Below are 112,460 nucleotides of genomic sequence, written 5' to 3'. Positions count from 1 at the left end.
GTTGGAGCGAAGGTTGACGTTGAATTTTGAGCACGTGGATATGCCGGAATAAACTCCGCTGAGGCAACACTCTTTGGCATCTCAATGCTTTCTATTATGAATTTCCAACATCAAGCCCAATCACGCGCATTATGGCCTGTGTCATTTCAAGCCAAAAAATATGGATGACGTGCTAAGGAATAGTGAATCGAATCAGGCTCCAGGGCCAAATACACGGAAGGCACATGCTTGGAACAAGATTATCCTGACCTAAGATCGGTGCCCGCCAGGCGACGTCTCGAAGCTGACGCTGTCTTGACCAGGCTTCGCGTCGCGGTGCCGTTTGACTATATTTGGATCTGCGGTTTGGATATTCCGGGCTACGAGGCCGGTACCGCGAAGTCCGTTGATACTGATTTTCCTCCGCTTTTCGTCGAGAAGTACGTGCTTGGGCACTTTAATGATAAGGACCCACTCATTCTCGCCGCGGCTGAAACACGACGTTCGGTCACCGATTTGCAAGCGTATAAGCTTCATGAGTCTCCGCCTGGCCTCCAATCACTCCTAGCTGACTTCGGAATTTTCGCTCGCGCCATTGTCCCCATCGAACGTCAAGGCGGTCCGTTTGGCGCAGTAATCGTGGCACGCAGCAATGCTTTTGCTTCTGACGAGATGGAATATCTCGAGTTCGTTTCACCAGTCCTGCATGGAAGAATTACACGCTCGCTGATGCGCAAATATGGAGCAGATCAACTGAGGTTATCGCCGACGGAGCTAAGGTGCCTCGCGCTGTCTGAGAAAGGCATGACGAGCGAAGAAATCGCAAACGGGTTCGGCCTGCTTCCACAGACCGTAAACGGTCATTTCCTTGCAGCAGCAAAGAAACTTGGCGCAAGTAATCGAGTACAGGCGGTCGCTATCGCGATTAGGCGAGGCCTCATTTAGCGTAAGGGAGCGGACAGCTCATTCACGATGGTGTGAGCGTCCTTACATTGGAATCCTTGGTATCGACGTCGGGACTCCGATTACCCGCGAAGGGTCCGTGGAATACGAGAGGCTACCGCTCAGGACCAAGGTGAAGCCTGCCTTTTGTTTTGAATTGGTATTTGCAGACACTATATGCGGCCGTTCAGATAACGCCTAATCTACAAGCTTTAGCAACTGCTTGCATACGATTGACGACGTCCATTTTCCTCATTGCACTCTTCATATAGCCGTTGACCGTATGCGCTGATATTCTCAGTATGGCCGCGGTTTCGAAACTGCTTTTTCCTGCAGCTGCCCAACCGAGGCATTCGATCTCACGCATCGACAAATGGTCGACCGACCCGATGTTTGATTGAGCGGCTAATTCTTCAATTATCCTGATAGTGTCGAAAAGTACCCTGAGAGCATCAGGCTCCCAACCCTCCTCCGCTTCCCTTGAAAAGAAAAACAGGAAACGTCGGCCCTCATGATCGCACAAGGTGAAGGCGAGCGTCGCGGCGATACCACGGCGCGCGAAAACCTTGCGCAGCGGGTCAGAAGATCGGCTGCCATCCACTGGAAAAATTATGTTGCTTCCGAAGAGTGGAAGGATTGTGCGCCGGGCGCGACTTACGAACTCACTTCTTCCCAAGTAGCCAGCAACTACATATTCTTTGAATATATCTGCTGGCCAATTTGTGCATATCAGGCCGTTCTCGAGTGGGCGCAGATCGGCCTCAGGAAAGTGAGCGGCGAGGTAATCCGCCCTCTTTCGCGACCCTCGCTAACGAGATCTCAAACATTTCCTTGGGATGGGACTCGGAAACGCCGTTTTTTTGACCGGCGGCCAGATCAGTCGCCAGGCGAGCATTAGAAGAGATTAGCAAATGAAGACCCCGTTCGACCAAGTCACAAGCATGACGGTTATCATGCTTCATTTTTGATTACATTGCGGCTATTAGGTCAAGCACAAAGGAGACCCGGAATGAGATATCCAGCACACGAGACCGAAGAGAAGCACCAGCGCATTCTAGAAGAAGCTGGACGCGCTTTCAGGTCCAAAGGTTTTGACGGCGTTTCGATCAACGACATAATGAAAGCCACCGGTTTGACGCACGGGCCGTTCTATAACCACTTCCCTTCAAAGGCGTCTCTTGCTCGTGAGGTTATCGCAAGGACCACTGCTCAGCTTCAGCAGACCCTGAAGTCCCTGGCGGCGAGTGGCGGAAATTCGCAGATATACGAATACTATGTCTCGGCCGATCACCGTGATGAGCCCCAGAATGGCTGCGTGCTTGCGGCTTGCGGCCCGGAAATTGCCCGAGACACTGATTTTCGCGAGATTGCTGCTGAACACATCGACAAAGTAGTCGAGCAACTTGCCTCCGGGATTAAATCTGATAGCCCTGAAGAAGCAAGACAGGGGGCGATTACGCAGTTCGCGACAATGGTCGGTTCGGTGGTGTTGGCCAGGGCCTGCTCGGGCCATCAGCTCTCCGATGAATTGCTGGCTAATGTCCTTCGATCCTTGGGAAGCCCTCTCCAAGAAACAAAAAAACGCCGAACTGCAGCTACAGAGACTTGAACTAAATCCAAAATAAGGCTCAAACATGATGGGCATCATGCTTGAGTCGATAGGACTTTTTGAGAGATCCGTTCGACGTCTGAGGTTCATAATGAGAAAGCCGAGGATACAATGACGGTGGTTGGACAGGTTAATAAGGCGGCTGCGAGCACAACTAACGGCACCGGGAACACGGGGAATACAACTGACCCAACTTCGCAGGCCGGAAGTAAGACGGCCAGCGATAAGGCTATGTTGAATTACGATAGCTTCCTCCAACTTCTAATCGCACAGCTAAAGAACCAGGATCCCACTGCTCCTTCCGATCCGGCGCAGCAGCTAGCTCAGCTTGCTAGTTTTTCGCAGGTCGAACAGACAATCCAATCGAACCAGAAGCTTGACAGTCTGCTCACCCAGAGCAGCCTGCAGATCGCACAGAGCTATATAGGAAAGTATGTCCAGACATCTGGTGACAATCCGGTTTCTGGCACAGTGGCGTCGGTGAAGGTATACAGTGATGGCCTTATCGCGACCTTGGACAACGGAAAGCAGGTCTTGGTCGGTCCAGGGGTTACAATTAGCGACGCGCCGCCTAAGACCAACACACCCAGCTGATAGGTGCCCGCCGGCAGGACCGGCGGGGTATCGCATCTCACTACTCACCCTTGAAGTCGAAGGTCGGTCTCGGCTTTCCAGCCTTGAAAAGCTCGACTGATGTCGGCAGCGCTTTTAGAACGTCAGCGGTCTTGAAGAGAGGCATTGCGATATCGAACATGGCCTCGTCCGCGACAGCAAGGCCTCCGTTAGCCCATATCCTCAGCAATGCCTTGTGGGCAGCGTGTGCCTTTGTTGGTCCTCCAGCGATGCGTCTAGCGAAAGCGTCCACTTCGGCATCAAGCCTGGCGGCTTCCACCACGCGATTGACAACGCCGTAATGCGCCATCGTCTCCGCCGGGACTTGTTCGGATGTCAAAGCCCACTCCATAGCCTTCGCCCGACCGGCTTTTTCGGCTACCCTGTATACACCTCCGAGGAGCGTGACGATTCCGAGAGATTGCTCTGGGTGTCCAAATCTAGCGTCCTCTGAAGCAAAAACCACATCGGCACGAACAGCCAACTCAAGGCCGCCGCCAAAGCACAGTCCGCGAACAGCCGCAATCGTCGGAATGGACAATCGCTCAAACTTGTTAAATGCATTGAGATATCCCTCGAACAGCGTTCTCAGTTCACGCTCGTTCAAGTCGACCCATGGAACGATGTCGCCTCCGAAGCTGAAGTCAGGACCATCGGCGGCAATGATAAGAGCACGAGCATTACTGTCGCTGATTATCGTGATAGCATCGGAGAACTCTTCCAGCATTTGCGGAGAAAGGCGATTTTGAGGAGGGTTCTGAAGGACGATGCGGGCAACGCCTTTGTCGATGTCGTAGCGCAGATGGCTCATTAGCTTTCTCCCTTGCTGTTCAGATGTTCCTTGAACCAAGCGACGGCGGCGGTACTCGCGGCTGGGAATTGCCCCAGATACGGATCGAAGTGGCCGCCTGGGATTGTCATAAGCCTCTTCGGCTGCAGCGCTCTTTCATATGCAGTCAAGGCAAGGTCGGTAACGGTAATCGTGTCGTTCATCGCGACAACCATTAGCAACGGCGTGGGTGAGACGCGCCCAACCCAAGTCCCCGGCTCATACATACGTGCAGAGCGTGTCGACCTCACGGTGACATTGTTTTCCCAAGCCCCTCTCGGCACTGGTTGAGTATAAAAAGAAATCGCGTCGGTGGTCCGGTAAGAAGCAGCGATCGACGGATCATCACTAACGATGGCTTGTCGTCGCGGCGGAAATCCCGCAAGCTGACCACGCTCATCTTCTGAGAAAAGCTCTTCGAGCTTGGGGATACCATCTGGGGGAATACGCCTTAGTCCCTGCTCATATCCGCTAATCGTAGGAACCTGGGAGACGACAGCTTTCACACGGCGATCGGTAGCGCCAAGAACGAGCACGTGACCGCCGGCGTAGCTTGTACCCCAGATGCCAATTCGATCTGGATCGACTTCTGGCCGCGACTCGAGGAACGAAATGGCGCGACGCCAATCGGCAATCTGCCGCCAGGGATCGACGTCGTGGCGAAGATCACCTCCACTTGCGCCAAATCCTCTGTGATCATGAAGCAGCACGACGAACCCAGCATCGGCAAAGGCCTTCGCAAACGGCTCTAGTCCCTGCTCTTTAATTCCCGCATATCCGTGTGCCATGGATATCGCGGGCAATCTTCCTTGAATTCCGTTGGGCAGGAAGAGCCAGCCAGCCAAGGTAACGCCGCCCTCGGCGGCAAATTCCACATTTAGTCTTTCCAAAGCCATTCCTCCAATGGTTATCGAGACGCCCTCTTGAAATTAGGGGCATATAAGACTTATAACTGGGCAGCCGTTCTAGCAAACGGTTTTTGGAAAACGTTTCTCGGGAGGAGAACATGACCAAGGAAACGACCGCCCGCATTCCGTTCAAAAGTACCGGTGCGGGGCCTGTCACTCTGCTGTTTATTCATGGATTTTTGGACTCGGCAGAGGTCTGGAATCCACTAGTGGATTTGCTTTCTGGCGCTGCAGTCTCGATCATAACTACTGATCTGCCCGGCATGGGAGGCCTAAAGGACGATCAATCGAAGATCACTCTTGAGCGATATCGAGATGACATCGCGTCGATCATCGACGTAGTTTCCGGCGATGTAGTCGTTGTAGCGCAAAGCATGGGGAGCCAAATTGCCGAACTGGTGGCAGTCGCCCGTCCCGCGAGAGTTCGTGCGTTATTGCTAGTGACTCCCGTGCCCCTGTCAGGAGTTAACGCACCAGCCGAAGTGGTGAGCGACTTCTACGCTTTGGGCGGGAATAAGGACGCTCAGCGCAATGTCAGAGCTTACCTATCGCGGAACTTGACATCCGAGAAACTCGACGCGCTTAACAAGCTCGGCGAGGACGTGTCTGCAAACAATGTCTCGTCTCTCGTAGACCTTTGGAACGATGGGCTATCAACGACGGAACCAACCAGTACTTTTGCGGGACCCGTCTTAATTGTCCGCGGCGAAAGCGACCCGTTCATAGACGCCAAAATGGCCGACCGGGTAGCCGCGCGATTCCAGAGTCAACGACAGGTCTCCGTCCCAGGTGCCGGACATTGGCTACACTACGAAAAGCCTCAGGCTGTCGCGGACCTAATCCAAGACCTGATCAAAGTGGTGGGCTCTTCGTCAGGCGCGAGCGACTGGAAAGGCGCCTTTGCTCAAAAGTCCTCGTCTGCATTCGCCGACGCGTTTGATCAGAACGTGGCTCTAGAGGCAGCAACTCTCTATAAGCCGGTTGTCGGTCGCGACGACGTTAAGAACGTTATGGAAGCGGCAAGTCAAATCTACGAGTCGCTTGAGTTTACGGAGCAGTCTACAGGACCGGGACGCCAGTATCTGGAATGGCGAGCAACCGCGTTCGGCGGGGTGCCAATATCCGGGGTTACAGTCATCACGCGTAACCAAGATGGCCGAATCGCAAATATTGCAATTCACCATCGACCGCTTGCCGCCGCCCTCAAGTTTTCGAACGAACTTGGACTTCGATTGAGAGGTAAAGTGTCCGAGGAGCATTTTGCCGCATCCCCAGTTATCACTGCTTAAGGAGGAACCAATGATCATTGACGCGGACTCGCTCGATGCCACGCAAGCTTACAAGCTCTTGATCGCAACCATTGTGCCACGCGCAATCGGCTGGCTTAGCACCATCTCAACGGCGGGCGTTCCCAACCTTGCGCCGTTTTCGTTCTTTACGGTTGTCGGAAGGAAGCCGCCAGTGCTGTCAATCAGCATGCAGCCCAAATCAGACGGCGTGACCCTCAAGGACAGCTTCGTTAACATCCGTGACACAGGGGAGTTTGTAGCGAACCTGGCCACACTGGAATTGGCCGGGCAGATGCACCGCTCCGCCATCGAACATCCTTCAGATGTAGATGAATTTGAAGCGACGGGGCTTGAAAAGGCTTCGAGTACCATAGTTCGACCTCCTCGCGTGGCCTTGGCTCCTGTGGCGATGGAATGCAAACTTGATCGGATCATCCCCGTCGGCGATTATGACGATCACGTTGTGTGGGGTCGAGTTGTTCGCTTCCATATTCGGGACGACGCCTATCTTGAAGGCGGGAGGGTGGATACCGCCGCGTTGGCGCCAATAGGCCGACTGGCCGCTGAATACACACTGGTCGAGAACGTGTTCACCACGCCTCTGGATGAGGATCTCCTCAGGAAACGGGATGGCGCTCGGATGCATAGGCTCGACGGCAAGCCAGCCGATTGGTCTGCCGTCAACCAGAAGACTTGGTCGGCGTCCGGCAGCGTAGCCGCCGACTAATCCCCCCATTAGTGGTGTTGGCATTTACGCTTTGAATTGTTACTTCTCGCATATATATGGCGACGCTCATCGGCGTCGCCGCTTTTTAGTCAGGACCTGCCATGCCCGCCAAAAAGGCAAAGACAGTTACGGAACCGGATATCCCCTCCTTGTGTAACTGCACTAAAGTGCGTCGCGCGGCTCGAACACTCACCCGCTTTTACGATGAATGTATTGCGGAAAGCGGTGTCAAAATCACCCAATACTCGTTGCTGGGATATCTCAAGCACAGAGGTCCGAAGACGATGCTCGAACTCGCCGATCTCATGGCAATGGATCGGGCAACTGTGGGCCATAACCTTCGCCCTCTAGAGCGCGATGGGCTTGTAACCATAGAAGTTAGCGAAAAAGACAAGCGGGCGCGTATCGTGAGCGTAACCAAAAAGGGTCTTGAGTGCATCACCGCTGGCAGACCAGGCTGGGACCGCGCGCAGGCTGCGTTTGACCGCGCTTTTGGAGCTGCGGCGGCTGAAAATCTTCGCGAGACCATGGATACCGTAGTGGACGTCGAGCTCGCCTAACGAGCGACACGCCCGTCACTTGCATTATGATATTGACTCGGTCTAGAGAGAGCTTCTGGCAAGGAAGAGGCTCATGGACCAAACATCAAAAGCGAGTCAGTCCCGCGGGATCCTATCCAAGTTGACGCTTACCGTCGTGGCGGCGGGCAGCCTTTTGTCGGCCTTGGACCTATTTATCGTCAACATCGCGTTTCCGTCGATACGTGACAGCTTTTCGGACGCCTCGAACCAGTCGCTGTCTTGGGTTCTCAGTGCATATTCTATTGTTTTCGCCGCGCTGCTCGTTCCCAGCGGTCGAATGGGCGATCGGTTCGGCAGGAGAAACGCATTCCGTTTCGGATTGATCGTGTTCGCGATCGCAAGCGCAGCCTGCGCGTTCGCTCCGAACGTCGGAATGTTGATCGCTGCGCGCACCCTCAAGGGCGCTGGTGCCGCATTGATGATCCCGTCATCGATTGGCCTCCTGCTTGGGGCGTATCCGCCTTCTAAGCACAAACAAATGCTCGCCATATGGGCGGCAATCGCGTCCGTGGGCGCTGCACTTGGACCTGTCCTTGGCGGTCTATTGGTACACCTGGATTGGAGATATATTTTTCTGATCAACTTACCAATCGCAATCCCTGCAATTTTCCTGTGTTGCTATCTCCAGGAAACCGAGCGCGGTGAAAGCGGCGTGCCTGACATTTTGGGCTCCGTACTATTTGCGCTCGGCACGGCCTGCGTTGTGGCAGCAATCTCTTACTTCCACGAATGGGGTGCCCTCAGTCACAAACTGTGGGTGATAACCGTCGCCGGTGTCGCCATGTTGTCCGTATTTATCTATCGGTGCAACACCGCGCGCAACCCGGCCCTCGACCTGAGAGTCTTTCGGATCCCAGCCTTCTCGCTAGCGACTATCGGCATGCTGACATTCTACACTGGGTTTTCGATGTCCATCCTCGCGGGAAGCCTCTACCTGACACAGGTATGGGCATGGGACCCGGCCCGCGCGGGTATAGCCTACGCAATCGGCCCTGCCCTGGCCGGCACGACTTCGATTTTGTCCGGGCGAGGGAAAATCGCGCCGAGAACACTGACTCTCATCGGTAGCTTGGTCTTTGTAGCCGCGAGCCTCTGGTGGTTGACGTTCTTGGGCGACACTTCAAATTTCCTCATAGGGTTCCTCCCTGGCTTTGCCTTGTCCGGCATCGCCGCAGGGATGGCACAAGCCGGCTTTTTGGCGGCGGGTACCGCGGTACTATCACCGGGGGAATATTCGGCGGGGAGCGGAATTCTGAATACGTCTCGCCAGATCGGCGGGGCTCTGGGCATTGCGCTACTGGTGGCACTGACTGGGACCGCGCAGCACAGTCAAGATTTCCTCGTCGCTTTCTGGGTAATAAGCGTGACATCACTTGCAGCTGCTGCTACGTCGCTATCGATAAAGAAAAGCCGATCGGCGCGTTGATTTTTGGAGAGGCGCCGCAAGTCGCCCAAAACTAGCGGGGCAGCAATGCGATCCATTGGAATGTTGATTTTCGATGGTGTCCAGGCTCTGGACGTTTCGGGACCTCTCGACGTATTCGCGGAGGCCACCGGGTTTCTACCTGATGGCGAAGGTTACGACGTGACTTTGATCGGTCCAACAAGGACGCCAATCAAAGCTTCGAATGGTATGGGTCTGGTCGCGGATGTCGATTTTGACAGCGTGACAGGTCCGTTCGATCTCTTTCTGGTCGCGGGTGGCCCAGCGCTTCCCTCGGCCAGCATAGACGAGCGAATGAGCGCATGCATATTGCGGCTCTGTAAAGTAAGCGACACTTATGGGTCGGTCTGCACTGGCGCCTTCTGCCTCGGCCACTCAGGCTTGCTCGATGGAAAGCGTGCGACCACCCATTGGCAGAATGCAGCGAACCTAGCTGCCAAGTTTCCTCTGGCGAAAGTCGATTACGATCGAATATTTCTTAGGGACGGCAAGCTCTTGACATCCGCCGGAGTCACAGCCGGCATCGATCTTGCCCTGTCTGTAATTAGGGAACACCACGGTGGAGCTTTAGCTGTGGCGGTTGCGAAGCGCCTCGTCGTAGTCGCCCAGCGGCAGGGCGGACAATCCCAATTCAGTCCATATATAGAGATGGACTTCGATGACGCTTCTCCTCTGGCTAGCCTGACCAAGTATGTTATGGAAAACTTGGCGGAGGCTCTTACCGTGGCGGACCTCGCCCAAGTTGTCGGCATGAGCGCTCGAACTTTCGCCCGTGCTTTCGTCGATTTCGCGAAAGTTACACCCGGCGAGTTCGTGGAGAAAGCAAGGATCGATGCCGCCAGACATGTCTTGGAGGCAACTTCTCATCCGCTGAAGGTAGTCGCGCACCAATGTGGTTTCGGCAATCCGAAGCGCATGCGTCAGGTATTTCTCAAACGTCTCGGCGTGACGCCCGCGGAATACCGCGAGCGCTTTAATCTCAGACCACTCGTCGAAGCTTAGCTTTCCCAAGGAGAATTCAGGATCATCTCCGCAAAGTCCTTGCGCTTATAGCTAGGATCCATCTTAGCAAGAACATCAGCCTTTACGTTACCGAAGGTGGTCTCCGGCTTACGGATCGTTCCCAGGCAGAAAGATGACAGAATCCCATGTTTGAATTTGAGCCCACGGGGGTGGCACGCGCATACTTCTTCGCGTTGGCTCTCAGAGAACTCACCGTAGTTGATCCCTAAAACGTCCATCTCTACGCCAGCGGTAACGAGAGCCACCGTCGGTCGCTTGTGTTGAGGTATTCCTGGCGTCGTGTGCAAGGCGATTGAGTCCCATACATCATCAACGTCGCGCTCCGAGACATCATAGGATTTCAGGAAGTCACGAGCTGCGTTAGCTCCATCCACTTCGAAGCGTTCGGTATCACTCGCATATTGATCCATGATGCCCATGTCGTGGAACATCGCGCCGATGTAGAGGAGCTCCGGGTCGTAGGAAAGACCCTTCCGTTCGCCAGTAAGCGCGCCAAACAGGAAGACCCGGCGCGAGTGGTGGTAGAGAAGGTCTGTCTCAGTCTCCCGGGCCAGATCCGTAGCTGCCTTCGCCATTGCGCTGTCGGGTATCTTGATACCCGCGACAACTTCCGCAGATTTACTCATGTCAATCTTCCTCTAAAGAGTCGCGGCCACTAGCTATGTCTTGTAGCTAGTGGCCCAAGTGAACTAGTCAGCCAGCGCCGGACGTGCTGCGAGAGCCTTGACAACGCCCTCGCCGTAAGCGGGGTCGGCCTTTGTGCAATTGTCAATATGACGCTGCCTCACCTCGTCTGAGACGGCTTCCATAGCGCGTGCCGTATTGTTGAAAAGAACTTGTCGCTGTTCGGCTGTCATCATCCGGAAAAGATTTCCCGGCTGCTCAAAGTGGTCGACGTCTACCCGATGATCCCAATGATCCGCGTCACCTGAGATTTTCAGCGGCGGCTCGCGATATGCGGGCTGCTCCGGCCAGTCGCCGCGCGAATTAGGCACATAGGCCTTCGCAGATCCATGGTTTCCATCGACTCGCATAGCGCCGTCCCTGTGGTACGAATTGTGTGGGTTCTTGGGAGCGTTGACCGGGATCTGGTGGTGGTTCACACCGAGCCTATAGCGCGCTGCGTCGCCGTAAGAGAACAAGCGTGCCTGCAGCATACGATCCGGAGAGAAGCCGATGCCCGGAACCACAGCCGCAGGAGTGAACGAAGCCTGCTCGATCTCGGCGAAGTAATTTTCCGCGTTGCGGTTCAGCTCCATCACGCCAACCTCGATCAGCGGATAGTCTCTATGCGGCCAAACCTTCGTGAGATCGAACGGATTTACCGGATGAGTTTCTGCTGCAGTCTCAGGCATTACCTGGACATAAAGCGTCCAGCGTGGGAACTCACCGTTCTCGATGCTGTCGTAGAGATCGCGGTGATGGCTTTCGCGGTCACGGCCGATCAGATCGGTGGCTTCGGCATCAGTCAGGTTTTTGATGCCCTGTTGTGTCTTGAAGGTAAACTTCACCCAGAAGCGCTCGTTGGCTCCATTGATGAAGCTGTAGGTGTGGCTTCCGAAACCATGCATATGCCGGTAAGTCGCGGGGATGCCGCGCTCGCTCATCACGATAGTGACCTGGTGTAAAGACTCCGGAATTGAAGTCCAGAAATCCCAGTTCGTTTCGGGGTTTCTCATACCAGTGCGCGGATCACGCTTTACTGCATGGTTCAAATCGGGGAAGCGAAGCGGATCACGGAAGAAGAAGACGGGAGTGTTGTTGCCGACAAGATCCCAGTTGCCCTGTTCGGTATAGAACTTGAGAGCAAACCCTCGAATATCACGCTCAGCGTCGGCAGCGCCGCGTTCGCCGGCGACAGTCGAGAAGCGAGCGAACATGTCCGTTTTCTTGCCAACCTGTGCGAAGATGCTCGCGCGGGTGTACGCGGTGATGTCGTTTGTCACCGTGAAAGTACCAAATGCTCCGGCTCCCTTGGCGTGCATACGACGCTCGGGTATCACTTCACGGTCAAAGTGAGCGAGCTTTTCGATTAGCCAGACGTCCTGAAGCAGTGCGGGGCCTCGAGGACCGGCCGTCTGGATGTTGAAGTTATCAACTACGGGCGCTCCGGCCGCAGTCGTCAATGGCTTTTTGCTATCCATTATCTGATGCCTTTGTGATGTTACAGCAAAAGCCGGGCAACCCGGCCTTGACCGCAACATCTGCTTCCCAGCGCCTTATCTCAACCTCGGCAAGGGGCGAGAATCTGCCAATCTTGGTCCGACTCCTGCCGCAAAAAGAAAGGACCCTGCTACAAGGGTAGCAGGGTCCGTCAAAAACGACTTCTGATGTGCGTCAGTGAGCGCCAGCTCCACCTCCGGCAGCAGACCGCTTTGCCAGCAATAGCGCCAATGCGGCGATAGCCAGTACTGTCCCGATCACCGCGAAAGTATCGCTAAAACCCATTATCAACGCTTGCTTTCGCACCACACGGCCCAAAGCCACAACGGCTTCCTTCGTAGCCTGAGTTCTATCCGCGACGCCATGAGACATGAAGTATCCGGTCAATGTATCGACCCGTAGCCGCACTTCGTCTTTAGCCATCGTGATGGACTGCCCGATCACGTTAGAATGAAACTGCTCGCGCTTCGTCAAGATCGTTCCAAGCGACGCAGTACCCACCGCCCCGCCGAGATTGCGAAGCATATTCGTCAAGCCAGACGCGGCAGCTGCGTCAGCAGGCGCAATGCCGCCTGTTGTGATGGCGGTGATCGGCGTCAGTACCAGTGCCTGTCCGATGGCGCGAACGATATTCGGAATCCAAAACTGATCCCCCGCGTTATCAGCCGATAGATAGATATTAAGAAAACAGCTTGCGGCGAAAATTGAGATTCCCACAAAGCCGATGTATCGAGCATCGAAGCGTTTCATCAATACAGGGACTAACGGAATCAGCAGCAGCTGTGGGAGACCGGTCCAAGCGAGAACATACCCGATCTGTTCGGCGTTATATCTCTGCACCTGGCCGAGGTACTGGGGTAGTATGTAAACTGTTCCGAAGAGCGCGATGCCAACCAGCACATTTACCATCACTCCAATGCCGAAGTTTCGCTGAGCGAGCAGCCTGAGCTTGACCAAGGGTTTTTCGACGGTCAATTCGATCCAAATAAACGAGACTAAGAACACGGCTGCGACGATACTGAGCTTTACGATGAACGGCGACGAGAACCAATCGTCCTTGTTGCCCTCCTCCAAGACCGTTTGAAAAGCTGAAAGGCCGATAGTCATCGTCACGATACCAAACCAGTCTCCCTCTCTCAAAAGGCCTAAACGCATCGGCGAGGGGTCAAGCGTAGCCGCCAAGGCGGCCGCCATGATCGCGCTGGGAATCGCATTGATATAGAAGATGGTCTGCCAGCCGTAGTTCTCGGTAAGGTAACCACCGATTGTGGGCCCGATGGCGGGTGCAAAGGTGACCGAAAGCGCAAAGATCGCCAGTCCTAGCGGCTGCTGATTTTTGGGCAGCTTCGTAAGCACCATTGTGAAAGCCATTGGGATGAGTACGCCTCCGGCGAAGCCTTGCAGCCCGCGCAGGACGATCATCGTTCCCAAGTCATGCGCAAAGGAGCATGCGATCGAGAAAAGGGGGAAAAGTATCGAGTTGACGAGGATGTAACGTCGGAACGAGAACACGCTGCTGAGGTAAGCCGTCAACGGTATCACGACGATCTCCCCAATGAGATACGAGGTCGATATCCAGGCGCCATTATCCACGCCCGTACCTATCCCACCCTCAATGTCGAGGAGTGACGCATTTGTGATCTGGATGTTCAGGATCGCCATGAACGCACCGATCATTCCGGCGAGCACGGCAATCCATTCCCGGGCGCTGGCGCTCGGAGCCTTGGCGACGGCTGACATTTTCGTGGCTCCTACTGGTCGCTCGCTGACCGGATGTCGATCACCGGCTGGACAGACATCCCCGGCCTCAAATCACCGCTCTTCATGTCATCCCGATCCAAAATGATCTTCACTGGGATGCGTTGGACCACTTTGGTGAAATTGCCTGTCGCGTTATCCGGTGGCAACAGCGCGAACTCTTGGCCACTGGCCGGTGCAATGCTATCGATCCGCCCGTGATACTGCTTGCCTGGGAACATATCTACGTCGATCTCGACTTCCTGGCCGGGACGCACGTCAGTGAGCTGCGTCTCTTTGTAGTTGGCAACGACGTAAACCTGTTGAGTGGGAACGAGAGACATCAGTTGCGTGCCCGCCTGCACATATTGCCCGGTTCGCAGGGTCCGGTTGCCCACAACACCGTCAACCGGCGCAACTATAGTGGTGTAACTTAGATTGAGCTCAGCCTGGCGCTGCTGGGCCTGTGCTCTGGCAACGGTGGCGCTTGCCTGGGCAATCTGCGCATTTATCAGTAAGATCTGCTTACGTGCGGTCTCCAAGGTCGCTTCATCTCGGGCTACCGTAGCCTTGGCCACCGCGATTTGCGAAGCTGCCTGTTGTGCGGTTTGGACGGGCGCGTAGCCGCTCGTAGCCAGATTCGAGTAACGTTTATTATTTTGCTCCGCGAAGAGCTCATTGGCCTTATCAACCTCGAGGGTGGCCTCTGCAGCGGCAATGTTTGACTGCTGGATATCCAGAGATGCGCGGCTCGCCTCAAGGGTTGCCTGAGCCGCGAGAACGTCCGCATTGGCTTGATCTAACGCAGCTCTAAAATCCCTATCATCGATGCGAGCCAAAGGTGCCCCAGCTTTGATGACCTCGTTGTCCGATACGAGGACCTCTTTAAGATATCCCGAGACCTTGGGCGCGATAGCGCTGCTATCAGCTTTAACGTAAGCGTCGTCGGTCTCGACCTGAAAACGCCCCACGGTCCAATAGTGCTGACCGTAGTACACGGCACCGACAAAAACGGCCAAGCCACCCACAATTAAGAACCCGCGACCGCCTCGACGCTTGCGTGGAGGCGGCTCGGCCGCCGAAAGCGACGCGCCGATGGCCATCTCTTGGGCGACCTTTGCTGGGGGCTCTGCGGTAGGGTTTGGTGTAGTTTCAGCGATAGGCTTCGCCGGATTCAGTACGCGTACGTTATCTGTCATTGGTGTGTTCTCGAATAGTCGACGACATTAAGGAAACTTGTCGTCTTCCAAAATATGCTGTACTTGGATGCTGTCAATCAATTTTGGAAAATAATGATGGTCCAAAATGCCTCACCTCCAAAACGACCGCGTGGTCGCCCCCAAGCGCGTTGCGATGACGACACCCGGAGCGTCATTGTCAATGCTGCTTGCAGGTCATTTAGAGAGGGCGGATACGAGGCCACGAGCGTAATTGCCATCGCACAGGTCGCCGGGGTTTCAACGAAAACACTCTATCGGCTATTCCCGTCGAAAACAGACTTGTTCTCAGCGGTGGTGAGTGCCCGGATCGATGACTTTTTACTTCGGCTCGATGTTGCTGCGCTGGAAGGACTCAACATCCGCGAGGGCCTCGAGCGAATGCTAGGCGCTTACGGTGAACTGACTCTTTCCGAGCGAACCGTGACTTTGCTAAGGCTCATCGTGAGTGAATCCGATCGATTCCCGGAGATCGCCACGGCATTCTACGAGAAAGCAATTGATCGGACAAATGATGCCATGGAGGCTTATCTTCGCTCCCGCATGGACGCAGGGGAGATCAGGCTTGAAGACCCACATGTCGCCTGTGGTATGCTCAGGGGTATGATGATCATGGAACCGCAAAGGTCCGCACTGCTCGGTCAGACTGAGTACCCCAAGCCCATCGAAATTCAGGCCAGAGCTCGGATGTGCGTTGACATCTTTCTAACAGGTACCGCTGGGACCGGACGTAATTGAGGAAATTGGGCGGGCGCTTATACGATCCACGTGCTTCTTGACTTCGCCCAAGTGCTCGTCGTTCAGATTTATCTGTTCGAGATGGCGTATCGTATCGAACAGGTACTCCAGAGCGGTCCCTAGCGGGCCCCGCGCTCTGAAAAGGCGCTCGGCCACTGCTTCAGCAGATAGCTCACCCACGAAACTCGGAGAGAGCGGATTTGCAACAAACGCCAGAGCCCTCAGTGTTTCGGTCGGCGTCACCACCCTTATCCATTCTGCTTGGTAGCCAGAAGTAAACATCTCCCTACGCCAGACAAGCAAAAGCTCCTCGCGTTCGCGCCCCTTGGGGAGTTTGTAAGCGACCCCCTCAGCCCGGCCACCTTGATTGAGCGCCAGAAACAGGGTTGGGCTCTCTGGCGTTCCGCGCCCAAAGGGAGCTGACAAGCAAAAGCTCCGGTGCCAACCGTCCGCATACGCAGCAACACGGACTTCATACTCGAACGCCGGATTCCAGATTAGAGAGCCGTAGGCAAAAATCCAAATCCCATCTTCCGAACTCGCAGCTACGAGGGATCGACCGAGGCTATCCTCTAGCTCTTCGTCCGTGAGAGCAACAACGCCAGGAATTGAACGAGCACGCGCAAGAAACGTGCCATCGAGCAGGGCCTGCCGCGTGATCAAATGCCTCTCATCTTCCTGCTGCAGTGCCGGATTCACACTATGCCTGCTGTTCAGCTGATTGAAATTCGAACCGCGGTGCGCGGATGATTTCGCCTGAGTGGCGATCAACGGTTATGGGATCAGCCTCGTGGCCAGTATTGGTGTCGATGAACACCACGTGTCCGCTGTCCTCTCGAAAATTTCGGTTTCCAAATCCGACGAAAGCTTGGACGACACTCTGAAAATCTTTACCGCGCTCGGTCAGCAGGTATTCGTCCCGTGGAGGATGCTCGCTATATCGCTGCCTGACGAGGAAGCCATGATCGACGAGATCGTTGAGGCGACACGTCAGAGTATTCGGAGCGATCTCAAGACTACGCTGGAAATCGTCAAATCGCTTCGCCCCTTTAATCGCATCGCGAAGGATCAATATGCTCCATTGATCGCCAACGCGCTCGAGCGTCTGCGCGATTGGGCATCTTACATTTGCCAAGCTTTTCCGTTTCACGCGAATTCCTTTCATTGCCAAATTAGGCTAGTGACTTTTATAAAGCAAGTCACCATATTACGGTTCCCGACTGGCTATCACACCGGCAAGAAACAATGAGCCCCCTTGATAATCCAATTTGGCACGCGCTTGCCAACGAGCACAATGAGCTTTCGATCGGCGGAGTAGATGCTAGACGATATCGAGAAGATATCGCGCCATTCGCGGCAATTCGAACCGCTGAACCAGAAGCTTTTCAGCAGCTCGAAGCAACACTTTCACCAGGCCAGACCGTAGCACTGTTTAATGCGGCAGCCCCAATTCTTCCCGGAGGCTGGAAGCTGCTGCGACAACGCCAAATCGAACAGATGACGTGCACGTCTTTTTCCGAAAGGAGAGACTTCTTCCCAATTCGCTTGGGAGCGAGTGACGTAACGGAAATGATGGAGCTTGCCAAGCTGGCAGAGCCTGGTCCATTTGCGCAGAACACAATATCGATGGGTCCCTACTTTGGGGTCCGGTCCTCGACGGGAGTGTTAATCGCAATGGCAGGCGGACGTCTCGCATTACCGCACCACGTTGAGATTAGTGCCGTATGCACCCACCCGGAGCACCGAGGACATGGATACGCGCAATCGCTTGTCGCCTTTATCAGTGAGCGGATTATGCGCGAGGGGCGCATTCCGTTTCTGCACGTGAAGGGCGAAAATAGCGCCGCTCGCGTTTACGAGCGTGTCGGCTTTGTTACACGCGCGCCGATTACTCTTTCCGTAATCGCCAAGGGCTAGTCACTATCGTCATAAAAGCTACGAGCAAGCTTGCGTTGTCAAAGATCCCTGCAGTTCAATCAGGAGAATCCTATGACCTATATCGATCGCACCCAGAACTCTGCAGCAAGCCTATTTTCGGCTCGTGGCGCACGCGCCGCCAAGGCCGCGACCTTCGATACACCTGATCATTCATCGACTAGCGGCCAACCTGGCTTTGCTCTCAATTCCGACAGCGGTAGTTCAAGCAAATTATCTGGCGCCCTTTGGTCGCTCCAATCCGGTACGGATGATGGGATCGACCAGGCACCCGATAAGACGCCAGAGCAGGAATTCAGCGAGTTGGCTGACATGGACCTTGGTGACCGTATGATGCAGCAATATCTGGGCGAACATGGATTGTCTAAAGAGGACTTTGCAAATCTTCCGGCCGAGGAGCGGGAAAAAATTATTGAGGAAGTCCGTCGAAAAGTCCTCGAGCAATCAAAAAGTCAGCAGCTGCAGGCGAAAGCGTCCGGCACAGAGAACGTGGTCCAAGGCCTTGGTGCATCATCTGGTTCCGATCAGGCGGGCCTCTCTGATAGCGAGGGACGTCGCAAACACAAAGACTAAGCACTGCACGCAAATATTCCGATAGACCCCGCCACATGAGGTGAGCAAGTGAGCAACGACGATATCGTAATCTGCAGCCCCGTCCGCACCGCAATCGGCACGTTCAACGGATCTCTTCGTGATCACTCCGCAGTAGATCTCGGGGCAGCTGCTATCAAAGAGGCGATATCAAGGGCCGCTCTTTCCCCTGCCATCATAGGCTCAGTAATTATGGGGAACGTCGTGCAGGCAGGCAACAAGATGAACCCTGCGAGACAGGCAGCCGTAAACGCTGCCCTGCCCGTCTCGGTCCCCGCATTTACCGTCAACCGAGTATGTGGTTCTGGAGCCCAGGCGGTGATCTCGGCCGCACTCGAGATACAGGCGGGGCTGACAGACATCGCGGTCGCGGGCGGCATGGAAAACATGGACCGGGCTCCATACCTTTTGCCAAGCGGAAGATGGGGAAATCGTCTCGGCACCGCGCCGATGTACGACAGTATGCTGAGTGACGGGCTTGAGGACGCTTTTTCGGGCAAGCATTCCGGTTGGCACACTGAGGATCTCGTAAGCCGCCTCGGCATACCCCGCGAAGCACAGGATGAGTGGGCGGCGCGGTCTCAGTCAAGGTTTGCGCAGGCTCAGGAAGCCGGTGCTTTTGTTGATGAAGTCGTGCCACTTACACTGGCTGGAAAGAAGGGGGACACCGTCTTTGACAAGGATGAGGCACCGCGACCGGAGACTAACGTGTCCGTGCTATCGAAGCTCCGGCCGGCATTTCGCCCGGAGGGCACAATCACGGCTGGCAACGCGCCAGGCCTGAATAGCGGCGCCTCAGCGATGCTTATCACAAAGCTCTCTCAGGCTCGTAGCCTTGGACTAAGCGCATCGGCCAGGATCGCGGGTGTGGGGATAGCAGCGGTTGAACCCGCAATGTTTGGCCTTGGACCTGTGCCCGCTATTGGCAACGCTCTCGCGCACGCGGGCTGGACGCTATCAGACCTGCAGCGCGTGGAAATAAACGAGGCCTATGCAGTAGTACCTCTGGCGGTAATGGCAGAAACCGGACTCTCTCATAACATAGTCAACGTTGACGGTGGCGCCATTGCCCACGGCCATCCGATTGGTGCCACCGGGGCTGTTCTTTTGACCCGTCTTATACACTCTATGAAACGAGACGGCCTGCGTAAGGGACTAGTTACCCTGTGCATTGGTGGCGGCCAGGGGATTGCGATAGCGATCGAGCTTACCAGCAACTGATAGCGACTGCGCGCCCGACTGAGACGCGGGCGCGCAGGAGTTCTCAGAAATGATGAATTCTGTCCTCAGCGACATTCTCCACACGTTTGTGGCGAACCTTCCATTGCCCATTGCCGACGCGCGTCAATGTGTCGGTCACCTGAGCATAGGAAATAAGCTTTGGAAAATGCTCATCGTACTCCATGATTGACATCGGGTTATCCTTGAGCGCTGCCGCTTCTGAACTTGGAGCGATCCTGACGAGCAGGATATAGTATGTGACCTTAACGTCCCCGCCATCCACAACGTCAACAACGTGGTTGGCGTTGTGCCGGCGCACCCCATGAGTGATCGGTTCGTAGGCTTTCAAGAACTCCGCCAGCGCAGGCTTTCCGACGCTTCGTCCGAGTGGGTGGTCGACTATTACGTCGTCCGTAAACGAGGCCAGGAGCGTATCGGCCTCCCAACGATCGAAGTAAAAGTTAATGCGATTGACGAAGTTTACAGCTTCGAAGGCGGTTTGGGCATCGGGCACTGTGGACAGGTTCGTCTGGGGGACGGTCATAATCTTATACCTTTGCTGTTGAAGATGCCTGTCGTGACCGGATTAATCCGCAAGACTTGACAGGAAGTGTGCAATAGCACATATTGCTTTTCATGAAAACTCCGTTCGGGCCAGATAACTGCTATTGTTTCGCATCTCGTCGCAGTTCGCGATGGCTTACGCGAACGTATGATGCCGCGCTCGCGCCCTGCAACATCACGATCTCCCAGTTTTCAATCCTGACCGTGCTTGACCACTACAGGTCTCTCAAGATTGCTGACATGGCAGGGATAATGGTGATGGAGCGCACAAGCTTAGTCCGCGCGTTGAAGCCACTGAAAGATTTGGGACTTATTCAGAGCCTCGCCTTGGATGGAGAGCGAGCCAGGGTGGTGTCATTAACCGCTGCCGGTCACGAGAAGCTTGAGCAAGCAATGCCCTGTTGGGAATTGGCGCAGGCAGCGTATGAAGCGAGATTTGGCCAGACCATGGCGTCGCGTGGTCGCGCGGACAATCTACAGATCAGCCAAGCGGCCCTCGACTAGCGGGCCAAAAATCGAACTCAGTGCGCGCTATTTTTGTGTGCAAATACACATAAGGAAGCCAATGGAAATCACTCGGTCTATCGCCTTTGTTACCGGCGCCAACGGTGGAATCGGTCAAGCGCTCGTGGACGAGCTTATCGCCCGTGGTGCGATTAAGGTTTACGCTGCGGCGCGGAACACTGACTCGCTCGAGGCGATCCAAGCTAGACACGGACCTCGCCTTGTCCCCATTCAGTTAGACGTAACTGACATCGCTTCAGTATCAAACGCCAGAGAAACGGCCGTTGACGTAAATCTCGTAATAAACAATGCCGGGTTTTCGGGTGAGACCGGTGCGCTCTCCGGCAACGACTCCGCGCTCGCACGGCGAGAGATGGACGTCAACTACTTCGGACCATTGAATGTATCGAGAGCATTTGCTCCCACGCTCGGAAGAAATGGCGGCGGCGCGATCGTGAACGTCCTGTCATTTTTGTCATTGGTCAACCTGCCGCTAATGGGCACCTACTCCGCCTCGAAAGCTGCGGCGCTTTCCTTGACACATAGCCTGCGCGCGGAACTGAGAGCGCATGGTACCATGGTCGTGGCTGCCATGCCTGTGCAGGTGGACACAGCGATGGGCGCCTGGACAAACCAAGAGAAAGTGACCGCTGAAGATGCGGCGCTGGATATCATCGATGCCATTGAAAATAACCTGTCGGAAGTGTTCCCAGGCGGGCTTTCTCGGTTAGCCGCCGCAGCCTTCGCCGCCGACCCAAAAGCGCTGCAAGCTCAACTTGCTACCGTCCTTCCTTCGACATGAACACAACACCAACTCAAATGAGGACTTGAAATGGAAAAGGCATTTCCGCCGATAAGCAAGCAGGGGATTTTGGATCCTGCGGACCATGTAAGTGCGATTGATTTCGTGAATCGCGTCAACTGGCTCTTTGAGACGTGGGACGTCGAGGGAATGATCGACTCGTTCACTCCCGAGGCTGTTGCCTATCACTTTCACGGGACCATTCGTGGCCACGAGGAAATCCGGCGCTTCTTCGAAGTCGACTATCCTTACCTAATCCCTGGCGTGGGCCGTCACGCAACTAACCATATCGTCGACAAAGATGGTGATGGTGTCGTGGTGCGTTACCACAACCTACTAGTCCGCCACGCATGGCCTGAGGATGCAGTGAAGGTTGGGGCTGGCGAGATTATGGAGAGTGGCCAGGACCTGCCGGGCATCTGGCTGTATTCACCGATGAGGGACTGTCTGATCCGAACCGACAGCGGATGGAAGATCTGGGAGCGCTACATCGGTGGCTCGACGACCAACACGCGCCTATCGCCGCGGGATACAAAGGCTGAGGCATTCAAGGACTTCATGCCCCGTCTCTAACTCTCACCCATAGTCCTTGGGCTCTCCCCCATCTCACCCAAGGACCGGCCAACGCGATTTTCGCCCCTTCGCGTTGGCCTTCTCTTTAAATGAAAGGATACTGGAATGAAGATTGACCTCTCGGGAAAAAGCGCGATCGTCACAGGTTCGTCTGCAGGCATTGGCCTTGCAGCGGCGAAGGCATTGGCTCAGGCAGGTGCAAATGTTGTCATCAATGGTCGTAAGGCTGAAACAGTCACGAAAGCGGTAGAGACGGTCTCGACGGCAGCACCGAATGTTAAGGTTCAGGGCTTCGTTGGGGATCTAAGCAAGGCCGAAGTTGCCGAAGAATTGTTCAGGCAGCATCCATCGTGCGATGTTCTAGTCAACAACCTCGGAATCTATGCCTGGAAGGATTTCTTCGAAGCAACGGATGAGGAGTGGGCAGAGTTCGTTTCAGTTAATGTGACTTCCGGAATCCGGATATCCCGACATTACATGCCAGCAATGATGTCAAACGGTTGGGGACGGGTGATCTTCATCTCCTCAGAATCGGGGCTGAACATTCCGGCTGACATGATCTTCTACGCAACCACCAAGACAGCACAGCTGGCACTGGCACGCGGCCTTGCTAAACGTGCGGCCGGGACAGGCGTGACTGTCAATTCCGTTCTCCCTGGTCCCACGCTTTCAGACGGTGTTGTCTCGATGATCGAGGGTTCAATCGCCGGAACCGATCAGAGCGTGAAAGAAGCCGCCGACGCGTTCGTCAAGGCAAATCGCCCATCCTCGATAATTCAGCGCACGGCTTCCGTCGAGGAGGTTGCGAACATGATCGTATACATCGCATCTCCCCTGTCTTCCGCTACAACCGGTGCCGCGTTGCGCGTAGAGGGCGGGATTGTTGACAGCATCGGCTAAATGAAAAAGGGGGCGAATCTTCGCCCCCTTTTTCATCATACATCCTCTGTAATCAGCCGGTATTGCCCCCCGGACCACTCGACCCGACCTACACCCGGATACTTCCAGTGATAGCCCAAGAGCTTTGCTCGACTTGTGGCGAACCTGTCGAGCAGAAGTTTACGGGTTCTAACCGCCATCTCGTGATCAGCATCAAAACCGAAACGCCAATCCGGATGTTCAAAAGAGATAACCGGGTTCGTTAGTGCATCGCCCGTGATTAGAAGCCCTTCTGCGCCTTCCAGCAACAGCGAGATATGTCCACCCGTATGCCCGGGAGTGCCGACCACTTCAATACCGGTGACTATTTCATGTCCAGGGTTAACAATTGTCAACCGATCACCGATTGCCTTGAAGTTGTCCCGGGCACCAGCTGCGAACGGACGAAGGCCGTCTGCGAGCTTTTCGTCGTCTCGCCAGAAATACCACTCGTCACCGCTGATGAAATGTTGCGCATGCGGAAACAGCAGGCTGCCGTCGGGCCTAACGACGCCGCCCATGTGATCTGGATGCGCATGAGTCAACACAACCTTGGTGACGGCAAGCGGATCCACTCCTGCGGCAGCAAGATTCGGCTCGAAAGCTCCGGCGGTTTCCTGGAACTGAATACCGGACCCCGTATCAACGACAATGAGCTCGCTGCCTTTTCGAATAATTGGAATGTTGGTATCCATGGGCGCACTCGACCGCCCTCCCCCCAGCTTTGCAAGGATTGGACCACGCCTTGTTTCGTCGATCTCCGGCATGATGATATCCGCCGGCAGTGCAATGAAGCCGTCGCTGAGTATGGTGATCTCGAACGACCCTTGGGTGAAGCGGTGTGGGCTGGCAAACCCATTGTGTCCGGGCATAGCTGTCTCCGATTGTCGAAAGGTCCTTGCATTTTACGCGCACGGCAATACTTGTGCAGTGGCGATCGAGACAAAATACGGGGCAAAAATGCCAAAAACTCACCGTATCGGCATTCTTACATTCAAGAGCTGTTCGCAGAGCGCGGTGCACGGCATCGAAGAGATGTGCGAAGTCGCGAACGAACAGGCTCGACTGCTGGGCATTAGTGACCAGATAGCAGCTGCCCGGGTAAGTGCCGGATCAGAGGCTGAATTTCATGTTTCCAATCAGTTGTGCTTCTCCGCGATCGTGTGCCCTCCCATCACCGGAAGCGTTGACATCGAGATGCCTCGAGCAGTCATCCGCTGGCTGGTCGAGAGCGCTGATGCCGGGACAACTATGTGTTCCGCATGCGGGGGAGCTTTCGTTCTCGCTCAGGCGGGATTGTTGGATCATAGGCGAGCGACTACGCACTGGTCTTTAACAGAGGTTTTTGAGGCGAGGTATCCTGCGATCGACGTTCGCACGGAAGACATCCTTATCGAGGATCCGGACATTATTACCGCTGGCGGCGTGATGGCATGGACGCAGTTGGGCCTGAGACTTATCGCGCGGTTCCTCGGGCACGACGTTATGCTGGCGACGGCAAAATTCATGCTGATCGACCCTGCCGATCGTCCTCAACGCTACTACGCCCCTTTCGCGCCGCGGCTCGACCATGGAGATCTCGGAATTGCTGATGTTCAGAGATGGTTACACACGTCCTTGGGAAGAGGCATCACGCTAGATCAGATGGCAGCGCGCGCCCGAACTAGCAAACGAACATTGCTCAGGCGCTTTAACAGGGCGACAGGGATGAACCCTACCGACTATTGCCAACGTTTGAGGGTTAGTCACTCGAGAAGTTTACTGGAGAGAAGCGACATCTCGATCGACGAAATCGCCGTCCAATGCGGTTACGAGGATCAGAATTCTTATCGCAAGATCTTCAAGCGCGTTGTAGGGATAACCCCGGGTGAGTACCGAACGCGGCTCGCCGTGGTGACCTCGCACTACGCGCTAGCTCAAGACAGAAAGGCAACTTACTGAATGGAAACGATTGAGCGCACTTTTGTGAAAATCACTTACGAGGGGAAAGTCGTCGATGGCTTCGGTGCCGACACGGATGATGCTCTTCGTGACGCGCTGCGAAAGTTGTCGCTCGAGCGTGGGTTGGATGAATGGTTCATCTTGAGCACTTCTCGCCGGGAGGACCAGGAGACCGACAAAACGGTCAGGATGTCCTACAGCGTCGCCGACAGCGCGAGACAAACCGCGTTTTCCGCGCTCGACCTTGGTCGTCACTACCGCGGCGCTATCGAGACCGTCAAGACGGTGGCGAACCTGGAACATGGTTTCGCCGGGCGCACGCGGCACGCTGTAGAGGAAGTAGCGATATACGCCATCGGCGCGGCAAAGTATTTAAAGCAGGTTTCGGGCAACGCTATCGACGTCCGCTCCGACCTATTGAACGCCCTCTCCGGCACCCGGTGGAAGAAAGTCGTAGACGTCGACCGTTTGATACTAAGGCGCTCAGGCTAAACCGCGCGGGTCCGGCTTACTCTTGGAGGAAGGCCAAATTTACTGCGATAGGCCCGACTGAACGCAGCTTCCGATTCGTATCCAACTGAGAACGCAATCTCTTTCACTGGAAGATGTGAGTTCTGAAGCAGTTCAGCAGCTATCGAAAGCCTCCAATTCTGGAGGTAGCGCAATGGCGACGTGCCCACGAGCTGTGCGAACCGGTCCGAAAAACTTGATCGCGACATGCCTGCTAAAGAAGCCAACGATGCGACCGACCATGAGTTCGATGGTTGCCGATGAAGCGCGGCCACTACACGGCTTATTCTGTCGTCGGCGAGTGATCCTACCCATCCATCATTCTGAACAGTGCGCGACCACGTGCGGATGCACCGTATCACGAGGATATCAATCACCCTGGATATCATCAGTGAAAAACCCGGCTCTGGCCGCGCCGTCTCAAGGACAAGAAACTTAGCCACATCCTTGATCAACACAGACGAATTGTCCATTTCAGGGGTGATATGTATTAGATCAGGCAACAAGCGCAGAAGTGGTATCGCCGCGTCAGCGTTGTCGAAATCGAATGTGGCGCTGATGATCCTGGGTCGACTCGCGTCGACAATACAAGATGCCCTAATTCTATGATGTACCCCCGCTCGCGGGATCAGCACTATCTCTCCCTGGCCCACAAGCAGGGGCACTCTCGCCGGTCGCACGATTTCGATCGCTCCCTCCTGCACGACGTGGATAGTCGCAGCATCTCTTAGCCCGGATTGTTCGCTTTCAGGAGGGAGTTCTCCCGCGAAGACGGCGCCGCCTTTGAGCTGTACAAATCTGAGGACGTCCGAAAGTAGATCAACGGCGTCCGCTTCTTTGGACGATTGATCAATTAATCCGTTTTCCGTGCCATAGAGCGCCACTACGTCTAGTCCTAATCTCTCGCTTGTAACCCAAGGCTTTGGGGCGGCACAAGGGTCCTTAACCCTTCGCGACCGGCCTGAGCCCCAGGAGCACACCTTTGCAGAAAAGCCTGCTCAATCAAGCAAAAGGATTTCGATATGCTCAAAACACTACTCTCCGGCCTAGCCGGCTTGATGGCCCTCTCCGGCGCATCGACGTCGGCGGTCGCCGCGCAGACAGTCAAAAACATCGTCTTAGTCCACGGTGCTTTCGTTGATGAATCAAGCTGGCAACCGGTCGCCCAAATCCTCGAGAAGGACGGCTTTCACGTAACCCTCGTCAAGAACCCGCTCACCTCGCTGGACGCGGATGTCGAAGCCACACGAAAGGCGCTCGACGCCCAGAACGGTCCGACTGTGCTCGTTGGCCATTCTTGGGGCGGTGTTGTCATTACGGAGGCCGGTGACGATCCCAAGGTAAAGGCCCTTGTGTATGTCTCCGCGTTCGCCCCAGAAAAAGGTGAGTCTGTTGCAGCTCTCGGAAACGCTGGGACGAAGACCGCCGGCATTGCAGCCATCCGTCCCGACCAGAAGGGATATCTTTCCATCGATCCGGCAGCATTCCCCAAGGTTATTGCCGCAGACGTGCCGCCGAAGATCGCGGAGGCACTGGCCAACAACCAGCTCCCATTGAACCACACTGCGTTCGAAGCGAAGGTTACGCGTGCCGCTTGGCACACCAAGCCGTCTTTCTATGTTGTAAGCGGACAGGATAAGTTGCTAGATCCCAAGGATCAGCACTTCTTCGCATCACGCATCAACGCCAAAACTACCCAGGTTGAAGGAAGTCACGCCTCACTGGTGGTTCACGCAAAAGAAGTCGCGCGCGTGATCGAAAAGGCTGCTGCTGCCAAGTGACGCAAATGCAGAGCGGCAGAAAAGCCGCTCTGCCCCTTGAGGGCGGAAGCGTGAATGCTTAGGTCTGCTCGGTCATGATCGATCCAAATTTTCCCCGTGCGGTACAGACACTGGTCGCAATATGGAGCCTCAACGCTGAAGGTGCCGTCGCATCTGTGAGGGAGCTATCGGCGAAATTGACGTTTCCTGACTCAGAAGTGATTGCTTTAACGAAAGCACTTGCGTCCAAAAACATGTTGGAGTTCCACGGCGACGGCATCAGCATACTAGCCGCCCCTTCTGAGATTCCCTTGGTGGAGGTCTATGCAGCGGTGACTCGAAATCGACACTGGCTCGAAACTACATCGGTGGTACCAAATCTCGACCAACTGCTTCAGAACATTGAAGAAAGGGCACAGCAGGCGTTGATACGCGAACTTGGTTCGAGAACGCTAGCTGATGTCATCGCGTCAAACAGCTATCCAGCAGCAGTAGCGTATTGACTTTAACTATGTGCAATAGCACATATGATGCCACCTTCAATTTTTGTTTCCGAGGTCTTCGTGTCGAAATGGATCGGCTGGACATCATAGAACTGTTCCTACGCGTCGCCAGCTCCGGCAATTTTACGAAAGCTGCTCGAGAGATTGGAATTTCACAGCCAACAGTTAGCAGACACATGGCGGAGCTAGAAGGCAGGCTTGGGACGGCACTATTGCGCAGGTCCGCGCGAGGTGTGAGTCTCACTGAAGCCGGTAGAGACTACTATAAATCGGCCTTGGGCATATTGCGAGACCTTGAAGATTGCGAAGCTCGCGTTAGCGAGCACCGTGTGCGCCCACAAGGGAGTCTTAGCGTTTCGGTGCCCGGCGGCCTTGCCAAAGAGCTTATTGTCCCCTTTCTCAATGACTTTCTGACCGAGCATCCCAAAATCAGATTGCACCTCAATCCTCAGATTGCCGAAGTCAACACTATTGATGGCGGGTATGATCTGATAGTAAGAATTGGTCTCCCTGGAGACGGATCTCTCATCTCGCGGAGAGTCGGGTTCACGTCCATGGTCACTGTCGCATCTCCCTCATTAGTTGATGTCATCCCGACAATAACCCGCGTCGAAGATCTACGAGGTCATAACCTTATTTATTGGGATCAAGACGCAAACAGCTCCGCTTGGAAGTTTTCGCAAGACGGTGACGACGTGGATTTTCCCATTAAGCCAGCGATCCTCTCCGGGGATGCGGATCTTATATGTGCGGCGGCGGAACGCGGGCTCGGGATCGCGAATGGTCCGCGCTGGCTTTTCGACCAATCCTTGCGTGAGGGGTTGTTGGTGGAAGTGCTTCCCCAGCTCCCACGGACACCACTTCCTATCTTCGCACTTTGGCGTGGCCCGCGCCAACCTCCACTGCGTACGAAGGTCTTCGTGGACTTTTTATCACGAGCACTCGGGTCTTCAGTCGTCGCGCCTGCAGCAAAACATCTTCGGATCGCCCATTCGCAATGAACATTCGCTCTAATAATCTCATACGAGACTTTTCTCCCAAGACGTCGCTCCTCGATTTCCTCTGTGAGGGCCCGCTGGCGCCAACCACCTGGCTCTTCGTCTATGACATCTGGATGATACGGCCACTCGTTGATGCAGTTGAGCGCCAGCCTGCTCTAGTTCGCGGCTGGAGGCGGTCTGTCTCTGCAGCTTTAGACGAACTTGGCGCGGAGTTGCCGCTGACGCTGATCCCAAACGGCTCAACGCATGGAGCGCTCTTGAGCCTCTCTGAGCGCCAAGTTGAGCGTGTCTGGAAACATTGGGTAGACACCAGGGGTTTTCGTCCCGCATGGGTTAACGCCTGGTGCTCCGGCAAGATGATACGCGCCATGGCGTTCGTCACGCAGGGAAAAGTGGTTGATCGCCCTCCCATTGGATTCTTGTTGCAGAATACTCCCGAGGCATCCGCAATCAGGAACGCCGGACAGGTGGCACGCGAGCTAAATTCGGCGTTAAGGGAAATGAACGTTTCCGACAATTACCTTTCGAGATTGGAACGCGGCCTAAAGATTGCAGCCAATGGAAATGAAGCTTCTCTGTCGAGGTTCAGAGGCCCGCGCAGTGGGTCTAGCCAATGACGCACTTCGAACCCCAAAGCTGTCATTGTACCTCACTACGACGCGCCGCTCGTTCCACAACCCGCTTTTATGATGAGATACTTGAGCCCTCCGGACTGAGCATCTCGCAGTTTGCGTTAATGACGGTTGCATCAGATCATCCAGAGACTTCCTCGGGATCGCTGGGAAGGATGCTGGGGCTCGACAAGTCGACATTTGGGCGCAGCCTGAGCCCACTCTTGAAGGCCAAGTTGATCCAAATTCATCAGAGCGAGCGTGACCGCCGTGTCCGGACCGTTCAAATCACTCAGGCTGCGACACTCGCTCTGGCGAAGGCAGATGCTCTCTGGAGCGAAGCGGAGAGAAGCTTCGTCTCTCTCGTCGGACAAGTACAAGCTGATCGATCGCGAGCAGTCTCGTCACATGTAGTCGAGCGGATGACCGTTGATCGGATCGCAAGGAATTCACCATGAGTGCTCAGCCGAAGGACACCCAGGCCCAATCACCAATTATTCCGCTCCTCGGAACAAGCGAATTGGAGGCGCTGAACGGGAGGATGAATGATCACGAGACGTGTGATGAGAATGCAGGTCAGTGCCCGTTCACCTTCGTCGCCGCCAAGTTAGGTGGGGCGTTTGAAGGTTGACACATACAACGGCTTAGCCGATCCCCACAGGGAAGATGCTTCTGCTCCATCGCCGCTCGCGGGCTTTAGCTGCACGAACGGAAGCGTCATCGTGTGCACTTACCGATGACCGCCTTCTCGCTAATGATTGCGCGCGAGCGTATGGGTGCAGCCTTCATCGACAGCCGTGATCTGGAAACATTCGCGATTTCCGCTGAAAAATTTGGCTCTTATCGCCTCTGGCTGACCGCTGATGAGAGGTTTTCAGATACCCAACTGCTGCTGAAGCGGGTAGCGAACTCAACCAGCAAGATGCGGATCGCGCTGCATCGGGAAGGCGCAACAGGCGCCACATACAGGGTCTTAAACAACCCTATGATGACGGGTTTTTTCCCGTCGCGTCTCGACGTATTGCTTGGCACCCCAAGTTCGAAGCCGAGTTCGACTGATGGCAGAGCCGGTACACCTAGCGCCATCGGCAGACTCCGCGACAAGCTTATCTCTTTCTTCGACCCTGTTAGCGAGTACGAGCAGCAATCAGATCTACCAATCTTCATATTGGGCTCCACGATCCACGCATCGCAGATTGCGGCCGGCCTCGGTTTCCCGTTCGTCTACGGCCAACACATATCGGATAACGAAAAGACGTTTGCAATCGCGTCATACAAGCGTAATTTTCAATCCTCACCCGCGCTTTCGAAGCCATACCTTGTACTGGCCATCGATTTTTGAAAGCCTGATTGCCGAGAGAGACCTTGAAGGAAAACCCACAAATGAAACGATAGATATCGTGATAGATCGTCAACATCTCCGAAGGGCACTCCTTGAAACTATCTTGGAGAGCCGTCCGAGCGAAATCGTATTTCTCCTTGCCCGTACTTCCTTCTTACATCCGGAGACACAAGCGAGGCTCATAGCTGAGGCGATGGAAGGGCTCTAAGGCTTTGACAATCTCGGACTGCAGAAGTTATGTGTAGCCACACCAATGGGCACGGCGATGACAACGAAAAAGAACGAGAGCAAGCGAAAACTACCTACTGAACTCTGCTACTCGCTCGCAACGAGGCAGTTCTCTAGATTGCTGGGTCGTGTGTACCACAAGCACATGCATCCGTGTGGCATATCCGCTGGCGATTTCGCCATACTAGAATTTCTCTCTCAGTGTGGGGAGATGACGATGGTCGATCTTGCACGTAGGCTGGTGATGGATAGGACGACTCTCGTAAGGACATTGAAGCCGCTGCAAGACGAAGGTTACGTTGTCGCACAACCCGACCCCGTGGAGCCGCGCAGACTGAACATTGTTCTCACGGCTGGTGGAGAGACTAAGCGACGGGAGGCGACTCCGCTCTGGGAGGCCGCCCAAGAAGAGGTTGAACGCATGATCGGTAAAACTCAGGCATCTGCTCTCCGCGTGAGCATAGGAAGTGCGGTGCATGAGGGCAAGGAGACCGCCTGAACCAAACGATTCCGGGTTGAGTGAACAGTGACCGCAGCGGTCACCGTTGTTTTCTGCGACTTGCGATGTTAAGTTGTCGCATGGCTGTTGAAGACGATTCAAATTCTGGACAGAAAAGAGGCCCCGCGGAACACGCTGTTCGCGACCAGATAGTGCATGCGGCCAATGGGTACTTTAGCCATTTCGGCTATGGAAAAACGACGATGAACGACCTTGCGAAGGCGATCGGTTTTTCCAAGGCGTATATCTACAAGTTTTTTGATTCCAAGCAGTCCATTGGCGAAGCGATTTGCGTTCAGTGTCTTGCAAAAATCACATCTGCCGCCGAACAGACGACTAACGAGCCTGGGAATTCCGCGGAGAAAATGCGGCGCTATTTCAGGACTTTAATCGACAAGAACGTCGAGTTGTTCTTCGTAGATCGCCAGCTCTACGAGATTGCCACGTATTCAACGAGCGAGAATTGGGTGTCTTCGCAAGAGCACACCGCCCGCATTGAATCTATGGTACGAAAACTCGTCAGCGAGGGCCGTGAGGCAGGAGAGTTTGAGACGAAAACGCCTTTGGATGAAGTCTCGCGAGCCACAATGCAGGCGATGCAATCGTTTCTCAATCCATCGATGTTGCAGCACAACCTCGATGCTGTTCCGAACGGATCGAACGAGGTCATAAGCCTAATTCTTCGAAGCTTGTCAAAGTGAAGTGACCAATTGACAATTTGGTCACTGGTCATAATATGTGGTCCTTAACTTTTAGGGCACGCATATGAACACGAAACCAAGAATCATTTCCGCTATCCTTATCGGGGTTTCAACCTTGTCGCTTCAAGCGTGCGACAAGGCCCAGACTGCAGAGCAAGACCCACGCACAGCGCCGCCGCTGGTGAAGTCGGCTCTGGTGACCGATCCTCGGCGGTCCGATCGAACCTTCACGGGCGTTGTATCAGCGCGGGTCCAGAGCAATCTCGGCTTTCGTATCGCTGGCAAAGTAACGGAGCGTCTCGTGGACACTGGTCAAGTTGTCTCGAAGGGCCAGCCGCTTTTCCGCATCGACAACACCGACTATGACCTTGGTATCACCGCTCAAAGAGCTGCCGTGGAGGCCGCGAAAGCCGAACTGGCTCAGACATCGGATGACGAGCGGCGTTTCCGTTCGCTCGTAAGCTCAGGAGCAGTCTCCGAAACGAATTATAGCCGTGCGAAAGCTGCAGCGGATGTTGCTCTTGCAAAGCTCAACGCTGCAGAAGCCCAGGTACGCGTCACAAAGAACACCGCCAGCTATTCGGTTCTCGTCGCCGACTCCGATGGCACTGTCGTGGAGACACTTGCAGAGCCTGGCCAAGTAGTCGCCGCGGGTCAGGCCGTTGTACGCCTTGCGCACGCCGGTCCGCGCGAAGCATCAATCGATCTGCCGGAAACACTTCTCCCGAAGGTTGGATCGTCCGCTGTGGCTACCGTCTTCAACAGCGGTAAAGGCGGCAACGCCATACTCCGCCAGCTTTCAAACGCAGCTGATCCCGTCACGCGAACCTTTGAAGCACGCTACGTGCTCGAAGGCGACGCCGCGTCGGCTCCGCTTGGAGCGACTATCAACATCACAATTGCGGATGGGGGACAGAAGCCATTTTATCGAATCCCGCTCAGCGCGTTGTTCGATCCTGGCACCGGACCAGGTGTTTGGATTATTGGCAATGATAGTGAAGTCCACTTCAAGCAAGTCAAGGTAGCTTCGCTCGACGCTGAAAGTGCGTCAATCTCTGATGGCATCGCGCAAGGTGCCCGATTTGTCGCCCTCGGAGCACATCTGCTGCACGACTCCCAGAAGGTAAGAACCGAGCAGGGTGAACAGTAATGTCGTTCAATCTCTCAGCTCTCGCCGTTCGCGAGCGTGCAATTACACTGTTCCTCATTATTGCGATTACTGCTGCCGGAGGCCTTGCCTTCTTGAAGCTCGGTCGTGCAGAGGATCCTAGCTTCACCATCAAGGTTTTGACAGTCGTAACAGCTTGGCCCGGCGCAACAGCGCAAGAGATGCAAGATCAAGTGGCCGAGCCTCTTGAGAAGCGTCTCCAGGAACTGAAGTGGTACGACCGCGCCGAAACGTTTACCCGACCAGGGTTAGCGTTTACCACCCTCACACTGCGCGATAATACGCCACCGGGTGAGGTGGCAGAACAGTTCTACCAGGCTCGGAAGAAGATGGGGGACGAAGCCTCGAAGCTTCCGCAAGGCACCCTTGGACCGTTCGTGAATGACGAATATTCAGATGTTACCTTCGCTCTTTACGCACTGAAGGCCAAGGGCGAACCGGCACGCGTGCTGGCAAGGCAAGCAGAACAGCTTCGACAGCGAATGCTGCATGTGCCCGGCGTTAAGAAGATCAATATCATCGGAGAGCGCCCCGAGCGAATTTTTATAGAGTTCTCCCATGACAGGCTGTCGAACCTCGGAGTTATGCCCTCTGAGATCTTCCAAGCACTGGCGAACCAAAACCTCGTAACGCCGGCCGGTTCAATCCAGACTAACGGGCCGGAGGTTCAGGTTCGCGTCGATGGGAGTTTTGACGACCTCGACGTAATCCGCAATACACCGATCGTGTCTCAGGGACGAATGCTACGCCTCTCAGATGTTGCTGAAGTGAAACGCGGCTACGAGGACCCGGCGACCTTCCTCATTCGCCATCAGGGTGAGCCTGCGCTGGAGCTTGGTGTCGTTATGCGGGACCGATGGAACGGCCTCGTGCTCGGCGAAGCGCTCGAAAAGGAGGTCGCTTCGATATCGGCAGAACTTCCGCTTGGCATGTCGCTTGTGAAAGTGACCGACCAAGCCGTTAACATCGCTGAAGCAATCGATGAGTTCATGCTCAAGTTCTTTGTAGCACTTGCGGTCGTGATTTTCGTAAGCCTGGTCAGCCTTGGATGGCGTGTCGGTATCGTAGTCGCCGCCGCAGTACCGCTGACTCTCGCAGGCGTCTTTATGATCATGCAGGCAACCGGCCGCGATTTTGACCGCATCACGCTCGGTGCACTGATCCTCGCCCTTGGTCTCTTGGTTGATGATGCGATTATCGTTATCGAAACCATGGTCGTGAAGATGGAAGAAGGCTTCGATCGCATCGTGGCCTCCGGCGAAGCTTGGGTTCATACCGCCTCTCCCCGGCTGGCAGGGGCCTTAGTCACGGCGATTGGCTTGATGCCAGTAGGTTTCGCTCAATCCAGCGCAGGCGAGTATGCCGGCAACATCTTTTGGATCGTCTTCTTCGCGCTCCTCACGTCTTGGCTCGTCGCAGGGGCCTTTACGCCATACCTCGGCGTCAAGCTGCTCCCCGATATCAAGCCAATTCCCGGAGGGCATGCCGCCATCTACGGTACACCAAACTACAACAGGCTCCGGTCCCTTGTTCAGCAGGCCGTCCGCTTCAAGTACGCGGTCGTTGTCGCGGTAGTAGCGGTCTTAGCTGTCGCTGTCGTCGGTATGGGATTTTTGAAGAACCAGTTCTTTCCTGTCTCTGACCGTCCAGAGGTGTTCGTCGAAGTGCAGATGCCATATGGAACTGCGATCGAGCAGACAACCAAAGTGGTCGAACATGTCGAGGACTGGTTGAAGACGCAGCCAGAAGCTCTGATCGTGACCAGCTACATCGGACAGGGTGCGCCGCGTTTCTACCTTGCTATCGCACCGGAACTTCCCGACCCTTCATTCGCGAAGATCGTGGTTCTTACCAAAGACCCGGAGACGCGTGAGATCCTCAAGCAAAAGGTACGGCAAGCTGCAGCCGACGGGCTCGCTCCAGGTGCTAAGATCCGCGCAAACCAGATCACATTCGGTCCCTATACGCAGTTTCCTGTGGCATTCAGGGTTTCCGGAAGCGATCCAGCGAAGCTGCGCCAGCTTGCAGGCCAAGTTAAACAGGCCATGGAAGCTAATGCCCACATGCGACAGGTGAACGTCGACTGGGGACAGCAGGTGCCGACCGTGCATTTTGTCCTCGATCAGGACCGACTGCGGGCAATTGGGTTGAACTCGCACGATGTATCACAGCAACTCCAGTTTTACCTTACTGGCGTTCCGGTCACCCAAGTCAGAGAGGACATCCGAACGGTGGACGTGGTCGCGCGTAGCTTCGGCGACGAACGCCTCGACCCATCAAAAATCGGCAATTTCGTTCTGGTCGGTAACGCTGGTCAAAGAATTCCTTTGGACCAGATCGGTCGGACGGAAGTTAGAATGGAGGAGCCGATCATGAGACGGCGCGACCGCGTGCCGACAGTGACGGTGCAGGGTGATATTGCGGAAGGCCAGCAGCCACCTGATGTCTCAAACGAGATCTCGAAGGCTCTCGAGCCGATCATCAAGGGGCTCCCAGCGGGCTACAAGATCGAAACTGGTGGCTCTGTCGAAGAAGCGGGCAAGGCCAACGGTGCTTTGGCACCTGTGTTCCCGATCATGCTTGCTTTGATGTTGACCGTCATCATCATTCAAACCCGATCGTTCGCACATATGTTCATGGTGATCCTTACTGCCCCACTCGCGCTTGTCGGAATGGTGCCCACGCTGTTGGTCTTCGACCAGCCGTTCGGCTTCAACGCCATCCTCGGCTTCTTCGGACTAGCCGGGATCATCATGCGAAACACCCTGATCCTAATCGGTCAGATACACACGAACGAGCATGAAGGGCTGAGCCCGTTCGACGCGGTTGTCGAAGCCACCGTCCAGCGAGCGCGACCAGTCATTCTAACAGCGATGGCCGCGGTTCTTGCCTTCATCCCATTGACCTTCTCGGTATTCTGGTCGTCCCTGGCGTTTACCCTGATTGGCGGGACCTTTGGCGGTACGATTCTCACCTTGCTCGGGCTCCCTGCCCTCTACGCGCTTTGGTTCCGGATCAGACCAAGCGACAAGCGTGCCGCTGCAAACAGCGACGTTGCAAAGGGTGCCTCAGGGCACCCCAGCACCAAAGCCGCGCATTCGTGATCCAAACGGGGCGGCGAACCTCGCCGCCCCCTCATCCGAGGAAACAGCGATGGCTGCAAACGAAACCGAGCATCAGCGTCCCGGCGCGCCCATCAACGCACGTGCCCAAGCAACCATTTTGGCATTCCGACAGCGACCCAAAGCCGAAACTGCGGAACGCAGTGACCCGAAAGCTCAGACGGCCGGTGGCGAGCAGTCGTTGGAAAGCTACGCCAATAACGTCCAGGCGCGAGAGTTCTCGATCTTCGACGTCTTTGTCATGGGAGCTGTGGCCGGAGGGGTGCTGGTATACCTTGGGCTAAACTATCTTTGGAGTGACAGGTTTTTCGTCCGTGCCGATCCATATGTGCAACTGGAATCAACGCCAGTTCAAACATGCTCGCAATGCGATCGAGTAAGACCTTGGCTATCGCCGTACTAGCACGTCAAACATGTACCCGACCAACTTTCGGCGCCTTTACGTTGCATCTGGATTTACCAGAAAATGCGCGCTATATATGCGCGCATGGCAGACACGAGGTTCCCGACAGCACTGCAGATAGTGATGACGGCCGCCATTAACGAGCGGCAAGGCGTAAGAACAACGAGTTCGACGCTCGCCGATTCCTTGGAGACAAATTCGAGTTTCATCCGAAAAACTCTATCTACCATGGCAAAGGCTGGCATCATCGCTGCTTCGGAGGGCGCTCAAGGCGGAATCAGGCTGGCAAGACCTCCCAAGGAGATCACTTTGCAGATGGTGCGCGATGCCACAACTCCTGACGCAAAATCATGGGCACCTCGCCCAGAGGGGCAAGCCGCTTGTCTTGTCACGCGTAATATCGGGGGACTCAATGACATGCTTTGCTCGAAAGCCGATAATGCTGTTTCCGGTGTTCTTTCTTCGATGACCATCGAAGATTGTTTAACTGAACTCCAGCGCCTTGAAGCGTCGCGCTGAAACGGGAGCCCAACTGGGATATCGGGCTCCCGCCGGAACTACTGATTCGGAGGTCACCAAATCAGCACTGGCGCGCATTCGTTCAACACGCCAATTCGCTTTAAGTGCGGCTGTAAGCAACTCCCGCACCGATCTCTTATGGAGACTTAATCTCACATATGCTCAACTGTATCAATAGAAATAACAGTTGAAAGCGTCCGCTAGTCATTCGACCAGAGAATGGCACCCATACCTGATAAGTTGATGATTTTACACGGAAATGGGCATACTCTCGCATGGCTGGGCTGCTTGGGGTTGGTAGCGGCGGTCCAGTGCTGTGAAGGCGCGCGCTGTCGATGCAAGTAAGACAGCTTCTCATTGCTGCGCCCGAACACCGGGCCGGGGTTTCCCCGGCCCGTTTTTGGAGATCGGCAATGCTTGCTACACGTTGGACCTTACGACGGCGTCTAGACTTCCAAGAGGTCACAAGGCGGATTGTCGGATTCCGGGACGGTCGAATTCTCGTCGATACGGATCATGCCGTCGCATACAAAACGAAGACCGATCAGCCGATTTACTTCATTCAAAGCCAATGCTTGCGAAAGCAAATGTTGCGCGGAGTGACCGAGGCAGTAAACGCCGCAGGTCTGGGGCTCTGTCAACCTTACTATTTGTCGAGGCGCAGCAGTCACGAACTACCCATCGCTTCATTAATAATAGCCGCTCGTCCGGATTTAGCCTTTTTGGATGGTACCTTCTTGGTTGATCCAATGGGCTTTGATCGGTTCGCAGAACTTGAAGAACTTGATACGCGTCATCTGAACCGCTGACGGCAGCACTAAGTGGAGGGCGTCCTCTCTGATGCCCGTTTCTTCAGATGCAAAGCTCTGATTTGCACGCAGGTATCAAGGTCTTTACAGGCTCGCATGCAAATTTCCACCACTCTCTCTCGGCATTAATGTAGCTTCTCTATCGGTATCCGTTGTCATGATTGCCTGGGCATCCCGACCGGCCGTAAGGCTGGCAGGATTCGGGTTCTGCCGAGCGTGGACGTGCCTCGCCCAAGAATGGATCCACACGAAAATCTGAATAACCATATCTGATAGGAACGGCGCACAAACACGTGAACGGCGCAACAGGTGGTAGACAGCGAGCGTCTTAGTATTTATGGGCATATGCCTTTATTTTTCCACAAAGGAGATTTGTGATGCTGCCGGATAACTCTAAACCCGCGAAATACCATGCGATCGGATACGTCTCCAATGGAGGTGGTTTCCCGCTGGTAGAGTTTGAGAGGGATGTTCCGATTCCGAAGCCAGATGAAATCCTGATCAAGGTAATCGGATCGTCGCTGAACCCACTTGAGTTCAAGCTCGCCGAGCTAAATTTCTTTGGCAATCAGCCGCCGGTCGCGCTTGGCTTTGACGTGTCAGGGGTTGTCATCGCTGTCGGCATCGACGTAACGGCGTTCCATATCGGCGATTCGGTCGTTGCAATGGCGGACTGCAACGGAAATGGCGGCTGGGCTGGGCGAGGTGGCGGTGGCTACGCGGTTGCTCGCGAGTTTCTGGCCGCCAAGAAGCCTGACAGCGTTTCCTTTACCGAAGCCGGGGTGCTACCCATCTGCTTCCTCGCGGCATTTCTTGGCCTATACGATCACGTGAAATCAGGCGACGTAGTCTACATTCCAGGCGGCGGCGGCGGGGTTGGCCATTTGGCGATTCAGATTGCAGCTCGCGCCTTGGGTGCGGCCCTCGTAATAAGTAGCGGTAGCACCCCCGAGTCAAAGGCGCTCCTCGCGGCGAGCGGCGCTGACTCGATTATCGACTATAAAGCTGAGGATGCCACCGCTCGCGTTATAGAAATCACATCAGGGCGTGGGGCCGACATTGTCTTTGATCCGACCTATTCAGAGGAGAGCTACGTCGCCTCGGCGAAAGCGGTCCGAAACGGTGGCAAATGGATCGTCCTTGGCGTAGGTCCAGGCCGAACGTCACGAACTAAGATCACTCATTCCCCCGTAGATGAAATACTGGCTGAGAAAGGCGCAATGCACATCAACGCGAATGTCCTCACGTATTTCTCGAACGGCTATGTGTTTGACGAAGCGGCCAAGGCAAATTTCCGTATGGCGATGGAGGCCTCAATGCGCTGGCACACAGAGAATAAAGTTCGCCCGACCGTGTCAAAGGAGATCAGGTCTTCGGTCGACGAGATTAACGCTGGCCTAACTGAATTAAAGAAGGCTTCAGGCCTCCACGGTAAGATCGCCGTTAACGTGGCCCACTCATGAGCGTCGGTGTGTCGATCGCGCGCGCCAATTCCGATCGGCACACCTTGGACACCATGCAAGATGCTAGACGCCTTCCGCGTACGCGAGAGGGAGCTCAGTGGTGCTCTTAAAGCGTTGGAGAGAGAATTTCGGCAAAACCATCTCTAAATCCAACGTCGTAGATAGGCTTCGTTCGAAAGCATCGTAGGTGGCAATGTCAGGCACAAGGACCTTTAAAAGGTAGTCGAATTTGCCACTCATTCTATATGCCTCAACGACCTCAGGCATTCTCACAACCACTTCACTGAAGCGCGTCACCCATTCCGGTGAATGGCTCTTAGCGCGAACCGAGACGAACGCGGATACGCCAAGATTCAATTTTGTCTCGTCGAGCAGCGCGACGCGCTGACGTATGATGCGGCTCTGCTCAAGAAGCATTATCCGACGCCAGCACGGGCTCTTGCTGAGACCAATACGCTTGACGAGGTCATCGAGTGTGACTGTTGCATCTCGCTGCAAGGCAGCAAGTATCATCCGATCATATCGGTCCAACTTTGGCATATGGGGAACACTTTCGACTTTACTGCGCTTTCGTGCGGCAGTTTGCATGCGCGATCAGAAGGTTTCGGCCCAGGGACGTAGGTCAAGCTCGAGCGTCCAGGCGCTCCGTTGCTGGGTATGCAGATACCAGAATGCGTCGGCAATCGCGTCGATGTTAAGCAGACCATCGGGCCCGCGCTGCTTCTTAGATCTGGCGCGCGGGAGAGAAGCCTGTCGCCGTCGATCCCCCCGTCGATGACGACGTGGGCCACATGCACTCCTTTTGGACTGAACTCGCGCGCAAGGCTCTGTGCAAGCGCGCGTAGTCCCGCCTTCGCGACTGCGAATGGCGCATAATTTGCCTTACCGCGAAGTGACCCACTAGCCCCTGTAAAGGCGAGCGTTCCCCCACCGTTGGAAAGCAGAAGAGGCAGTGCGTGCTTCGCAATCTGGAAACCCCCTAAAGTGTGCTCGCGCCAATGCGTTTCAAAATCGGCCTGCTCGAGGTCCAGGAACGGTGAAGGCCGGTTCGAGCCAGCATTATGAATTATCGCGTCCAGACGCCCAGCTCTCGCTGCTTCCGCAATGAACCGCTCGGCATCAGTTGCCTCACTTACATCACCCACAATCGAAATAACCTGTGCGCCCGTCTCTCGAATCCTTGCAGCCGTGTCCGCCAGCTTCTCGCCGTTCCTGCCGGCGATGCAAACCACATACCCTTCGGCTGCAAAACGCCGCGCGATCGCTGCGCCCAAGCCGTTGTACGCCCCTACTCCCGCTACTAACGCGCTCCTGCCGTTGGTCATTTTTGGAATCCCTTCAATACTTAATCGACCGGTTTATGTATTGGGTCCACCCAGAGCACAGTCTCCGGTGGCTCTACCGGCTCAACGTCGGTAATGTTTACGACGACCGCTTCGTTATCCGACCGAACGAGTACGCATTCCAATGCTCTTTCTGGGTCGGCGTTGATTTCTTGGTGAGGCACGTAAGGTGGCACAAAGATAAAGTCCCCTGGCCCCGCTTCGGCAACGTACTCCAGACGCTCACCCCACCGCATCCGCGCTCGTCCGCTGATGACGAAGATGACACTCTCCAGTGCCCCGTGGTGGTGAACGCCGGTCTTAGCGCGAGGCGCAATCGAGACGGTTCCAGCCCATATCTTTTGGGCGCCGACCCGCGCATGGTTAATCGCGGCCTGCCTAAACATGCCGGGCGTCTGCGCCGTATTCGACTCCAATTGATCGCCCTTGATGACGCGGACGCCATTGTGCTTCCAGTGTTCGTGTTCGTGTTCGTCGCCGTGTTGTCCCATTTTGTTTCCTATCGCGTGGATGAGGCCAAGAGTTCTCGGGTGTAGGAGTCTCTCGGCTGATCAAGAACGTCCAATGAATCACCGATCTCCACGATACGGCCGCGATTCATGACAGCGATCCGATCTGCAAGGTAGGAGACTACGGAAAGATCGTGCGTGATGAACAGCATGGCGAGACCCTCTGAGTTCTGGAGATCACTTAGCAAGTTCAGGACTTGCGCCTGCACGGACACATCCAATGCGGATACTGCTTCGTCACAGATTAGAAGCTTGGGCCTTACGGCCAACGCACGTGCGATACCTACACGTTGCCGCTGACCTCCTGACAGCTCCGCAGGCCTCTTAGATAGCAAGGAGTGAGGCAACCCAACCATGTCAAGAAGTTCAGTTGGCTGGCCGGCAGTGGAATGAGATCCGAGAAGCGCTAGCGGCTCATTTAGAATCGCTCTAACTGAAAGCCGTGGATTGAAGGCCACACTTGCGCTCTGAAAAACCATCCCCAGCTTTCGGCGCTGTTCGCGAGAACGAGCCGATGCTAACGCTGAACGCTCTCGCCCTCCAACGCGATTGAACCGGTTGCTGGGATCATCCCGATTATTGAACGAGCCAACGTAGACTTTCCAGATCCGGACTCACCAACAAGGACTAAGATCTCGCCCGTAGCGATGGAGAAGCTGGCGTCATCGACCGCCCTGATCCAAGATCGGCCCTCTCTAAATTCGACGGAGAGGTTCTCTACGCGCAGGAGAGGTTTCGATTGGGTCATTCGGCGGCTTCCGCTTCAATCGCTAAGTGGCAGGCGATCTTCCCTTGATTGGCCGTCCTCAGTTCGCGCGCATCGATCTTGCATCGTTCGATTTCATGAGCGCAGCGTCCAGCGAAGGCACATCCGTAAAACTTTTCTCCTGGCAGAGGAACTGCGCCGCCTATCTCAAAAAGCTTTGGGCGCGGACCATACCTTGGCCGTCTAATTGGGCGCGCAGCCAGCAGCGCGCGTGAATATGGATGACGAATCCTAGCGAGGCGATCGATCGTTGTTTGGCATTCGACTATGTGACCGGCATACATAACGAGCACGCGGTCCGTCCATTCAGCGATCATTGCGAGATCATGACTGACGATGACTATGGCCATGCCCGTTTGGCGCTGTATTTCCTTTAGGAGTTTCAAAATCTCTCGCTGCATGGAGACATCTAAAGCGGTCGTAGGCTCGTCTGCGATGAGGACATTCGGGTCGTTGGCTATCGCGATGGCGATCACTACCCGTTGGGCCATGCCGCCGGAACGCTGATGAGGATATGCGTTTAATAGGGCTTCAGCGCGGGGAAGCTTGACCCGACGAGCCAACTCCAACGCTTTATCCCATGCTGCGCTTCTTGATATGTTCCTGTGCGCAAGAACGGCCTCCATAAGCTGGTAACCGATAGTGCGGACCGGGTTCAACGCTGCCATGGGATCTTGAAAGACGAACGCGATGTGCTTTCCCAGTAAATCGCGCCAGGCCTTGCTGTCGCTATTGGTGACATCATAACCAAGAAGGTGAACTGAGCCGCCTGAGATCGTCGCGCCCTCCGGCAAGAGACCGGATGCGGCAAGCGCTGTCAGTGTTTTCCCGCAGCCAGACTCCCCAACTAAACCCACGGTCTCGCCACGCGAGACCTCGAAACTCACACCGCGGACGGCCACAGCGGAGCCAGATAAAGTTTTCAAGGAAACCCGAAGGTCACGAACGCTCAAGACCTCAGCGTCTGTCACACTCCACCCCTCCGCGCCAACAATTTGACCATGCCGTCCCCGATCATACTCAGGGATGCGACCGTCAAGACTATCGCCGCACCCGGGATAAGGGTCATAAAGGGAGCGGTCAGCAGCGCATCGCGGTTTGCACCCATCATCCCTCCCCAGCTTACATAGTTGCTGTCACTTAATCCGAGAAAGGCGAGGCCTGCCTCGGATAGTACTGCCAGCGACGATAAGATCGAGCCAGCGACAAGAACCGGGCCAATTGCGTTGGGAAGGACGTGATAGATGATCGCTCGCGAATGTCCTCCGCCAAGAACGACTGCGATTTTCACAAAATCCAGCTCTCGCAATTTCAGCGCATCCGCTCTGACCATTCGAGCGACCATTGACCAGCTCGTCACCCCGATAGAGAGAATGATATTCGGTAAGTGCGGCCCCAAGATCGATACGATAATTATCGCCAGGAGAAAATGCGGGATGACCTGAAAAAGCTCGGTGAAGCGCATTAGTAGATGGTCAATCCACCCACCGAAATAGCCGGCGACGAGACCAACGGATCCTCCAACAAAGGTCGCAATGAGCGTCGCCGCCAGACCGATTAACAGTGACACGCGTGTGCCATGGATTAACTGAGCGGCGATGTCGCGACCGAGTATATTCGTTCCGAGCGGGAACTGTGGGTCCTCCCACGGACGGACAAATGGCATGCCGACCATGTCGAAAGGATCACCTGGGTAGAGCGTACTTGCTGATCCGGCAATCAGCATCTCGGCCACAAGAAGCGCCGCGCCAAGTTGAAGCGATCCCGGCCATCTCCAAAATTTGAAGCGACGGTCCTTATCCAACCGCCATTCAGCGATAGAAGGGTCCGCGCTCACCGTAAGACCACCCGGGGGTCAAGGACTGCATAGACAACGTCCACAACCAGATTCATAACAACAACCAAGCCTCCACTGCAGAGAACGATACCGGCGAGCAGGTTGTGGTCCCGCTGTTGCAATGCCTCATAAGCCAAGCGACCGAGACCTGGCCAAGAAAATACGGTTTCGACGAGAATCGCTCCACTGAGCAACGAACCAGCCTGAAGACCAACCAATGTTATGAATGGAAGCAGCGCATTTCTCAGCACGTGACGTGTGGCGACTTCGAAGGACGTCAGCCCTCGCGCTCGTGCCCCGCGGATATGTGGATGACTATAGACCTCCAGCATCGTGCCGCGAATGAAGCGTGCGTAGATCGCCCCATACAGAGATCCGAGAGTTAGCGTTGGCAATAAAAGGTGCTGTCCGACGCTTATGGCATGTTCAATTGTTCCCTTATCCGCGGCGGCGTCAGCGTAACCACTCGTGGGCAGTATGGGAAACTTAAGTGAGAAAACTACGATCAGTCCTATCCCGATGAGGAAGCTGGGCGTAGCATACAATAGTAGCGCGATGCTGCTTACGACGACGTCCCCGATTTTCCCCCGACATACGGCCGATACCGCTCCTCCGAGAACGCCGAGCAAAACACCGAGCATCATGGAGGTGACAGCAAGCAGTAGGGTGGGCGCCAGCCGCGCTCGTATGAGGTCCAACACCGGCATATTAGCGCGAAACGAGAATCCTAGGTGACCGCTCGCAATGTTCGAAGCGTAATGCAAGAACTGCACCGGTAAGGATTTGTCTAGACCGTAAGCTACTCTAATCTCAGCGAGCAGCTCTGGCGTAGCTCCTCCTGACTCACCCGCAAGGGTCTGCACCGGATCACCCGGAGCGAGATGTAGGATGACGAATGCAAATAATACTATCAGAAAGACCGTAGGGGCCATCTGTAGGATTCGACTAAGCAGATATCTTCCAAGCTCGGCAGTCACCGGCGACCTGCGAGCGCCAGTCTCATCAGTTTTGTGTTTCATGACGCCAACCAAGCGTCTTTCAGGGAGTCATAGGCACTGTTGGAGCCAGTCGATAGCCCGCGAGCTCGCGAGGAGGCGATCGTGTACTGGCGGTTTTCCAGTAGAGTAAAGTGGGGAATATCTGTCTGCGCCTGAATTTGCACTTTCTTGTACAACTCCACTCTTTCGGCTTCGTTCGGGGCATCGTGCGCAGCCTCGATGAGAGCATCCATGGTTGGGCTGCTATACCCAGATGCATTCGACCACGGCACATCTTTGAGGATGGCCTTCGACCAAAAGATTCGGTCAATGCCGATCTGCGGATCCCCGAAGCCTGCCCTGTGAGAGACAATCAAATCGAATTCGTTCTGCGAATAAACCCGATTAAAAAACTGAGAGAGGTCCTGGTTCCTGAGCGTGACCTCGATCCCTACACGTTTCAATGATTGACGAATGAATTCTCCATAACGCTGAAAGTTTTCACCGAAAGGCAGCCAATCGAGAGCAATTGCAAAGCGGACGCCGCCAGCGTCCTTATTCAGTCCGGCCTCGTCGAGAAGGGCTTCGGAGATGCTCCGGTCGAACGGATACTTCGGAAGACTATCACCAGCATAGAAGGCCGTCTGCGTGGAGAGAACGGGTGAGGTTCCGGGTCTCCCTAATCCCTTTGCGGTAACCTTTGACAACGCATTCAAATCGATGGCGTGAGCTACCGCCCTCCGCACCCTGAGATCGTTAAACGGCGGACGTCTCACATTGAACTCAGCCACGACCGCAGATGCCAGCCAACCGTAACCACTAAACTCGACGTTAATGCTTTCGTCGTCCTGCGCCGCTTCAAGGTCATTTATCGAGATCGGCGACAACATACCCAATTGCACCTCGCCGGCTTTGAAGGCCGCGAACCTCGCTGTAGCATCGGGGATAACCCTGTAGACCAGCTTGTCGAGATACGGCTTTCCCGCATCCCAATAGTCTGGGTTCCTTTCTAACACCACGCGGTCTCCCCTTACCCACTCTTTGAATCGGAAGGGACCAGTGCCAACTGGAGCGCCGTTGTAAGGGTTTCGCAGAACATCAGTGCCTTCGTATAGATGCTTCGGCAACACAGTGAGTTCCACGGCATTCAACGCCCCGAGAATAACGCCCGAAGGATTGCGAAGTTTGAACCTTACGGTGAGCGGATCGGGTGTTTCGACGGCCTCAACAGCGGCAAAGGTCGCGCGAGCACGCGGATGGATCTTCATCCACACATTCTCGTATGTATACTGGACGTCGGCTGCCGTGAACGGGTGCCCGTCATCCCAGCGAACACCATCTCGTAGATGGAATGTCAACTCGCGTTCGTCGTCACTGAGAGTCCAGCTCGCGGCGAGTTCAGGCAAGATCTCAAAGTTCTGGCCGTACCGAATGAGACCGTCGAAGATCTTCGCCGACCTAGCCCGTCTGGACAATCGCCGCTGTCAACACGTTCGGCTCACCGGGATGCGAGACAGCAACCAGTGTGCCACCAGACGCAACAGGCTCGGACCTGGCAGTTGTCGGCATAATTGCACTTGCCGCGACGCCTGCGAGAAAGGTGCGACGACTAATCGCCAGACCACGATATCGCTGATGACTCATGAAAGCTTCCTTTAACCGAGCGTTTGCTCGGATGAGAGCGACGTTCTTCCTGCATTGACGAGGATCGTGTCGGATTGAGGCGCGTGCACTCGACCACAAAGCGCGTCGCGGTAATGCCTTTCCAGAGGATTGGCTTTGTCCAATCCGTGATTGCCAGAGATGCTTAAAGCTAGCTCAAGGGACTTGATGGCGTTTTTAGTTACGATGTGCTTCACCATCTGCGCACTGATCGCGTCCGGTAGAGGAGCGGCCTCTGCGGCACGCGCGTAGTCGTCGATCAGCGATCGGTTGATCATCAATAGCGTCTCGATTTCACCAACAACGCCCTGAAGGCGCGGCACAGTAGCCAACGGCGCGCCTAGATTTGACGGCACACGTTCCGAAAGGAATCGTCTGAGCCAGTCTCTCCCAGACCGCGCGATCCCGTCGTACAGGGCGGCGGTTAGCAGACACGACCAAACATCAACGGTGGCGCGACGGTCTATAGCCTCCTTGGTGCCCGGCGCGTAGAAACCGGTCGCGGCATTCTCCACGAGATGAACATTTGCAAACTCTATTTCATGGCTTGCGGTAGCGCGCAGCCCTGCATGATTCCATGTTGGTACAACCGTCAGTCCAGGAGAATTTGCAGGTACGATTACTGTGCCGACCCGCGGCTGGGGTTCCTCCGTGCGCACCAGGGCAAGCCACCACTGAACAATGGGGCTTCCTGTCGCGTAGGCTTTTCTCCCGTTTAAGATCCATCCGCCATCAGCTTTCCTGGTCACGTAACTTCCGGGCAGGCCTCCTCGCACTACCGAACCGAGATCCGGCTCGGCCTGGAGTGCGTTGAGCACACCTGATCCCTGGACTGCAGCGCTAGCGATCTCATCGTAGCCTGCTGGGCGCGTTCTGCTCAGAACATGATGCATAAGGCAGTTCATGGCGACGAGGAGACCAGTGGAAGCGTCACCGGCCCCGACAGCGGCCACCAATCTCACCGCGTCTGTGATCTTTCCTCCGAGTCTTCCTAAATCACGCGGCACAGTCAGTGCGATGAGCCCATGCTCGGCAAGCCGCGCGAAATTCTCGAATGGGAAGGATGCCTCCTCGTCATGCTTTGCGGCACCAAGCGCGAACTCGGCACGGAGAGCAACGAGGAGGTCGTCGCTCACCACTGAGCGCAGCGATTTATCATACGTTGTCATCATTTTCCCTCGAGAAACAAAACGCGCTTCAGACCGTGGCAGACTGCGGCTGGCGATCAAGAAACGGGTAATCTATGTATCCCTCAGGCCCGTTGGTGTAGTATGTCGATATATCCGCGTCATTGAGGGGAGCACCCACACGAAAGCGCTCTGGAAGGTCAGGATTTGAAATGAAGAGCTTTCCAAAGGATACCGCATCTGCGAGGCCGCTGGAGATAACCTGCTCGGCGCTTTCCCTGTCATAGCCACTGTTTAGGATCAAAACGCCTTCAAAAAGTTCCCGAACAATTGGGGCGAGGAAATCCTCGCCAGGCGGTGGCCCTGCGCCGTTCGCGCCCTTCGAGACAAGCCTTTTGTATAGAGGTACATCCCCGCTTTCATCGTAGGTAGTCCCTTCAAGGAAATGGATATAGGCGACGCGACGCTTGTTTAGCTCAATAGCGATGTAGCTGAAGAGCGCTCTTGGATTTGAGTCACTGATGCGATCGGCACGGAAATGCGGAGATAGGCGTACACCCACATGATCGCTTCCCCACTCTTTGATTGCAGCATCGACGACTTCAAGCAAGAAACGAGCCCTGTTCTCGATCGAGCCGCCATATTCGTCATTCCGGCGATTAGAAGAGTCTCTGAGAAACTGATCAATGAGGAAGCCATTTCCCGCAAGGATTTCGATGCCATCGAACCCTGCCGAGCGAGCACCACTGAACGGCGATAGTCTTCCACCAAGGGCTGGATCTCACTAAGCTCAAGAGCTCGCGGGACGGGAAATTCTTCAAGGCCATGCTCGCTCATGATTCCACCGAAGGCGGAAAGGGCGGAAGGCGCTATAGGCGGCTCTCGACCTGGCGTACTCGAGAGCAAGGACTTTCTACCGACGTGATAGAGCTGCTGGAAGATAATGCCCCCTGCTCGATGAACCTCCTTGGTCACTTTCTCCCATGCTGAATTTTGATGATCGGTATGGTGGGCCGTTGCCCGCGCTCTGGTCGCGCTCTGCGTCGATATGTGATTAGCCTCTGTAATTATCAGACCCGCTGAAACGCGCTGGGCGTAATATGTCGCAACAATGTCTTTGGGAGCCCGCAGCGCGTCTCCTCTTGCCCGTGCAAGCGGTGCCATGACGACGCGATTTTTTAATTCGAACTTCCCAAGAGCAAGTGGTTTTAAGAGCTGCATTGCGGTCCCCTATCGATAGACCACAGTGTGCCGCCAGGACCGGATCAAAGGGAGTCGCTTGCATTATAAAATCTACAAATAATATAGACTATTATATGCTCATATGCCCGTTATATGAAATTTTTATTCTGTATCGTGCCGCTACGAACTAAAAGGGCCCGGCTATAAAACCGGGCCCTTCCTGCGCACGCGGTGGAGTGGGAGGTCAGCCGCGGGCGAATGCCAGAAGATCAGCGTTGAGCTTTTCCTTGTCGGTTACGATGAGGCCGTGGGACCCGCCGTCGTACACCTTGAGCTTGCCGTTCTTGAGAAACGTAACAGCAAGTTTGCCGGAGAGTTCGATTGGGACGATTTGGTCGTCGCTACCGTGGATAACGAGTGCCGGTACCGTGACCTTCTTGAGGTCATCTCGGAAATCGGTCTCCGAGAATGCGCCGAGTGCGTGGAAAGCGGCCATAAAGCCAGTGGCCTGGCCCTGACGCCAGTACTCCTCGCGCGCACCCTCAGAGACCTTCGCGCCCGCTCTGTTATAATTATAATAGGGCATCGAAACGTCTTTGTTCCATTGCGAGCGGTCCGTTGTCACGGCTGCGCGGAACGTGTCGAAGAACTCCTTGGGAACACCGCCGGGGTTGGTGTCGGTCTTCAGGAGGAAAGGCGTAACCGCAGCGACGAGAACTACCTTGCTGACACGCTTCTCACCGTGGCGAGCGATGTAGCGAGCAACTTCGCCCCCGCCCATCGAGTGACCAACAAGGACAGCATCCTTGACGTCGAGTGCTTCCAGGACCGTCGCTAGATCGTCCGCGAACGTGTCGTAGTCGTACCCATGGCTAGGCTGGCTCGAACGGCCGAAGCCGCGACGATCGTGAGCGATTACACGGAAGCCGTTCTGTGCCAGATAGAACATCTGGTTTTCCCACGCGTCCGAAGATAGCGGATAGCCGTGCGAGAATACAACAGCAGGACCCTGGCCCCAGTCTTTGTAATAGATCTGCGTTCCGTCCTTGGTCGTAATCGTATTGGCCGTCTTGCTCACTACTTTGATATCGGCAGCAGCCTTGCTTGCAGCGCTCGCTGACGCGGTTGCAGCGACGAGGCCAACGCCAGCAACAGCAGAAGCCGCGCCAATAAGAAGGTTGCGGCGGGACGCCGCCATTTTGTTTTCAGAGGTCAAAGTCTCGATCCTTCGTTTTGAATAAGGGGTGTCGGCGCGCCAATCGCGCCAACACAGCTCCAATCAGAAGCCAAGTCGCTTGGCGTCTTCTGGCAGAAACGCCTGGCCCGAGCGGTTCTTGACGCTGGGAAGCTCCGCCACTCGTGCGCGCCATGCCTGGAGATTGCCGAGTTCGGCTGGTGCGTGAAGGCCAGCGGCATCACCAAAAGCAAGACCTGCGAAGAGTGTGATGTCCGCCATCGAGAAACTGTCGCCAGCTACGAAGTCAGAAGCACCGAGGATTTTGTTGAAGTAGCGGAAGCCCTCTTCGACTGCCGCACGATTGCGCTCGGCCCATTCCTTGCGACCTTCCCACTGCGGGCTCTTGAAGGCCTGCAGGGCAGGACCGAGACCGGAGGTGCCGAAGTGGAAATAGATGCCTACCGGATCAAGAACGAATGCCTCGGCGCGGCGCTGCATCATGTGCACAAGCGCCTTTTCCTTCGGGGATTTACCCGTGAGAGTCGGATTACCATCCAGATTGTCGAGATACTCGGTGATAGCGGTCGCTTCGGAAATAACCGTTCCGTCTTCCAGTTCGAGAACCGGAATGACGCCCGACGGATTGATTGCAAGGAATGCGTCCTGCTTGTGCTCAGCACCGATCAAGTCCACCGGGACAAACTCGACCTGGCTGTCCAAGCCCTTCTCGGCGAGAACGATGCGGATGCGGGCTGGGTTCGGAAAGCCCGAACGGTCATAAATTTTCATTGTACTCATCCTCTTCGTGGCCGGCCAGCCAATCTGACCTAGCGCTAGGTCAGCCAATAAATGTTGATATGCCCCCATGTCAAGTGCCTACCGAGCGCTAGGTAGGTATTTTCTTGACTACGGGTCTCGCTGACTTTACGTATAGGTAACCAGGGGTGACAGAGATGACGAAAGACACACGTCAATTGATTATGGATACCGCCAAGTTGACGGTGCAGGCGCATGGATACACAGCCCTGAGTTTCCGCGAATTGGCCAAGGAAATTGGCATCAAGAATGCGAGCGTTCACTATCATTTTCCGACGAAGGGTGATTTGGGCGCGGCGCTGGCTAAGCAATATTCAGACGATGCCCAGACCTTTCTGAGTGCCCTGTCGCTCGAACCCTCTCAGGCTGCCAACACCATGCGAACTTATACGGACGCATTTCGCGCTGCCCTCGAACGCGACAACCGGATGTGCCTTTGTGGTATTATGATCGCGGAGCGCGACGAGCTGCCGGAAATGGTGAGAGCGGAAGTCGATAGATTTTCGGAAAGCAACATTAATTGGCTAAAAGTCTTTCTTGGAGCCCTAGATCTCAACCGAACTGACGCCGACACGAGAGCGGAGGCTATCTTTGCGGCAGTCGAGGGCGCGCAGCTGATCGCACGGGGATACGCAGATATCGCCGTTTTCGATCGATGCATGAATGCTTACGGACAGACAGGGCTATTTCCTGCTTGGAAGGCTCGTTGAGCCCAGGGCGGGTGAAAGGACCACCGCCACCGCCAGAAGGGGGAGGAACCGGCCGGCGGCGGTGGGTGTCGTGAGTGCGAAGGTCACCGCGACGAAAGAATTTTCTATCAAGACACGCCGGCAAGCTGAGGGTTTGCTGCAATCCCCAACATCTTGTCTCGGATTTCAGCTGCGACCTTAGAACCGACAGCATCCATAAATGCTTGCTGCGCCACGCGCCATTTTAGTTCAACAGCACCATGGCGTGTTACGCCAATCGGTGTCAGAGCGGCGACGCGCTTCCGACCATCCGCAACGTCTACCTGTAAGACAACTAGCCCTTCCCGTTCCAACGGCCGCAAACTGTGACCCAAGGCGGATCGCTCCATTACTAGCAAATCCGCAAGATCCCCAAGGCAACAGCTATTGCCAGCACGCTTTAGCTCAGCGAGGATAGCAAACTGGGTCGACTTTAAACCTCCAGCGAGTGCCGTGTCGTAGAATTGCGTAGCTCGCCGCGCAGCTTTTCGAATTGCCGTAGACACGCACTGGCTACCGTTCGCTAACAGGGCACCCTCGCCGCTATCAATAGATACCATTGTAAGATCCAACATAGACTGAGCCGATATACGGGCATATGCCCTTTTAATTCAAGCCGATTCTTGTGTTGCTGCTATACCCAGCCGAGAAGCTCGCGCCGCACCACCTTCTCCAGCACCGCCATGCCGTCCTCGCTGTCATTCAGACAGGGGATATGCGCGAATTTCTCGCCGCCATTTTCATGGAAGGAGTGGGCGGCCTGCTCGGCGATTTCTTCCAGCGTTTCGAGACAGTCGGACACGAAGCCGGGGTTGAGGACCGCGATCTTCTTGACGCCGTCCTGTGCCAGCTTCTCGACCGTCTTGTCGGTATAGGGCTGCAGCCATTCTTCCGGCCCGAAGCGGGACTGGAAGGTGACCATGAACTTGTCCTTGGACAGGCCAAGGCGCTCGCGCAGCAGGCGGCCGGTCTTTTGGCACTGGCAGTAATAGGGATCGCCCTGCTTGAAGTAGGACATCGGGATGCCGTGGAACGATGCGAGCACCATCTCCGGTTCCCAATCGAGCGTCGCCAGGTGATTGGTGACCGAATTGGCTAGCGCCTCAATGTAGGTCTCGTCGTCGTGATAATCAGGGACAGTGCGCAGGGCGGGCTGCCAGCGCATGGTGAGCAGCTTCTGGAACGCCTTGTCGTTGACTGTCGCCGTCGTCGCTGCCGCATATTGCGGATAGAGCGGGAAGAGCACGATGCGGTCGCATCCGGCGGCCTTCAGGCTATCGATCTTCGAGGCGATAGAAGGGTTGCCGTAGCGCATCGCCCAGTCGACGACGACGTTGGGCAGGTCCTTCAGCCGCTCGGCCATCAGGTCGGACTGGCTGCGCGTATAGGTGCGCAGGTAGCTCTCGTCCTTGTCCTTGTTCCAGATCAGCTCATAAGCCTTGCCGACCTTGCCGGGGCGGGTGTTCAGCACGATGCCGAACAGGATCGGGTACCATTTCCAGGGCGACCATTCGATGACGCGCTTGTCGGTCAGGAATTCCTTGAGATAGCGGCGCATCGAGGAATAGTCGGTGCCATCGGGCGTTCCGAGATTGACGAGCAGCACGCCCACCTTGCCAAAGGACACAGGCGGGTGCCCGATTACTGTCTGACTGCTCATGACTTCTAGTCTCCCCGAGAGATTCGGCTGATCTGACCTCGGCCAGTGCAAATCCTAGTGACGCAGATCGCAATCATGTGCAATACCACATATTCATGGTATTTTTGCGAGGAGCATTCGTTGGCCACTCAACCCCGACGTCGAAGCAAGAAGGCAGAGATGCAGGCAACGCGCCGATCCTGATAGAGGCGGCGTCGCGTTGCCTGCGTGAAGTCGGTATTGCGGGGACAAGTCTTGCCGACGTCACATCGGCGGTTGGGATGACGAATGGCGGCTTCTACAAGCACTTCTCTTCAAGGGAAGAAATGGTCGCATGCGCCGTCGATGATGAAATGCTGATCCTGCTCGACCAGATCCGCGATGACCAATCAGGACCTCGAGAACGTTTGGATACGGTCGTCGACTTTCTCCTTGGTTCTGACGACACCGTCCATAGCGCCGCAGTTGCGTTTGGGTCTGAAATAAGGCGGCAACCATCGTCTGTTCAGGAAGCCTTCAGGGCGAACACCAAAGAGCGCGTCGCTGCGATTGCGAGACTATTGCCGCGAGGCAGTGACGCTGAGAGACTTGAGCGAGCACAACTGATCTACGCCGCCCTCATTGGGGCCGCGCAGTTATCGCCCTTTTGCGGGACCATTCGCAAAACCGTACGCCTGTTGGTTCACGAGATCGCGAGCTCGCTAATCGGTTCTTCGCAGTACGGCCGACCACTCGGCGACAGCCAAGAAACCGGCGAACACGACCACTGACAGCAACCAGCCTAGTATCGCGTCAGAGGCATAATGCGCACCAAAGCCGACCCTGAGATAAACCGTCGCGATGGATGCGCACAAGATTGGCGGCGCAGCGAGAGCCCTGTGCTTCGCAGGTACGATAAATATGAGGCAGGCGAGCCATCCTGCGGCAGAGGCCTCTCCCGAAACGAATGAACAGTTGCGGACACAGGCTCCAAGAAATGAACCTGCTGGTTCGAATTCGAGCGACCCGCCGAACAAGTTCGTTTGTATCGGCCTTGGTCGGCCAGAATGAGATTTAAGCCAAAAATTTGTCAGAAGACCTGTGCTTATTGCTAGGCTGCCCAATGCTGGCCAAATGCGCTCGATGACGAGCAGGCGTACCGGCTTGTTACGCGTTCTCGCTGTAAAGAGCGCGAGTGCAAGGACCATTGCGCCAAGACTAGGCAGGGCGTACAACAACCATCGCAAGGCAGTAAGCAATGGGGCTTGGCTCTCGGAAAATTCACCGCATACAGTTCTCAGCTGTGAGCCGCTGCAAGCGTGCCTGCTGAAGAACGCGCGGGAAACAGCGATATCTACTGCAAAGTTGCGCTTGAAGAACCAGAGGATTGCGAACCACGCAAGCGAGGACGCAAAGAATACGAGCGCGGGCCAGCGGCCACCATTTATATGAGATTTATTTTGCACGGGATGCCCTAACTTCGAATGCCGAGCATGCTTCGTCCAGCTGACAGCAAGCTGAAAGCCGACGAACTCTCGTCGGCTTTCGATCTACACTTGGATCCAACCACCATCGACGGTCAGTTCAATCCCCGTGATGTACGACGCATCGTCGGAGGCGAGGAAGGCCACAGCGCTCGCGATCTCGTCCGGGGTTCCCATTCGGTTCATTGGGATCTGTCTTGTAACCTCATCGTTGATACCGGCGACTTGTTCGGCTGGAATACCGTTTCGGACCATGATGTCGGTATCAATGTGCCCAGGCGCAATTGCGTTAACGCGGATGCCGCGGCCTCGCAGGTCCGTGGTCCATGTCCGTGCAAGCGACCGTACCGCGGCTTTGGTGGCGGAATAGACGCTAAAGTTCGGCAATCCCTTGGAGCCGGCGATCGAAGTGTTCAAAATGACAGAGCTTCCATTCCGTAGCAGTGGAATCAGTTTCTGCACCGTGAAGTACGTGCCCTTAAAGTTGGTGGCCACCGTCCGGTCGAAATCAGCCTCGGTCACGCCTTCGACGGGCCCAAGCGCCCCGCCACCGGCATTGGCAAATAGAATATCGACTCCTCCGTGCTTCCGACCAATATAGGCACCAAGCGAGTCGAGGTCCCGGAGCCGTGAGACGTCACCCGATACGGCCTCGACGTCGCCGTCTAGGCTCTCACTTGCAATGCGAAGCGCCGCTTCGTTACGTCCTATAATAATTACCTTTGCACCCTCGCGCGCAAACAACCCAGCGCTTGCGAGACCGATGCCCGAGCCGCCGCCAGTTACCACTACGACCTTATCTGTAAACCGTTGCATTTCTAATTACTCCAATGAGCGTGGATGTGCGGCCATCAGGCCGCACCTTCGCTTTTACTTATTGGGAAAATGAAACTCCGACCGGTGGCGCTCGACAAACTCCCTAACGGTCAATGGAGATGATCCTGTTTCCGCCTTAATGATCTCGTCTTCGCCGCTGAAGATGCCGTTCTGATAATCGATCGCAATCGCGCAGAAGTGTTGAACGAGAAATGGCGGCAGTCCTTGGCTTTCCAATCTGTCTTTGTATTCTGCAATGGTCGTAGGGGCATACTTCACTGTAATCCCTAGGGCGCTGCCGATCTCATCGGCAATTTGCCGCTGGGAAAGCTCGACTGGTCCGTAGAGCGCATAAGTCTTACCTGCATGACGACTGGGCTCTTCGAGCACTTTCGCGATGAAGCGGGCCTGATCCTCCGCGGCAATCGGCGCGTGACGACCGTGGCCGTAGGGTAGATCGATCACACCGTCATTCACGATAGATGCCTGTGCATGGGGGTAGAGGAACCATTGCGAAAAGAAGGTTGGCCGTAGATGGGTCGACGGGACACCAGACCAGTCCAGGATACGCTCGGAAATCCAATGATCACGGGCGGCGTGGCTTTCCGAATCCTCGCGGGCCGAGATTTGGGACATGTTGACCACAAGCTGCAGATTTGCTCTGCGTGCAGCGTCAGCAAGATATGACGTCGCTTGGATCAGGCCAGGACGGACGGGATAGCAGAAGTAGGCGGCATCTACACCGCTCGCTGCAGCGATGAGATCGTCATGCTCTAGCATGTCGCCCACAATAATCTCCGCACCGGCCTCCCGCAGCTTTGCGGACCGGTCATCCTCTTTCCGAACCAAGGCCCGTACTGTCCGCCCCCCTTTAAGCAGTTCCGCCACCGTGTATTTTCCGGTCTCGCCGGTTGCACCTGTCACAAGGATCTTGTTCGCCATCGCGATCTCCTAAAAATTTATCGTCGGCAGCTGCGCATCGGGCAGCGCTCTAAATAGATAGATGTGCAATTACACATATGCAAGTGCCCAGGTCCGTTTACTCCGCCTGCTCGCGAAAGCACTTTCAATCTTTTGTGACAACCGGACAGCTATCGTCCTTGGCCCAGTCGGCGAAGCTTAGGTAGTAAGCTCGAACGTCTTCATAGCCAGCCCTCGCCGCTACCGCGGCGGCTAGGGCCGCGCGGCCGCCACCGTCGCAGTGTGTGACAACATGGTCACCGAATTGGAAGCCCGCTTCGGTAAGGAGATCACGCAACTCAGCGGGAGGTTTGATCCACCCGTCCACTAGAAAGCTGGAATGGGAAAGGAGCCGCGCTCCAGGCAGATGACCACCGCGCGTGTTTTTGCGTAGGTCATTTCCGTAAAATTCGGCTCGGGTTCGAGCGTCGAGGATTCGTTTGTCCTCGCTGAGGCCGATCCTCAATGCATGGCGGTCGACTAGTCCAACAGGCCCTGCGCCAGGCCGGGCTTCAAATGGGGGCTTGTTGCCGACAAACGCCGGAACCTCCGCGGGGAAGCAGCTGGACGTTAGAGCGGGCCAGCCACCATTGAGAAGGAATGCGCTTGCACCGAAATATTGAAGAATGAACCAAACTCGGGCCGCCTCGGTCATGCGCCCGTCATCATAAATGGCAACAGTCGATTTGTTGTGGATTCCAAGTTGCGTGATCTCATCCGCCCAATAGCTGACATTGTCGAGCGAAGTCTCTTCCTCTTTGGCTGCCGCCTCCCACCTTTCGACGGGAACGCGCACGGCCGAAGGGTAATGAGACGCTTCGAATGCTTCTTGGTCGCGTACATCTAGCAATTGAATGAAACCGGCGGCACCGAGTGCCGTCGGCTCAAGGATAGGATCAAGTGACATTTCAGTTCCTCGTTGGCGCTGCTCTCTATCGCTCCTAGACTGCGACGATCAAAATACCGCCTGCGGCTGCAACAGCCACAATCATCCGGGCGCTGCCTTCCAGACCGCTAGAAGCACGAAGCAACTAAGCGCGAGGGCGAAATGGTGCGGACCTAAAATTGCCGTTGTGAAGACCGGATCGTAGAATGCCGCACCAAGGATGCCGACCACGGCAGCATTTGCGCCTGTCATTGCCGCCCTCACACCTTCGTATCTTCGTAAGTCGTCCCAAAATGGGAGGACGCCTAGAAGGACCATAAAGCCCGGTAAAAAGATCGCCATCAAAGCGATTGTTGCGCTCGTGAGCTTATTGGTCTCAGGCTCAATTACAGCTCCTAGATATGCGGCGAAGGTGAACAACGGACCAGGCACTGCTTGCGCGGCCCCGTATCCGGCTAGAACCTGATCCTGGGTTGCCCATCCTGACCGGACAACTTCCGTCTCCAGTAGCGGCAGGACCACATGCCCACCGCCGAATACCAGAGAACCAGATCTAAAGAAGGAACTGAAAACTGTAAAACCCTGCGAGCCGAGCGCGGAAGCGAGCAAAGGCAACCCAGCGAGCATTACGAAGAAAAGGACGAGTATCGCCCCTCCCGACGTGCGCGAGATCTGAAACTGTAGATGAGAATCGTGCGCCTGCTGTCTGTCCTGGCATCGTAGGTACCCAGATCCAGCACCAAATACGATCGCAAGCACTTGGCCGAACGAGCTAGGGCCAAATACAACGATCAGCACCGAGCCGAGGGCAATGGTTGCCCGCGGACGATCGGGGCAAAGATTTCGCGCCATACCCCAGACCGCGTGCGCCACAATCCCGACGGCCGCGATCTTCAAACCGACGATTACTCCACCCCCAATCGCCCCAGAAAACTGCGGGGCGCTGTATGCGAATAAATAGATCAAAATCGCCGATGGGAGCGTGAATGCCACCCATGCCAACAGGGCACCAAGGGGCCCACCACGAGCGAGTCCCAATGCGAAGCCAACCTGGCTCGATGTTGGACCGGGCAAAAACTGGCAGAGCGCGACCAGATTTGCATAGCTGCGCTCATCGAGCCAATCGCGCCGCGTGACGAACTCGTCACGAAAATATCCCAGGTGTGCGATTGGGCCTCCAAAGGCGGACAATCCCAATTTTATAAATGCGGCGAAAACCTCACGGGCTGTTCCGCTATATCGTGAAAGTTGTTTTTCTGCCATCGCCGTGGTTAACAGTGTACTTATTTATTGTTTTTGCAGTTGGCCCCAAGCGAGACGCATTGCGGCCCATTCACGGATCGCTTCTACGCGCATCCGAAAACAACACATTGTCCCCGTCCCTCTCGGGAGACCCTTAAGAGTTAACCCCGGGAGATGTGAGTTAAATGACGATCTCGGAGCGAAATCATTAGCCGATCCTCAGACTGACCCCGTAATCTCCCAAGAAAGCTTCTTGGGAGATTGATAGCAGTCGTCCGGTCTATCGTATTGCACAGTGTCGCTCAGCCCCGGCGACATGATGTTGCGCTCCAGACCCAAAGCTCAGCGGCTAGGGCAATAGCAAGGCCGAGAACCGGTGAGCATTTCCAATGAGCTCGGCTCCGACTGGTCCCTCAAATCCCGTTGCCGTTTTCCGAAAACGTATTGCCAAACATTGGCAGCCCGCTCTTTGATTCTTGTACCGTCGCCTCGTCCTGAAGCATGTCCCAATGCTCGGCGAGGACGCCGTCTTCCATCCGAACTATGTCAGCGGCGATCCATGCCGCCGATCTCCCAGTGTTGGAAAAGCGCCCATGAACGATGACATAGTCGCCCTCAGCGACAGCCAGTTGGTATTCCCACCTAAGGTCCTTGGGCGCCGCGCGGACTAGATCGAAGAGCCCCTCGCGGCCGGGAGCGATGTGAGCACTGTGTTGGAGGTAGTTTGGCGACCAATACTTGAGCGCTGTGTCGTAGTCACGCTTATTGAAAAGGGTTTCGAACGCCTCGAGCACGAGAGCTTTGTTCTTCGCTTGATCTGTCATGTTTTATTTCCAACTTTCAGAAGCTACGGTTTTGAACTGTTTCAATAAATTGCGAACTCAAGCGACGTGAACAGCAGGCGCATCAACACGACCGGCGACACCCTGCAACGCCTCCCTTTCATCGTTGAGCATTCCATGTGAGACTTTATCCAGCTTGCTGATCTGCTCGTCATTGAGGATGAGTTCAAGACTGCGCAGATTGCTCTTGAGTTGATCAAGTGTTCGGGGACCGACCATCGGGATACCGCCCTTTGTTGCGACCCATGCGATCGCAATTTTGTCCGGTGTCGTTTCCAACTCAGACGCCATCTCAAGGAGAACATCTACCACGGCGGCCTTTTCCGCCGAGTTTTCCGCGCGAAATGCTCTTCCACCGAGCCCTAGTTCACGGCCGCCTTCACCCTTACGATATTTGCCCGTTAACATCCCCCCAGCCAGTGGTGAGTAAGTGACGATGCCCATGCCAAGAGCGGCGGCAGCAGGGAACAGTTCACGCTCCGGCGAGCGGTGAACGAGACTGTGTTCAACTTGAATTCCCGCAATCTTTGCCGCACGGCCAAGCTCCGCGAGGGTGGCCGCTCGAGTAACACGCCAGGCAGGAAAATTTGAAAGGCCGCCGTATAAGATCTTTCCGGCGCGAGCTAGGTCATCGAACCCGCGCACAATCTCCTCGCTCGGCGTGACGCCGTCCGCGTAGTGGGCCCAATATATATCGATCCTGTCTGTCTTGAGGCGTCTGAGGCTAGCTTCAACGGACGAGACCATTGATTTCCTACTGTTCCCTGTTCTCAGCGTCCCAAGTCCTTTCTGGTCGCCGAGCGTGAACTTAGAGGTGAGGAGGAAGTCTTCGCGTCGGCCAGTAAGAAGATCGCCAAGGATCTCCTCAGATTGTCCGAACTGGTAAAAATCAGCGGTATCAAGGAAATTCCCGCCAACATCGGCATAGGCGTTGAATATCTTGGAGGCTTCCTCGCGGTCGCTTCCGTAGCCCCAACCGGTGCCGAAGTTCCCGGTTCCGAGAACCAACTCCGAAACACGTAGACCAGTGCTGCCAAATACTTTCGTTTTCAAGTTCTATCCCTTCAATTTTTGATGCGTTTATATCGGCCGACCGCTACCTGTTCCGCATCCCCAAGAGCAATGCCAATGCCCCGAGTGCCGCGCCCGCGAGGCACGTAAGGGACCAACCTCCGTAGGACCAAAGAAATCCCGATGCCGCAGAACCGGCTGCTCCACCCAAGAAAAAGATCCCAACAAACAAGCCATTAATACGGCCTCTCGCCTCGGGTTTAAGATGGTTGATTGCGTGGCGGCCGATAGTCTGATCACCCGTAACACCCACATCCAAAAGGACCGCGCTCAAACCCAAGAGCCCGAGAGAAAGAAGTTGCAAGCCGGAAGGGGCTGCTCCTGCCCAGGCGGCGACTAGGAAGCCCAAGATCATCAGGAAATGGGAGGTAACGGTCACCGTTTTTGACAGGCCTTTGTCTGCCATTCTTCCGAACACGGGCGTGACGGCAGCTCCACCCGCTCCGACGAGCGCAAAGAGCCCCACTCCATCACCTGAGAGGCCGAACGAAGGCGATTGCAGGATGGTAGCGACGGATGTCCAGAAGAGGTTGAATGCCGCCATCACTATCGCAGCACTGATCGCCCGGCTACGCAACACGGGCTGCGTCGCCAGAAGGTGGAACAGCGACTTGATTAGTCCGACATAACCGAGGTCTCTCTCGGGAACGCGTCTCGGCAGCTTGATCGCGAGCAAGAGTGTAAGCACAGCCGTCACTGTCGCGCTTGCGACGTAAAATGCTCGCCATCCCCAAACGTCTTCGAGGAAGCTTGCGGCGGGACGAGCGAGAAGGATACCTACCATCAACCCGCCCATGACGTCGCCGATGACTCGTCCACGCTTCTCTGGCGCGGCCATCGAGGCTGCGATGGGCACCAAGATCTGAATAGCAGAACATGACGCCCCCAAAACGAAAAGAAGGGGAAAGAGAGCAACCACTGTATCGACAGATGCTATGAGAGCGGCCGTTGTGCCCGCAACAGAAAGCATCACAAGGACGAGTGTCCGGTTCTCGTGGAGATCGGCAAGCGGTACCAGGAGAAACAGACCCGCCGAGTAGCCGAGCAAGGTCACCATAGCAACGAAGCCGCTATATGAGCCGCTCATTTCAAAATTCTCGGCAATGGCCGGGAGCATTGTCTGCGGCGCAAACAGATTGGTCACCATGATGCCGACGGCCAGCGCAAACAGCGCCACCGGTACACGTTGTAAAGCAATGCCCCGACTGCCATCGTCCAGAACTTCGTCTATCGCGCTCATCACAATTCACCCCTATAGAAACAACCAGGATTTACCGCGTGTAGACATTATGCTACAAATCAATAACTCCGATAATCTTCATAGATTTTTTGCATGAACATTCGTGATCTCGAGGCACTTGTTGCCGTCATTGAAACTGGGTCCGTTGGCTCAGCTGCCATTCGTCTCAACCTCACGCAACCAGCGCTCACACGCAGGATTCAGCTTCTTGAGGAAACGCTCGGCGCTGCCTTGCTTGATCGCGCATCCAAACCGCACAAGGCTACATCTGATGGCCTTCGCGTGTATGACTACGCTAGGCAGATCCTCCGAGGGGTGCGCGATCTTCGCGTAGATCTGACTGGCCCTCCCGGCGACGTCCAAGGAGAATTCACGATAGGTATTATGCCGCATCTGGCCGATGAGGCCGTGACCACACCGATTGCTAAGGTTCGATCGGAATTTCCCAACCTCAAGATCAAGCTAACATCGGACTGGTCCCCTGCCCTGCAGAGCAGGGTCGCTAGCGGCGATCTAGACTTGGCAATATACTGCCTTGCCGACGGAGAAACGCCCGCTCAGGGCATCTCAACGGTCGACCTCGGCAGATCGGAGGTCGCTTTGGTGGCTTCCCCTGCTCTCCGTGTCCCTCAACAAGCCACGATCCTGGAGCTCTCTCGGTTTCCGTGGGTTTTGAACAATGACGGGTGTGGCTTTAGGAATTACATCGGCCATACCTTCGAAAGCGCACGCTTGCCGTTCAACGTAGCGATAGAAGTTCTAAGTGCGGACATTAAAATGTCCCTTGTCGCTGCAGGTCATGGGATCGGCATTGTTGCACCTGCTGGCCTTGATCAATGTCGTTGGCGAGATCAGATTAAGGTCATCGAAACGCCAGACTTCAGGCCGGCGGTTCGTGTTTGGGCAGCTAGCAGCGAAAGCCCGTCAAGGCTTGCGGCACCAGTGCGAACCTTTATCGAGGAAATGCAGGCACTGCCGGGCCAGGGCCAGGTGGGCGTTCTTGCCGCATAGCACTCACGAAATCGAGCTTGAAAAGCGAACCTAGATTGTTGCATTAGGGGCATATGCCCTTTTATAAACATGAACATTGATCAAAGAGTTAGCCATGAAGAATTCGAACAACCTCCGGATCATATCACTAACAGCTCTTATGTTCTCCACGCTTTGCGGGATTACACGAGCAGCTGACATCGGCTACCACACAGAGGAAGTCGCGGGTCTCCAAGTGTTTTATCGCGAGGCCGGCCCTAAAGATAAGCTTACGATCGTGCTACTGCACGGCTTCCCTTCATCGTCACATATGTTCCGCGATCTAATTCCGGAACTGACGAGCGAGTTTCACGTGATTGCACCGGATTACCCGGGAATGGGGCAGAGCCAGGCACCTGCTGCGGGTAACAATGTCACCTTTGACAGTGAGTCGATTGCCATCGAACAGCTGCTCGATAAGCTCGGAGTAAAAAAAGCGATCTTCTACATGCAGGATTTCGGCGGCCCGATCGGCATGCGCATCGCCACTCGTCATCCAGACATGGTCGAAGGATTAATCTTCCAGAACATTGCGATCACAGAAGACGGATGGGATCCAGCACGCCTCAAGGTCGTGAAGTCGAACAAGGGGCCCGAAACACCGGACAAGAGGGCTGCGGCCGAATCTCGTGTTTCGATGAAAACCGATCTCACGCTCTACCAGCACGGCGCCGCAAACGCGTCGGCACTCAACCCAGATGCTTGGACGAACGATGCCTTTGCGATTGCCAATCCAGAATCGCGTCGCGTTATGACCGATCTCCAACTCGACATCGCGTCGAATCTCGAACTCTACCCGGCGTGGGCGAGATATCTCGCTGATCAGAAGCCCAAGACGCTGGTGGTTTGGGGCGACAACGATCCGATTTTCACTCCGCATGCGGCGGACGCTATTGGTGCGCTCGCACCCGGCTCTCAAGTGCAGCATTACAACTCCGGCCATTTTGCATTGGAGGAAGTGCATTCCGACGTGGCGGCCCGGATAATCAATCTGTTCTCCGGCACGAAGCGCTAGTCAGAAGTCGCGATGACCAACACAGATATCGCGGATGAGGTCAAAATGTTAATTGGTCAAAACATCATCGGTTCCTCGCCTCTGCTTGGGCAAGGAAAGCTGTTTAACGCGGTGAATGCATTTACTGGCGTTGATTTACCGACCCAGTTTCGGTCGGCGACATTCGCCGATGTCGAAGAAGCGACGCGTTTGGCTTGGGAAGCCTACGCCGCTTTTCGCGATACCGACTCCGGGCATAGGGCTCTGTTCCTTGGGAACATTGCAGACGAGATCGAGCAGTCCGGTGATGAGCTGATATCAATGGCCGAGGCCGAGACAGGGCTATCCAAATCGCGATTAAGTGCTGAGCGAGCAAGAACTGTGAAGCAGCTCCGGCTCTTCGCTCAAGAGGTTGCCGTAGGCAACCATTTGGGACTTCGCCTCGACGCGGCTGATCCAGACAGACGACCCATATCCAAGCCGGAGCTTCGACTTCGAAATATCGGTGTCGGACCGGTCGTTGTCTTCGGCGCGTCGAATTTCCCCTTCGCGATGTCTGTGGCAGGTGGCGACACTGCGTCTGCGTTCGCAGCCGGGTGTCCAGTGATCGTTAAAGCCCACTCCGCGCATCCAGGTACTTCTGAATTTGTGGGGAAAGCGGTGTCGCGAGCCGTTCGCAAATCTCAAATGCCGCCGGGCATATTCTCGATGCTGTTCGACGCTGGATTCGAGATTGGCCAGGCGCTGGTCAATGATCCTCGAATTCAAGCCGTGGGCTTCACAGGCTCTCGTCGGGGCGGACTGGCTTTGCTCGACATCGCGGCCAAAAGAAAACGGCCGATACCGGTGTACGCGGAAATGAGCAGCATCAATCCGGTCATCCTTCTACCCGCTGCTCTCGAAAACAGGGGCGTCGATATTGGAAAGGCCTTTGCCCGTTCACTTACGTTGGGAGCTGGCCAATTTTGCACAAACCCCGGGCTGATCCTGGCAATGGAGGGCCCTGGCCTGGCCAAATTCCGAAAGGGTGCCATAGAGGCTATTCATTCGTCGCCCGCCCAAACAATGCTAACGCCAGGAATTTTGCATGCCTACAGAGCAGGTGTCACGAAGCTTGCCGAACACTGGCGCGTTGATCAGCTCGTCCGCGGGAGCGAGGGCAGAGACAACGAAGCTACTCCGGCGCTATTTGAGACGGACGCTGACGCTCTCATGCGTTATCCAGAGCTGCAGGATGAAGTGTTCGGAGCCGCGGGCTTGATCGTCAGGTGCAGCAACATGAACGAACTCTTAGATTCGTTGGTTCGCCTAGAGGGCCAGCTCACCGTATCCCTTCATGTTGATCAGGCTGACTATGAAGCCGCGACCGAGATCATTCCCTCAATCGAGAGCCTAGCGGGCCGCTTGATAGTCAACGACTTCGCGACCGGCGTTGAGGTTTCTCACGCGATGGTTCACGGCGGACCGTACCCAGCAACGTCCGACGGGCGCGCCACATCAGTCGGCACTCTTGCAATTAATCGGTTTCTGCGGCCGGTCTCTTACCAGGACTTTCCTTCAGAACTGCTCCCTCGGCCTTTTACGGCCGGGCCCGCCTAGACAAGCATTAAGCCACTCCGAAACAAGGACACGCTATGACTTACAAAGCCCACCAAGCGTTCATCAGTGCGATACTCTTAGCCACGCTGACAGCATGCGCGTCTACCGCTGACGACAGCCGGCAAATTAGAGTTACATCAATACCTTCCGGTCTTCCTGTGACCACGGATGTTGGCTTAACCTGCGCCGCGACCCTTTGTCAGATCAGCGTCCCTGCTCTGGGCGCGGTGCGTGTAAGTACAGAGACTGTAGGACACACCAAGTCGGTCATCGTCCCGGGGCGTCGGATTGGCAGCAGAGGTAAAGAGCTTCAAACGGTCGTTCTCGACTTGCGTTGACGCCCTGTAAATCGTGTGACGAGCTAAAATTTTAGACTCGGACTAGGTACCTCCTAACGTCAATAGTTATTGCTCGCTCGTACGTCTGCTACCCGTTTAACAACAGGTCGGCTCCCGCGCGAGCCGACTCTAGCAGCATCTCCGCAAGCTCCTCTGACGGCACCGCTCTTGCAAGTTGGAGGGCACCGACTGCCATGCTGAAGACCGCGGCAGCCTTGATCATGCCGCTGTCGTTGCCGTTGATGCCATCGGCTAGCCGAGCCAGAATCTCCCTCAAGTGTTCCTCATAGGCCAGCCGAGTGGACTGCGGTTGGCGCGCGATTTCCGGCAGGAGGGCCGCAGATGGGCACCCATCCGCTGGATGATCGCGATGCGCGGTCGACAAATAGCGTGACAAGGCCGTTTTGAGGTTCGCATTGACAGAAGTGTCCGAGATCTCCTGTGCCTGTCGCTCCAGGGCGTCATTCAGGACTTCGCAGACTAAATCGTCCTTGGACGAAAAATGCGCATAAAATGCTCCGTTCGTCTTGTTAGCGTCGTGCATTATCCCGGCAATGCCGGAGGCGGCTATGCCATCTGCTCGAAAGCGGCGACTCGCAGCGGCTAAAATATCGGCACGGGATTGAGCTTTTTGATCTTTCACATATCGCATGACTCGAACCATAGCACACCGCTATTGTATTACGAACATAATATGTCATTATGATCGTAATACAAACAAGGAGTTTTTTCATGCGAAAGAAGCACGCGGTCGCGCTGGTAACAGGGGCATCGAGCGGAATTGGTCAAGCAACAGCACGCGCCCTCGCGGACCAAGGCTACGTCGTGTTCGGGACCACACGTGGTAATCCGGTAGGCGAGACCGATGGAATCACGATGATCACCTGCGATGTGACATCCGAGGACTCCGTGCGGGATGCGGTCGGATTCGTTATCGACACGGCAGGGCAAGTCGATCTCCTGGTGAACAACGCTGGCATTGGTATGCTAGGAGCACTTGAAGATTCATCCGTACGGCAGCATCAGGCCCTATTTGACGTCAATGTCTTTGGCGCGATCCGAATGATCAAGGCGGTCTTGCCAGCGATGCGGGCGCGAGAGAGTGGCCGCATCATCAACATCAGTTCCGTGCTCGGTTTCATTCCAGCGCCGTTCTCTGCCTCCTACGCTGCCTCTAAACATGCGTTGGAAGCGTACAGCCAATCGCTGGATCATGAGGTTCGTGGCAATGGTATTCGGGTACTGCTAATCGAACCTGCCTACACAAAGACCGCATTTGACACCAACATCGTACGCCCGGATGAACCCAAGCCAGAATACGCTGGTCCGCGAGCGGGAGCTGACAAACTCATCGAAGAAGCGCTAGTTAAGGGCGATGCGCCGGAAACAATCGCACGCGTTGTCCTAAAGGCCGCCTCCGCACGGTCTCCACAGCTCCGATATCCCGCAGGGAAGATTGCACGCCAACTAAACCTAGCCCGGAAGATCATACCCGAATCCATCCTTGATGGAATGCTGCGAAAGCAGATGAAGCTCGATCAGACTGTGGCTCAGTAGGCTGGTATCTCTCAGTGCAGTTCCACCGCGATCAATGTCCCTGACGAGCTGCGATCGCCTACAAAAGAAAAGAGGCCCGGAGGGAAGGCCGGGCCTCTTCGAGAGATCGGAGGTCAACCAGATCTCTGCTTGATGCGTGTCTCTAACCACGCACCAATTACTTAGAAGTCGCGCTGCAGGCGGAAGAAGCCTTCAACCCAGTCGGCGTCGCCCTTACCGTTAACGGTCTGGTTGCCGTAGTCTTCCTTGACGTAGGTAGCGGCAAGCTTTGCATTCAGGTTGTTGACGACTTCGTAGTCGAGCGTCACACCAGCGCGCCACATGTTGCCATCGTCCCAGCTGCCGTTGGAGTCGGTTACGATGTTGTCGGTGTACTGGGCAGCCGGCGTGATCGTGAACTTGTCGGTAGCCTTAAGAGCGTACTGAGCAACGACGGTCCACTCACCGATGTTGTAGTAGGCGTTACCGCCGTTGCCCGCATCGCCGAGGCCGCTAGACCAAACAACAGCGAGCTCTGCCTTACCCGGACCGACGTCTGCACCAACACGAGCCGTGACAGCGCCTTCCTGGTTGCCGCCATCATAGCCGCCGTAAACTGCCCAGGTAAAGTTGCCGAACTTGCCGCCGACGGTTGCGTCATAGCCGAGGGTGTTGCCCTTGGTCTCGGTGCCTGCGCGGAAAAGGCTGGTACGCTGGAAATTGTCGTCGGCGCCGTCATTGCCACCGAGTTCTTCCAGAGCGACACCCGCGTAGAAGTCGCCAGCGTCATACTGATAACGGATCGCGTTGAAGTTGGTGACGTTTGCCATTGCGTCGGTTTCACCCGAGAAGTCGTCATCCCACCAGTTCACGAACTTACCGACTCGCAGACCTGCGATGTCAATGTAAGCTTCATCGATTTTTGCGCCGCTAAGATTGCTACCGAGATCGGTCGAAGCTTCTGTGCTGATGCCATTTGTGCTGACATTCGACGGACGATTGTTAGCTTCGAGAACAATACGGCTCTGCAGGGTGCCGTACTCCGAGTCGCTCTTGGCGTCGAACCAGACCTTGGCGCGGGTGCGCGAACCCCAGTCTTCGTTGTTGTTGTCGTCGTAACCGTCACCGGCTCCGAAGCTGGTGTCAAAACGCAGATAACCGCCGATCTTGAGGCAGGTTTCCGTACCCGGGATATAGAAGTAACCCGTGCCGTATGCGTCGCAAACGCGTACGTATTCGACAGCTTCCGGCTCAGCAGCGACGATCGCGTCGGCGGCGTATGCGCCGGTCATGGAGGTCATTGCGGCAGCAGAGCCGAGTAGAATAGACCGTATGTTCATAGCAGTTCCTTTATCAATAGGGCGCAGAGCATCGCGCCGAGAAATCAGCGTTAACCCATCCCAGTTGTTTACGATTCCCCTCAGGGAAGGAGCGGCAACCCGCGCAGTGTTGAATTGCACATGATTGGAACTGTATCAAGCGAAGGAACAGTCACAGCAACATGGTTGCATACGGGTGTTGCCGCAATGCAACAAATTTTCACATGACGTTATCAAGCCGTTAACTGTACAAATCCCGGCTCCAATCCACGATTATCCGACTGGCTTGTTCGCCTGCCGGTCAGCGCCAGACCACCACCTTGGGATTGCTAACTCCCGTATGGACTCCAAGCATGATGACTGACATGCTTGGAGAAAATCATTCCAGGTTTGGGGTTTAAGGTGCCACAGGATCTTCGTTTAACACGTATGCTGCACGTGCTTGTCCACATGGGCGTCAGCGACCAACGGGTAACGTCCGTCACGATCGCAAAGATGCTCGGAACGAGTCCTCCAGCAGTTCGTCGGACCATGGGGTCCCTGCGCGAACACGGGATCGTCTCTTCAGAGGACGGTAAAAATGGTGGATGGAGGCTGAGGAAGGAATTGCGCGATCTCACTGTGCTAGATGTACAGCGAGCGCTTCAGAACGGTCCGTTGCTAACCAAGCCGCCTTTTCAGGATCATCCCGATGACGGCATAGAGACGAGTGCGTACCGCGTTGTCGCAGCAGCATACGAGGCGGCTGAGAGTGAATTAAAAGACGCATTTGAAGCCGTACGCCTTTCGGACATCGCTCTGGATTCTGTTCGGCAGTCAGAGCCACGGCGCGGAATCACGAGTCGTTAGGGGCATTGGCCATCCCTCTCAACCCCTCATTTCTTGGGGTCGCCTCGAATAGTAATACAATTATCTATCTCAAGCGCGATCGCGTGTCACCCGGTCGCTTCACGATCCTTTGAAAGCTTCACAATGTCATCAATAACATCTCCATCGTCAGCCTCCCGGGCTGCTGCAACGACGGCGCATTCAAACTACACAACCCCGCTCATCGCCCTGACAACTCTATTTTTTATGTGGGGTTTCATTACCTGCCTAAACGACATTCTCATCCCGCATCTGAAGAGCGTGTTTCAACTCAGCTACACCCAATCGATGCTCATCCAGCTTTGCTTCTTTGGAGCGTATTCGATAATCTCATTACCTGCTGGCGCTCTCGTTAAGCGGATCTCTTACAAGTGGGGTATCGTGACAGGCCTTGCGATTGCCGCTGCTGGATGCGCTCTGTTTATTCCTGCGGCGGGATATCGCATTTATGCGCTTTTCCTTGGTGCTCTGTTCGTCCTCGCAACCGGAGTGACGATTCTCCAAGTTGCGGCAAACCCTTATGTCACCATTCTTGGAAAGCCCGAGACGGCAGCCAGTCGGCTCAACTTGACCCAAGCTTTCAATTCGCTGGGAACCACACTCGCCCCATTATTTGGTGCTTTTCTGATCCTTTCAGCAGCAACCGTCGCCGCAACAAATGCGACTCCTGAGCAGCTCGATGCAATCCGCGCCACGGAGGCGGCGGCGGTTAAGCTCCCGTACCTCATTTTGGCCGTCGCGTTCTTGATCCTTGCATGCGTGTTCGCTGCGCTCAAACTCCCTGTGGTCGAAGAAGATGAGCAGCAGGGTGAGCAACTACCAGGGAATTCCGCTTGGAGCTATCGACATCTAGTGTTGGGCGCCGTTGGCATTTTCGTCTACGTCGGCGCTGAGGTGAGCGTTGGCAGTTTCCTCGTGAACTTCCTAGCCGAGCCGTCGATTGCCAACCTTCCGGAAGCTGATGCCGCTCATTACGTATCCTATTTTTGGGGCGGCGCGATGATTGGTCGGTTCATTGGCTCCGCCGTAATGCGCTACGTCGATGACGGCAAGGCACTAGCTTTCAACGCCATCGTATCGGCCGTGTTACTATTGATAACGGTTACGACGACCGGGCATATAGCGATGTGGGCTGTCCTTGCTGTCGGGCTTTTCAATTCAATTATGTTCCCTACCATCTTCAGCTTGGCGCTTCACGGCCTTGGAAAGCATACGAGCCAAGGCTCCGGGATCCTGTGCCTTGCTATCGTGGGCGGCGCACTTCTGCCATTGGTTCAGGGCACCCTTGCCGACACGATCGGTATCCAGATGGCCTTCTTGATGCCCATCGCTTGCTATCTCTACATCTCATTTTATGGCGTAAAGGGGTCGCGACCGCGAGCTTCGTGAAAGCAGTACGAACCTGGTGGGGCGGCCGCAGCGCCGACCCACTCTCTCTCGTCGCCGCCAGAAGCGTTTGCCACTGGCTAATTCTAGACTGCTAGATCTGAGCGATGTAGGTCACGTTCTGAGTGCACGCTGTCCGCCTTCAGTTCATCCCCGCAATCGGAGCAAACGAATTTCGGAGTGAGCACTGAACCGCATGAGTGCCTGAACACAACGATGTTCTCGGGATCGTCGCGAGCAAACTTATCGCCCCAATCCCTGATCGCATGCAGAATGGAAAAAAGGTGAGCACCGGATTCGGATAGCCGATACATATATCGAACCGGCCTGTCTTCGTACTTGTCCTTTGAGATGACACCGAACACTTCCAACGATTTAAGTTTGGCCGCGAGAACATCCCGGGGCGCACCCGTATTTTTCACGATCTCATCGAATTTGCCTGATCCGAACGTTAACTCGCGGATTGCCAACAGCGACCATTTATCGCCGATGACTTTCAGAGCAGCATCGATGGAACATACCCGAGGATCTATTGGTCGTGGTTTGCGCATGAGCGATGCTTACACCACCCATAGTGGATTTGCAATCAAGACCCACTCTTGCTCATTAATCTATTTTATGATGAATGCTCTAAAATCGTTGACGTTTGTCCCTGTCGGCCCGGGCACGAACAAGTCGCCAATGGCTTCAAATGCGTTATAGCTGTCGTTCTTACCAAGAAGGCCCGTTGGGTCCAGCCCCGCTCCAACTATGCGGCCAACGGTCGTCCCGTCTGCGAAGGCGCCCGCGTTTATGCCAGATCCATCGATACCATCCGTGTCCGCGGCCAAGAGATGCACGTCGAGGCCTCGCAACGCTATTGCCGCCGCTAGCGCAAACTCAGTGTTGCGGCCCCCCAGCCCAGGATTTGGACCTAACGTTACAGTCGTCTCTCCTCCCGAAAACAGGATCACGGGACGCTCGAAAGGCTCGCCATGAGTGAGGACTTCTCTCGCGATTGATCCGTGCATCGACGCAATGTCGCGTGATTGCCCTTCAATAGCATCAGATAATATGACGGCTCGAAAGCCAGCGCTGATGGCCAGTTCCGACGCAGCCTTCAGCGAGATCCTCGCTGACGCAACGATATGATGTACATTTCTCGAGAATACACCGTCAGATGGTTTCGGAGCGTCTGCTGCGGGAGACCTTAGGTGTTCAAGCACCCGAGCGGGCAAGTTGAGTCTGTATTGCGCAGCGACATCGAGAGCATCGTGCCTGGTAGTTTCATCAGGAATTGTTGGACCGGTTGCTACAAGAGCGACGTCGTCGCCGGGGATATCCGATACGACGAAAGTGACAACACGAGCTTTCGTACTTGCAGCCAAGCGTCCTCCCTTGATGGATGACACGTGTTTGCGCACGATGTTCATTGCAGCGATTGGTGCTCCGGATGCAAGAAGGGTGCGGTTGACTTCCAATTCGTCGCTAAGACTCAATGAAGGCGGCGGCGCAGGCAAGAGAGCCGATCCTCCCCCAGATACAAGCGCGATCACCAGATCTTCCGGTGTGAGGTCCTTGATGACCTCCAGTAGCGCTCGGCCTGCCACTAACCCCGCACGATCGGGCACAGGGTGCGCAGCCTCCAAAATTTTGATGGATTTCGTTTCGCAGGCGAATCCGTACCTGGTAACAACAACACCAGTCAGAGGCCCGTCCCAGAGGAGTTCCAGCGCCCTTGCCATCTGCGCCGACGCCTTGCCAGCTCCGACCACAACGGTTCTACCTTTCGGTCGAGCGGGCAGATTCGCTTTCATCCCCAGCGACGGATCGGCAGCGAGGACGGCGGCGTTGAAGAGAGAGGTAAGAAGGGCCTTGCTATCTTGGAACATACACGGGATCTGGCGCTGGAGACTCTTAAAAATCTGCCGTGCACGCGGCACGGCAGGAGTGGCAGGGGCATCGATCGTGTCGATGCCCGTCATAGGCTTGCTAGGATGCGAAGAAGTCCGTGACCTTTCTTGCGAACTTTTCCGGATACTGGAACAAGAATGCGTGGCCGCTATCGCTGTAAAATGTCGTAACGGCGCCCTTTAGCTTTCTAGCCATCTCGAACGACTGGATCGACGGCTCCATGATGTCGTGCGATCCATTCGCGACCAAAACCGGTACCTCAATCTCGCTCAGGCGGGCCCATGCGGAATTCTGCCCGCTGTTCCAACCCTGGATCGCTTTTGCCTGTTGCTCCCACGATGCCTGCTTTACTGTGAGCACTTCCCCGGAGTCGTGATGAAAGAAGCGCGATAGAACCTGGCCAGCCGCAGCCTTCCCCGTCTCGGTATGCGAGAAGAAGATGTAGATAATGTCATCGACAGAGGGTTCTACCTTTTGTCGGATTTCGACCGATTTGGGATCTTCTGTCGGCCGCACGCTGGGCTCACCGGGACCAGAACCCGCAACGACGACCTTGTTCACAATGTCCGCGTGGTCCAACGCCAAGACCTGAGCGACAAAACCGCCCATAGACCAGCCCACAATGTCGACTTTGCCGTATTTCTGAGCACTGACGAAATCCGCGACGCCTTCGGCCATGGCGGCAATGGTGTCCGGAGCGACGCCATCGCTTGAGCCGATTCCGACGTTATCGAACACAATGACCCGCCTGTCTTTCGACAGTTCTTCGATGAGCGCGGGGTCCCAATCGTCAATCGTACCGCGGTAGCGCTGCAGCAAAATAATCGGCGTTCCGGTGGTCTCACCGATTTCCCGGTAGCCGTAGTTGGCCAACGCGCCTTGGACGTACTGTGTCCGCGCGGAATCCGCTTTGTATTTGGTCACGTTATTTCTCCTTCCATAGATTGCTCGAGACGTTCGTCGTCGTCGAGGACGACAGGCTTAGGCGGCGTGGCCTCCCGTGAAGCCCGCAAGCCATGATCTGATCTCGTAGTTTACTTTCTGAGGGGCATCCTGATGGACCCAATGGCCGGCATCGGGAATTGAAACGAAGCGATAGGATGGTTCAAACCACTCCCAGAGGGCGCTCAAATGCTTAATCGAAAAATAGGGGTCATCTAAGCCCCAAAGGATGAGCGTCGGAACCTTGTAGATAAAAGAAGAAGAGTCGTCCGGAGGCGGATTTCCATACGGAGGGCCCGGATAGTTCTTCTTGTAGTAACTCAGCATACCCTCGATAGGGGATGCCCTGAGATAGTCTCCGATATATTCTCTCCATTCCGGATCGCGAATATGGCGCACAATATGCTCCTCATCCTTTGGATCTCCGGGTTGGTATCGATGATATGCTTGCGTATATCGCGCGAGCTTCTGCTGCTCGCCATCGGCTTGCAGTAGAATGAGGAAAGGCTGGAGTACCGGAGAGTTTAAGAGTACCAGACTCTTAACTCTCTCCGGATGATAGAGGGCGAACGCCTGCAGAATGACACCACCCCAGTCATGGCCAATGACGTGTGCCGCACTTACCTGCAGGTGATCGAGCAATTCGACGATATCGCTAACTAGTTCACTTAGCGAATACCGATCGACATCTCGCGGTACAGAACTTGGCGGATAGCCGCGCATGGTCGGCACGTAAACCTTATAGTCTTTGGAAAATTCCGCGATCTGCTTATGATAGGTAAACGAGTTATCTGGGAAGCCGTGTAGGAAGATTAGTGGCTCCCCTGCTCCATATGACTCGCAATGGATCATGACGTCGCCATTAATGAATGACGCGTCGATACAGTTGAATTCGCTTATCGATAACAGAGCGGACGGTTCGTGATCGCCTGGCATGCATTCCTCCTCCTAAGACGCGCGCGCTTGGTCAGGCGAAAACCATGCCCCCGTCCGGAATTTTCGTTTGCCCGGTCATGTAGTCGGATTTCGACGACGCGAGAAACGAGACGGTATTACCAACATCCTGCGGTGACTGCAGGCGTCCAAGTGGGATGCTGGCGACCAACGAGGTCTGGATTTCCTTGGCGGTATCCCAAAGTGCCGTGTCAACGACACCAGGAGCATATGAGTTCACTGTGATGCCGTGCGCCGCCCATTCCTGTGCCGCTGCCTGTGTTAGGCCCCGAACGGCAAATTTGCTGGAAGAATAGGCAGCAAATCCGCCGGCGGCGCGATGAGCCACCTGCGAAGCAGCACCAATGATTTTTCCACCGGTACCCTGCTTGATAAACTGCCGCGCGGCAGCCTGATAGGTGAGGAAAACTCCCCGAACATTGATCTCGAACATTCGGTCCCAAGCTTCCGGTGAGAGGTCAAGCAATGACTCGACGCGTGCGATACCAGCGTTAGCGACCGCGACGCTCAAATTGCCCAGATGATCAACCGCATCTTGGAAAGCCTTGGCTATCTGCGAGGCCTGAGTTACGTCGGCTAGAACAACTGCGCTCTTGCGGCCCAATGCTCGAATCTCGCTCGCCACGGCCTCAGCCTTTTCACCTGACTTGGAGATATCGTTGATCGCAATGTCAAAGCCGTCTGCAGCAAGCTGCAACGCGATGGCTCTGCCAATACCTTGGCCAGCTCAAGTTACCAACGCAACGCGATTTTGAGTTTCTGACATAGGTCCTCCTAGACCAGATCTGGAATGAGTTTTCTTGTGGCTTTCCATCCATAGCATGTGGATTGGTTTTTCCAACCCACTAACGAAAGATCCTAGGGCCTGATCGTGCATAAGAGCCGATTGATTGTATCAACGTGATGGAAATCACATCGACCCGCCGAGTGCGTCGGTTCCACTGGAACCGTTGGAATGTATGGCAACTTGATGCAGTACATTATCCTGTCGGATCGGCGGCCGCGGCTCAGGTATACGCGGGTCAGAGGTGGGCTATTTGCAAATTGTATTGCTTGAGGGACGCATTTGCTGCAGGCGCGATGCGTCAGTTCAGAGCCGTCAGACAGCGACGAGCATTAGAGCGAGAAACGAATTCGCCCGGAGCCGATTCCCTCGGATGGGCCGCCCAAGGAGCTTCAAATAAGCGAATACATTTCGGGGCAATAGGCTGCCAACTGAAGCAAAGCTCTACATGTGAGCTTTGATAGACGTTTTGCACACCGCGCCTCACACCCGGCGGGAGGATTATCGCCCAGGTCTGCTGAGGCAAATTCAGGCGAGGCAAACTATATTAGATGCGGATTAGCGGTTTACTGAGCCGAGAAGCGATAGCCGATACATCGCCGCCGAGCGGGCGGTCCTGTGTGAGGGGTGCTGACATCGGGAAAATGAAGATGGCAAAACAAGTTAGAAATACATCGGATATCGGCGCCCTGGTACGCAGCGCACGCAAGGAGCAAAACTTGCGGCAGGATGAGCTTGCCGGAGTTGCTGGCGTCGGTCTTCGCTTCATTGTCGATCTCGAAGCCGGCAAGCCAACGGCCCAGATTGGGAAGGTCTTGCAGGTTCTGCAAACGCTCGGCTGCTCCGTCGATATTCTGTCCCCTGGCGAGCGTAGGCAATGACGGCAAAAACTCTCAACGTTTGGTGGGATGGCAGCTTTGTCGGTCAGTTCACGCAAGACAGGCACGGCGACATTAGTTTCACCTATTCTCAATCACCTATTCTCAAGCTTGGCTTGATGACGAGAAAGCGCTTCCGCTTTCAGCATCACTCCCGAAGCGGCCAGAGCAATTCTCCCGCCGAGAATGCCACCCGTTCTTCGGCGGCCTTTTGCCCGAGGAGAGCCAACGCCAAGTCGCCGCCCAGGCATTGGGTGTTTCACCTGCGAACGACTTTGCGCTTCTCGACCGCTTAGGTGGTGACGTTGCAGGCGCTCTTCAGCTCCTGCCTGAAAATCAAAAGCCAATTGAGATAGCGCCGCTTGCAAAGCGACTGCCGACTCCCCTTGATGATGCAGGAATCGTTCGAGTTTTGGACGCACTTCCGATGCGACCTCTCCTGGCCGGCGAAGAAGGCTTGAGCCTGTCTTTGGCCGGTGCGCAATCCTAGGTGCCGATTGTTCTGATCGGCGAGCAGATAGCACTTCCGCTTCCCGGCCAGGCGACCACGCATATCCTGAAACCGCCTATCGCACGCTTCGAGGGAACAACCGAAAACGAAGCATTTGTGATGAGGCTCGCCGCCACCATCGGCCTCGATGTAGCCCCAGTGGAGCCAAGGTCTGTTGAGGGGCGTTCGTTTCTCTTGGTTGAAAGATATGACCGCGCGCCCGATGGACGCGGCGTGGTACATCGCATCCACCAGGAAGACTTCTGCCAAGCGCTCGGCGTGCCACCCGAAACGAAATATGCGAGCGAAGGCGGCCCACTTTCAAGGACTGCTTCGAGCTATTGCGACGAGTGTCGGCGCGCCCTGCAACTGATGTGCTTAAGCTACTGGACGCCGCGATCTTCAACCTGGTTGTCGGAAACGCCGACGCCCACGGCAAGAATTTCTCGATCCTCTACGACGATCAGGGACCAAGAATGGCCCCGTTGTACGATCTGCTTTCTACGATCGCCTATCCAGACCTTTCACCGTAAATGGCCATGAGGATCGGGAAACGTACCACGCTTGCCGAGATGGACGCTGTTGGATGGCAGACTTTTGCGAAGGAAGCTGGAGTTGGCTTACCTTTGGTGCGCCGCAGAATTACAGACTTGGTCGACTCCACCGCTGAAGCCGTAGCGAGAGTAGTGGAAGACATCTCAGACCTCTGCATCGATTCCGCTAGGATAAATCACTTTGCGGATCTGATCGCAGACCGCGCCAAACTCGTCAGGGTGTCGATTTAGCCGCTGTCTTCCACGTCGGGATCGGGCACAAGAATAGGCGAAGGCTTTCCGGACGACAGATCGGGATGCCGCGGCTCGTCTTCGGGTGCGCTTTCATCGCGGACGCGGTCGATTTCGCGAAGCACACGCGCGGCGGAGTCGCGAGAGCCGCCGTCCGCCGTCACAGCTAAGAGCTTCCGCCGACGTTCCGTCGCTGCAACGGGAAGCACGTCGAACGCACCGCGCCAGCAAGCGGCGGCCGCGGGTGTGACCGGACGAACTCAACAACGAGTTCACGAACCTCTGGCAGAAAGCTGCTGTGGAAAGGCCTCAGCTTTCGCCGCGTCTTTTGACCAGCGCGGCCTTAGCCTTGGCTATCGCCGATGCAATCCCAAGTGAACGCCAGTCGGCCTGTGCTTGGTCCCTCTCCCGGATATGCTCTAGGTACGCAGCACGAGCTTCCTTCATCGTGATGTGCCCATCTGCCCAATTCTCCAGAAGCTCAGCGAACCGAAGATCAGCATCGACTTGGATCCCCAGCGACTGCGCCCTTGCAAGTGCTTTATTGATCGTGACCCGTCGTCGATTTGAGACATCTCCTTCGTCGGTCATGATGTCCGATCTTCGTTCGTCTTATCGATGAGGCCAGCTTCTCTAATCAACTCTTGCCGCTCAACACCTTGGATAATAACGCGTGCGTGGTGCTCGCCGTCGGATTGGACGTCGAGGGCGATGCTGGGTTCCATTAAGATCTTTGCTAGCGCTTTACGGGAAGCGCGGACTTCGTCGTCAGCTTCAACGAGTATTGTCGCAGTCACGAGAAACGCGGGCAAGTTCACCTCTCAAAAATTGATTTCTACGATTATCAGATTCTCGACAACACATAGAGGGCGCCTGACGGCTTAACACTGCCTCGGTTCGGTTTAAAACGCGATTGTCAGATCTGTGCGCTCTTTCCATGCTGATCAGGCGCATTTGCAAGTCTGGCCATTGGCGATCAAACGGCAAGGGTGACGCTGCTGTGGTCAACGGTCAGCTCAATGTGACCCTAACCCTTTGGCCTCCCCCGGCCGCCGTTAAACCTACTTTCGCGGCGCCTCCGGCCAGCGTAAACAATCAGCACCGTGAAAGTTCAACGTCTCCTGCGCACCTGCTCAACGCTCAATGCAACGCATTGAGACATTTGATTGGGTTGGCTGAGATCACGATATGAAGCGTCCACTTGGACGCTGCTTACACGACGGGTCAATCAATTCACCGTTGTTGTCGCACTTCCAGGCCGCTGTGGGTCACCTGGATGAACTTGTAAGAGTACCAACCTGCCAGCGCAAAAGCGACGACAACAATTGCAACAACGTAGGCGATCATAGTGCGGTAAGGTCTAGGTCGATCGTTCGCCAAATTAATCCTCCGGCAGCTACGCGGGCTAAAGTCTGCTGATCCGGCCCTGATGATGAGAACCCAGCGCTCGGCACAATGTTCCGTGAAGCCTCGGTATCCTGCAGCACCGACTTGAAAGTCGGCCTGATCAGTATACTTCGCCCCTAAGGCCTAAGGTCATCGGGCGTCAGGAAAAAATCGTGTTCACGAGCGGTATCATTAACCCCGAAGGACCCATCGCTTCAGCCGAGGCAAAGATACTGTTCAATGCCACAGCCATCATGTTGGCGGTCATTATTCCAGTCATAATTGGGACGATCGCTTTTGCTTGGTGGTTCCGCGAGAGCAACAAGAATGCCCGGTACCGGCCAGACTGGACATACTCTGGGCATATCGAACTTGTCGTCTGGTCCGTCCCCACATTGGTTGTTCTCTTCCTCGCGGGAATAACCTGGCTCGGCACCCACCAGTTGGACCCTTTCAAGCCGATCGCTTCCGACCAGAAAGTCTTGAACGTCCAAGCAATCTCGCTCGATTGGAAATGGCTGTTCGTGTATCCCGACGACGGAGTAGCAACCGTCAACCACCTCGTCATCCCAGTCGGTCGCCCCGTGCACTTTTCAATCACCTCGGCTTCGGTAATGAACAGCCTGCTGATCCCCCAGCTAGGGAGCCAGATCTACGGGATGGCCGGGATGGTGACGCAGCTAAACCTCCAGACCGACCACGCCGGAACGTTTCGCGGGCTGTCGGCCCAATTTAGCGGCGAAGGCTTCTCGGACATGGTGTTTGATCTTCAGTCACTTGCACCAGACCAATACAAGACCTGGTTAGATCAGTCCCGAGCAAGAAACGATATGCTGGACGAAGCTGCTTACTCTGACTTGATGAAGGACCGCACACCCAGGCTGGTACAAACCTTCGGGAAAATCGAGCAGGGTCTGTTCGACAAGGTTGTCAAGCAATCAGGCGGCACCGCCCACTTTCCCGATCAGGCAACCGCCACCCCAACCGCCATGGAGACGCGCTGATGCTCGGCAGGCTTGATTGGAATGCGATCCCGCTTGATCAGCCTATTCCGCTAATAGCCGCAGGCTTTGTCTTGCTGGCGGCCTTGTCCCTCTTCGCCACTATCACTGTGAAAGGGTGGTGGCCCTATATCTGGAACGAGTGGATCACCAGCGTCGATCATAAGAGGATCGGCGTCATGTACGTGACGCTAGCGTTCGTCATGCTTATGCGCGGATTTGTCGACGCCATTATGATGCGGACCCAGCTGGCAATGGCGGCCAATGGGGAGCCAGGGTACCTTCCACCCGAGCATTACAATCAGATCTTTTCCGCCCATGGGACGATCATGATCTTCTTCGTGGGAATGACGTTCATGGTCGGCTTGATGAACTTTGCGGTTCCGCTGCAACTGGGTGTCAGGGATGTCGCCTTCCCAGTCCTCAACTCGGTCAGCTTTTGGCTAACGGCGGCAGGCGTGCTGCTGATCAATCTGTCGCTGGTCATCGGGGAGTTCGCCAAGACCGGATGGCTAGCCTATCCACCGCTATCTGAACTGACCTACTCGCCAGGCGTAGGCGTCGACTATTACCTTTGGGCCTTGCAGATTTCTGGACTAGGTACGCTGCTGTCTGGGATTAACCTGACGGCGACGATCCTGAAACTGCGGGCTCCAGGAATGGGCTACATGCGCATGCCGATCTTTTGCTGGACGGCGCTGGCCTCTAATCTGCTCATCATTGCGGCGTTCCCAATCTTGACCGCAACTTTCGGGATGCTCCTGCTGGATCGATATCTCGGCTTCCACTTCTTCACGAATGACCTTGGCGGGAACGCCATGATGTACATCAACCTCATTTGGGCGTGGGGACATCCCGAAGTCTACATCCTCATTCTTCCGGCCTTCGGGGTTTTCTCGGAGGTAATCGCGACGTTTTCACGCAAGTCCCTTTTCGGGTACCGTTCGATGGTGGCCGCAACGATGGCAATCTGCGTTTTTTCGTTTCTGGTTTGGCTGCACCATTTCTTCACGATGGGAGCCGGTGCCGACGTCAATGCCTTCTTTGGCATCATGACGATGATCATCGCGATACCGACCGGCGTAAAGATCTTCAACTGGCTGTTCACGATGTACGGCGGGCGCATCCATTTCGCCCTCCCGCTTTATTGGGCGCTAGGGTTCATGGTGACCTTCGTGATTGGCGGCATGAGCGGCGTACTATTGGCGATCCCGCCCGTGGATTTTAACCTGCATAACAGCCTGTTCTTGGTTGCGCACTTTCATAACGTCATCATCGGCGGCGTCCTGTTTGGAGCCTTCGCCGGATATAACTATTGGTTTCCCAAAGCATTCGGTTTCAAGCTCAACGAACGCCTTGGCAAGGCGGCGTTCTGGTGCTGGTTCGTCGGCTTCTATCTTGCCTTCATGCCGCTCTATCTGCTTGGCCTGATGGGCGCGACCCGGCGCATGCAACACTACGACGATCCGACATGGCAGCCATTGATGATCATTGCTCTTTGGGGGGCAGGGCTTATCCTGCTTGGGATCGTCTTTATTGTGCTCCAGCTCGTCGTCAGCATCAGGAACCGTGATCAAAATCTCGACGAAACGGGCGATCCGTGGAATGGCCGCACGCTCGAATGGTCGACAGTCTCCCCGCCCCCGGCCTGGAACTATGCTGTCCTTCCCAAGGTGACGAGCCTGGATGCCTTCTGGAAGACAAAGCAAGACGGCGATAACCGCGACCGCAGCGAACCGGTGGAGGCCATCGACGTCCCGCAGAACACCATGATCGGTATCACGCTCTCCTTCTTTGCGGTCATCCTGGGGTTTGCAATGATCTGGCATATCTGGTGGATGGCAATCGTCGGCGGGCTCGGCTTTGTGGTGGCCTGCCTAGTCTATGCCTGGCGGACGTCCACGGAGACCAAGATTCCCGCTCATGACTTGATTGCCACCGGAGTGCTTCGAGGATGAGTGACGCCAGCGTAACCGGTGACGAAGCCACAATCCCGCTCTCTGAGCGTGGACCAGCTTCCAAGGAGATGGTCGTCCGGTTTGGGTTCTGGCTATTTCTTCTCAGCGATATCGTTGTCTTCGCTGGATTGTTCGCCGCCTATGCGGTCTTGTCGAAGTCGACGGCGGGCGGACCGACCGGGCCCGAACTGTTTAGCCGGACCCATACGTTTATCGAGACCACCTGTCTTTTGCTGTCGAGTTTTGCCTGCGGTTTGATGACCATTGGGGTCGAGATCCGCCAGCGGATGCTAATCTACCTATCGGCACTCGCCACCTTTGTCCTTGGCACTTGTTTCCTTGGACTTGAGCTGAGCGAGTTTATCGATCTCGTTGCACGAGGAGACGGGCCGACACACAGTGCGTTTCTATCCGCGTTTTTTGCCCTGGTAGCCACTCATGGACTGCATGTTACCGCAGGGCTGCTGTGGCTCATCATCATGATGGCGCAGGTAGCAACCCTTGGGTTGCGAGACATGGTCTTAAGGCGCTTGTTCTGCTTCACGCTATTTTGGCACGCGCTGGACATCGTCTGGGTCGCTGTCTTCACCATTGTTTATCTGGGAGCGAGCTGATGGTTGACACAACTGGCCGCCGAGACAATGAGCAAGCGAAAGCTCCCGGAGAGCACGGCAAAGGGAAGGCCGCGATCAAAAATTACGTTGCGGGTCTGATCCTTGCCTTCCTTTTGACAGTAGCTTCCTTCTGGGCAGCGCAAACAGACCTTATATACGCCCCAGCCGTTCCGGTCTTGTTAGCCGCTTTGGCCATCGGACAGATGGGGGTCCACCTGGTGTTTTTTCTGCATATATCGAGCGGGCCAGAGGACACGAACAATGTTTTGGCGCTCGCGTTCGGGGTATTCGTGGTCGGATTGGTGGTTCTTGGCTCGATGATGATCATTCACAATCTCAACGTCAACATGATGCCGCCCGGGCATCTCATGGATATGGGATAGCGAAAGGCACCCCACTTGCTTAGCCCATTTTTGAATACGATGAGGTCGACAAGTCGCAGTCAGTTGTGGCGTCCAGCGCCACTTCATCTCACTCGTACTAAAATCTGCATGGCTTGGACTCTTCTCCGGCAGCCAGCGGACGACCCGCATGCCATTCCGACACCAATGTCCCATCATTCGGCGCCATGGTGATGGCGTGTTCAGCCACTGAACGGAATTTTCCTTAAGTCTACGCTTGGCGAGCATTGCCGGTATGGAGTTCGCTTATCAGTTCCGGGAGCAGGGGCTTGGATAGGATATAGCCTTGGAGATCGTCGCAACCTAGCTCACTGAGCCATGCTTTCTGCTCGATAGTTTCTATGCCTTCTGCCGTAATCTTCAGTCCTTTGGCGCGGGCAAGACTAATCATCGCCTGGACGATCGCGTCATTGTTCTCTGCGGTCCCATAGCTTGCAACGAAGCAACGGTCGATCTTGATGCGGTCAACATCGAGCTGCTGCAAACGTCCAAATGACGAGAACCCTGTTCCGAAATCGTCGAGTGCGAACCGAACGCCGATTTGACGCAGAGCGTTGATATTGCGGCGACAGGTGTCCTCGTTTTCGAGCAACGCGCTTTCGGTGATTTCGATCTCTAACATCGCAGGATCAAAACCCGTCTTTTCGAGAGCCGAAATTACACGTAGCGCATAGGTTTCCCCCCGCAACTCGACCGCCGAGGCATTGACTGCCACAGAAAGGTTTGGCCAAGCTCTGGCGTCGCTTAAAGCCGTTGCTAGTACGCATTCGCCCAAGCTATCGATAAGGCCCGCCTCCTCGGCGATCGCGATGAAGGTGTCCGGGGAAATCAGCCCTCTTGACGGGTGCCGCCATCTGGCAAGCGCCTCAACGCCCACCAAATGATTGCTTTTTGCGCCGTAGACGGGTTGATAGTGCACTTCAATCTGGCTTCCGCTTTTAATAGCCGTGCGTAAGTCCTGTTCCAGGTCGCGCCGCGTTTTGACCATCTCGTCCATATGCGGCCCGAAAATCACGTAACGATTGCGGCCGGTGCTCTTGGCGCTATAGAGCGCGATGTCAGCCCTCCGCAAGATGTCGGTGGTATCCGACTTGCCGCCAGATGAGAAAGCAATACCGATGCTCATACCAATCAAGATTGGCTGACCATCGATCTCGAAAGGTTGACGAACCACAGAGATAAGCTTTTCCGCCAGCTGTTGGACCCCACTTGAAGTTGGTGCCTCAATGAGGATGGTAAACTCATCGCCGCCAATCCGAGCGACCATTATGTCGCTTCCAACCGTCGCCTTTAGCCGCGCCGCCACATCGACGAGTAAGCTATCGCCGGCCGGATGGCCCAATGTGTCATTGACCTGCTTAAAACGGTCAAGGTCGAGGAAAAATACAGCTGCCGCGGATTTCGCCAGGACCTGGTCGACCTTGGCGTTGAATGAAATACGGTTAGGAAGTCCGCTTAGAGCGTCATGATGGGCGAGATAGAAAAGCTCGCCCTGGCTTTTGCGCAAACGGTCCGCGCGGCGCTGTAGAAGCATGACGAAAGCTGCAACTGCCCCCAGCATCAAGAGTGCTGCCAGCGCGAAAACGGGCCTGGTCGCTTCAAGCACGGCCTTTCCAGGCAGGAATGGCTCCCAACTGAAAAATCCCATACTACTCCCGTCATGTGCCGTCAGTGGAAAATAACGGCGGTTGGGATTGCCGCTGCTCCAGTCGAACTGCATTCCGGTAAACAAGTAGCGCGAACCGAGCATCTGAGTGAAGTCGCCGTCCAGATAACGTACCGCGATGTGGAGTGGCTGTTCGCCTGCGAGCTGCTTAATCTCGCCGCTATCGGAGATGATCGGTTTGACGCTTACAACTGCCGGGCTACCGTTGATGCTTACTATATCGCTCTCGCCGATGCTGAGTGTCCGGTCGGAAGTGCCGGATGTATCACCAGCAGCCAGGCGTCGACGAAGTTCATCGATCAGCGTTCGGACCTTCACATAGACAGTCGGATAAGCTTTCTCCGGATCGTTGTCGGCGTCCGAAAATCCATATACCAGGTTATTGGCGGGGCCGATCACAAATGCAGCGTCGTGGCCAAAGTAGGTATGCATCCACTTGCCGAGATTTGCTTGTATCCATTCGCGATCCCCCTCACCTACCTTGCGAACAGCATCGTCCCAAACGGTTGCACTTTCCTGGTCATGAGCAATTCTATCCTGCATCTCGCTGACGATCCGGCTGACGAGACTTTCCTGGCGCTGGACCGCCGTTTCGTCACTTTGGCGAGTGGCCCATACCATTGTTCCGTAAATCGCCCCGACCACGACGGCCCAGCAAGCAACCGATACAAGGAATTTTAGGGAGACAGAGACAGACGTGTTTGATGGAGACATTTTGACGACTTCCGGCACACAATCGCCTATCACTAGCCCTTATCTGGTTAAGAACATGCAAAGATGCCAATGTATGGTTGCTTACCGAGCCGTCGCAATCGGGGCCATTTTGGCTGTGACAGGCTAAGACAGATCGAAGCGCCGAAGCATTTGTTTGAGCTGATCGTCCTGCAGCCTCAGTTCGTTCGCAAGTTGACGCCGAAGCCGATTAATTTCTCCGTCAACGCGGAGGTGTTTTTGACTGCCGATGTCTGTGAGTTCACACGTGTAAAGTTGGTCACCACCACCGTGCCGAAAGAGCTGATGCTCCGATCAGCTCTTGCAGCGGCAGTCATAAGTGAAATGATCCAGGACATCATCACGCCACACAGCGAAGTTGTAGCTTGCCCGTGACGGAGCGTCCACCATATATCAGCCTGATGACCGTTTCAAAGATCTTCGTTGGCATTCGGCCAATACGCGCTAGCCGCCAAAAGCACACTGAACAAAGCGGCCCCAAGTGTCAGTGGGAAGGCTGCGAGAATTTTGGCACCCAGAGGGCTCCAGTGGGTGGCGCTGCGGAAGGGCTGTATCTTCTGTTTTGTGCTGAGCATTCACGCCAATACAACAAAGGCTACGACTATTCGCCAAGCAAGTCTGACCCAATTGTTGCAAAGTACCAGCTCGATGCCGCGAGCGGCAAAATTCCGGCGCGTGGTGTGAGGACAAATGCGCATAACTTGGAGACACCGCTCCCTTCATCAGTTCCCTCAGGCTCAGCGAAATCACTCAGGGCACGCGGGAAAGCCAGCTATTCAGCAGGCACCATTTCCTCGGCTCAGCAACGCAGGCTACGGCCGCTTGAAGCTCAAGCTTTTGACACACTTGGGTTGTCACATAATGCAAGTCCGGACGATATAAGACTCCGCTACAAGGAGAAGCTGAAACTCCATCATCCAGATGCCAATGACGGCAGTCGACACTCCGAGGATCGGTTGCAAGCTACAATAAAAGCTTATAGAGTGCTGAAAATAAACGGCTTTTGCTAAACGAATATCACTTCGCCGCCCTGCCCGCTGTATACTTCGGTACTCGCATCTGGTCGTGAAGTGGAAATCTGCACCAGCGTTCTCCGCGGCAACAATCTCGGCGGCAATGGCCAGTGTCACCGTCCCAAGCCTATGATGCCGACGCCAAGGTGAGAGGCATCGCGTTTCAGCGATTACATCCTGAAAACGATCTCGTCGCCCTCCTCACGACCAAGGAGATATCAGCGGCTTTTGCTGGTACCCATATCCAGCTCATAGCGAGCGCACCATCATCTTCACCGCGTGAAACTACCACGTCAGCATCGACCTCAAGCTCGTCATCTGTGTCTACCGCAGCGATAAAGGCTGCTGCCTTGGGATCTGGCTCCCTCCGAAGCTTTTCCGCTCGCGGACCAGTCGGGATCAATGAGAGTAAAGTTTGACGCTCTTCCCGAAGGTAATCCCCTCCGCGAAAGATATAGAGATTGGATTCGACGGTTGGATGAAATCATCGCTAGCGCCGTTTTGCCAACGCAAGATGAGAACTCGAATGCGTTAGTGACGCAACCGCCAAACGGCGTTGATCGCGATGGAGTGCTATATCGAATTTCATGTCGCCACCTGCCTTTTCAATACGAGTAGCAAGAAAAGAACATAAAGGGAACAGAATTTATACCCTTTGGATTCAACAATGACGCCAGCTGGCCGATTCCAGCTTGGCACCTCGTAGTCTTGCAGTGCTCGGAACGGATTGCAGCGTCGCGAATTATCACCGCAAGAACGGAAACGGAGTCGATTATGTATAGGTTTGCACATGCAATCGCCATTTCGGCATTTCTCGGCCTCACCCCGATGGCAAATGCAAGCATCAACCCTACCCCCGATATGCATGACGATGTCAATTTCAACGACAACATCAGTCTCACCTTTACCGCGCCAGTGGATCCTGAACGTTCGGAAGTTGAGATTTTCGGACCAAGCGGCCCCATTCCCACAGGTACGCTCGGATATGGAGCGGATCGGACGAATTTGTTGATCCCCGTTTCGGACAAGCTTCAGCCTGGCCTCTACATCGTGCAGTTCACGGCATACTCGACGCTTGGGCAGCCGGTGACAGGAACATCCGCAATTACAGTGCCAGAGCGACCTTCGCTGATAAGGTACATCGAATTGCCATCGGCAGCGGATGCTACCAGCCGATAACACGCCCGCGCTCATTTTTCGCCTACAGGAATTCGTCGGCGACGTGGCAAATTCGGGACCACGATGGGGCCCGTCCGGCCAGGAACCGTTTTACAGCCTGCTCGTTTACGAGCGGCGGGGAGATCGAAAAATGAACGAACCAAAGTTTGAATGGCTTGCCCGAGCGGGCTACAGCGCCCGAGGGATTGTCTTTTTGCTTGTGGCAGGGCTCGCTCTGTTTTCGAGTTTTGGCGGTGGTAAGCCGGACACCAAATCTGCGCTCGACTCACTGCTTGACCAGCCCTTTGGCAGATTATGGCTCGGACTGATAGGGATCGGTTTGCTGGGGTTTGTGGCCTGGCGACTTGCTCAATCAATTGCCAATGCCGACAATCACGACGCAAGTGCGAAAAGTTATCTGATCCGGGTTGCCCTTCTCGGGAGTGCCGTTACGTATATCGGCCTGGCAATTTACGCTTTCAAAGGCGCGCTGGGCGTGGGATCAGCAGGCGATGGTGGCGAAAAAGATCTTGCCGAGTGGGCGATGTCGCAACCGTTTGGTAGATATCTGGCCGGTGCCATTGGCGTCGGGTTTTTGGTGGGCGGTATAGCGACCGCACTCAAAGGGATTTCTCGTAAGTTCGAAAGGTACCTGAAGCTCGGTCAGAGCCGACCGCTGATCCTCGTTTGTATCTACGGGTTGGTTTCACGCGGGATCGTCTTCGCGATCGTCGGGGTTTTCTTCTGCTACGCAGCATTTAGCGTTGACGCCGATCAAGCTGGGAGCACGAGTGATGCACTGACTTTCGTGAGGCAGCTTCCGCTTGGCGGGGTGTTGTATCTTGCGGTTGCCATAGGCTTTGCCGCCTTTGGGATCTACAATCTGGTCGAAGCGCGATATCGAACCGTATCCACACCGAGCGTTTCCAAGGTGAAACGTGAACTGCCGCTGCCTCATAGGTAATAAGCTCTAAGGATTTCGACGCAAGTCCGGGCGAAGATGGTCTTTGGCCTTTGCCTGCTGCATGACCTGGAAATTGATGTCCGCGACCTGGCGCCTTTAAGTCCCGAACTTGAAAGGCCGCATAAGTCTGCATCTCCTCTAAACCTGAGCTACTGGTTCCTACCTGTAGCCCGTCATCTCAAGGTAGCCTACGCCGGTGGTGGAGCCTTCGAACGAAACAGGGCCCTCCCAGTACGGGGTGGACGTTGCCATCCACGACTGATCGTTTAACGGTCGCGTTTGGATGTCCAGCGATTTTGAGGGGATCTCTATTCGCCATGACACCGGAAGCTGCCTCCCATCGACCGTCGCGGTACGCAATGGCGTGAGATGAACCTGGTCTTTTGTTAGCGGCGATGTGCGTCCATCGGGAGAGATCCAGTTCGCTGAAATAAACCCATCCTTGTCGTCACGGAGACGAAACGCCATCAGCTTCTCTCCGCTGGCCAAGTGCAGCGAAAACCAATCCCACCCCGTTTGGTTCGAAGCCAAGGGTTGAGACGACCATTCCCTGTCGAGCCAAGCGTTACCGCTGACCGTGATGGGCCTCCCCGATACCTCGATAGTTCCGGAGACCTGATAGAACGGCTGGGAGTAGTAGTAGCTCGCCTGCCCGTTTGCCGACTTGACCGAGAAACCTTTATCACCCTGGAGAACGAGTGGGCTTTTGGCCGTAAGGTCCAGAGCGTAACTAAAGTCCTGCCCAGCGGCTTTTAGAGAGAGATTTGCCAAAGCATCGGAGTTTAAATTGTCAGCGGCTGACATTGTCCAGTCGTCTATCCAGGCGCGGAAAGGCGCGGCCGTCACGCCCGCCTGACCAACGCCGCCACGGCCCAACCGCTCTGCGACGTATTGGTGGTCGGACGTCGTTATGGCCGCATGTCCGATCCAGATCTGAGGATCAGCGAAGCCAGCCTTACTTTCCGGGGCAAGCGCTGATCGGAAAAGCGTCCACTGTGCTCCATATTGCGTGCCGTCTTGCCCCTTGAGATTGGCGGTCACGTACCACCATTCGATGCGATAGTCCGGGTGCGCTCCGTGGTCCCTTGGAAACGATAATTCGGAGCCGCGCTGAGGAATCGCAAAGCCTTTGGCGTCCGATCCCAGTCCGGCAAACCCTTGCCCCAGCGTATTTCCCGCTGAACCCATCATGGCAGCGCCCAGCAATATTAAAGCAACGGCTTTACCGTTCATTGGCAAAAATCCTAAGCAGATCGCCCGGATTGATCGTTGCAAGGCGATGGACTGGAAAGAATACCGACGCAAGTGCCGCGAGAAAGGCGACAAAACCGAGCAATAGCCAGTCCATGGGGAACACTTGCATGGGTAGTCGCCATCCGAATGCCTCAACGTTGACACGGGCCAGCAGCACCAATGCCAACACAAGACCCAAGGGTATCGCTGTGACGAACGTGGCGAGCCAAAGCGCCAGCGTTCGGGCGACCTCATACAGTGCCAGATCACGCCGACGCACCCCCATCGCCCAAACGGGCGCCAGTTGGGGAAGCCGAATTCCCGAGAGTGTCAAGAGACTGGAAAACATGGCGAAACCGGCTACAGCCAAGGTGAGCACGTTAAGGGCTCCTGTAACCTTGAACGTCTGATCGAAAATCGCTCGCGATTGCCTCTTGAGCGAGGCTTGATCCACGACGGCGGTTTCTGGGAGACCAAAATCCTCGATTATCTGTCGCTTCAGCTCCGTCGACCGTTCAAGCGGAACACGTACGCCGTATCGAAGCTTGGCTACCTGAGGGTAATGGGCGACCAAGGTGTCAATCCCGATGATAACCTGCCCATTTGGGTTTCCGTAATCAGAGTAGACTCCTACCACCTTAGCATTCCAGCCTCCAGGCATGGCTACGAGCTCTCCCATCCGCGCTACCCCGCGCCGCCACATCTGCTCGTTGATCAGAGCACCCTCACCTTTGGCGATCTTATCCCAAACCTCATTCTGGGACGCGATCAGGGGCCAATGGTCGCGGTAGGTCGGGTCGTCCGCAACGCCAAAGACCTGGACCTCCTCGCCGGTAACGTCGCCATCCACGCTCCAGATTGGAAGGACCGACGTGGAGTGTGATGGAAGCCAGGCCCGTAACCTCGCCGCTTCGGCTTCGTCTTTGGCCGTAACGTATAGTTCGGCGGCCAAACGTTGATCGAGCCATCCGATGAATGTCAGCCTGAAACTGGAAACCATCGTGCCGACGCCGATATTCGCCGATAGCGCCAGTAGCAATGCCATCAACGCAAGTGAAAGCCCCGGAAGCTGAAGGCGGGTGTCCGCCCAAAACCATTCGACAAGTGCGTTATGCGACGTACGTTGCATGGCGGCGAGAAAGGTTGCCAATATGGCCGGAAGCATGAGGGCCGCGCCCAAAAGCAAGCATGCGAGCACCGCGAAACCTGCCACTAATCCGGACGCGGCTATCGCCAAAACACCTGCAAGGAGTAGAAGCACCCCTCCCAGCGCCGCCTGGATTAGCAATCCTTGCATAGACTCTCGCGCCCATGCTCGTGGTTGCGCGGCCGCAAGGATGGAAAGTTTCCAGACCCGATAGAGGCTTTGAGCGGACGAAATTGCTGTCCCGGCAAGCGCCATCGCTAGCCCTGCGAGCCACCAGTCTGGGCGTATGGAAAGTGACCCGGAGACGTTCGCGCCGTAAAGTCCGCGAAGGGTTGCGGCGACCCCCGGCATGAGGATCGACGCAATCAGGTATCCAAGCACGACCCCGATGACGCCGGATGCGACAGCAAGTATCGAAAGCTCAACAACGAGCATCGCAGTCAACTGCCGGAGGGAAATGCCAAGGGATCGTAGCGTTCGAAACGTGCTGCGACGTTGTTCGAAGGTAAGCCCGGTAGCGGAGTAAACGATGAAGAGGCCAACGATGAAGGAAAGAAAGCCAAAAGCAGTCAGATTAAGGTGAAAGCTGTCAGTTAATTGCGCGACGTCGGGCTGCTCAACCGGTTGCCGGATCAGGAGCCTAGATGAAATCTGTTTGACGGCGATGGCGCTGATTTCCTGGTCGGAAGCGACTGTCAAACGATCAATCCTGCCATGCTTGTCAAGCAACCGATCAGCGACCGAGATGTCCACGAATGCCGCGCCTTCAGGAACGTTTTCGTCGATCCGAAAGCTCATGTCCGTGTTGCCGCGCAGCCGTTCCGCCGTTTCGCTGGACAACACCAGCTCTCCAACAGGAGAGATGAAGCCGGTGAGGTCGCGTCCGCTCGTCACCCTCAGCGCATAACCCTCTTTTGGCATCGTTAAAGGATCTATGCCGATTAACCGGATGCGGATCGTGCCAAGGCGCAGATTCCCTTCGATAACCGGCGAGACATCGAAGCCGAGGCGTCGAAGGCTCCCATAGATCTCGTAGGGAATCCCGGTGCCGTCATCAGCCACAATTTGAGCAAGGGACCCTTGCTCCAGAACAGATGCGGCGCGAGCATAGCTGGCCCTCGCCTCAGAATTGATTGCTTGCACACCAGACCAAAGCGCTGTCGCAAGCGCGATCCCCAGCACTAAAGTGAGCAGCTGCAGAGGTTTGCGGCGCCAGTGCGATAAAAGCGCGGAAAACGCGACCCAGCTCATTAAGCGATCTTTCCACCACGAAGATGCACAGTGCGGTCCAGCCGAGCCGCGAGCCGCGTCGAGTGGGTAACAAGAAGCAATGCCGACCCCGCGCTGCTCGCTAGGTCAAGCATCAGGTCCAGGACGGCGTCACCTGTCTGCTCGTCAAGATTTCCTGTCGGTTCATCAGCAAGAATGAGCTTCGGTCTTGCCGCCAGAGTGCGGCCTATGGCGACACGCTGTTGCTGGCCTCCTGATAGCTGCTCGGGATAACGGGTTGCGTACCGCTGCAAACCCAACGCCTCGATCAAAGTCTTTTCCCAAGCACCGTCGTGGCGCTGAGCCAACTTGGCGTGAAAAGAGATGTTTGCCGAGACGGTCAAGGAGGGGATCAGGTTGAACTGTTGAAAAATAAGCCCGACCTTGGTCCGTCGATACTGGGCTCGCTCGCTCTCGGAGTATTTGCTGAGATCATCGCCATCCATGACGATGGCCCCACAGTCTGCACGATCGAGGCCTCCTGCTAAGTGGAGAAGTGTGCTTTTCCCGCTACCGGATTCACCAGTAAGAGCGACGGTCTCACCTGAAGCCACACCAAAGTCGATCCCTTTCAAAATTTCGATGGTACCTTCTGCTGTCGGGTACGATTTTCGAACATTGTTGAGGGTGAGGATCATTATTTGCTCAGGTCACTTCCGAGAACTAGCCGATCTAAATGCACTATGCGGGAAGGCGCCCGTCTACAAGATCAGAGTTGCTTATTGCAGAGGCCCCAGGCCTGGGGCTATTCGCGAGGACCTTCGGTACCAACCTGCCGCAGCCGTGCGCAGGAGGCGGCTCCGCTCATTGTGTTATTGGACAACAACCCTAGCTTCATTGGGTTCCATCACCCAATCGAAAAGCCGTGGCGACTGCGAATGTCCCTAGAATTTAGTCCAAGGCGTCAGATCACAAAGTAAAGCCCATGACGTGGAAGGCATAACAATAGGCCTCCAGTTGAAAGGAGTCAGCAGAGCGAGCGAGATCCTCGGGTTCACCAGTACGTTCACGCTCATGGCTAGCCATCAAAAGAGGTCCCTCACGTCCCCCGGAAAAGATCGCGTGCTCTTTCATTGCCTCCTGATTCTATCGAGAGAAACCCATCCCGAGGCTTGTCTGAATTGAGGTCATAGAGCCGGTGAGCTAGACTGCGGAGTTTAAAGGTCGGTATAGCGGACATTTTGCCAAGTAGCCGTCACTGACATAACAATACTTTGGATAACCGATATTGCTGATTGCCTAAATTAGGATGCGCTATCACTTTGTGGTGCCACAGAACTCGGAGGAATGGGACTTGCTCAATCGCGTGCTATCAATCGTCACGGTAATCACCCCGTTGCTCGCCGCCACGCTCGCCCTGGCCCAAAATCTCCCGCCAGCCGTTGAGCTTCAGCCTGGCGTTTCGGCCAAGATCCTCGATTTGAAACGCGTCCCTGGTCAGCAGATCGTGCAGCTGGATTATGAGATCAGCAACACCGGAGACGCCCCTGTGAACCTGGCGGAGATCGGCATCGGGCGTGCAAGCTACGGTCTTAATGACATCACCTTGTATGACTTTCCCAACAAAATCAGTTTCAAGATAGGCGTCGCGAGCGAGTGCCTTTGCACACAGCCGCCAGAAGCGCCACTAAAGCCAGGTGAAACATTCAAGGCATGGGCATGGTTCGCACCGCCTGAAAGCAACCCGGGTCCGTTTGCCGTTCGCTTCGGATCAACGCTTCCCGTGATGGACGTTCCTGTTCAATGATAACCAGGCTAGCAATTCGAACCCTCTCTTTGTTAGTGGTCACAATAGGCACAACGCAAGCACAAGAAGCCCCTACCGTGGCGCCGCCGAATTTTACGGCCCGCTCGCCGAGCGTGGGTTTCGTGTCACCCTCGATCGGCTATTCGTCACCCCGCATCGAATTTCGGTCACCACCAATGACGCAAGAAGAGCTAGCATTGGGACCAAGGCCCAAGACGCCTCCCCCGCCGATCGTCAAGGGCTTAGAGGTGACCGAGGTAGGAGGCGGCGTTCGATACACGCTCTCGGCGGACATCCTCTTCGACTTCGACAAGGCGACACTGCGTCCGAAGGCTACCCAAGCCCTTCAAGCGATGTCCAATGATGTCCGTCAGCGTTTCAAGGAAGCAAGCTTCGTTGTTGACGGATACACGGACAGCAAGGGAAGCGACGCCTATAACCTCAAGCTGTCACTCCGAAGAGCGGCGGCCGTCAAGGACTACCTCGCGACGGCGGCGAATTTCAATCCATCGACTGTCGCAATCGAAGGACGCGGTGAGGCCAACCCAGTTGCCCCCAACGAGACCCCTGACGGGCAAGATGATCCCGACGGCCGTCAGAAAAACCGACGCGTCGAAATCTTGGTCAGGCCCACCGACTAGAACGATAAGTGCGAAGGCCGCCTGGTGCCGTGCAAACAACATTCAGAGCTCTTCCCAAAGCTTCAGTTATTCCCCATTCCAGGCGCTGCCACCTTCGCGTGCTGCGAGGCGAGAACAGATACGGGAGTGACATCTAAAATTTTCCTTGCCCTTGCGCGGATGTTCTTCAATCGCCTAGACGAAGAACACGCCGCCAGGGCCCCGCCATTTGACTGGAAGCCAAACTGATTTGCGGGATCTGTGGATCCTTCCTCAGATTATGGGAGGGAGCTTTGGGCCACGCGATATCTACCGCTCTTAGCCTGTCCCTTGGCGATCGATCGTCCAACAGTGTTGCAGGGTTGCACTATGCCAATCCATTAGCGACCGCTAACTTGGAACGACTGGTGGGGGCCAACTGCGAGCGCTTCGGTGGGGTTGCGCTCGTCCAACGTGACGGTCGCTTGTTTTGCGTATCTGCGGCCGTCACGTTCTTGACTGCTGTGGTCGGCACTGCCTGCTACAGCAACGGTTTGAGGACATCCTGCCGCATCGCCGATAGGCCGAATCGTAGCAAAAATTCCCTCCGACGACACGGCAGCGCCGATGCCGGCTTCGAGCGTATGGCTGTCCTGCCAATCTCCAGCAATGTGGAACAAGCGAGAGTGCACGTCCGAGCCCTGGGAAGCGGAGTATCGTTTCCGGAACTTCCATCGTGAATGACCTCGGGGAGGTTTAGAGCGGTCCTGCAGGTCGTTTGTCGACAGGGCCAAGGAACATCATACTGACAGCGAAGTTCATTGGACGAATTCTCGAGGAGTCCATGGATCCTATTTCTCTCGTCGGCTACGCCGCCTCTTTCTGCTCTGTCGTGAGCTTCATTCCACAAGCCTTAAAGGTCGCGCGCACCAAGGACACAGCGGCAATCTCGATCCGCATGTACTTTCTGACGGTAACCGGCTTTGCCCTTTGGACCGCGTTCGGCTCAATGAAAGGCGAGATTCCGATCATTCTCGCGAACAGCATCTGCTTCTGTCTTTCAGCTTTTATCCTCGCCGCGAAGCTACGAGGGCGTCGAAAATGAGTGACCACTTGCAGATCAGCCATCACGAGGTCTTTCGTCGGCCTGGTCATTTTTCGGCGTGGCCGGCCAACTATGGTCTTTGGGCTTGGGATGAGGAAATCGTAGTCGTCTTCGCTGACGGAAAACTGGGCGAGCAAGGTGCGCTCCACGCCCGTGACAAGAGTCACGAGTTCAAGCCAATGCAGGCGAGAAGCGTGGACGGCGGCGCCACATGGTCGCCCGAGACTTTTGCGGGCTTCGTGCCGGGAGGCAAGAGCCTTTCCGCCGACGAGCATCTCGCCGTACCGTTGCGCTCAGGCTCCAAGCTTCGTGGGCAAGACATTCCAGCTCTTTCTACCCCTGTCAATTTTCTGGATCCTGAAATCGCAGTGATGGTCGCACGTACCGGCCTTGACGGTCGCGCCCATAGCTGGTTCTACCTCACGAGAAACCGCGGCCGGCGCTGGGAAGGACCATTTTTATTCAAGGGGCTCGACCTCAAAGGCCTGGCCTCGCGGACCGATATCGTCCCCCTATCAGACGACCACGCCCTCTTCATGATGACCGCAGCAAAGTCCGATGGCAACGAAGGTCGCTGCCTCTGCGTCGAGACAACCGATGGGGGATTGACGTTTCATTGGAAGACTTCCCTCCCGTTCGATGGAGACGGGTACGCCATCATGCCGTCGAGCCTGCGGCTTTCTGACGGCGCGATAGTCAGCGTTGTCCGACGCGGCCGGGGAATTGATCAAGCGGGCTGGCTGGAAACATTCCGCTCTAAAGACAACGGTGCCACGTGGCATCCGTTAGGCATTCCAGTCGAGGATACCGGACCTGGCGGCAATCCCGGAAGCCTTGTTCGGTTGGGCCCACAGCGCCTTGCTATTGTCTACGGGTTTCGGGGCGACCGCCCTGGCATGCGGATGGTCACCAGTTCAGACGGCGGACGGAAATGGTCGGAGGCGATCGACATCCGCAGGGACGCAGTGCTGCCGGACATAGGCTATCCCCGTTCCGTCGCCCTCAACGACGGGCGTATCCTCGCTATCTACTATTACAATTTCGGGAAGGAACGCTTCATCGCGGCGTCCACCATTTCGGGCGACGGTCATTAGTTCGGCCCTCGTGCCCACCTGATGTCGGCGTGGAGATCGCCCATGCCAATATCGCAGTCGTCTCGCCTCACCGGGTCGACCACAGTCTCAGGCCTCTCCTCCGCTAGTAGTCAACTGGATGACGGCATAACGAACTACAGACTATCGAGGAAGAGCTTGTCCGTTGCAGCGAGAGGCAAGGATTATGATCTAGTGGGGACGGCAGCGGCCGGGCCAAGCCCGACCGCTGCTTTGTTCACGCAAATGGGAAGGCTCACCGGTTGGGCGCTCCGCCGCGCGAACCATCAATCGCCGTTTCATCGTCCACCGAATGTTCGAACTCGTCATTGGAAGGGTCACGGTCGTCGCTGAAAGTTGTGATTTGAATGAGGACGGCCTTAGCGTGACGTACGGCTGCATCGCCATCGAGTGATCCGTCGGAAGCGAGCTTCACAGCCACCAGCTCGTCGCCTTCTCCACGGAACTCGACCGTGATCATCCCGTCATTCAAATTTCCGATATGGGTTTCGATAAGCTGCATCTGACTACCTCTGTTGTGGTCGGAGAAAACTAATTTACCGCTGAAGAGGTTCCCGCGCGGAAGTAGACAGACATGCGGTCATTGCCGATAGTGCAACTAAAGCGTTGCGCCGGTACGGGCGGATATCGATCACACTAAGGCTGTGCCGAGTCGGTCGACAGGTTGCGCTGAGAGACTTCCCCGTTCTAACGACGGCACCGTCACAGTGGGTGGGCTCTGTTTATCAGGCGACCCTACTCGGTCATCCAAATGTGGCGTTGATGGACCTCTACGTGCCTTATTGGGGGGGGCCTCTGTCCGAGGGTGATACTCGGGCCGCTTTGCGTAATGAACGGTACCAGCGCAGCCCAGTGCGAACAGGGGTAAACCTTCGAACATTCTGCGGAACAAGGATCAAGGTGCCGAAGTTTCTAAACGGGACCATGAAGGTCTCAAACAGAGGAGAAAACACCATGGCAAATCAAGGCGGATCGCACGAGCAGCACGCGAAGGCTGGTCAGAGTAAGTCGGGCTCCAAGCAGGCTTCCCCTGGCAAGTCTTCGACTTCGAAGTCGGCGTCGCCCGAGACCGGCAGCACGTCCTCCGGTAAGCAGGGCGGCTCGCATGAGCAGCACGTGAAAGCGGGCCAGCAGAGCCATAAGAACAGCCATTGACGTTTTGAGGCCCGCGCTTATGGCGCGGGCCTTATGCATTAAGGCGAAGAACATGCGGTATTTTCTGAACATCCGGGGCGGCCGAAAACTGCTTGTCGACCCAAACGGCACCCAATTCGAAACTGTCGACCTTGCAATCTAAAGCTAGGGCGAGCGCCAGAGATTTGTTGGCCGAAAAATTCGCGACCGCGAGCATGTGGACGGGCAGCGTTCCGAAATCAGCGACCCCGGTGGAGCAGTCGTCGCTACGGTCATCTTCAAGGACGCCCTTCTCTTTTGTCGTTCCCGGCAATCGTTGAAACTCTTGCCCCAGAGCCGATAAGATTCCGATGGGAACTCAAGCGCCGGGCGGTCGCGCATGGAGATGAACTTCGGGTTGACGTGATAAATCGGTTACCTATCAGCAAACTTGTGCGTAAGGCTCATGCGTTCTCCGTCGGTCCTGCTTAAGAGGAGGTCCGGGGAACAGCTTCCGTGTCTGCGAGTTCCTTCTGAACAAGGAGAACGACCATGACCGCCAAGTCCATTACAGGCTCAGTTAAGCTTCCTCCGAAGTCTCTGAACAATGATACTCAGGACGACGAGCTGCCCGAGACCAACGTCGACGACCGCCGCGCGCCGCCGGTGAACATAGGCAACAGCCGCGAGGCGGGCGACGGTCTAACTGACGCCGATCCGACCACGGGCCGCGCCGACCCGAACGACCGAATTCCCGCTCCGCAGACGGCCAACCGGGATTGATGCGATGGAAGAGCGCAAGGGATATGCCAATGCCGACGAGGTGCAAGCCGACGACCTCTGCTGGCGGAGAAGATGTTCGCCGACAAAAGTCTGGCAACGAAGGCACCTTAGACAGGTCGGACGACGACCAGCGGCTTCCGCAGCCCCCATCCGAAGAGGAGCAGGAGATGACTAAGATCACAACCGGCCCCAACGACGCCCCGAAGGACGCGACGCTCGCACAAAGCGCCCCCGGCCTTCCCGAAGATACCAGCCTTCCTGTCGAAGCGACGGAAGAAGAAGCTCTCTGGATAAAGGCAAAGGTCAAGGGCACAAACGACGAAGGACGCAATGACGCCCGCGATCTCGCAGCGCAGCTCGCCCGTACCAAACACGGTACCGCCTGATGCCGGGAACGTTCTCCTCGCTCAGCATCTTCGCCTACGACCTTGATGACCGAGGCGAGCCCGTCCAGGCATGGGAGACCGTAGTCGGCGAGACGGAGGCAGAGGCCATCGGCGAAGCAAAAGAAGCAGCCGGCCACCACGCCGGCGTTCTTGTGGTGCGGCGAGATGGCCGTCCCGCAGTCGGAGAAGAAGGCGACCCCGTCGTCGTCTTCCGGCTAGGTAGAACCGGCGACTTCGACTAGAGATCTATCATGAACGTGTTCCTCGATTTCGAAGCTTCCTCGCTTGGCAAGCACAGCTACCCGATCGAAATCGCATGGGTGTTCGAGGACGGCCGGTCACGGTCCCTCCTGATCGCCCCGGCGCCGAACTGGACGGATTGGTCGGCAGCGGCCGAAGGCATCCACGGCATCTCCCGAACGGCGCTAGCCAATGAAGGCGTTCCGGTTACCCTTGTCGTCCGAGAGATGATGGCGACGCTCGCAAATCATGATCTCTACGCGAGCTCACCGTCGTGGGATGGGAAGTGGCTCAGCGTCCTCCTTCGCGCTGGTGGCGTTGCGAGACACGCGCTTCGCGTTCGCAAGTCGGACGATCTCTTCGTTGAATTTGCTTCGAAGCGGCTTCACGACAGCCAAATGCGGGGCGTCGACCCTGCTGCGCTCGTCTCCGAAGTTATAGCCGGCTCAGAGCCCGCTAGGCCTGCCCATCGCGCGCTCCCGGACGCCGCCCTAGAACTCAAGAGATTGCACATGGTGCAAGAGGCCGTCGAGAGCTTAGTCGCCGCGCCGTCGCGTACCCAAAACGCCGAAGGGTGAACCAACCGACTCCGGCTTTGAGACTGGTCGGCGAATTCTAAGAACCGACGGCGCAACCGATATCTTTGAGATGAAAGGAGGCAACATCCTCGATCCGCCTTTCCGCGATGACAAGCTGGGCGTCGCTCATCCCCGCTTCGTACGCGGGCATATCCCCGACCCGCTACATGTGGTGCGCAACATGGCATGCGCGTCGTGACCAGGAGGACGCGTCATCCGTGCGACGACGACTAAGACGGACTACTGCTCTGGCCCGAGCCACCGGGGATTTCGCCGGTCTGGCATGCGCACCAGCAAACCTATGATAGGAATGGAAACGATCCCGTCGTCGGTCGTCGCCTCGTGCAGTTGCTTCATCAAGCTGGCTTAGTTCCTCGCCGCAACACATTCGTCTTCTTCGGCGGCTGCGCAGGCGATCGCGATTTCGAAGACCTAGTCCGGAACATAGCGAGTATCGTCGACGAAGCGATCGACGACATCATCGCAACCGGGCTTTCGCGAGACGCCGTCACAGCAGCGCTCGACGCTTTTATCGAATGGAGCAAGCCCCCGGATTCCGCGGTCTGGCGGGCCGCTGAACGTCACTGGCCTGCCGGTGTTGCGATGCGGTTCGACACCGGTAGCGAGGGTCTTCAAATCAGCGGCCAGATCGTCGGCCTATGGCAAGCCGAGTCAATCATCCTCCGTTGCTCGCTGCTGAAGAGTATCAGCTCGACGCGCGGCCTTTGTTCTCAAATCTGAATGTTTACATTGATGCGGCACGGCCTTTCCGAAATGGGCGCCGTGCCGGTCTGCCATAAAGTCTATCAGACGCCGCATCTTCGCTAGCCGCTCGCCTCGATCACGCTGGTGATTACCGCCGAACGGAGGGACGCGGCCGCAATTTACCGGCACCCTGGATGGGCCGTGTTCTTGTCGACGTTTGGCCTTGGAAGTCGGCTTCGGGCATTGAAAAGGAATTGCGAAGCAAACCCGCGTCTCGCAACGGCATCAGAGAAAGAGAAATCCCCTCTAGGACTACTGCTCTAGGGACAAGCCTGTCATCCTGCCAAGTGAGATGCCGCCAGCCTGTAAGCGCTTCACTGTGCAATCCAGGCAAAGCGCCATTCGTCGGGTTGACCTAGCGCGTAATTATATCTGGCCGTACCGGTCAAATCTTGTCTGGCCTTCATCTCGTCCATCAGCCAGGCTGCAGATGGAATTCCCGGCAGCTAACAACGATGCACCGCTCCTGCCACTTCATCAAGGGTTCCCACCCCGATTTTGGGAATGGCTCCAGGCCTCATCAGGGTCCAACTGTACTGTTTCATGCAAGCTCCACCATGACGTGTTACATAGCGCGCCCTCCACACTTTGGGGGGCTCGGCCGCGCGGCCACGTGCACACGACCGAATACAAAAATGCACTTGGCCGTGTTCTGGTTCCTGCGCGGCTACACTGAAGTCCAGCACATTAAGCGTGTTGCCATGTCTTCGGCTTGATGGTTCAATCGGCACGGCTGAAACAGGCATCAGCCTTCTGGACCCATCCAGCTCTTGGCCCGCCCGACGTTCTCCGGCGGGCCTTTTGCTAGATTGGCGAATCTCAACAGAGCATTGACGTCATCGTTTGACGGGACGCCCAAGACTTTGCACAGGCCCACGCTTGTACGATCTCCACACGTGCGGCTGGAAGGAATAGGCTTGATCGTCGGTAACTACCGCCGCGCGAGGTTCACCCGCGAGGCCGTGGTCGATCAAAGCAAGCCAACAGCGCCCGGGGTAAACGACACGCTTCTGATTAAGCACGGGCCGCGGGGCCTCGAGCCTTGCCCGCAATATGCGCTGCGCGGTCACGATGAGGGCAGTTCCTTGAGACTTAGCGGGGTTTGATCACCTGCCATGTCGCTCGGTTGCCGCCACCATCTAGGCGGCAGCCGAAACCCTAAACGAGATCGCTACCACAGGAAGTGTGTGTCTGCATTCCAGCCTTCGTGTCGGCTCTCACGGGCAACGTGTCGCCACATCGATACCGTCGTTTCGATGCACGGCTTTCGAACACCGTGCATCTCCTCGACCACAGGGCCAAATCCTCATCTTTTTAAACCGCAGTCCGGCATCCCATTGGGGAAAGGTCCGTACTTCCGGTGTGGTGCACGGAACTAAGAATTCCGCAAATCGAGTTCTATTAGTGCTGACTGAACCTCATCGATTAAGACCGGTTCTGGCGTTCCCGGCAAGTGCCGAAGCGCCGGCTTCGAGTCGACCGCGTAAAGGTCGGACGCCCACGCAGCAAGGATCGTCCGTTTGTCATCGGTCGAGAGAGACGACGCCTCTACAACATCTGTCGGCCGTCTAAGATGCATCCCCCGCATCAACACAATCGGACCCATTGTTGCTGCATTGTCGATCAACTGCTGCAACACGATGTGCCTCATAATACTTGACCTCACTGCACGTGGGGATCGCGGTCGCTTCGCGCGCGAGACGCCACGACAGCAGATGTTTGAGGCGCAAGAAGTTCATGCTTCTGCGCGAATGCTACAAACAAACCACGCGCCGTCTCCGCTTCGATCTCGCCACGAAGCGCCGCCTGGCATGCTTTAAGGGCGACTGAATGCGCCGTGTCCCTGAACGAAGTAGGCCACTCAACAAGATGTCGGTAAGCATCCATGACGGTGCGAACTTCTGCAGGAAAGCCAAGGCCGACGAGAATGGTGACAGGTTTTCTGAACATATCGGGTTTCATCGTTCTCTCCTTTCCAACCCGGAATGTCGATGGGCGCCATCGCGATGGCGCCGCTGACCATTGAATGAACTAAAAGGTCACGCCGCCTTCTGCGCTTCGATCTGCGCAGGAGCAGTCGACGTCAACGCAGGCGTACTCTGGATTGAGATCTTCCTGGGCTTCAATGCTTCAGGGATCTCACGGACCAACTCAATCGAGAGAAGACCGCTGTTCAAATCTGCTCCGTTCACCCGGACATGGTCGGCAAGCTCGAACCGGTGTTCAAACGGGCGTCCGGCGATGCCGCGATGCAGGTAGCCATCGGCCGGTGTCTCCTGCTTCTTACCGGTGACGGTCAGCAGATTGGACTGGAAAGTGATATCGAGATCGTCCTGTGCAAATCCAGCCACCGCAATCGAGATCGTATAGGTGTCGTCATTGTTCTTGACGATGTCATAAGGCGGCCAGTCGTTGGCCGACCGGGCACGCTGGGCGTTCTCCAGAAGAGTGAAGATCCGGTCGAAACCTACGCTCGAGCGGTAGAGAGGTGCGTAGTCGTAAGATGTTGCCATAGCCATATCCTCCTTGAAGCAACATGGGTACGAGAGTGCCAAAAGCGGTGCTCCCGGCGAAGTCAGCCCTGTCTCAGCGGCTGGCAGTAATCGATTTGGTTTTAGCGATTTTCCATTTCAAGATCGGCTGCGCATTTTTTTCGCCGATCGCAAGTTGCCCCATCGTCAGTGCACTGAGCGACTGAGAACGCGATGCGGGTACGCTGCTTTGAACTTTGAAATCATCGCGCAGGCTTGCTGCAGTACCCGTTCGGTCGTTTCGGGATTGTCGCGCGCAAGTTCGTCGGCGTTTATGCGGATCGCTTGCGCCATATTCGCCGACATCACAGCAAAACGGCCCTCACCGTAGACAAGTGCATCTTGCGAGGCAGTCTCGAGCCAGCGCGCGAAATCAACAATGATCTCCTCCCTCTCCGGGATGCTGGCACCTTTGATGACTTTAATGTTTTCTTCCATGTGGTCTCACTCCATACAGACGTGGAAAGCGACCGGACTGATCAAGCCCCGATCGCCGGGTGAGCTAGGAAGCGGGAACATCAAAATCAAGAGTTCAGTGAAGCTTGAACTCGCCCTCGACACGGCGCCATTCGTTCGGTCCAATCAGACGCCGGTGTGTATAGCGGACGGAGTGTAGCGGTCCGTCGAGGCTGTTGCGCCAGAAGTCCAGGAATTTGCGCATTTCTGGAAAGTCCGGTGCAAGATCGTAGTCCTGCCAAACGTAGGTTTGCAGGACGGATTCAAAATCGGGAATGCGGTAGAGGATGTGCGCGGTGGTGAGGCCATAGCCGTTAAGCTGACGCTCGAAATCCGACGAGAATTGCATGCTTTATCTCCGGTTCATGACACTGCGAAGGTGACGTAAAATCGTCCACCTATCAACGGTATTCTTGAACCATCAAAGGCGTTTATTGTTCCTTTCCAGCATGTTAGCAGCCAGCGACATCGAGTGCTAATTTTTTCTCCCGCCCTCTTGAAATCACAAAATCTCGAAAATAAATTTTGAACGCGAACGCTCAGATGAGGTTCGCCCCGTCCGGATTGGTCACCCGGTCCGGCAGGGGATTTTGCGTCATCTTTTTTGTCCAATGGAGGAAAACATGTCGTTCCGACCGCTTCATGATCGCATTCTTGTCCGTCGGGTTGAATCCGAAGAAAAGACCAAGGGCGGGATCATCATCCCTGACACTGCCAAGGAAAAGCCGCAGGAAGGCGAAGTTGTCGCCGCTGGCCCTGGTGCACGCAACGAGGCTGGCCAGATCCAGGCGCTCGACGTCAAGGCTGGCGACCGCATTCTGTTCGGCAAATGGTCCGGCACCGAAATCAAGATCAACGGCGAAGATCTGCTGATCATGAAGGAAAGCGACGTCCTGGGCATTATAGAAGCTCAGGCCGAGCAGAAGCGGGCCGCGTAATCACGCATTACCGCCCATCAGTCAAAAAGCTGCCTATTGAAGGAGTGAACAAATGGCTGCGAAAGAAGTCAAATTCAACACTGATGCACGCGAACGCATGCTGCGTGGGGTCGATGTCCTTGCCAACGCCGTGAAGGTCACGCTTGGCCCAAAAGGCCGCAACGTTGTCATCGACAAGTCCTACGGCGCGCCGCGCATTACCAAGGACGGTGTTTCGGTCGCCAAGGAAATTGAACTAGAAGACAAGTTCGAGAACATGGGCGCCCAGATGCTGCGCGAGGTGGCATCGAAGACCAACGATCTCGCCGGCGACGGGACCACCACCGCAACTGTCCTCGCCCAGGCGATCGTCAAGGAAGGCGCCAAGGCCGTCGCCTCCGGTCTGAACCCGATGGACCTTAAGCGCGGCATCGATATTGCCGTCGACGCCGTCGTTAAGGAACTGAAGACCAACGCCCGCAAGATCACCAGCAATTCCGAAATCGCCCAGGTCGGCACCATCTCGGCCAACGGCGACGAAGAGATCGGCAAATATCTAGCAGAGGCGATGGAAAAGGTCGGCAACGAAGGCGTCATCACCGTCGAGGAAGCCAAGACCGCCGAGACCGAGCTCGAAGTTGTCGAAGGCATGCAATTCGACCGCGGTTACCTCTCGCCGTACTTCGTAACCAATCAGGACAAGATGCGCGTCGAGTTCGAGGACCCCTATATCCTCATCCACGAGAAAAAGCTGTCGAACCTTCAGTCCTTGCTGCCGGTCCTCGAAGCCGTCGTGCAGTCCTCCAAACCGCTGCTGATTATCGCGGAAGATGTGGAAGGCGAGGCGCTCGCAACGCTCGTCGTCAACAAGCTGCGCGGTGGTCTGAAGATCGCGGCTGTCAAGGCGCCGGGGTTCGGCGATCGCCGCAAGGCGATGCTCGAAGACATCGCCATCCTGACCGGCGGCACTGTCATCTCCGAAGATCTCGGCATCAAGCTTGAGAACGTAACGCTCGACATGCTCGGTCGAGCCAAGAAGGTGGCGATCGAGAAAGAAAACACCACCATCATCGACGGCGTTGGCTCCAAGTCCGAGATCGACGGCCGCGTCGCCCAGATCCGGGCGCAGATCGAAGAGACCACGTCCGACTACGATCGCGAGAAGCTGCAGGAACGTTTGGCCAAGCTGGCAGGCGGCGTTGCGGTGATCCGTGTCGGTGGCTCGACGGAAGTCGAGGTCAAGGAGAAGAGGGATCGCGTCGACGACGCGCTTCATGCAACGCGTGCCGCCGTCGAGGAAGGCATCCTGCCGGGCGGTGGTGTTGCGTTGTTGCGGGCTGTAAAGGCACTCGACGATCTTGCAACCGCCAACCAAGACCAGAAGGTTGGTATCGAGATCGTCCGCAGGGCGATCGAGGCCCCCGTTCGCCAGATCGCCGAAAACGCTGGTGCCGAAGGCTCCGTCATCGTCGGCAAGCTGCGTGAAAAGACCGACTTCTCCTTCGGCTGGAACGCCCAGACCGGCGAATACGGCGATCTTTATACACAGGGCGTCATCGATCCGGCCAAGGTCGTGCGGACCGCACTCCAGGATGCGGCCTCGGTCGCCGGCCTTCTGGTGACGACCGAGGCGATGATCGCCGAGAAGCCCAAGAAGGATGCTGCGCCGGCGATCCCGGCTGGGGCAGGCATGGATTTCTAAACAATCGGGCCAGGCTCGCCCCACTCGCTGGGGCGAGCCAATTGCGGAGTGGTTATGAGCTTGCCATCGAAAGAAGACGCGCGTCTGTGCGCGGGTGTTGTCAGGGAGATCGCACGGGCCAAAGGAATAACGGGTGACCCGACCTCCGTCGGAGCGCTGACGGTAGCAGTCGCCAGACTCTTCAATAAGGGTCTGCGGGACCGCGAAACTCTTCTGTCAGACGCAATGACAATCGTCGATGAGCTGATGTCTGATAAGGAACGTGACTCGCTTTCCGGCGTGCTGCGACACATGAACCGAGGTGCCATCGATCGTCTATCGAGCCAGACGATGAGTGAGGACAACCAGCAATAGCAGCCAAGCCGGCCACTTAGCACTGCTTCATCCGGTGAACATCATCCCCGTAAGACGTCCCGACGACGTAACGTCTGCCGCCTTACTCTCTGATGAACATAACCGTGGATAAGGGCGGCAAGTCCGCCTCTATAGAAAACGATCGACCATGCGCGGCATTGGTTTGGGACTGAGCGTCTGAAGTTGCCATGCCGGAGCCCCCATATACTGTATCATCGGTGCTGAGGATTCGGCGCCAAAGGCCGTCCAACGGCACGCCTATCCGGTAACGGTGCCGTGGTACCGGCGTAAAGTTTGATACGATGAGGCAGACGGCCTTTTGCTTTTCGTCGTACCGGATCATCGCCAGCACAGAATGTTCAGCATCGTCAGCGACAGCCCACTCGAATCCATCCGAATTCAGATCTCCGTATTGTAGGGGTGGAAAATAAGAATACACTCGGTTCAAATCCCTGACCAATCGCTGGAGCCCGCCATGGCGAGGCTCGTCGAGCAGATCCCACTCGACTGAAGTGTCGTGGTTCCACTCGCTCCGCTGTCCGATGTCGCACCCCATGAACAAAAGCTTTTTGCCTGGATGGCCCCACATGAAACCGTAAAGCGCTCTTAGGTTTGCAAGCTTCTGCCAGTCGTCGCCCGGCATCTTCGTCAGCAAGGAACCCTTACCGTGCACCACCTCGTCATGGGAAAACGGTAAGACAAACCTTTCCGTGTAGGCGTAGATCATCCCGAATGTCATAGAGCTGTGATGGTATTTGCGATAGACGGGATCATCCGACATGTAGTGGAGGGTGTCATGCATCCAGCCCATGTTCCACTTCATATCAAAGCCTAGGCCGCCATCTTCGGGCGACGCCGTCACCTTTGGGAACGCCGTTGATTCTTCGGCGATCATCAAGACGTTCGGGTGGCGTTCATGCACGACGCTATTAAGATGCTTGAAAAATTCGATGGCTTCCAGGTTCTCGCGGCCCCCATACCGGTTGGGTATCCATTCCCCTTCTGGCCGGCTATAGTCTCGGTAAAGCATCGAGGCCACGGCGTCGACACGAAGTCCGTCAACATGATACCTGTCCAACCACTCCAAAGCGCTGGCGATCAGGAAGCCTTTCACCTCGGCCCGGCCCAAGTTGTAGATCAGTGTATTCCAGTCGCGGTGATACCCTTCTCGCGGGTCCTCGTGCTCGTACAAAGCCGTTCCGTCGAACCGAGCGAGGCCCCAGACGTCACTGGGGAAGTGAGCTGGAACCCAGTCCAGAATGACGCCGATATCACTATCGTGGCAGCGGTCTACGAAATAGCCGAAGTCCTCTGGCGTGCCATACCGTCCTGTCGGCGCAAACAGCCCTAAAGGCTGATATCCCCATGAACCGCCGAACGGATATTCCATGATGGGCAAGAGCTCGACATGGGTGAACCCCATTTCTTTGACGTACGGTATCAGCCGCTGCGAGAGCTCGAACCAGTCGAGTGACCTGCCCCCGTCGGTCATTTCCCGTAGCCACGATCCAGCATGGACCTCGTAAATCGATATCGCACGACCCAAAACGTTTGTGCTTGCGCGTTTCTCCATCCACCGAGCGTCGCGCCACCTGACGGGTTCAGGGGACGCAACGACGGAAGCCGTAGACGGCGCGGCTTCAGCAGCTCGTGCGACTGGATCGGCCTTCTGCGCGAGCACGCTCCCCTGACCATCCAAAATCTCGAACTTGTAGCGCTCTCCAACCGTCAGATCCGGAATAAAGATCTCCCACACGCCAGCCTCGCGCCTCAGGCGCATAGGATGTCGTCGACCGTCCCAGGTGTTGAAGTCACCAACAACCGACACCCGACGGGCATTCGGCGCCCAGACGGCAAAACGGACACCCTCAACGTCTTCGACCCAAATCGGATTCGCGCCGAGCGCCGATGCAAGTTGATAGTGCGTTCCCTGGGAAATCAGATGAAGGTCGAGTTCGCCGAGCAGCGGAGCAAACCGATAGGGATCGTCGGTTTCCTGCGCGCCACCTGGCCAGAGGATTTTCAGCCGGTACTTTGCGCCGCTTTCGACCGAAGCTTCGAAGACTCCAGCCGGGTGCACTCGCGCCGATACCGCGAGAACCGTGCCGCTGAGGCTGTCAAGCAACTCGACGCCGAGCGACCCTGGAAAAAACGTGCGGACCTTCGTCTCGCCGTCGGCTGTTTTATGCGGACCGAGAACGTCGAAAGGGTCCCCGTGCCGGCCCTCGACGATCGCAACCAGTTCATCGGGATCAAGATCCGATGTCATCGCTACTGCTTGCTGTGTCATGCAGGCTCTCCTTGGAGCCGCGACACGATTTCGGCGAAACCAAACAGAGGTATCGGAAGCCACTTCGGCCGGTTGCGGGCCTCGTAGGCGATTTCGTAAGCGGCCTTCTCCAAGAGAAAGATGTCGAGGAGTTCTTGTACCGTCTGGGGATCACTTGGCAGGTTCGACGATCCAGCCAAGGCATGAGTGTAATTTTCAAGAAAAAGTCGTTTGGCGGAAGTGCCGAACCGGACGATAAGTTGGCGCCGGCGTTCATCGTGATGGTCGGAAACAGCGTCGTTCTCGAGCGTCGCGGTTGCCACCAGGTAGTCTAGCGAGCGTAGTAGTCCCGCCGCGTCCCGCAGGGGGCTCGTCTTGGCACGACGCTCCGCGAGATTGCGCGCAGGTTCGCCTTCGAAGTCGATGATGACGGCGTCGCCTTCGGTCACCAAAATCTGACCCAGATGGAAATCGCCATGGGCGCGCGTAAGAAGCGTCGTCGCAGATTTTTCAGATCGCCGAGCCGCGAGATCTAGGATCTGGTCCCTCTCAGCTAGCAGCGACCGAACGGCATCTTCGAGCGGGCCCTCAATAGTATCAGCGATCTCCTGCAGTTTCGAGAATGCATACGCGATTTCCCCGGTGACCGATCTTTTGATCGTGTCGACGTCCGCCAATCCAGCCCGGCGGGGTGCGAAAGACGGATCTTCGGTCGGCTTGGCTAGCAGCACATGCAGCTCCCCGAGGCGCTGGCCGATCATGGCCACGAAACTCAGAAGTGGCCTTAATTGATCGTCGGCAGCGTCCAGCTCGGCTTCGGTGGTCGCAACCTCGTCGGCAACGCGACGCAGATTGGCGAGCATCCAGTTCCACGCGTCTCCCTGGTTGCGGATAGCGCCTTGCACGACGATAAGTGTTGAGCGGCGCCCTTCTCCGTCGGTGCGAGCGACCTCGCCAAGAAGGGGTGCAGTGTGTTCATATCCCTGCAGGGTTAGATGGCGCGTCATCTCTACTTCGGGATGGATGCCTTCAAAGACGTGCCTAATGAGTTTTATCATTGCGACGTCGCCAACGATGAGAGAACTATTAGACTGCTCGGCTGATAACCACCTGATTTCCATCTCGTCGTTGATATCCAGGCGGTCAAGGAAGTCGGTTCCAATATACTCTATGGTCCCGGACCGACCAGTGATCTTAGATCGATTTTTCAGACCCTCGATGATCCCCCGCGCCATGGGCTCGACGGTAAATCCATCCGTCAAGAAACCGACACGCCGCCCCTGCCGAATTCTCGCGAGGGCCAGTTGTTGCCCGAGGATGTTGGGCGTGGTGTCATCCCATTCGATCGCGAGCGGAAGCTGATAGCTTTCGACGTGATCGGGCAAGACTGCCTCGACTTCACCGAGCACGACGCCGTCGGCGAAGGGTATGGAGCTCGCCGAAATCAGTCTCGCCGACTGAAGCGGCTGGTCCTTTGCGCCGAACCATCGCCGTCTCGCCAGGTACGCCGGAAGAATGTCGCCGGCCAGCACGGCTTGATGTGGAGTTTCATCGAAAAGTTCGGTGAGGCTGCGCCGGATCACAACCGTATGAAAATCTGGAAGTTGCTCCGGCGGAGCGGTGCGCCATGCGGGACCGTCCGATTGAGCGTTGAGTTGAAACCAGAAGAATCCGTAGGGTGGCAGCGTCAGAAGATAGGTGAGCTGCCCGATCGGCGGAAAAGGCGACATACCCGTAAGCTCGACAGGCACTCGACCCTCGTAAGCCGAGAGGTCAAGTTCGACGGCTTGAGGGACTCGCGACAGGTTGGCCACGCACAGTATCACCTCGTCGTCATGCTCGCGGATATAGGCCAGAATGCGCCGGTTCTCCGGTGTCAGAAATCGGAGCGATCCTCTGCCGAAAGCGGGATGGCGACTGCGCAAGGCCAGCATTCGGCGCGTCCAGTTCAACAACGAGTGCGCGTCTGAAGTCTGGGATTCGACGTTGAGGGCCTCATAGCCATATTGCGCGTCCGAAACGGGCGGAAGCACCAAGCGCGCAGGATTGGCTTTAGAAAACCCGCCATTACGATCGGGGGACCACTGCATCGGTGTGCGAACGCCGTCGCGATCTCCGAGATAGATGTTGTCGCCCATTCCGATCTCGTCGCCATAGTACAGCACAGGTGTGCCACGCATCGATAGAAGAAGTGCGTTCATCAGCTCGATCCGCCTACGGTCGCGCTCCATGAGCGGTGCGAGACGGCGCCGGATGCCGAGATTGATACGCGCCCGCTTGTCGGACGCATACGTGTCCCAGAGGTAGTCGCGTTCCGCATCGGTCACCATCTCCAGCGTCAGCTCGTCGTGATTTCGCAGAAAGATCGCCCACTGGCATGTATCAGGAATGTCCGGGGTCTGCCGCATAATGTCTGTGATCGGAAAGCGATCCTCCTTTGCAATTGCCATATACATCCGCGGCATGAGGGGGAAATGAAACGCCATGTGGCACTCGTCTCCATCCCCGAAATATTCGCGGGTATCCTCCGGCCACTGGTTGGCCTCGGCAAGCAGCATGACGCCAGGATGGGTTTCGTCGAGCGCCGCTCGGATCCGCTTCAGGATTGCATGCGTTTCCGGCAGGTTCTCGTTATTCGTCCCTTCACGTTCAACCAGGTAAGGGATTGCGTCCAGACGAAAACCATCGATTCCCGTCTCCAGCCAAAAGCGCATCACAGACAGCAGTTCTTTCATTACGAGTGGATTGTCGAAATTAAGATCGGGCTGGTGCGAGTAGAAGCGATGCCAGTAGTATGCCCCAGCGGTCTGATCCCAAGTCCAATTGGATTTCTCGGTGTCTATGAATATGATGCGGGTCTCGGGGAATTTACGGTCGTTGTCGGACCAGACATAGAAGTCGCGTTCGGGGCTCCCCGGAGCAGACTGCCTCGCCCGTTGAAACCAGGGGTGCTGGTCGGAGGTATGGTTGATGACCAGCTCCATAATCACCCGGATGTTCCGATCGTGGGCGGCTGCAACGAATTTGCGGAAGTCGACAATCGTGCCGTAATCGGGACTGACGCTGCCATAGTCTGCGATGTCGTAACCGTCGTCGCGCCGCGGTGAAGGAAAGAAGGGCAGCAGCCAGATGGCATTGACGCCAAGCGCCGCAACGTGATCGAGCTTTTCGAAGAGTCCTTCGAAATCCCCTATCCCATCGCCGTTGGCGTCGTAGAACGACTTAATGTGCAACTGATAAATGATGGCGTCCTTGTACCACAGCGTGGAGTCCGCAGTCTCGGTCCGGTTCTCGCTTGTCGACACGGCGTCCATTTCAAATCTCTCCTGTTCTGACGCGCCAGATTGCGAACGGCAAATGCCACGGATCCAGCCGGAGCGTCTGCCACTTGCCCGTAAGCAAGAACCTTCGGCCGCTGACCAGGTCCTCTAAGTCCAGTGTGCCGCCATCGTCTTTTCCAAACTGCCATAACGGGATCTCGACAGTACTTTCCTCGATTCCGTGAGGGTTGAGGCAAATCCCAACGAGCAAAACATTGTGACGGCCGGGCGCCGCCTTCTCAAAAAACATCACATTGGGATTTGAAGAACTGAGGAGTGTAAGACCAAGGTGGGAATGGAGAGCGGAATTGTCGCGCCGAATGCGGTTCAACATCGTGATTTCAGGTTTTATGTTGCCGGGACGGTCATAGTCCCAAG

General features: G+C 55.8%; 120 protein-coding genes and 5 pseudogenes (2 of these 125 cut by a window edge). 65 read left to right on the top strand and 60 right to left on the bottom strand.

From position 1 onward, the window contains the following. Positions 1-80 carry the start of an EAL domain-containing protein gene (locus tag J2X43_RS16120; RefSeq protein WP_310295311.1) on the bottom strand. The gene continues 1,786 nt to the left of window position 1, outside the view, so 80 of the gene's 1,866 nt are visible here — the first part of the coding sequence; the start codon lies at positions 78-80; its stop codon lies beyond the left edge, outside the window. Positions 81-228: 148 nt separating this feature from the next. On the opposite strand from J2X43_RS16120, the gene J2X43_RS16115 reads away from it, so the two are divergent. Beyond that, positions 229-924 (top strand): LuxR C-terminal-related transcriptional regulator, encoded by a 696-nt coding sequence (locus J2X43_RS16115; protein WP_112389282.1) that lies wholly within the window; start codon positions 229-231, stop codon positions 922-924. 184 nt (positions 925-1,108) lie between these two features. Here J2X43_RS16115 and J2X43_RS16110 read toward each other — a convergent pair whose 3' ends face one another. After that, a complete protein-coding gene (locus J2X43_RS16110; RefSeq protein WP_310296009.1) occupies positions 1,109-1,288 on the bottom strand; it encodes a helix-turn-helix transcriptional regulator in 180 nt (59 codons plus the stop codon). Between the two features lie 108 nt (positions 1,289-1,396). Continuing rightward, positions 1,397-1,696: pseudogene (locus tag J2X43_RS16105) on the bottom strand (autoinducer binding domain-containing protein); the annotation flags it as partial. A 234-nt stretch (positions 1,697-1,930) separates the two neighbouring features. Here J2X43_RS16105 and J2X43_RS16100 point away from each other — a divergent pair. Both J2X43_RS16100 and flgD read left to right on the top strand, forming a co-directional pair. Next, a complete protein-coding gene (locus tag J2X43_RS16100; RefSeq protein WP_112389284.1) occupies positions 1,931-2,530 on the top strand; it encodes a TetR/AcrR family transcriptional regulator in 600 nt (199 codons plus the stop codon). A 111-nt stretch (positions 2,531-2,641) separates the two neighbouring features. Beyond that, positions 2,642-3,124, top strand: coding sequence for a flagellar hook assembly protein FlgD (flgD, locus tag J2X43_RS16095; protein ID WP_112389285.1), 483 nt, complete (start codon positions 2,642-2,644; stop codon positions 3,122-3,124). Positions 3,125-3,164: 40 nt separating this feature from the next. Here flgD and J2X43_RS16090 read toward each other — a convergent pair whose 3' ends face one another. Further along, on the bottom strand, positions 3,165-3,953 hold the full coding sequence (locus J2X43_RS16090; protein WP_112389286.1) for an enoyl-CoA hydratase/isomerase family protein: 789 nt from the start codon (positions 3,951-3,953) through the stop codon (positions 3,165-3,167). Then, positions 3,953-4,861 carry an alpha/beta hydrolase gene (locus J2X43_RS16085; RefSeq protein ID WP_310295306.1) on the bottom strand — a complete coding sequence of 303 codons (909 nt, stop codon included), beginning with the start codon at positions 4,859-4,861 and terminating at the stop codon, positions 3,953-3,955. Before J2X43_RS16085 ends, J2X43_RS16090 begins: the two co-directional genes overlap by 1 nt. 116 nt (positions 4,862-4,977) lie before the next feature. Here J2X43_RS16085 and J2X43_RS16080 point away from each other — a divergent pair, with 116 nt between their 5' ends. The 5 genes from J2X43_RS16080 (at position 4,978) to J2X43_RS16060 (ending at position 9,922) form a co-directional block, all read left to right on the top strand. Then, a complete protein-coding gene (locus J2X43_RS16080; RefSeq protein WP_310295304.1) occupies positions 4,978-6,168 on the top strand; it encodes an alpha/beta hydrolase in 1,191 nt (396 codons plus the stop codon). A gap of 10 nt (positions 6,169-6,178) precedes the next feature. Further along, complete coding sequence (locus tag J2X43_RS16075) at positions 6,179-6,895, top strand: flavin reductase family protein (protein ID WP_112389289.1); 717 nt, start codon at positions 6,179-6,181, stop codon at positions 6,893-6,895. A gap of 101 nt (positions 6,896-6,996) precedes the next feature. Further along, complete coding sequence (locus J2X43_RS16070) at positions 6,997-7,455, top strand: MarR family winged helix-turn-helix transcriptional regulator (protein WP_112389290.1); 459 nt, start codon at positions 6,997-6,999, stop codon at positions 7,453-7,455. Between the two features lie 73 nt (positions 7,456-7,528). Beyond that, positions 7,529-8,902 (top strand): MFS transporter, encoded by a 1,374-nt coding sequence (locus tag J2X43_RS16065; RefSeq protein ID WP_310295302.1) that lies wholly within the window; start codon positions 7,529-7,531, stop codon positions 8,900-8,902. A 60-nt stretch (positions 8,903-8,962) separates the two neighbouring features. Further along, complete coding sequence (locus J2X43_RS16060) at positions 8,963-9,922, top strand: DJ-1/PfpI family protein (RefSeq protein WP_310295300.1); 960 nt, start codon at positions 8,963-8,965, stop codon at positions 9,920-9,922. On the opposite strand, the gene J2X43_RS16055 is transcribed toward J2X43_RS16060, so the two are convergent. From J2X43_RS16055 to J2X43_RS16040, 4 genes are all read right to left on the bottom strand, one after another. Further along, positions 9,919-10,569 (bottom strand): HD domain-containing protein, encoded by a 651-nt coding sequence (locus J2X43_RS16055; protein ID WP_310295298.1) that lies wholly within the window; start codon positions 10,567-10,569, stop codon positions 9,919-9,921. The two genes, J2X43_RS16060 and J2X43_RS16055, sit on opposite strands and share 4 nt — an antisense overlap. Positions 10,570-10,632: 63 nt before the next feature. Continuing rightward, a complete protein-coding gene (locus J2X43_RS16050; RefSeq protein WP_112389294.1) occupies positions 10,633-12,087 on the bottom strand; it encodes a catalase in 1,455 nt (484 codons plus the stop codon). Positions 12,088-12,280: 193 nt separating this feature from the next. Further along, entirely contained in the window at positions 12,281-13,846 is a 1,566-nt protein-coding gene (locus J2X43_RS16045) for a DHA2 family efflux MFS transporter permease subunit (RefSeq protein ID WP_112389295.1), read from the bottom strand. Positions 13,847-13,857: 11 nt separating this feature from the next. Further along, positions 13,858-15,042, bottom strand: coding sequence for an HlyD family secretion protein (locus tag J2X43_RS16040; RefSeq protein WP_112389296.1), 1,185 nt, complete (start codon positions 15,040-15,042; stop codon positions 13,858-13,860). A gap of 96 nt (positions 15,043-15,138) precedes the next feature. On the opposite strand from J2X43_RS16040, the gene J2X43_RS16035 reads away from it, so the two are divergent. Further along, positions 15,139-15,798, top strand: a complete 660-nt coding sequence (locus J2X43_RS16035; protein WP_112389529.1) for a TetR/AcrR family transcriptional regulator — start codon at positions 15,139-15,141, stop codon at positions 15,796-15,798. Here the strand turns inward: J2X43_RS16035 and J2X43_RS16030 are convergent. Continuing rightward, a complete protein-coding gene (locus J2X43_RS16030; RefSeq protein WP_310295295.1) occupies positions 15,766-16,497 on the bottom strand; it encodes a gamma-glutamylcyclotransferase in 732 nt (243 codons plus the stop codon). The genes J2X43_RS16035 and J2X43_RS16030 overlap by 33 nt on opposite strands. Before the next feature lies 1 nt (position 16,498). Next, positions 16,499-16,963, bottom strand: coding sequence for a helix-turn-helix domain-containing protein (locus J2X43_RS16025; protein WP_310295293.1), 465 nt, complete (start codon positions 16,961-16,963; stop codon positions 16,499-16,501). Between the two features lie 80 nt (positions 16,964-17,043). On the opposite strand from J2X43_RS16025, the gene J2X43_RS16020 reads away from it, so the two are divergent. From J2X43_RS16020 to J2X43_RS16010, 3 genes are all read left to right on the top strand, one after another. Beyond that, entirely contained in the window at positions 17,044-17,715 is a 672-nt protein-coding gene (locus tag J2X43_RS16020; RefSeq protein WP_112389299.1) for a GNAT family N-acetyltransferase, read from the top strand. A 72-nt stretch (positions 17,716-17,787) separates the two neighbouring features. Then, positions 17,788-18,306, top strand: a complete 519-nt coding sequence (locus J2X43_RS16015; RefSeq protein ID WP_112389300.1) for a hypothetical protein — start codon at positions 17,788-17,790, stop codon at positions 18,304-18,306. 48 nt (positions 18,307-18,354) lie between these two features. Beyond that, positions 18,355-19,545 carry an acetyl-CoA C-acyltransferase gene (locus J2X43_RS16010; RefSeq protein WP_310295291.1) on the top strand — a complete coding sequence of 397 codons (1,191 nt, stop codon included), beginning with the start codon at positions 18,355-18,357 and terminating at the stop codon, positions 19,543-19,545. A 43-nt stretch (positions 19,546-19,588) separates the two neighbouring features. Here J2X43_RS16010 and J2X43_RS16005 read toward each other — a convergent pair whose 3' ends face one another. Then, the gene (locus J2X43_RS16005) at positions 19,589-20,089 is read right to left on the bottom strand and encodes a nuclear transport factor 2 family protein (RefSeq protein WP_112389301.1); all 501 of its coding nucleotides are present in this window, start codon (positions 20,087-20,089) and stop codon (positions 19,589-19,591) included. A gap of 92 nt (positions 20,090-20,181) precedes the next feature. Here J2X43_RS16005 and J2X43_RS31110 point away from each other — a divergent pair, with 92 nt between their 5' ends. The 4 genes from J2X43_RS31110 to J2X43_RS15990 all read left to right on the top strand — a co-directional run bounded on the left by J2X43_RS31110 (position 20,182) and on the right by J2X43_RS15990 (position 22,888). Next, entirely contained in the window at positions 20,182-20,613 is a 432-nt protein-coding gene (locus J2X43_RS31110) for a MarR family winged helix-turn-helix transcriptional regulator (protein ID WP_112389302.1), read from the top strand. Between the two features lie 61 nt (positions 20,614-20,674). After that, entirely contained in the window at positions 20,675-21,415 is a 741-nt protein-coding gene (locus tag J2X43_RS16000; RefSeq protein WP_112389303.1) for an SDR family NAD(P)-dependent oxidoreductase, read from the top strand. 30 nt (positions 21,416-21,445) lie between these two features. Beyond that, positions 21,446-21,988, top strand: coding sequence for a nuclear transport factor 2 family protein (locus J2X43_RS15995; RefSeq protein ID WP_112389304.1), 543 nt, complete (start codon positions 21,446-21,448; stop codon positions 21,986-21,988). 105 nt (positions 21,989-22,093) lie between these two features. Beyond that, positions 22,094-22,888 carry an SDR family NAD(P)-dependent oxidoreductase gene (locus J2X43_RS15990; RefSeq protein WP_112389305.1) on the top strand — a complete coding sequence of 265 codons (795 nt, stop codon included), beginning with the start codon at positions 22,094-22,096 and terminating at the stop codon, positions 22,886-22,888. A gap of 35 nt (positions 22,889-22,923) precedes the next feature. Here the strand turns inward: J2X43_RS15990 and J2X43_RS15985 are convergent, their stop codons facing one another. After that, positions 22,924-23,778 carry an MBL fold metallo-hydrolase gene (locus tag J2X43_RS15985; protein WP_112389530.1) on the bottom strand — a complete coding sequence of 285 codons (855 nt, stop codon included), beginning with the start codon at positions 23,776-23,778 and terminating at the stop codon, positions 22,924-22,926. A gap of 58 nt (positions 23,779-23,836) precedes the next feature. Here J2X43_RS15985 and J2X43_RS15980 point away from each other — a divergent pair, with 58 nt between their 5' ends. Beyond that, on the top strand, positions 23,837-24,847 hold the full coding sequence (locus J2X43_RS15980) for a GlxA family transcriptional regulator (RefSeq protein WP_162706029.1): 1,011 nt from the start codon (positions 23,837-23,839) through the stop codon (positions 24,845-24,847). Continuing rightward, a complete protein-coding gene (locus J2X43_RS15975) occupies positions 24,848-25,339 on the top strand; it encodes a hypothetical protein (RefSeq protein ID WP_112389307.1) in 492 nt (163 codons plus the stop codon). Here the strand turns inward: J2X43_RS15975 and J2X43_RS15970 are convergent. Continuing rightward, on the bottom strand, positions 25,336-26,241 hold the full coding sequence (locus J2X43_RS15970; protein WP_310295287.1) for an AraC family transcriptional regulator: 906 nt from the start codon (positions 26,239-26,241) through the stop codon (positions 25,336-25,338). The genes J2X43_RS15975 and J2X43_RS15970 overlap by 4 nt on opposite strands. Positions 26,242-26,379: 138 nt before the next feature. On the opposite strand from J2X43_RS15970, the gene J2X43_RS15965 reads away from it, so the two are divergent. The 14 genes from J2X43_RS15965 to J2X43_RS15905 all read left to right on the top strand — a co-directional run bounded on the left by J2X43_RS15965 (position 26,380) and on the right by J2X43_RS15905 (position 39,486). After that, on the top strand, positions 26,380-27,138 hold the full coding sequence (locus J2X43_RS15965; RefSeq protein WP_112389310.1) for an alpha/beta hydrolase: 759 nt from the start codon (positions 26,380-26,382) through the stop codon (positions 27,136-27,138). A 74-nt stretch (positions 27,139-27,212) separates the two neighbouring features. Then, a complete protein-coding gene (locus J2X43_RS15960; RefSeq protein WP_112389311.1) occupies positions 27,213-27,620 on the top strand; it encodes an Rrf2 family transcriptional regulator in 408 nt (135 codons plus the stop codon). Positions 27,621-27,628: 8 nt separating this feature from the next. Then, on the top strand, positions 27,629-28,621 hold the full coding sequence (locus tag J2X43_RS15955; protein ID WP_112389312.1) for a LysR family transcriptional regulator: 993 nt from the start codon (positions 27,629-27,631) through the stop codon (positions 28,619-28,621). Between the two features lie 613 nt (positions 28,622-29,234). Further along, a complete protein-coding gene (locus tag J2X43_RS31105; protein WP_112389314.1) occupies positions 29,235-29,690 on the top strand; it encodes a MarR family winged helix-turn-helix transcriptional regulator in 456 nt (151 codons plus the stop codon). Then, entirely contained in the window at positions 29,687-29,863 is a 177-nt protein-coding gene (locus tag J2X43_RS15950; RefSeq protein WP_162706033.1) for a hypothetical protein, read from the top strand. Before J2X43_RS31105 ends, J2X43_RS15950 begins: the two co-directional genes overlap by 4 nt. 105 nt (positions 29,864-29,968) lie before the next feature. Beyond that, on the top strand, positions 29,969-30,574 hold the full coding sequence (locus J2X43_RS15945; protein ID WP_310295284.1) for a hypothetical protein: 606 nt from the start codon (positions 29,969-29,971) through the stop codon (positions 30,572-30,574). A gap of 265 nt (positions 30,575-30,839) precedes the next feature. Next, entirely contained in the window at positions 30,840-31,301 is a 462-nt protein-coding gene (locus J2X43_RS15940) for a MarR family winged helix-turn-helix transcriptional regulator (protein WP_162706034.1), read from the top strand. Between the two features lie 80 nt (positions 31,302-31,381). Then, positions 31,382-32,002: a TetR/AcrR family transcriptional regulator gene (locus J2X43_RS15935; RefSeq protein WP_112389317.1), complete on the top strand. Its 621-nt coding sequence runs from the start codon at positions 31,382-31,384 to the stop codon at positions 32,000-32,002. Positions 32,003-32,066: 64 nt separating this feature from the next. Next, positions 32,067-33,152: an efflux RND transporter periplasmic adaptor subunit gene (locus J2X43_RS15930; protein WP_112389531.1), complete on the top strand. Its 1,086-nt coding sequence runs from the start codon at positions 32,067-32,069 to the stop codon at positions 33,150-33,152. Further along, a complete protein-coding gene (locus tag J2X43_RS15925) occupies positions 33,152-36,274 on the top strand; it encodes an efflux RND transporter permease subunit (RefSeq protein WP_112389318.1) in 3,123 nt (1,040 codons plus the stop codon). The genes J2X43_RS15930 and J2X43_RS15925 overlap by 1 nt, the downstream gene beginning before the upstream one ends. A gap of 49 nt (positions 36,275-36,323) precedes the next feature. Further along, positions 36,324-36,695, top strand: coding sequence for a hypothetical protein (locus J2X43_RS15920; protein WP_112389319.1), 372 nt, complete (start codon positions 36,324-36,326; stop codon positions 36,693-36,695). A 63-nt stretch (positions 36,696-36,758) separates the two neighbouring features. Beyond that, the gene (locus J2X43_RS15915) at positions 36,759-37,214 is read left to right on the top strand and encodes an Rrf2 family transcriptional regulator (RefSeq protein ID WP_112389320.1); all 456 of its coding nucleotides are present in this window, start codon (positions 36,759-36,761) and stop codon (positions 37,212-37,214) included. 413 nt (positions 37,215-37,627) lie between these two features. After that, a complete protein-coding gene (locus tag J2X43_RS15910; protein WP_162706036.1) occupies positions 37,628-38,023 on the top strand; it encodes a hypothetical protein in 396 nt (131 codons plus the stop codon). Positions 38,024-38,400: 377 nt separating this feature from the next. Continuing rightward, complete coding sequence (locus tag J2X43_RS15905) at positions 38,401-39,486, top strand: zinc-binding alcohol dehydrogenase family protein (RefSeq protein ID WP_112389321.1); 1,086 nt, start codon at positions 38,401-38,403, stop codon at positions 39,484-39,486. 63 nt (positions 39,487-39,549) lie between these two features. Here the strand turns inward: J2X43_RS15905 and J2X43_RS15900 are convergent, their stop codons facing one another. From J2X43_RS15900 to J2X43_RS15850, 13 genes and pseudogenes are all read right to left on the bottom strand, one after another. Continuing rightward, positions 39,550-40,017 carry an Lrp/AsnC family transcriptional regulator gene (locus J2X43_RS15900; RefSeq protein ID WP_112389532.1) on the bottom strand — a complete coding sequence of 156 codons (468 nt, stop codon included), beginning with the start codon at positions 40,015-40,017 and terminating at the stop codon, positions 39,550-39,552. Next, positions 39,996-40,811 (bottom strand): SDR family NAD(P)-dependent oxidoreductase, encoded by an 816-nt coding sequence (locus J2X43_RS15895; RefSeq protein ID WP_310295279.1) that lies wholly within the window; start codon positions 40,809-40,811, stop codon positions 39,996-39,998. Before J2X43_RS15895 ends, J2X43_RS15900 begins: the two co-directional genes overlap by 22 nt. A gap of 20 nt (positions 40,812-40,831) precedes the next feature. Then, on the bottom strand, positions 40,832-41,320 hold the full coding sequence (locus J2X43_RS15890) for a cupin domain-containing protein (RefSeq protein WP_112389322.1): 489 nt from the start codon (positions 41,318-41,320) through the stop codon (positions 40,832-40,834). Positions 41,321-41,328: 8 nt separating this feature from the next. Next, positions 41,329-41,817, bottom strand: coding sequence for an ATP-binding cassette domain-containing protein (locus tag J2X43_RS31100; RefSeq protein ID WP_112389323.1), 489 nt, complete (start codon positions 41,815-41,817; stop codon positions 41,329-41,331). 38 nt (positions 41,818-41,855) lie between these two features. Further along, the gene (locus tag J2X43_RS31095; protein ID WP_112389324.1) at positions 41,856-42,086 is read right to left on the bottom strand and encodes an ATP-binding cassette domain-containing protein; all 231 of its coding nucleotides are present in this window, start codon (positions 42,084-42,086) and stop codon (positions 41,856-41,858) included. Further along, a complete protein-coding gene (locus J2X43_RS15885; protein ID WP_310295277.1) occupies positions 42,083-43,075 on the bottom strand; it encodes an ABC transporter ATP-binding protein in 993 nt (330 codons plus the stop codon). Before J2X43_RS15885 ends, J2X43_RS31095 begins: the two co-directional genes overlap by 4 nt. Beyond that, positions 43,072-43,908 (bottom strand): ABC transporter permease, encoded by an 837-nt coding sequence (locus J2X43_RS15880; RefSeq protein WP_310295275.1) that lies wholly within the window; start codon positions 43,906-43,908, stop codon positions 43,072-43,074. Before J2X43_RS15880 ends, J2X43_RS15885 begins: the two co-directional genes overlap by 4 nt. Positions 43,909-43,937: 29 nt before the next feature. Continuing rightward, positions 43,938-44,960, bottom strand: coding sequence for an ABC transporter permease (locus J2X43_RS15875; protein ID WP_310295272.1), 1,023 nt, complete (start codon positions 44,958-44,960; stop codon positions 43,938-43,940). Continuing rightward, positions 44,957-46,276, bottom strand: coding sequence for an ABC transporter substrate-binding protein (locus J2X43_RS15870; RefSeq protein WP_310296005.1), 1,320 nt, complete (start codon positions 46,274-46,276; stop codon positions 44,957-44,959). The genes J2X43_RS15875 and J2X43_RS15870 overlap by 4 nt, the downstream gene beginning before the upstream one ends. A gap of 297 nt (positions 46,277-46,573) precedes the next feature. Next, on the bottom strand, positions 46,574-47,749 hold the full coding sequence (locus J2X43_RS15865; protein ID WP_310295270.1) for an acyl-CoA dehydrogenase family protein: 1,176 nt from the start codon (positions 47,747-47,749) through the stop codon (positions 46,574-46,576). Positions 47,750-47,777: 28 nt separating this feature from the next. Continuing rightward, a pseudogene (locus J2X43_RS15860) lies at positions 47,778-48,871 on the bottom strand (alkene reductase). Positions 48,872-49,133: 262 nt separating this feature from the next. Then, a complete protein-coding gene (locus tag J2X43_RS15855; RefSeq protein ID WP_405049611.1) occupies positions 49,134-50,087 on the bottom strand; it encodes an alpha/beta fold hydrolase in 954 nt (317 codons plus the stop codon). Positions 50,088-50,168: 81 nt separating this feature from the next. Next, positions 50,169-50,855: a glutathione S-transferase family protein gene (locus J2X43_RS15850; protein ID WP_112389329.1), complete on the bottom strand. Its 687-nt coding sequence runs from the start codon at positions 50,853-50,855 to the stop codon at positions 50,169-50,171. Positions 50,856-51,019: 164 nt separating this feature from the next. On the opposite strand from J2X43_RS15850, the gene J2X43_RS15845 reads away from it, so the two are divergent. Further along, on the top strand, positions 51,020-51,592 hold the full coding sequence (locus J2X43_RS15845) for a TetR/AcrR family transcriptional regulator (protein ID WP_310295268.1): 573 nt from the start codon (positions 51,020-51,022) through the stop codon (positions 51,590-51,592). 107 nt (positions 51,593-51,699) lie between these two features. Here J2X43_RS15845 and J2X43_RS31090 read toward each other — a convergent pair whose 3' ends face one another. Continuing rightward, positions 51,700-52,170 (bottom strand): MarR family winged helix-turn-helix transcriptional regulator, encoded by a 471-nt coding sequence (locus J2X43_RS31090; protein ID WP_405049601.1) that lies wholly within the window; start codon positions 52,168-52,170, stop codon positions 51,700-51,702. A gap of 74 nt (positions 52,171-52,244) precedes the next feature. Continuing rightward, positions 52,245-53,270, bottom strand: coding sequence for a ferrochelatase (hemH, locus tag J2X43_RS15840; RefSeq protein ID WP_112389332.1), 1,026 nt, complete (start codon positions 53,268-53,270; stop codon positions 52,245-52,247). Between the two features lie 95 nt (positions 53,271-53,365). On the opposite strand from hemH, the gene J2X43_RS15835 reads away from it, so the two are divergent. Next, the gene (locus J2X43_RS15835; protein ID WP_162706038.1) at positions 53,366-54,019 is read left to right on the top strand and encodes a TetR/AcrR family transcriptional regulator; all 654 of its coding nucleotides are present in this window, start codon (positions 53,366-53,368) and stop codon (positions 54,017-54,019) included. Here J2X43_RS15835 and J2X43_RS31085 read toward each other — a convergent pair. The 8 genes and pseudogenes from J2X43_RS31085 to J2X43_RS15800 all read right to left on the bottom strand — a co-directional run bounded on the left by J2X43_RS31085 (position 53,951) and on the right by J2X43_RS15800 (position 61,769). Then, complete coding sequence (locus J2X43_RS31085) at positions 53,951-54,436, bottom strand: phosphatase PAP2 family protein (RefSeq protein ID WP_112389334.1); 486 nt, start codon at positions 54,434-54,436, stop codon at positions 53,951-53,953. The two genes, J2X43_RS15835 and J2X43_RS31085, sit on opposite strands and share 69 nt — an antisense overlap. Before the next feature lie 342 nt (positions 54,437-54,778). Further along, positions 54,779-55,528: an SDR family oxidoreductase gene (locus J2X43_RS15830; RefSeq protein WP_112389335.1), complete on the bottom strand. Its 750-nt coding sequence runs from the start codon at positions 55,526-55,528 to the stop codon at positions 54,779-54,781. A 54-nt stretch (positions 55,529-55,582) separates the two neighbouring features. Continuing rightward, positions 55,583-56,470 carry an NmrA family NAD(P)-binding protein gene (locus J2X43_RS15825; protein ID WP_112389336.1) on the bottom strand — a complete coding sequence of 296 codons (888 nt, stop codon included), beginning with the start codon at positions 56,468-56,470 and terminating at the stop codon, positions 55,583-55,585. Positions 56,471-56,594: 124 nt separating this feature from the next. Next, positions 56,595-57,395, bottom strand: coding sequence for a rhodanese-like domain-containing protein (locus J2X43_RS15820; protein WP_112389337.1), 801 nt, complete (start codon positions 57,393-57,395; stop codon positions 56,595-56,597). 34 nt (positions 57,396-57,429) lie between these two features. Continuing rightward, positions 57,430-58,637: pseudogene (chrA, locus tag J2X43_RS15815) on the bottom strand (chromate efflux transporter). 392 nt (positions 58,638-59,029) lie between these two features. Then, the gene (locus J2X43_RS15810) at positions 59,030-59,440 is read right to left on the bottom strand and encodes a nuclear transport factor 2 family protein (protein WP_112389338.1); all 411 of its coding nucleotides are present in this window, start codon (positions 59,438-59,440) and stop codon (positions 59,030-59,032) included. 57 nt (positions 59,441-59,497) lie between these two features. After that, positions 59,498-60,511, bottom strand: a complete 1,014-nt coding sequence (locus J2X43_RS15805) for an aldo/keto reductase (RefSeq protein ID WP_112389339.1) — start codon at positions 60,509-60,511, stop codon at positions 59,498-59,500. Between the two features lie 43 nt (positions 60,512-60,554). Continuing rightward, positions 60,555-61,769 (bottom strand): MFS transporter, encoded by a 1,215-nt coding sequence (locus J2X43_RS15800; RefSeq protein ID WP_112389340.1) that lies wholly within the window; start codon positions 61,767-61,769, stop codon positions 60,555-60,557. A 93-nt stretch (positions 61,770-61,862) separates the two neighbouring features. On the opposite strand from J2X43_RS15800, the gene J2X43_RS15795 reads away from it, so the two are divergent. The 3 genes from J2X43_RS15795 (at position 61,863) to J2X43_RS15785 (ending at position 65,391) form a co-directional block, all read left to right on the top strand. Further along, positions 61,863-62,780 carry a LysR family transcriptional regulator gene (locus tag J2X43_RS15795; RefSeq protein WP_112389341.1) on the top strand — a complete coding sequence of 306 codons (918 nt, stop codon included), beginning with the start codon at positions 61,863-61,865 and terminating at the stop codon, positions 62,778-62,780. A gap of 94 nt (positions 62,781-62,874) precedes the next feature. Next, entirely contained in the window at positions 62,875-63,813 is a 939-nt protein-coding gene (locus J2X43_RS15790; RefSeq protein ID WP_112389342.1) for an alpha/beta fold hydrolase, read from the top strand. A 12-nt stretch (positions 63,814-63,825) separates the two neighbouring features. Then, positions 63,826-65,391: an aldehyde dehydrogenase (NADP(+)) gene (locus J2X43_RS15785; protein ID WP_310295257.1), complete on the top strand. Its 1,566-nt coding sequence runs from the start codon at positions 63,826-63,828 to the stop codon at positions 65,389-65,391. Between the two features lie 426 nt (positions 65,392-65,817). On the opposite strand, the gene J2X43_RS15780 is transcribed toward J2X43_RS15785, so the two are convergent. Continuing rightward, positions 65,818-66,381, bottom strand: a complete 564-nt coding sequence (locus J2X43_RS15780) for a TetR/AcrR family transcriptional regulator (protein WP_112389536.1) — start codon at positions 66,379-66,381, stop codon at positions 65,818-65,820. Positions 66,382-66,461: 80 nt separating this feature from the next. Between J2X43_RS15780 and J2X43_RS15775 the strand changes: the two genes are divergently transcribed. Continuing rightward, positions 66,462-67,286, top strand: a complete 825-nt coding sequence (locus tag J2X43_RS15775; RefSeq protein WP_112389343.1) for an oxidoreductase — start codon at positions 66,462-66,464, stop codon at positions 67,284-67,286. A gap of 161 nt (positions 67,287-67,447) precedes the next feature. On the opposite strand, the gene J2X43_RS15770 is transcribed toward J2X43_RS15775, so the two are convergent. Next, complete coding sequence (locus J2X43_RS15770; protein WP_112389344.1) at positions 67,448-68,605, bottom strand: porin; 1,158 nt, start codon at positions 68,603-68,605, stop codon at positions 67,448-67,450. A gap of 408 nt (positions 68,606-69,013) precedes the next feature. Here J2X43_RS15770 and J2X43_RS15765 point away from each other — a divergent pair, with 408 nt between their 5' ends. Together J2X43_RS15765 and fucP are read left to right on the top strand one after the other, a co-directional pair. Continuing rightward, the gene (locus J2X43_RS15765; RefSeq protein WP_112389537.1) at positions 69,014-69,433 is read left to right on the top strand and encodes an Rrf2 family transcriptional regulator; all 420 of its coding nucleotides are present in this window, start codon (positions 69,014-69,016) and stop codon (positions 69,431-69,433) included. Positions 69,434-69,556: 123 nt separating this feature from the next. After that, positions 69,557-70,840 (top strand): L-fucose:H+ symporter permease, encoded by a 1,284-nt coding sequence (gene fucP / locus J2X43_RS15760; RefSeq protein ID WP_310295253.1) that lies wholly within the window; start codon positions 69,557-69,559, stop codon positions 70,838-70,840. Between the two features lie 83 nt (positions 70,841-70,923). Here the strand turns inward: fucP and J2X43_RS15755 are convergent, their stop codons facing one another. From J2X43_RS15755 to J2X43_RS15735, 5 genes are all read right to left on the bottom strand, one after another. Next, complete coding sequence (locus J2X43_RS15755; protein ID WP_112389346.1) at positions 70,924-71,388, bottom strand: helix-turn-helix domain-containing protein; 465 nt, start codon at positions 71,386-71,388, stop codon at positions 70,924-70,926. Between the two features lie 60 nt (positions 71,389-71,448). After that, on the bottom strand, positions 71,449-72,708 hold the full coding sequence (locus J2X43_RS15750; protein ID WP_112389538.1) for a glycerate kinase: 1,260 nt from the start codon (positions 72,706-72,708) through the stop codon (positions 71,449-71,451). A gap of 100 nt (positions 72,709-72,808) precedes the next feature. After that, on the bottom strand, positions 72,809-73,654 hold the full coding sequence (locus J2X43_RS15745; RefSeq protein ID WP_162706040.1) for an alpha/beta fold hydrolase: 846 nt from the start codon (positions 73,652-73,654) through the stop codon (positions 72,809-72,811). 57 nt (positions 73,655-73,711) lie between these two features. Beyond that, complete coding sequence (locus tag J2X43_RS15740) at positions 73,712-74,608, bottom strand: alpha/beta fold hydrolase (protein WP_112389348.1); 897 nt, start codon at positions 74,606-74,608, stop codon at positions 73,712-73,714. 31 nt (positions 74,609-74,639) lie between these two features. Further along, positions 74,640-75,341, bottom strand: coding sequence for an SDR family oxidoreductase (locus J2X43_RS15735; protein ID WP_310296002.1), 702 nt, complete (start codon positions 75,339-75,341; stop codon positions 74,640-74,642). Between the two features lie 719 nt (positions 75,342-76,060). Here J2X43_RS15735 and J2X43_RS15730 point away from each other — a divergent pair. The 4 genes and pseudogenes from J2X43_RS15730 (at position 76,061) to J2X43_RS31070 (ending at position 77,311) form a co-directional block, all read left to right on the top strand. Next, positions 76,061-76,291, top strand: a complete 231-nt coding sequence (locus J2X43_RS15730; RefSeq protein WP_112389350.1) for a helix-turn-helix transcriptional regulator — start codon at positions 76,061-76,063, stop codon at positions 76,289-76,291. A gap of 91 nt (positions 76,292-76,382) precedes the next feature. Further along, a complete protein-coding gene (locus J2X43_RS31080; RefSeq protein WP_405049610.1) occupies positions 76,383-76,778 on the top strand; it encodes a HipA N-terminal domain-containing protein in 396 nt (131 codons plus the stop codon). Further along, a pseudogene (locus J2X43_RS31075) lies at positions 76,779-77,033 on the top strand (HipA domain-containing protein); the annotation flags it as partial. A gap of 119 nt (positions 77,034-77,152) precedes the next feature. Then, positions 77,153-77,311 (top strand): HipA domain-containing protein, encoded by a 159-nt coding sequence (locus tag J2X43_RS31070; RefSeq protein WP_405049600.1) that lies wholly within the window; start codon positions 77,153-77,155, stop codon positions 77,309-77,311. A 248-nt stretch (positions 77,312-77,559) separates the two neighbouring features. Here the strand turns inward: J2X43_RS31070 and J2X43_RS31065 are convergent. Both J2X43_RS31065 and J2X43_RS15720 read right to left on the bottom strand, forming a co-directional pair. Then, positions 77,560-77,787 (bottom strand): annotated as a pseudogene (locus J2X43_RS31065) (hypothetical protein); the annotation flags it as partial. 85 nt (positions 77,788-77,872) lie between these two features. Beyond that, the gene (locus J2X43_RS15720) at positions 77,873-78,154 is read right to left on the bottom strand and encodes a hypothetical protein (RefSeq protein WP_112389351.1); all 282 of its coding nucleotides are present in this window, start codon (positions 78,152-78,154) and stop codon (positions 77,873-77,875) included. Between the two features lie 968 nt (positions 78,155-79,122). Here J2X43_RS15720 and cyoA point away from each other — a divergent pair. The 4 genes from cyoA to cyoD are packed head-to-tail and all read left to right on the top strand — an operon-like array spanning position 79,123 to position 82,905. Then, positions 79,123-79,953: a ubiquinol oxidase subunit II gene (cyoA, locus tag J2X43_RS15715; protein WP_112389353.1), complete on the top strand. Its 831-nt coding sequence runs from the start codon at positions 79,123-79,125 to the stop codon at positions 79,951-79,953. Beyond that, a complete protein-coding gene (gene cyoB / locus J2X43_RS15710; protein WP_112389354.1) occupies positions 79,953-81,908 on the top strand; it encodes a cytochrome o ubiquinol oxidase subunit I in 1,956 nt (651 codons plus the stop codon). Before cyoA ends, cyoB begins: the two co-directional genes overlap by 1 nt. Next, positions 81,905-82,522: a cytochrome (ubi)quinol oxidase subunit III gene (locus J2X43_RS15705; protein WP_310295248.1), complete on the top strand. Its 618-nt coding sequence runs from the start codon at positions 81,905-81,907 to the stop codon at positions 82,520-82,522. The genes cyoB and J2X43_RS15705 overlap by 4 nt, the downstream gene beginning before the upstream one ends. Next, positions 82,522-82,905: a cytochrome o ubiquinol oxidase subunit IV gene (gene cyoD, locus J2X43_RS15700; RefSeq protein ID WP_112389356.1), complete on the top strand. Its 384-nt coding sequence runs from the start codon at positions 82,522-82,524 to the stop codon at positions 82,903-82,905. Before J2X43_RS15705 ends, cyoD begins: the two co-directional genes overlap by 1 nt. A gap of 229 nt (positions 82,906-83,134) precedes the next feature. Here the strand turns inward: cyoD and J2X43_RS15695 are convergent, their stop codons facing one another. Beyond that, complete coding sequence (locus J2X43_RS15695) at positions 83,135-85,321, bottom strand: EAL domain-containing protein (protein ID WP_310295246.1); 2,187 nt, start codon at positions 85,319-85,321, stop codon at positions 83,135-83,137. 132 nt (positions 85,322-85,453) lie between these two features. Between J2X43_RS15695 and J2X43_RS15690 the strand changes: the two genes are divergently transcribed. The 4 genes from J2X43_RS15690 to J2X43_RS15675 all read left to right on the top strand — a co-directional run bounded on the left by J2X43_RS15690 (position 85,454) and on the right by J2X43_RS15675 (position 88,456). Next, the gene (locus J2X43_RS15690; RefSeq protein ID WP_162706042.1) at positions 85,454-85,696 is read left to right on the top strand and encodes a hypothetical protein; all 243 of its coding nucleotides are present in this window, start codon (positions 85,454-85,456) and stop codon (positions 85,694-85,696) included. 26 nt (positions 85,697-85,722) lie between these two features. Further along, a complete protein-coding gene (locus J2X43_RS15685; protein ID WP_112389359.1) occupies positions 85,723-86,331 on the top strand; it encodes a J domain-containing protein in 609 nt (202 codons plus the stop codon). Positions 86,332-87,108: 777 nt separating this feature from the next. Further along, positions 87,109-87,513 carry a copper resistance protein CopC gene (locus J2X43_RS15680; protein WP_310295244.1) on the top strand — a complete coding sequence of 135 codons (405 nt, stop codon included), beginning with the start codon at positions 87,109-87,111 and terminating at the stop codon, positions 87,511-87,513. 130 nt (positions 87,514-87,643) lie between these two features. After that, positions 87,644-88,456, top strand: coding sequence for a DUF1206 domain-containing protein (locus J2X43_RS15675; protein WP_112389363.1), 813 nt, complete (start codon positions 87,644-87,646; stop codon positions 88,454-88,456). Positions 88,457-88,615: 159 nt separating this feature from the next. On the opposite strand, the gene J2X43_RS15670 is transcribed toward J2X43_RS15675, so the two are convergent. The 3 genes from J2X43_RS15670 to J2X43_RS15660 are packed head-to-tail and all read right to left on the bottom strand — an operon-like array spanning position 88,616 to position 92,743. Continuing rightward, positions 88,616-89,689 (bottom strand): lipocalin-like domain-containing protein, encoded by a 1,074-nt coding sequence (locus J2X43_RS15670; protein ID WP_310295242.1) that lies wholly within the window; start codon positions 89,687-89,689, stop codon positions 88,616-88,618. Continuing rightward, positions 89,679-92,087: an ABC transporter permease gene (locus J2X43_RS15665; protein ID WP_310295240.1), complete on the bottom strand. Its 2,409-nt coding sequence runs from the start codon at positions 92,085-92,087 to the stop codon at positions 89,679-89,681. The genes J2X43_RS15670 and J2X43_RS15665 overlap by 11 nt, the downstream gene beginning before the upstream one ends. After that, positions 92,087-92,743, bottom strand: a complete 657-nt coding sequence (locus tag J2X43_RS15660; RefSeq protein ID WP_112389366.1) for an ABC transporter ATP-binding protein — start codon at positions 92,741-92,743, stop codon at positions 92,087-92,089. Before J2X43_RS15660 ends, J2X43_RS15665 begins: the two co-directional genes overlap by 1 nt. A 656-nt stretch (positions 92,744-93,399) precedes the next feature. Between J2X43_RS15660 and J2X43_RS15655 the strand changes: the two genes are divergently transcribed. The 4 genes from J2X43_RS15655 (at position 93,400) to J2X43_RS15640 (ending at position 96,650) form a co-directional block, all read left to right on the top strand. After that, positions 93,400-93,852 carry a DUF1573 domain-containing protein gene (locus tag J2X43_RS15655; RefSeq protein WP_148194380.1) on the top strand — a complete coding sequence of 151 codons (453 nt, stop codon included), beginning with the start codon at positions 93,400-93,402 and terminating at the stop codon, positions 93,850-93,852. Between the two features lie 176 nt (positions 93,853-94,028). After that, positions 94,029-94,493 (top strand): OmpA family protein, encoded by a 465-nt coding sequence (locus J2X43_RS15650; protein ID WP_162706043.1) that lies wholly within the window; start codon positions 94,029-94,031, stop codon positions 94,491-94,493. An 802-nt stretch (positions 94,494-95,295) separates the two neighbouring features. Then, positions 95,296-95,556, top strand: coding sequence for a SemiSWEET family sugar transporter (locus tag J2X43_RS15645; protein ID WP_112389539.1), 261 nt, complete (start codon positions 95,296-95,298; stop codon positions 95,554-95,556). After that, positions 95,553-96,650 (top strand): sialidase family protein, encoded by a 1,098-nt coding sequence (locus J2X43_RS15640; RefSeq protein ID WP_112389369.1) that lies wholly within the window; start codon positions 95,553-95,555, stop codon positions 96,648-96,650. Before J2X43_RS15645 ends, J2X43_RS15640 begins: the two co-directional genes overlap by 4 nt. Positions 96,651-96,903: 253 nt before the next feature. On the opposite strand, the gene J2X43_RS15635 is transcribed toward J2X43_RS15640, so the two are convergent. Continuing rightward, positions 96,904-97,170: a hypothetical protein gene (locus J2X43_RS15635; protein WP_112389370.1), complete on the bottom strand. Its 267-nt coding sequence runs from the start codon at positions 97,168-97,170 to the stop codon at positions 96,904-96,906. Between the two features lie 452 nt (positions 97,171-97,622). On the opposite strand from J2X43_RS15635, the gene J2X43_RS15630 reads away from it, so the two are divergent. After that, a complete protein-coding gene (locus J2X43_RS15630) occupies positions 97,623-97,823 on the top strand; it encodes a hypothetical protein (protein WP_112389371.1) in 201 nt (66 codons plus the stop codon). Between the two features lie 31 nt (positions 97,824-97,854). On the opposite strand, the gene J2X43_RS15625 is transcribed toward J2X43_RS15630, so the two are convergent. Next, positions 97,855-98,115, bottom strand: coding sequence for a hypothetical protein (locus J2X43_RS15625; RefSeq protein ID WP_310295235.1), 261 nt, complete (start codon positions 98,113-98,115; stop codon positions 97,855-97,857). Positions 98,116-98,333: 218 nt separating this feature from the next. Between J2X43_RS15625 and J2X43_RS15620 the strand changes: the two genes are divergently transcribed. The 5 genes from J2X43_RS15620 (at position 98,334) to J2X43_RS15600 (ending at position 100,509) form a co-directional block, all read left to right on the top strand. Continuing rightward, a complete protein-coding gene (locus J2X43_RS15620; RefSeq protein WP_310295233.1) occupies positions 98,334-98,564 on the top strand; it encodes a hypothetical protein in 231 nt (76 codons plus the stop codon). Positions 98,565-98,731: 167 nt separating this feature from the next. Further along, positions 98,732-98,950, top strand: a complete 219-nt coding sequence (locus J2X43_RS15615; RefSeq protein ID WP_310295231.1) for a hypothetical protein — start codon at positions 98,732-98,734, stop codon at positions 98,948-98,950. Beyond that, positions 98,950-99,192, top strand: coding sequence for a hypothetical protein (locus J2X43_RS15610; protein ID WP_112389374.1), 243 nt, complete (start codon positions 98,950-98,952; stop codon positions 99,190-99,192). Before J2X43_RS15615 ends, J2X43_RS15610 begins: the two co-directional genes overlap by 1 nt. Positions 99,193-99,201: 9 nt before the next feature. Next, on the top strand, positions 99,202-99,768 hold the full coding sequence (locus tag J2X43_RS15605) for a transcriptional regulator (protein WP_310295228.1): 567 nt from the start codon (positions 99,202-99,204) through the stop codon (positions 99,766-99,768). Positions 99,769-100,110: 342 nt separating this feature from the next. Next, entirely contained in the window at positions 100,111-100,509 is a 399-nt protein-coding gene (locus J2X43_RS15600; RefSeq protein ID WP_310295226.1) for a hypothetical protein, read from the top strand. A 1,399-nt stretch (positions 100,510-101,908) separates the two neighbouring features. Here J2X43_RS15600 and J2X43_RS15595 read toward each other — a convergent pair. The 5 genes from J2X43_RS15595 to J2X43_RS15575 all read right to left on the bottom strand — a co-directional run bounded on the left by J2X43_RS15595 (position 101,909) and on the right by J2X43_RS15575 (position 103,869). Next, positions 101,909-102,184: a hypothetical protein gene (locus tag J2X43_RS15595; protein WP_112389376.1), complete on the bottom strand. Its 276-nt coding sequence runs from the start codon at positions 102,182-102,184 to the stop codon at positions 101,909-101,911. 11 nt (positions 102,185-102,195) lie between these two features. Continuing rightward, on the bottom strand, positions 102,196-102,495 hold the full coding sequence (locus J2X43_RS15590; protein WP_112443998.1) for a DUF982 domain-containing protein: 300 nt from the start codon (positions 102,493-102,495) through the stop codon (positions 102,196-102,198). Positions 102,496-102,572: 77 nt separating this feature from the next. Further along, positions 102,573-103,046, bottom strand: a complete 474-nt coding sequence (locus tag J2X43_RS15585) for an Hsp20 family protein (protein ID WP_310295222.1) — start codon at positions 103,044-103,046, stop codon at positions 102,573-102,575. Positions 103,047-103,211: 165 nt separating this feature from the next. Next, on the bottom strand, positions 103,212-103,502 hold the full coding sequence (locus J2X43_RS15580) for a hypothetical protein (protein WP_310295220.1): 291 nt from the start codon (positions 103,500-103,502) through the stop codon (positions 103,212-103,214). A gap of 94 nt (positions 103,503-103,596) precedes the next feature. Continuing rightward, positions 103,597-103,869, bottom strand: coding sequence for an usg protein (locus J2X43_RS15575; RefSeq protein WP_112389380.1), 273 nt, complete (start codon positions 103,867-103,869; stop codon positions 103,597-103,599). A 274-nt stretch (positions 103,870-104,143) separates the two neighbouring features. On the opposite strand from J2X43_RS15575, the gene groES reads away from it, so the two are divergent. Genes groES through J2X43_RS15560 form a run of 3 tightly spaced genes read left to right on the top strand, consistent with a single transcriptional unit; the run spans position 104,144 to position 106,493 of the window. Further along, on the top strand, positions 104,144-104,458 hold the full coding sequence (gene groES, locus J2X43_RS15570; protein ID WP_168600401.1) for a co-chaperone GroES: 315 nt from the start codon (positions 104,144-104,146) through the stop codon (positions 104,456-104,458). Between the two features lie 52 nt (positions 104,459-104,510). Further along, a complete protein-coding gene (gene groL / locus J2X43_RS15565; protein WP_310295216.1) occupies positions 104,511-106,139 on the top strand; it encodes a chaperonin GroEL in 1,629 nt (542 codons plus the stop codon). Positions 106,140-106,193: 54 nt separating this feature from the next. Then, positions 106,194-106,493, top strand: a complete 300-nt coding sequence (locus tag J2X43_RS15560; protein ID WP_310295214.1) for a hypothetical protein — start codon at positions 106,194-106,196, stop codon at positions 106,491-106,493. A gap of 82 nt (positions 106,494-106,575) precedes the next feature. On the opposite strand, the gene glgB is transcribed toward J2X43_RS15560, so the two are convergent. The 3 genes in view from glgB to J2X43_RS15545 are tightly spaced (at most 1 nt apart) and all read right to left on the bottom strand, a layout consistent with a single transcriptional unit that may run on beyond the window. Further along, positions 106,576-108,783 (bottom strand): 1,4-alpha-glucan branching protein GlgB, encoded by a 2,208-nt coding sequence (gene glgB, locus J2X43_RS15555; RefSeq protein WP_310295212.1) that lies wholly within the window; start codon positions 108,781-108,783, stop codon positions 106,576-106,578. Then, a complete protein-coding gene (gene treS / locus J2X43_RS15550) occupies positions 108,780-112,076 on the bottom strand; it encodes a maltose alpha-D-glucosyltransferase (protein ID WP_310295210.1) in 3,297 nt (1,098 codons plus the stop codon). The genes glgB and treS overlap by 4 nt, the downstream gene beginning before the upstream one ends. A gap of 1 nt (position 112,077) precedes the next feature. Beyond that, on the bottom strand, positions 112,078-112,460 hold the 3' end of the coding sequence (locus tag J2X43_RS15545) for an alpha-1,4-glucan--maltose-1-phosphate maltosyltransferase (RefSeq protein WP_310295208.1). 2,797 nt of this gene lie beyond the right edge of the window; only the last 383 of its 3,180 coding nucleotides appear in the window; its start codon lies beyond the right edge, outside the window — the gene reads right to left on this strand; it ends in the stop codon at positions 112,078-112,080.

Origin of the sequence: Rhizobium sp. BE258, assembly GCF_031457345.1 — a bacterium.
GTDB lineage: Bacteria > Pseudomonadota > Alphaproteobacteria > Rhizobiales > Rhizobiaceae > Rhizobium.
This window is presented reverse-complemented; position numbering and strand designations above follow the sequence as displayed.

Excerpts from the sequence above, each read along its gene's own strand:
- J2X43_RS16110 (WP_310296009.1), bottom strand. The coding sequence starts at position 1,288 with ATGCGTGAGATCGAATGCCTCGGTTGGGCAGCTGCAGGAAAAAGCAGT.
- J2X43_RS16100 (WP_112389284.1), top strand. The coding sequence starts at position 1,931 with ATGAGATATCCAGCACACGAGACCGAAGAGAAGCACCAGCGCATTCTA.
- flgD (WP_112389285.1), top strand. The coding sequence starts at position 2,642 with ATGACGGTGGTTGGACAGGTTAATAAGGCGGCTGCGAGCACAACTAAC.
- J2X43_RS16090 (WP_112389286.1), bottom strand. The coding sequence starts at position 3,953 with ATGAGCCATCTGCGCTACGACATCGACAAAGGCGTTGCCCGCATCGTC.
- J2X43_RS16080 (WP_310295304.1), top strand. The coding sequence starts at position 4,978 with ATGACCAAGGAAACGACCGCCCGCATTCCGTTCAAAAGTACCGGTGCG.
- J2X43_RS16075 (WP_112389289.1), top strand. The coding sequence starts at position 6,179 with ATGATCATTGACGCGGACTCGCTCGATGCCACGCAAGCTTACAAGCTC.
- J2X43_RS16070 (WP_112389290.1), top strand. The coding sequence starts at position 6,997 with ATGCCCGCCAAAAAGGCAAAGACAGTTACGGAACCGGATATCCCCTCC.
- J2X43_RS16065 (WP_310295302.1), top strand. The coding sequence starts at position 7,529 with ATGGACCAAACATCAAAAGCGAGTCAGTCCCGCGGGATCCTATCCAAG.
- J2X43_RS16060 (WP_310295300.1), top strand. The coding sequence starts at position 8,963 with ATGTTGATTTTCGATGGTGTCCAGGCTCTGGACGTTTCGGGACCTCTC.
- J2X43_RS16055 (WP_310295298.1), bottom strand. The coding sequence starts at position 10,569 with ATGAGTAAATCTGCGGAAGTTGTCGCGGGTATCAAGATACCCGACAGC.
- J2X43_RS16050 (WP_112389294.1), bottom strand. The coding sequence starts at position 12,087 with ATGGATAGCAAAAAGCCATTGACGACTGCGGCCGGAGCGCCCGTAGTT.
- J2X43_RS16045 (WP_112389295.1), bottom strand. The coding sequence starts at position 13,846 with ATGTCAGCCGTCGCCAAGGCTCCGAGCGCCAGCGCCCGGGAATGGATT.
- J2X43_RS16040 (WP_112389296.1), bottom strand. The coding sequence starts at position 15,042 with ATGACAGATAACGTACGCGTACTGAATCCGGCGAAGCCTATCGCTGAA.
- J2X43_RS16035 (WP_112389529.1), top strand. The coding sequence starts at position 15,139 with ATGGTCCAAAATGCCTCACCTCCAAAACGACCGCGTGGTCGCCCCCAA.
- J2X43_RS16025 (WP_310295293.1), bottom strand. The coding sequence starts at position 16,963 with ATGAAAGGAATTCGCGTGAAACGGAAAAGCTTGGCAAATGTAAGATGC.
- J2X43_RS16020 (WP_112389299.1), top strand. The coding sequence starts at position 17,044 with ATGAGCCCCCTTGATAATCCAATTTGGCACGCGCTTGCCAACGAGCAC.
- J2X43_RS16015 (WP_112389300.1), top strand. The coding sequence starts at position 17,788 with ATGACCTATATCGATCGCACCCAGAACTCTGCAGCAAGCCTATTTTCG.
- J2X43_RS16005 (WP_112389301.1), bottom strand. The coding sequence starts at position 20,089 with ATGACCGTCCCCCAGACGAACCTGTCCACAGTGCCCGATGCCCAAACC.
- J2X43_RS31110 (WP_112389302.1), top strand. The coding sequence starts at position 20,182 with ATGAAAACTCCGTTCGGGCCAGATAACTGCTATTGTTTCGCATCTCGT.
- J2X43_RS16000 (WP_112389303.1), top strand. The coding sequence starts at position 20,675 with ATGGAAATCACTCGGTCTATCGCCTTTGTTACCGGCGCCAACGGTGGA.
- J2X43_RS15995 (WP_112389304.1), top strand. The coding sequence starts at position 21,446 with ATGGAAAAGGCATTTCCGCCGATAAGCAAGCAGGGGATTTTGGATCCT.
- J2X43_RS15990 (WP_112389305.1), top strand. The coding sequence starts at position 22,094 with ATGAAGATTGACCTCTCGGGAAAAAGCGCGATCGTCACAGGTTCGTCT.
- J2X43_RS15985 (WP_112389530.1), bottom strand. The coding sequence starts at position 23,778 with ATGCCCGGACACAATGGGTTTGCCAGCCCACACCGCTTCACCCAAGGG.
- J2X43_RS15975 (WP_112389307.1), top strand. The coding sequence starts at position 24,848 with ATGGAAACGATTGAGCGCACTTTTGTGAAAATCACTTACGAGGGGAAA.
- J2X43_RS15965 (WP_112389310.1), top strand. The coding sequence starts at position 26,380 with ATGCTCAAAACACTACTCTCCGGCCTAGCCGGCTTGATGGCCCTCTCC.
- J2X43_RS15960 (WP_112389311.1), top strand. The coding sequence starts at position 27,213 with ATGATCGATCCAAATTTTCCCCGTGCGGTACAGACACTGGTCGCAATA.
- J2X43_RS15955 (WP_112389312.1), top strand. The coding sequence starts at position 27,629 with ATGTGCAATAGCACATATGATGCCACCTTCAATTTTTGTTTCCGAGGT.
- J2X43_RS31105 (WP_112389314.1), top strand. The coding sequence starts at position 29,235 with ATGACGCACTTCGAACCCCAAAGCTGTCATTGTACCTCACTACGACGC.
- J2X43_RS15950 (WP_162706033.1), top strand. The coding sequence starts at position 29,687 with ATGAGTGCTCAGCCGAAGGACACCCAGGCCCAATCACCAATTATTCCG.
- J2X43_RS15945 (WP_310295284.1), top strand. The coding sequence starts at position 29,969 with ATGACCGCCTTCTCGCTAATGATTGCGCGCGAGCGTATGGGTGCAGCC.
- J2X43_RS15940 (WP_162706034.1), top strand. The coding sequence starts at position 30,840 with ATGACAACGAAAAAGAACGAGAGCAAGCGAAAACTACCTACTGAACTC.
- J2X43_RS15935 (WP_112389317.1), top strand. The coding sequence starts at position 31,382 with ATGGCTGTTGAAGACGATTCAAATTCTGGACAGAAAAGAGGCCCCGCG.
- J2X43_RS15930 (WP_112389531.1), top strand. The coding sequence starts at position 32,067 with ATGAACACGAAACCAAGAATCATTTCCGCTATCCTTATCGGGGTTTCA.
- J2X43_RS15925 (WP_112389318.1), top strand. The coding sequence starts at position 33,152 with ATGTCGTTCAATCTCTCAGCTCTCGCCGTTCGCGAGCGTGCAATTACA.
- J2X43_RS15920 (WP_112389319.1), top strand. The coding sequence starts at position 36,324 with ATGGCTGCAAACGAAACCGAGCATCAGCGTCCCGGCGCGCCCATCAAC.
- J2X43_RS15915 (WP_112389320.1), top strand. The coding sequence starts at position 36,759 with ATGCGCGCTATATATGCGCGCATGGCAGACACGAGGTTCCCGACAGCA.
- J2X43_RS15910 (WP_162706036.1), top strand. The coding sequence starts at position 37,628 with ATGCTTGCTACACGTTGGACCTTACGACGGCGTCTAGACTTCCAAGAG.
- J2X43_RS15905 (WP_112389321.1), top strand. The coding sequence starts at position 38,401 with ATGCTGCCGGATAACTCTAAACCCGCGAAATACCATGCGATCGGATAC.
- J2X43_RS15895 (WP_310295279.1), bottom strand. The coding sequence starts at position 40,811 with ATGACCAACGGCAGGAGCGCGTTAGTAGCGGGAGTAGGGGCGTACAAC.
- J2X43_RS15890 (WP_112389322.1), bottom strand. The coding sequence starts at position 41,320 with ATGGGACAACACGGCGACGAACACGAACACGAACACTGGAAGCACAAT.
- J2X43_RS31100 (WP_112389323.1), bottom strand. The coding sequence starts at position 41,817 with ATGGTTTTTCAGAGCGCAAGTGTGGCCTTCAATCCACGGCTTTCAGTT.
- J2X43_RS31095 (WP_112389324.1), bottom strand. The coding sequence starts at position 42,086 with ATGACCCAATCGAAACCTCTCCTGCGCGTAGAGAACCTCTCCGTCGAA.
- J2X43_RS15875 (WP_310295272.1), bottom strand. The coding sequence starts at position 44,960 with ATGAAACACAAAACTGATGAGACTGGCGCTCGCAGGTCGCCGGTGACT.
- J2X43_RS15865 (WP_310295270.1), bottom strand. The coding sequence starts at position 47,749 with ATGACAACGTATGATAAATCGCTGCGCTCAGTGGTGAGCGACGACCTC.
- J2X43_RS15855 (WP_405049611.1), bottom strand. The coding sequence starts at position 50,087 with ATGGCGGCGTCCCGCCGCAACCTTCTTATTGGCGCGGCTTCTGCTGTT.
- J2X43_RS15850 (WP_112389329.1), bottom strand. The coding sequence starts at position 50,855 with ATGAAAATTTATGACCGTTCGGGCTTTCCGAACCCAGCCCGCATCCGC.
- J2X43_RS15845 (WP_310295268.1), top strand. The coding sequence starts at position 51,020 with ATGACGAAAGACACACGTCAATTGATTATGGATACCGCCAAGTTGACG.
- J2X43_RS31090 (WP_405049601.1), bottom strand. The coding sequence starts at position 52,170 with ATGGTATCTATTGATAGCGGCGAGGGTGCCCTGTTAGCGAACGGTAGC.
- hemH (WP_112389332.1), bottom strand. The coding sequence starts at position 53,270 with ATGAGCAGTCAGACAGTAATCGGGCACCCGCCTGTGTCCTTTGGCAAG.
- J2X43_RS15835 (WP_162706038.1), top strand. The coding sequence starts at position 53,366 with ATGGTATTTTTGCGAGGAGCATTCGTTGGCCACTCAACCCCGACGTCG.
- J2X43_RS31085 (WP_112389334.1), bottom strand. The coding sequence starts at position 54,436 with ATGGTCCTTGCACTCGCGCTCTTTACAGCGAGAACGCGTAACAAGCCG.
- J2X43_RS15830 (WP_112389335.1), bottom strand. The coding sequence starts at position 55,528 with ATGCAACGGTTTACAGATAAGGTCGTAGTGGTAACTGGCGGCGGCTCG.
- J2X43_RS15825 (WP_112389336.1), bottom strand. The coding sequence starts at position 56,470 with ATGGCGAACAAGATCCTTGTGACAGGTGCAACCGGCGAGACCGGAAAA.
- J2X43_RS15820 (WP_112389337.1), bottom strand. The coding sequence starts at position 57,395 with ATGTCACTTGATCCTATCCTTGAGCCGACGGCACTCGGTGCCGCCGGT.
- J2X43_RS15810 (WP_112389338.1), bottom strand. The coding sequence starts at position 59,440 with ATGACAGATCAAGCGAAGAACAAAGCTCTCGTGCTCGAGGCGTTCGAA.
- J2X43_RS15800 (WP_112389340.1), bottom strand. The coding sequence starts at position 61,769 with ATGAGCGCGATAGACGAAGTTCTGGACGATGGCAGTCGGGGCATTGCT.
- J2X43_RS15795 (WP_112389341.1), top strand. The coding sequence starts at position 61,863 with ATGAACATTCGTGATCTCGAGGCACTTGTTGCCGTCATTGAAACTGGG.
- J2X43_RS15790 (WP_112389342.1), top strand. The coding sequence starts at position 62,875 with ATGAAGAATTCGAACAACCTCCGGATCATATCACTAACAGCTCTTATG.
- J2X43_RS15785 (WP_310295257.1), top strand. The coding sequence starts at position 63,826 with ATGACCAACACAGATATCGCGGATGAGGTCAAAATGTTAATTGGTCAA.
- J2X43_RS15780 (WP_112389536.1), bottom strand. The coding sequence starts at position 66,381 with ATGCGATATGTGAAAGATCAAAAAGCTCAATCCCGTGCCGATATTTTA.
- J2X43_RS15775 (WP_112389343.1), top strand. The coding sequence starts at position 66,462 with ATGCGAAAGAAGCACGCGGTCGCGCTGGTAACAGGGGCATCGAGCGGA.
- J2X43_RS15770 (WP_112389344.1), bottom strand. The coding sequence starts at position 68,605 with ATGAACATACGGTCTATTCTACTCGGCTCTGCTGCCGCAATGACCTCC.
- J2X43_RS15765 (WP_112389537.1), top strand. The coding sequence starts at position 69,014 with ATGCTGCACGTGCTTGTCCACATGGGCGTCAGCGACCAACGGGTAACG.
- fucP (WP_310295253.1), top strand. The coding sequence starts at position 69,557 with ATGTCATCAATAACATCTCCATCGTCAGCCTCCCGGGCTGCTGCAACG.
- J2X43_RS15755 (WP_112389346.1), bottom strand. The coding sequence starts at position 71,388 with ATGCGCAAACCACGACCAATAGATCCTCGGGTATGTTCCATCGATGCT.
- J2X43_RS15750 (WP_112389538.1), bottom strand. The coding sequence starts at position 72,708 with ATGTTCCAAGATAGCAAGGCCCTTCTTACCTCTCTCTTCAACGCCGCC.
- J2X43_RS15740 (WP_112389348.1), bottom strand. The coding sequence starts at position 74,608 with ATGCCAGGCGATCACGAACCGTCCGCTCTGTTATCGATAAGCGAATTC.
- J2X43_RS15730 (WP_112389350.1), top strand. The coding sequence starts at position 76,061 with ATGGCAAAACAAGTTAGAAATACATCGGATATCGGCGCCCTGGTACGC.
- J2X43_RS15720 (WP_112389351.1), bottom strand. The coding sequence starts at position 78,154 with ATGACCGACGAAGGAGATGTCTCAAATCGACGACGGGTCACGATCAAT.
- cyoB (WP_112389354.1), top strand. The coding sequence starts at position 79,953 with ATGCTCGGCAGGCTTGATTGGAATGCGATCCCGCTTGATCAGCCTATT.
- J2X43_RS15705 (WP_310295248.1), top strand. The coding sequence starts at position 81,905 with ATGAGTGACGCCAGCGTAACCGGTGACGAAGCCACAATCCCGCTCTCT.
- cyoD (WP_112389356.1), top strand. The coding sequence starts at position 82,522 with ATGGTTGACACAACTGGCCGCCGAGACAATGAGCAAGCGAAAGCTCCC.
- J2X43_RS15685 (WP_112389359.1), top strand. The coding sequence starts at position 85,723 with ATGACCGTTTCAAAGATCTTCGTTGGCATTCGGCCAATACGCGCTAGC.
- J2X43_RS15680 (WP_310295244.1), top strand. The coding sequence starts at position 87,109 with ATGTATAGGTTTGCACATGCAATCGCCATTTCGGCATTTCTCGGCCTC.
- J2X43_RS15675 (WP_112389363.1), top strand. The coding sequence starts at position 87,644 with ATGAACGAACCAAAGTTTGAATGGCTTGCCCGAGCGGGCTACAGCGCC.
- J2X43_RS15670 (WP_310295242.1), bottom strand. The coding sequence starts at position 89,689 with ATGAACGGTAAAGCCGTTGCTTTAATATTGCTGGGCGCTGCCATGATG.
- J2X43_RS15665 (WP_310295240.1), bottom strand. The coding sequence starts at position 92,087 with ATGAGCTGGGTCGCGTTTTCCGCGCTTTTATCGCACTGGCGCCGCAAA.
- J2X43_RS15660 (WP_112389366.1), bottom strand. The coding sequence starts at position 92,743 with ATGATCCTCACCCTCAACAATGTTCGAAAATCGTACCCGACAGCAGAA.
- J2X43_RS15650 (WP_162706043.1), top strand. The coding sequence starts at position 94,029 with ATGACGCAAGAAGAGCTAGCATTGGGACCAAGGCCCAAGACGCCTCCC.
- J2X43_RS15645 (WP_112389539.1), top strand. The coding sequence starts at position 95,296 with ATGGATCCTATTTCTCTCGTCGGCTACGCCGCCTCTTTCTGCTCTGTC.
- J2X43_RS15640 (WP_112389369.1), top strand. The coding sequence starts at position 95,553 with ATGAGTGACCACTTGCAGATCAGCCATCACGAGGTCTTTCGTCGGCCT.
- J2X43_RS15635 (WP_112389370.1), bottom strand. The coding sequence starts at position 97,170 with ATGCAGCTTATCGAAACCCATATCGGAAATTTGAATGACGGGATGATC.
- J2X43_RS15630 (WP_112389371.1), top strand. The coding sequence starts at position 97,623 with ATGGCAAATCAAGGCGGATCGCACGAGCAGCACGCGAAGGCTGGTCAG.
- J2X43_RS15620 (WP_310295233.1), top strand. The coding sequence starts at position 98,334 with ATGACCGCCAAGTCCATTACAGGCTCAGTTAAGCTTCCTCCGAAGTCT.
- J2X43_RS15615 (WP_310295231.1), top strand. The coding sequence starts at position 98,732 with ATGACTAAGATCACAACCGGCCCCAACGACGCCCCGAAGGACGCGACG.
- J2X43_RS15610 (WP_112389374.1), top strand. The coding sequence starts at position 98,950 with ATGCCGGGAACGTTCTCCTCGCTCAGCATCTTCGCCTACGACCTTGAT.
- J2X43_RS15605 (WP_310295228.1), top strand. The coding sequence starts at position 99,202 with ATGAACGTGTTCCTCGATTTCGAAGCTTCCTCGCTTGGCAAGCACAGC.
- J2X43_RS15595 (WP_112389376.1), bottom strand. The coding sequence starts at position 102,184 with ATGAGGCACATCGTGTTGCAGCAGTTGATCGACAATGCAGCAACAATG.
- J2X43_RS15590 (WP_112443998.1), bottom strand. The coding sequence starts at position 102,495 with ATGAAACCCGATATGTTCAGAAAACCTGTCACCATTCTCGTCGGCCTT.
- J2X43_RS15585 (WP_310295222.1), bottom strand. The coding sequence starts at position 103,046 with ATGGCAACATCTTACGACTACGCACCTCTCTACCGCTCGAGCGTAGGT.
- J2X43_RS15580 (WP_310295220.1), bottom strand. The coding sequence starts at position 103,502 with ATGGAAGAAAACATTAAAGTCATCAAAGGTGCCAGCATCCCGGAGAGG.
- J2X43_RS15575 (WP_112389380.1), bottom strand. The coding sequence starts at position 103,869 with ATGCAATTCTCGTCGGATTTCGAGCGTCAGCTTAACGGCTATGGCCTC.
- groES (WP_168600401.1), top strand. The coding sequence starts at position 104,144 with ATGTCGTTCCGACCGCTTCATGATCGCATTCTTGTCCGTCGGGTTGAA.
- groL (WP_310295216.1), top strand. The coding sequence starts at position 104,511 with ATGGCTGCGAAAGAAGTCAAATTCAACACTGATGCACGCGAACGCATG.
- J2X43_RS15560 (WP_310295214.1), top strand. The coding sequence starts at position 106,194 with ATGAGCTTGCCATCGAAAGAAGACGCGCGTCTGTGCGCGGGTGTTGTC.
- glgB (WP_310295212.1), bottom strand. The coding sequence starts at position 108,783 with ATGACACAGCAAGCAGTAGCGATGACATCGGATCTTGATCCCGATGAA.
- treS (WP_310295210.1), bottom strand. The coding sequence starts at position 112,076 with ATGGACGCCGTGTCGACAAGCGAGAACCGGACCGAGACTGCGGACTCC.